Source organism: Curtobacterium sp. AG1037 (genome assembly GCF_003349855.1).
GTDB classification, from domain to species: Bacteria; Actinomycetota; Actinomycetes; order Actinomycetales; family Microbacteriaceae; genus Curtobacterium; species Curtobacterium citreum.
Map to the genome: position 1 here is coordinate 223,522 of NZ_QQAO01000002.1, position 113,813 is coordinate 337,334.

General features: G+C 71.9%; 108 protein-coding genes, 1 tRNA gene and 1 riboswitch (1 of these 110 running past the window's edge). Of the genes, 63 read left to right on the forward strand and 46 right to left on the reverse strand.

Annotated features, from left to right (window positions below; genetic code table 11):
• The first annotated feature begins 7 nt into the window (after window positions 1–7).
• From DEU32_RS03550 to glmM, 6 genes are all read left to right on the forward strand, one after another.
• Window positions 8–634 (forward strand): hypothetical protein, encoded by a 627-nt coding sequence (locus DEU32_RS03550; protein ID WP_141863138.1) that lies wholly within the window; start codon window positions 8–10, stop codon window positions 632–634.
• Complete coding sequence (locus tag DEU32_RS03555) at window positions 631–888, forward strand: hypothetical protein (protein ID WP_114849362.1); 258 nt, start codon at window positions 631–633, stop codon at window positions 886–888. Before DEU32_RS03550 ends, DEU32_RS03555 begins: the two co-directional genes overlap by 4 nt.
• Window positions 889–994: 106 nt before the next feature.
• A complete protein-coding gene (locus tag DEU32_RS03560; protein WP_114849363.1) occupies window positions 995–4,048 on the forward strand; it encodes an ExeM/NucH family extracellular endonuclease in 3,054 nt (1,017 codons plus the stop codon).
• Between the two features lie 356 nt (window positions 4,049–4,404).
• Window positions 4,405–4,851: a 50S ribosomal protein L13 gene (gene rplM / locus DEU32_RS03565; protein ID WP_114849364.1), complete on the forward strand. Its 447-nt coding sequence runs from the start codon at window positions 4,405–4,407 to the stop codon at window positions 4,849–4,851.
• Window positions 4,852–4,887: 36 nt separating this feature from the next.
• Entirely contained in the window at window positions 4,888–5,373 is a 486-nt protein-coding gene (rpsI, locus tag DEU32_RS03570; protein WP_058743227.1) for a 30S ribosomal protein S9, read from the forward strand.
• Window positions 5,374–5,395: 22 nt separating this feature from the next.
• Window positions 5,396–6,766 (forward strand): phosphoglucosamine mutase, encoded by a 1,371-nt coding sequence (gene glmM, locus DEU32_RS03575; protein WP_114849365.1) that lies wholly within the window; start codon window positions 5,396–5,398, stop codon window positions 6,764–6,766.
• Window positions 6,767–6,902: 136 nt separating this feature from the next.
• Here glmM and coaA read toward each other — a convergent pair whose 3' ends face one another.
• Window positions 6,903–7,847: a type I pantothenate kinase gene (gene coaA / locus DEU32_RS03580; protein WP_114849366.1), complete on the reverse strand. Its 945-nt coding sequence runs from the start codon at window positions 7,845–7,847 to the stop codon at window positions 6,903–6,905.
• Between the two features lie 125 nt (window positions 7,848–7,972).
• Complete coding sequence (locus DEU32_RS03585) at window positions 7,973–8,458, reverse strand: glutathione peroxidase (RefSeq protein ID WP_058743048.1); 486 nt, start codon at window positions 8,456–8,458, stop codon at window positions 7,973–7,975.
• 70 nt (window positions 8,459–8,528) lie between these two features.
• Between DEU32_RS03585 and glmS the strand changes: the two genes are divergently transcribed.
• The 5 genes from glmS (at window position 8,529) to tsaE (ending at window position 13,658) form a co-directional block, all read left to right on the forward strand.
• Window positions 8,529–10,376: a glutamine--fructose-6-phosphate transaminase (isomerizing) gene (gene glmS / locus DEU32_RS03590; RefSeq protein ID WP_114849367.1), complete on the forward strand. Its 1,848-nt coding sequence runs from the start codon at window positions 8,529–8,531 to the stop codon at window positions 10,374–10,376.
• Between the two features lie 7 nt (window positions 10,377–10,383).
• Window positions 10,384–10,764, forward strand: coding sequence for a holo-ACP synthase (locus DEU32_RS03595; protein ID WP_114849368.1), 381 nt, complete (start codon window positions 10,384–10,386; stop codon window positions 10,762–10,764).
• A 70-nt stretch (window positions 10,765–10,834) separates the two neighbouring features.
• Window positions 10,835–11,938: an alanine racemase gene (gene alr, locus DEU32_RS03600; protein ID WP_114849369.1), complete on the forward strand. Its 1,104-nt coding sequence runs from the start codon at window positions 10,835–10,837 to the stop codon at window positions 11,936–11,938.
• On the forward strand, window positions 11,935–13,134 hold the full coding sequence (gene alr, locus DEU32_RS03605; protein ID WP_181819184.1) for an alanine racemase: 1,200 nt from the start codon (window positions 11,935–11,937) through the stop codon (window positions 13,132–13,134). The genes alr (DEU32_RS03600) and alr (DEU32_RS03605) overlap by 4 nt, the downstream gene beginning before the upstream one ends.
• A complete protein-coding gene (gene tsaE / locus DEU32_RS03610) occupies window positions 13,131–13,658 on the forward strand; it encodes a tRNA (adenosine(37)-N6)-threonylcarbamoyltransferase complex ATPase subunit type 1 TsaE (protein WP_258554772.1) in 528 nt (175 codons plus the stop codon). The genes alr (DEU32_RS03605) and tsaE overlap by 4 nt, the downstream gene beginning before the upstream one ends.
• A 285-nt stretch (window positions 13,659–13,943) precedes the next feature.
• Here tsaE and DEU32_RS03615 read toward each other — a convergent pair whose 3' ends face one another.
• Window positions 13,944–14,693: a glycoside hydrolase family 16 protein gene (locus DEU32_RS03615; protein ID WP_114849370.1), complete on the reverse strand. Its 750-nt coding sequence runs from the start codon at window positions 14,691–14,693 to the stop codon at window positions 13,944–13,946.
• Window positions 14,694–14,879: 186 nt separating this feature from the next.
• Here DEU32_RS03615 and tsaB point away from each other — a divergent pair, with 186 nt between their 5' ends.
• From tsaB to DEU32_RS17635, 4 genes are all read left to right on the forward strand, one after another.
• Window positions 14,880–15,506: a tRNA (adenosine(37)-N6)-threonylcarbamoyltransferase complex dimerization subunit type 1 TsaB gene (gene tsaB / locus DEU32_RS03620; RefSeq protein WP_114849371.1), complete on the forward strand. Its 627-nt coding sequence runs from the start codon at window positions 14,880–14,882 to the stop codon at window positions 15,504–15,506.
• Window positions 15,503–16,051 (forward strand): ribosomal protein S18-alanine N-acetyltransferase, encoded by a 549-nt coding sequence (rimI, locus tag DEU32_RS03625; protein WP_258554773.1) that lies wholly within the window; start codon window positions 15,503–15,505, stop codon window positions 16,049–16,051. Before tsaB ends, rimI begins: the two co-directional genes overlap by 4 nt.
• Window positions 16,052–16,067: 16 nt before the next feature.
• Window positions 16,068–17,156: a tRNA (adenosine(37)-N6)-threonylcarbamoyltransferase complex transferase subunit TsaD gene (tsaD, locus tag DEU32_RS03630; protein WP_114849548.1), complete on the forward strand. Its 1,089-nt coding sequence runs from the start codon at window positions 16,068–16,070 to the stop codon at window positions 17,154–17,156.
• 116 nt (window positions 17,157–17,272) lie between these two features.
• Window positions 17,273–17,977, forward strand: a complete 705-nt coding sequence (locus tag DEU32_RS17635; RefSeq protein ID WP_114849372.1) for a DUF4190 domain-containing protein — start codon at window positions 17,273–17,275, stop codon at window positions 17,975–17,977.
• Between the two features lie 69 nt (window positions 17,978–18,046).
• Here the strand turns inward: DEU32_RS17635 and DEU32_RS03640 are convergent, their stop codons facing one another.
• Complete coding sequence (locus DEU32_RS03640) at window positions 18,047–19,249, reverse strand: class I SAM-dependent methyltransferase (RefSeq protein WP_114849373.1); 1,203 nt, start codon at window positions 19,247–19,249, stop codon at window positions 18,047–18,049.
• 158 nt (window positions 19,250–19,407) lie between these two features.
• On the opposite strand from DEU32_RS03640, the gene groES reads away from it, so the two are divergent.
• A complete protein-coding gene (gene groES / locus DEU32_RS03645; protein ID WP_058743061.1) occupies window positions 19,408–19,704 on the forward strand; it encodes a co-chaperone GroES in 297 nt (98 codons plus the stop codon).
• 147 nt (window positions 19,705–19,851) lie between these two features.
• The gene (gene rarD / locus DEU32_RS03650) at window positions 19,852–20,814 is read left to right on the forward strand and encodes an EamA family transporter RarD (protein WP_114849374.1); all 963 of its coding nucleotides are present in this window, start codon (window positions 19,852–19,854) and stop codon (window positions 20,812–20,814) included.
• 236 nt (window positions 20,815–21,050) lie between these two features.
• On the opposite strand, the gene DEU32_RS03655 is transcribed toward rarD, so the two are convergent.
• From DEU32_RS03655 to guaB, 3 genes are all read right to left on the reverse strand, one after another.
• Entirely contained in the window at window positions 21,051–22,385 is a 1,335-nt protein-coding gene (locus tag DEU32_RS03655; RefSeq protein ID WP_114849375.1) for an ABC transporter substrate-binding protein, read from the reverse strand.
• Between the two features lie 382 nt (window positions 22,386–22,767).
• Entirely contained in the window at window positions 22,768–23,664 is an 897-nt protein-coding gene (locus DEU32_RS03660) for a hypothetical protein (protein ID WP_147281402.1), read from the reverse strand.
• Window positions 23,665–23,882: 218 nt separating this feature from the next.
• Window positions 23,883–25,385 (reverse strand): IMP dehydrogenase, encoded by a 1,503-nt coding sequence (guaB, locus tag DEU32_RS03665; RefSeq protein WP_114849377.1) that lies wholly within the window; start codon window positions 25,383–25,385, stop codon window positions 23,883–23,885.
• 353 nt (window positions 25,386–25,738) lie between these two features.
• Here guaB and DEU32_RS03670 point away from each other — a divergent pair, with 353 nt between their 5' ends.
• The 7 genes from DEU32_RS03670 (at window position 25,739) to DEU32_RS03700 (ending at window position 33,478) form a co-directional block, all read left to right on the forward strand.
• On the forward strand, window positions 25,739–27,229 hold the full coding sequence (locus DEU32_RS03670; RefSeq protein ID WP_241490133.1) for a branched-chain amino acid ABC transporter permease: 1,491 nt from the start codon (window positions 25,739–25,741) through the stop codon (window positions 27,227–27,229).
• A gap of 12 nt (window positions 27,230–27,241) precedes the next feature.
• Window positions 27,242–28,228, forward strand: coding sequence for a branched-chain amino acid ABC transporter permease (locus tag DEU32_RS03675; protein WP_114849378.1), 987 nt, complete (start codon window positions 27,242–27,244; stop codon window positions 28,226–28,228).
• On the forward strand, window positions 28,221–29,108 hold the full coding sequence (locus DEU32_RS03680) for an ABC transporter ATP-binding protein (protein WP_114849379.1): 888 nt from the start codon (window positions 28,221–28,223) through the stop codon (window positions 29,106–29,108). Before DEU32_RS03675 ends, DEU32_RS03680 begins: the two co-directional genes overlap by 8 nt.
• Window positions 29,105–29,911: an ABC transporter ATP-binding protein gene (locus DEU32_RS03685; protein WP_229666858.1), complete on the forward strand. Its 807-nt coding sequence runs from the start codon at window positions 29,105–29,107 to the stop codon at window positions 29,909–29,911. Before DEU32_RS03680 ends, DEU32_RS03685 begins: the two co-directional genes overlap by 4 nt.
• A gap of 190 nt (window positions 29,912–30,101) precedes the next feature.
• Window positions 30,102–30,308: a hypothetical protein gene (locus tag DEU32_RS03690; protein ID WP_114849380.1), complete on the forward strand. Its 207-nt coding sequence runs from the start codon at window positions 30,102–30,104 to the stop codon at window positions 30,306–30,308.
• Window positions 30,309–30,317: 9 nt separating this feature from the next.
• On the forward strand, window positions 30,318–31,439 hold the full coding sequence (locus DEU32_RS03695; RefSeq protein WP_114849381.1) for a GuaB3 family IMP dehydrogenase-related protein: 1,122 nt from the start codon (window positions 30,318–30,320) through the stop codon (window positions 31,437–31,439).
• Between the two features lie 116 nt (window positions 31,440–31,555).
• On the forward strand, window positions 31,556–33,478 hold the full coding sequence (locus DEU32_RS03700; protein ID WP_114849382.1) for a glycerol-3-phosphate dehydrogenase/oxidase: 1,923 nt from the start codon (window positions 31,556–31,558) through the stop codon (window positions 33,476–33,478).
• Window positions 33,479–33,533: 55 nt separating this feature from the next.
• On the opposite strand, the gene DEU32_RS03705 is transcribed toward DEU32_RS03700, so the two are convergent.
• The gene (locus DEU32_RS03705) at window positions 33,534–34,040 is read right to left on the reverse strand and encodes a hypothetical protein (RefSeq protein WP_141863113.1); all 507 of its coding nucleotides are present in this window, start codon (window positions 34,038–34,040) and stop codon (window positions 33,534–33,536) included.
• Window positions 34,041–34,113: 73 nt separating this feature from the next.
• On the opposite strand from DEU32_RS03705, the gene DEU32_RS03710 reads away from it, so the two are divergent.
• The 5 genes from DEU32_RS03710 to guaA are packed head-to-tail and all read left to right on the forward strand — an operon-like array spanning window position 34,114 to window position 38,963.
• Window positions 34,114–34,644, forward strand: a complete 531-nt coding sequence (locus DEU32_RS03710; protein ID WP_058741281.1) for a cation:proton antiporter regulatory subunit — start codon at window positions 34,114–34,116, stop codon at window positions 34,642–34,644.
• Window positions 34,645–34,647: 3 nt separating this feature from the next.
• Window positions 34,648–36,147, forward strand: coding sequence for a cation:proton antiporter (locus DEU32_RS03715; RefSeq protein WP_058741280.1), 1,500 nt, complete (start codon window positions 34,648–34,650; stop codon window positions 36,145–36,147).
• Window positions 36,148–36,152: 5 nt separating this feature from the next.
• Complete coding sequence (locus DEU32_RS03720; RefSeq protein WP_058741279.1) at window positions 36,153–36,929, forward strand: SURF1 family protein; 777 nt, start codon at window positions 36,153–36,155, stop codon at window positions 36,927–36,929.
• A gap of 10 nt (window positions 36,930–36,939) precedes the next feature.
• On the forward strand, window positions 36,940–37,386 hold the full coding sequence (locus DEU32_RS03725) for a DUF3817 domain-containing protein (protein WP_022906980.1): 447 nt from the start codon (window positions 36,940–36,942) through the stop codon (window positions 37,384–37,386).
• Entirely contained in the window at window positions 37,383–38,963 is a 1,581-nt protein-coding gene (gene guaA, locus DEU32_RS03730) for a glutamine-hydrolyzing GMP synthase (RefSeq protein WP_058741277.1), read from the forward strand. Before DEU32_RS03725 ends, guaA begins: the two co-directional genes overlap by 4 nt.
• 264 nt (window positions 38,964–39,227) lie before the next feature.
• On the opposite strand, the gene DEU32_RS03735 is transcribed toward guaA, so the two are convergent.
• The gene (locus DEU32_RS03735) at window positions 39,228–40,103 is read right to left on the reverse strand and encodes a Bax inhibitor-1/YccA family protein (protein ID WP_114849383.1); all 876 of its coding nucleotides are present in this window, start codon (window positions 40,101–40,103) and stop codon (window positions 39,228–39,230) included.
• 238 nt (window positions 40,104–40,341) lie between these two features.
• Here DEU32_RS03735 and DEU32_RS03740 point away from each other — a divergent pair, with 238 nt between their 5' ends.
• Window positions 40,342–41,355, forward strand: coding sequence for a glycerophosphodiester phosphodiesterase family protein (locus DEU32_RS03740; RefSeq protein ID WP_114849384.1), 1,014 nt, complete (start codon window positions 40,342–40,344; stop codon window positions 41,353–41,355).
• Here the strand turns inward: DEU32_RS03740 and DEU32_RS03745 are convergent.
• Window positions 41,329–41,625, reverse strand: a complete 297-nt coding sequence (locus DEU32_RS03745; protein WP_114849385.1) for a hypothetical protein — start codon at window positions 41,623–41,625, stop codon at window positions 41,329–41,331. The genes DEU32_RS03740 and DEU32_RS03745 overlap by 27 nt on opposite strands.
• 163 nt (window positions 41,626–41,788) lie before the next feature.
• Here DEU32_RS03745 and DEU32_RS03750 point away from each other — a divergent pair, with 163 nt between their 5' ends.
• Complete coding sequence (locus tag DEU32_RS03750) at window positions 41,789–44,245, forward strand: ATP-dependent helicase (protein WP_114849386.1); 2,457 nt, start codon at window positions 41,789–41,791, stop codon at window positions 44,243–44,245.
• Window positions 44,246–44,335: 90 nt separating this feature from the next.
• On the opposite strand, the gene DEU32_RS03755 is transcribed toward DEU32_RS03750, so the two are convergent.
• From DEU32_RS03755 to DEU32_RS03790, 9 genes are all read right to left on the reverse strand, one after another.
• Window positions 44,336–44,830 carry a GNAT family N-acetyltransferase gene (locus DEU32_RS03755; RefSeq protein WP_114849387.1) on the reverse strand — a complete coding sequence of 165 codons (495 nt, stop codon included), beginning with the start codon at window positions 44,828–44,830 and terminating at the stop codon, window positions 44,336–44,338.
• A gap of 55 nt (window positions 44,831–44,885) precedes the next feature.
• Window positions 44,886–45,521: a pyridoxal 5'-phosphate synthase gene (locus DEU32_RS03760; RefSeq protein ID WP_114849388.1), complete on the reverse strand. Its 636-nt coding sequence runs from the start codon at window positions 45,519–45,521 to the stop codon at window positions 44,886–44,888.
• An 18-nt stretch (window positions 45,522–45,539) separates the two neighbouring features.
• Window positions 45,540–46,193, reverse strand: a complete 654-nt coding sequence (locus DEU32_RS03765; RefSeq protein WP_114849389.1) for an NUDIX domain-containing protein — start codon at window positions 46,191–46,193, stop codon at window positions 45,540–45,542.
• A complete protein-coding gene (locus tag DEU32_RS03770; protein ID WP_114849390.1) occupies window positions 46,190–47,746 on the reverse strand; it encodes a nicotinate phosphoribosyltransferase in 1,557 nt (518 codons plus the stop codon). The genes DEU32_RS03765 and DEU32_RS03770 overlap by 4 nt, the downstream gene beginning before the upstream one ends.
• A complete protein-coding gene (locus tag DEU32_RS03775) occupies window positions 47,743–48,579 on the reverse strand; it encodes a phosphoribosyltransferase family protein (RefSeq protein WP_114849391.1) in 837 nt (278 codons plus the stop codon). The genes DEU32_RS03770 and DEU32_RS03775 overlap by 4 nt, the downstream gene beginning before the upstream one ends.
• A gap of 27 nt (window positions 48,580–48,606) precedes the next feature.
• The gene (locus DEU32_RS03780) at window positions 48,607–49,464 is read right to left on the reverse strand and encodes an oxygenase MpaB family protein (protein WP_181819185.1); all 858 of its coding nucleotides are present in this window, start codon (window positions 49,462–49,464) and stop codon (window positions 48,607–48,609) included.
• Window positions 49,461–49,829: a hypothetical protein gene (locus tag DEU32_RS17055; RefSeq protein ID WP_181819186.1), complete on the reverse strand. Its 369-nt coding sequence runs from the start codon at window positions 49,827–49,829 to the stop codon at window positions 49,461–49,463. Before DEU32_RS17055 ends, DEU32_RS03780 begins: the two co-directional genes overlap by 4 nt.
• Before the next feature lie 44 nt (window positions 49,830–49,873).
• Window positions 49,874–50,167 (reverse strand): hypothetical protein, encoded by a 294-nt coding sequence (locus tag DEU32_RS17060; protein WP_058741266.1) that lies wholly within the window; start codon window positions 50,165–50,167, stop codon window positions 49,874–49,876.
• Window positions 50,168–50,403: 236 nt separating this feature from the next.
• Window positions 50,404–52,035: a RecQ family ATP-dependent DNA helicase gene (locus DEU32_RS03790; protein ID WP_114849393.1), complete on the reverse strand. Its 1,632-nt coding sequence runs from the start codon at window positions 52,033–52,035 to the stop codon at window positions 50,404–50,406.
• A 199-nt stretch (window positions 52,036–52,234) separates the two neighbouring features.
• Here DEU32_RS03790 and sucC point away from each other — a divergent pair, with 199 nt between their 5' ends.
• From sucC to DEU32_RS03830, 8 genes are all read left to right on the forward strand, one after another.
• On the forward strand, window positions 52,235–53,404 hold the full coding sequence (gene sucC / locus DEU32_RS03795; protein WP_114849394.1) for an ADP-forming succinate--CoA ligase subunit beta: 1,170 nt from the start codon (window positions 52,235–52,237) through the stop codon (window positions 53,402–53,404).
• A gap of 14 nt (window positions 53,405–53,418) precedes the next feature.
• Window positions 53,419–54,306, forward strand: a complete 888-nt coding sequence (gene sucD / locus DEU32_RS03800; protein WP_058741263.1) for a succinate--CoA ligase subunit alpha — start codon at window positions 53,419–53,421, stop codon at window positions 54,304–54,306.
• Between the two features lie 204 nt (window positions 54,307–54,510).
• Window positions 54,511–56,553 (forward strand): DUF6350 family protein, encoded by a 2,043-nt coding sequence (locus tag DEU32_RS03805; RefSeq protein ID WP_114849395.1) that lies wholly within the window; start codon window positions 54,511–54,513, stop codon window positions 56,551–56,553.
• 31 nt (window positions 56,554–56,584) lie between these two features.
• The gene (gene purN / locus DEU32_RS03810; protein ID WP_114849396.1) at window positions 56,585–57,178 is read left to right on the forward strand and encodes a phosphoribosylglycinamide formyltransferase; all 594 of its coding nucleotides are present in this window, start codon (window positions 56,585–56,587) and stop codon (window positions 57,176–57,178) included.
• Complete coding sequence (gene purH, locus DEU32_RS03815; RefSeq protein WP_114849397.1) at window positions 57,175–58,809, forward strand: bifunctional phosphoribosylaminoimidazolecarboxamide formyltransferase/IMP cyclohydrolase; 1,635 nt, start codon at window positions 57,175–57,177, stop codon at window positions 58,807–58,809. Before purN ends, purH begins: the two co-directional genes overlap by 4 nt.
• A 624-nt stretch (window positions 58,810–59,433) precedes the next feature.
• Window positions 59,434–61,257 carry an ABC transporter ATP-binding protein gene (locus DEU32_RS03820; protein ID WP_114849398.1) on the forward strand — a complete coding sequence of 608 codons (1,824 nt, stop codon included), beginning with the start codon at window positions 59,434–59,436 and terminating at the stop codon, window positions 61,255–61,257.
• Between the two features lie 131 nt (window positions 61,258–61,388).
• Window positions 61,389–63,197 carry an ABC transporter ATP-binding protein gene (locus tag DEU32_RS03825; protein WP_114849551.1) on the forward strand — a complete coding sequence of 603 codons (1,809 nt, stop codon included), beginning with the start codon at window positions 61,389–61,391 and terminating at the stop codon, window positions 63,195–63,197.
• A gap of 37 nt (window positions 63,198–63,234) precedes the next feature.
• Entirely contained in the window at window positions 63,235–63,660 is a 426-nt protein-coding gene (locus tag DEU32_RS03830; RefSeq protein WP_114849399.1) for a DUF805 domain-containing protein, read from the forward strand.
• A 131-nt stretch (window positions 63,661–63,791) separates the two neighbouring features.
• On the opposite strand, the gene DEU32_RS03835 is transcribed toward DEU32_RS03830, so the two are convergent.
• Genes DEU32_RS03835 through DEU32_RS03845 form a run of 3 tightly spaced genes read right to left on the reverse strand, consistent with a single transcriptional unit; the run spans window position 63,792 to window position 66,151 of the window.
• Complete coding sequence (locus DEU32_RS03835; protein ID WP_114849400.1) at window positions 63,792–65,306, reverse strand: hypothetical protein; 1,515 nt, start codon at window positions 65,304–65,306, stop codon at window positions 63,792–63,794.
• Between the two features lie 54 nt (window positions 65,307–65,360).
• A complete protein-coding gene (locus tag DEU32_RS03840) occupies window positions 65,361–65,696 on the reverse strand; it encodes an MGMT family protein (protein ID WP_114849401.1) in 336 nt (111 codons plus the stop codon).
• On the reverse strand, window positions 65,696–66,151 hold the full coding sequence (locus DEU32_RS03845) for a GNAT family N-acetyltransferase (protein WP_114849402.1): 456 nt from the start codon (window positions 66,149–66,151) through the stop codon (window positions 65,696–65,698). The genes DEU32_RS03840 and DEU32_RS03845 overlap by 1 nt, the downstream gene beginning before the upstream one ends.
• A gap of 101 nt (window positions 66,152–66,252) precedes the next feature.
• Between DEU32_RS03845 and DEU32_RS03850 the strand changes: the two genes are divergently transcribed.
• Window positions 66,253–67,503 (forward strand): ROK family transcriptional regulator, encoded by a 1,251-nt coding sequence (locus DEU32_RS03850; protein ID WP_114849403.1) that lies wholly within the window; start codon window positions 66,253–66,255, stop codon window positions 67,501–67,503.
• Between the two features lie 161 nt (window positions 67,504–67,664).
• Here the strand turns inward: DEU32_RS03850 and DEU32_RS03855 are convergent, their stop codons facing one another.
• Entirely contained in the window at window positions 67,665–68,093 is a 429-nt protein-coding gene (locus DEU32_RS03855) for a hypothetical protein (RefSeq protein ID WP_058741254.1), read from the reverse strand.
• Window positions 68,094–68,273: 180 nt separating this feature from the next.
• On the opposite strand from DEU32_RS03855, the gene DEU32_RS03860 reads away from it, so the two are divergent.
• The 9 genes from DEU32_RS03860 (at window position 68,274) to DEU32_RS03900 (ending at window position 81,376) form a co-directional block, all read left to right on the forward strand.
• A complete protein-coding gene (locus DEU32_RS03860) occupies window positions 68,274–70,694 on the forward strand; it encodes a lamin tail domain-containing protein (RefSeq protein ID WP_114849404.1) in 2,421 nt (806 codons plus the stop codon).
• An 84-nt stretch (window positions 70,695–70,778) separates the two neighbouring features.
• Window positions 70,779–71,621, forward strand: coding sequence for a PhzF family phenazine biosynthesis protein (locus DEU32_RS03865; protein WP_058741252.1), 843 nt, complete (start codon window positions 70,779–70,781; stop codon window positions 71,619–71,621).
• A gap of 268 nt (window positions 71,622–71,889) precedes the next feature.
• Window positions 71,890–73,251, forward strand: a complete 1,362-nt coding sequence (locus DEU32_RS03870) for an extracellular solute-binding protein (protein WP_114849405.1) — start codon at window positions 71,890–71,892, stop codon at window positions 73,249–73,251.
• Between the two features lie 109 nt (window positions 73,252–73,360).
• Window positions 73,361–74,311, forward strand: coding sequence for a carbohydrate ABC transporter permease (locus DEU32_RS03875; protein ID WP_114849406.1), 951 nt, complete (start codon window positions 73,361–73,363; stop codon window positions 74,309–74,311).
• Window positions 74,312–74,382: 71 nt separating this feature from the next.
• The gene (locus tag DEU32_RS03880; protein WP_373286859.1) at window positions 74,383–75,213 is read left to right on the forward strand and encodes a carbohydrate ABC transporter permease; all 831 of its coding nucleotides are present in this window, start codon (window positions 74,383–74,385) and stop codon (window positions 75,211–75,213) included.
• A gap of 60 nt (window positions 75,214–75,273) precedes the next feature.
• A complete protein-coding gene (locus DEU32_RS03885) occupies window positions 75,274–78,375 on the forward strand; it encodes a glycoside hydrolase family 38 C-terminal domain-containing protein (protein WP_114849407.1) in 3,102 nt (1,033 codons plus the stop codon).
• Window positions 78,376–78,749: 374 nt separating this feature from the next.
• Complete coding sequence (locus DEU32_RS03890) at window positions 78,750–79,712, forward strand: hypothetical protein (protein WP_114849408.1); 963 nt, start codon at window positions 78,750–78,752, stop codon at window positions 79,710–79,712.
• Window positions 79,713–79,782: 70 nt separating this feature from the next.
• Window positions 79,783–80,523, forward strand: coding sequence for a histidine phosphatase family protein (locus tag DEU32_RS03895; protein WP_114849409.1), 741 nt, complete (start codon window positions 79,783–79,785; stop codon window positions 80,521–80,523).
• A complete protein-coding gene (locus tag DEU32_RS03900) occupies window positions 80,513–81,376 on the forward strand; it encodes an NAD(P)H-hydrate dehydratase (protein ID WP_114849410.1) in 864 nt (287 codons plus the stop codon). The genes DEU32_RS03895 and DEU32_RS03900 overlap by 11 nt, the downstream gene beginning before the upstream one ends.
• A 172-nt stretch (window positions 81,377–81,548) precedes the next feature.
• Here DEU32_RS03900 and DEU32_RS03905 read toward each other — a convergent pair whose 3' ends face one another.
• Window positions 81,549–81,986 (reverse strand): YdeI/OmpD-associated family protein, encoded by a 438-nt coding sequence (locus tag DEU32_RS03905; RefSeq protein ID WP_114849411.1) that lies wholly within the window; start codon window positions 81,984–81,986, stop codon window positions 81,549–81,551.
• A 238-nt stretch (window positions 81,987–82,224) separates the two neighbouring features.
• On the opposite strand from DEU32_RS03905, the gene DEU32_RS03910 reads away from it, so the two are divergent.
• From DEU32_RS03910 to DEU32_RS03925, 4 genes are all read left to right on the forward strand, one after another.
• Complete coding sequence (locus DEU32_RS03910; RefSeq protein WP_114849412.1) at window positions 82,225–83,367, forward strand: ABC transporter substrate-binding protein; 1,143 nt, start codon at window positions 82,225–82,227, stop codon at window positions 83,365–83,367.
• A gap of 67 nt (window positions 83,368–83,434) precedes the next feature.
• Window positions 83,435–84,394, forward strand: a complete 960-nt coding sequence (locus DEU32_RS03915; RefSeq protein WP_114849413.1) for an ABC transporter permease subunit — start codon at window positions 83,435–83,437, stop codon at window positions 84,392–84,394.
• Window positions 84,395–84,426: 32 nt separating this feature from the next.
• On the forward strand, window positions 84,427–85,266 hold the full coding sequence (locus DEU32_RS03920) for an ABC transporter permease (RefSeq protein ID WP_229666860.1): 840 nt from the start codon (window positions 84,427–84,429) through the stop codon (window positions 85,264–85,266).
• The gene (locus DEU32_RS03925) at window positions 85,263–86,333 is read left to right on the forward strand and encodes an ABC transporter ATP-binding protein (RefSeq protein WP_114849415.1); all 1,071 of its coding nucleotides are present in this window, start codon (window positions 85,263–85,265) and stop codon (window positions 86,331–86,333) included. Before DEU32_RS03920 ends, DEU32_RS03925 begins: the two co-directional genes overlap by 4 nt.
• 78 nt (window positions 86,334–86,411) lie before the next feature.
• Here DEU32_RS03925 and DEU32_RS03930 read toward each other — a convergent pair whose 3' ends face one another.
• A complete protein-coding gene (locus tag DEU32_RS03930) occupies window positions 86,412–86,891 on the reverse strand; it encodes an NUDIX domain-containing protein (RefSeq protein ID WP_114849416.1) in 480 nt (159 codons plus the stop codon).
• A gap of 58 nt (window positions 86,892–86,949) precedes the next feature.
• Between DEU32_RS03930 and nagB the strand changes: the two genes are divergently transcribed.
• Window positions 86,950–87,735, forward strand: a complete 786-nt coding sequence (nagB, locus tag DEU32_RS03935) for a glucosamine-6-phosphate deaminase (RefSeq protein WP_114849417.1) — start codon at window positions 86,950–86,952, stop codon at window positions 87,733–87,735.
• A 39-nt stretch (window positions 87,736–87,774) separates the two neighbouring features.
• Here the strand turns inward: nagB and DEU32_RS03940 are convergent, their stop codons facing one another.
• On the reverse strand, window positions 87,775–88,944 hold the full coding sequence (locus DEU32_RS03940; RefSeq protein ID WP_114849418.1) for a MalY/PatB family protein: 1,170 nt from the start codon (window positions 88,942–88,944) through the stop codon (window positions 87,775–87,777).
• A gap of 28 nt (window positions 88,945–88,972) precedes the next feature.
• Window positions 88,973–89,911 (reverse strand): SDR family oxidoreductase, encoded by a 939-nt coding sequence (locus DEU32_RS03945; RefSeq protein WP_114849419.1) that lies wholly within the window; start codon window positions 89,909–89,911, stop codon window positions 88,973–88,975.
• Between the two features lie 124 nt (window positions 89,912–90,035).
• On the opposite strand from DEU32_RS03945, the gene DEU32_RS03950 reads away from it, so the two are divergent.
• On the forward strand, window positions 90,036–90,866 hold the full coding sequence (locus DEU32_RS03950; RefSeq protein ID WP_114849420.1) for a helix-turn-helix transcriptional regulator: 831 nt from the start codon (window positions 90,036–90,038) through the stop codon (window positions 90,864–90,866).
• 46 nt (window positions 90,867–90,912) lie between these two features.
• Here DEU32_RS03950 and nagA read toward each other — a convergent pair whose 3' ends face one another.
• The 6 genes from nagA to DEU32_RS03980 all read right to left on the reverse strand — a co-directional run bounded on the left by nagA (window position 90,913) and on the right by DEU32_RS03980 (window position 96,017).
• A complete protein-coding gene (gene nagA, locus DEU32_RS03955; protein ID WP_114849552.1) occupies window positions 90,913–92,052 on the reverse strand; it encodes an N-acetylglucosamine-6-phosphate deacetylase in 1,140 nt (379 codons plus the stop codon).
• 50 nt (window positions 92,053–92,102) lie between these two features.
• Window positions 92,103–92,519, reverse strand: coding sequence for a YrdB family protein (locus tag DEU32_RS03960; protein ID WP_114849421.1), 417 nt, complete (start codon window positions 92,517–92,519; stop codon window positions 92,103–92,105).
• A 6-nt stretch (window positions 92,520–92,525) separates the two neighbouring features.
• Window positions 92,526–93,416, reverse strand: coding sequence for a formyltetrahydrofolate deformylase (gene purU, locus DEU32_RS03965; RefSeq protein WP_114849422.1), 891 nt, complete (start codon window positions 93,414–93,416; stop codon window positions 92,526–92,528).
• Window positions 93,417–93,649: 233 nt separating this feature from the next.
• Window positions 93,650–94,990: an MFS transporter gene (locus tag DEU32_RS03970; RefSeq protein ID WP_309473779.1), complete on the reverse strand. Its 1,341-nt coding sequence runs from the start codon at window positions 94,988–94,990 to the stop codon at window positions 93,650–93,652.
• A gap of 87 nt (window positions 94,991–95,077) precedes the next feature.
• Window positions 95,078–95,497: a MarR family winged helix-turn-helix transcriptional regulator gene (locus tag DEU32_RS03975; RefSeq protein WP_181819188.1), complete on the reverse strand. Its 420-nt coding sequence runs from the start codon at window positions 95,495–95,497 to the stop codon at window positions 95,078–95,080.
• 61 nt (window positions 95,498–95,558) lie between these two features.
• Window positions 95,559–96,017, reverse strand: coding sequence for a MarR family winged helix-turn-helix transcriptional regulator (locus tag DEU32_RS03980; protein WP_114849425.1), 459 nt, complete (start codon window positions 96,015–96,017; stop codon window positions 95,559–95,561).
• Between the two features lie 60 nt (window positions 96,018–96,077).
• On the opposite strand from DEU32_RS03980, the gene DEU32_RS03985 reads away from it, so the two are divergent.
• A complete protein-coding gene (locus DEU32_RS03985) occupies window positions 96,078–96,950 on the forward strand; it encodes an NAD(P)H-binding protein (RefSeq protein ID WP_114849426.1) in 873 nt (290 codons plus the stop codon).
• A 39-nt stretch (window positions 96,951–96,989) separates the two neighbouring features.
• On the opposite strand, the gene DEU32_RS03990 is transcribed toward DEU32_RS03985, so the two are convergent.
• Both DEU32_RS03990 and clpS read right to left on the reverse strand, forming a co-directional pair.
• The gene (locus DEU32_RS03990) at window positions 96,990–97,466 is read right to left on the reverse strand and encodes a DUF2017 family protein (RefSeq protein ID WP_114849427.1); all 477 of its coding nucleotides are present in this window, start codon (window positions 97,464–97,466) and stop codon (window positions 96,990–96,992) included.
• Window positions 97,463–97,762 (reverse strand): ATP-dependent Clp protease adapter ClpS, encoded by a 300-nt coding sequence (clpS, locus tag DEU32_RS03995; protein ID WP_114849428.1) that lies wholly within the window; start codon window positions 97,760–97,762, stop codon window positions 97,463–97,465. The genes DEU32_RS03990 and clpS overlap by 4 nt, the downstream gene beginning before the upstream one ends.
• 37 nt (window positions 97,763–97,799) lie before the next feature.
• Window positions 97,800–97,885: riboswitch (ZMP/ZTP riboswitch) on the forward strand.
• Window positions 97,886–97,944: 59 nt separating this feature from the next.
• Here clpS and glyA point away from each other — a divergent pair.
• On the forward strand, window positions 97,945–99,228 hold the full coding sequence (glyA, locus tag DEU32_RS04000) for a serine hydroxymethyltransferase (RefSeq protein WP_309473780.1): 1,284 nt from the start codon (window positions 97,945–97,947) through the stop codon (window positions 99,226–99,228).
• A 26-nt stretch (window positions 99,229–99,254) separates the two neighbouring features.
• A complete protein-coding gene (locus DEU32_RS04005; protein ID WP_114849554.1) occupies window positions 99,255–100,157 on the forward strand; it encodes a tetrahydrofolate dehydrogenase/cyclohydrolase catalytic domain-containing protein in 903 nt (300 codons plus the stop codon).
• 276 nt (window positions 100,158–100,433) lie between these two features.
• Here DEU32_RS04005 and galK read toward each other — a convergent pair whose 3' ends face one another.
• Both galK and galT read right to left on the reverse strand, forming a co-directional pair.
• A complete protein-coding gene (gene galK / locus DEU32_RS04010) occupies window positions 100,434–101,570 on the reverse strand; it encodes a galactokinase (RefSeq protein ID WP_114849429.1) in 1,137 nt (378 codons plus the stop codon).
• Window positions 101,567–102,664 carry a galactose-1-phosphate uridylyltransferase gene (gene galT, locus DEU32_RS04015; protein WP_114849430.1) on the reverse strand — a complete coding sequence of 366 codons (1,098 nt, stop codon included), beginning with the start codon at window positions 102,662–102,664 and terminating at the stop codon, window positions 101,567–101,569. The genes galK and galT overlap by 4 nt, the downstream gene beginning before the upstream one ends.
• A gap of 64 nt (window positions 102,665–102,728) precedes the next feature.
• Between galT and DEU32_RS04020 the strand changes: the two genes are divergently transcribed.
• Both DEU32_RS04020 and DEU32_RS04025 read left to right on the forward strand, forming a co-directional pair.
• Window positions 102,729–103,583, forward strand: coding sequence for a DeoR/GlpR family DNA-binding transcription regulator (locus DEU32_RS04020; protein WP_114849431.1), 855 nt, complete (start codon window positions 102,729–102,731; stop codon window positions 103,581–103,583).
• The gene (locus tag DEU32_RS04025; RefSeq protein ID WP_114849432.1) at window positions 103,580–104,515 is read left to right on the forward strand and encodes an aldose 1-epimerase family protein; all 936 of its coding nucleotides are present in this window, start codon (window positions 103,580–103,582) and stop codon (window positions 104,513–104,515) included. The genes DEU32_RS04020 and DEU32_RS04025 overlap by 4 nt, the downstream gene beginning before the upstream one ends.
• Before the next feature lie 84 nt (window positions 104,516–104,599).
• Here the strand turns inward: DEU32_RS04025 and DEU32_RS04030 are convergent, their stop codons facing one another.
• From DEU32_RS04030 to DEU32_RS17065, 4 genes are all read right to left on the reverse strand, one after another.
• A complete protein-coding gene (locus DEU32_RS04030; protein ID WP_114849433.1) occupies window positions 104,600–104,920 on the reverse strand; it encodes a hypothetical protein in 321 nt (106 codons plus the stop codon).
• A gap of 176 nt (window positions 104,921–105,096) precedes the next feature.
• A complete protein-coding gene (locus DEU32_RS04035; RefSeq protein ID WP_114849434.1) occupies window positions 105,097–105,489 on the reverse strand; it encodes a hypothetical protein in 393 nt (130 codons plus the stop codon).
• Between the two features lie 233 nt (window positions 105,490–105,722).
• A tRNA-Lys gene (locus tag DEU32_RS04040) sits at window positions 105,723–105,798 on the reverse strand.
• Between the two features lie 56 nt (window positions 105,799–105,854).
• Window positions 105,855–106,016, reverse strand: a complete 162-nt coding sequence (locus tag DEU32_RS17065; protein WP_167510153.1) for a hypothetical protein — start codon at window positions 106,014–106,016, stop codon at window positions 105,855–105,857.
• Window positions 106,017–106,143: 127 nt separating this feature from the next.
• On the opposite strand from DEU32_RS17065, the gene DEU32_RS04045 reads away from it, so the two are divergent.
• The 3 genes from DEU32_RS04045 (at window position 106,144) to DEU32_RS04055 (ending at window position 108,808) form a co-directional block, all read left to right on the forward strand.
• A complete protein-coding gene (locus DEU32_RS04045) occupies window positions 106,144–106,773 on the forward strand; it encodes a DNA-directed RNA polymerase subunit beta (protein WP_114849555.1) in 630 nt (209 codons plus the stop codon).
• Window positions 106,774–107,315: 542 nt separating this feature from the next.
• On the forward strand, window positions 107,316–107,915 hold the full coding sequence (sigK, locus tag DEU32_RS04050; RefSeq protein ID WP_114849435.1) for an ECF RNA polymerase sigma factor SigK: 600 nt from the start codon (window positions 107,316–107,318) through the stop codon (window positions 107,913–107,915).
• On the forward strand, window positions 107,912–108,808 hold the full coding sequence (locus DEU32_RS04055) for an anti-sigma factor domain-containing protein (protein WP_114849436.1): 897 nt from the start codon (window positions 107,912–107,914) through the stop codon (window positions 108,806–108,808). The genes sigK and DEU32_RS04055 overlap by 4 nt, the downstream gene beginning before the upstream one ends.
• A gap of 159 nt (window positions 108,809–108,967) precedes the next feature.
• On the opposite strand, the gene pstB is transcribed toward DEU32_RS04055, so the two are convergent.
• From pstB to DEU32_RS04080, 5 genes are all read right to left on the reverse strand, one after another.
• Entirely contained in the window at window positions 108,968–109,747 is a 780-nt protein-coding gene (gene pstB / locus DEU32_RS04060) for a phosphate ABC transporter ATP-binding protein PstB (protein ID WP_114849437.1), read from the reverse strand.
• Between the two features lie 50 nt (window positions 109,748–109,797).
• The gene (pstA, locus tag DEU32_RS04065) at window positions 109,798–110,883 is read right to left on the reverse strand and encodes a phosphate ABC transporter permease PstA (protein ID WP_114849438.1); all 1,086 of its coding nucleotides are present in this window, start codon (window positions 110,881–110,883) and stop codon (window positions 109,798–109,800) included.
• 13 nt (window positions 110,884–110,896) lie between these two features.
• Window positions 110,897–111,844: a phosphate ABC transporter permease subunit PstC gene (gene pstC / locus DEU32_RS04070; protein WP_058740965.1), complete on the reverse strand. Its 948-nt coding sequence runs from the start codon at window positions 111,842–111,844 to the stop codon at window positions 110,897–110,899.
• A gap of 126 nt (window positions 111,845–111,970) precedes the next feature.
• Window positions 111,971–113,083, reverse strand: coding sequence for a phosphate ABC transporter substrate-binding protein PstS (locus DEU32_RS04075; protein WP_058740964.1), 1,113 nt, complete (start codon window positions 113,081–113,083; stop codon window positions 111,971–111,973).
• 301 nt (window positions 113,084–113,384) lie between these two features.
• Window positions 113,385–113,813 carry the end of an NUDIX domain-containing protein gene (locus tag DEU32_RS04080; protein WP_114849439.1) on the reverse strand. It continues 519 nt past the right edge of the window, so 429 of the gene's 948 nt are visible here — the last part of the coding sequence; the start codon falls outside the window, past its right edge; its stop codon occupies window positions 113,385–113,387.

A 113,813-nucleotide genomic window follows, 5' to 3' on the forward strand; every position in this document is an offset into this window, starting at 1 on the left:
CGTACTGGTGGCGCTCGTCGTCGCCTGCTGCGCGTTCAGCGTCTCACTTGTCTCGAGGTCCGCGAACTTCGACGTCGGTGAGGTCATCGTCACCGCAGGTCTTCCTGCGGCGTTGGCGGCCTCGATCGTGGGGGTCGTCGTCGGCGTGGGCGATGCGGCTCGCGGCGGGGAACGGGACGGTATCCTCGCTGGCCTGACGCGTGACTCGATCTTCGCTGCCCGTTCGGCTGCCTGCGCGGTGATCATCTCCGCGGTCGTCCTGTTCACCGTCATGTGCGGCTTCGTCGGCACCGGTGTCGCGATCCTCATCGGGGGCCACGTGGCTTCGTGGGACGTCGGCCAGCCGGTCGTGCAGGTCGCTGCGCTGTCCTATTCGTCGGCGGCGTTCGGTTTCGGACTGGGAGCGTCGCTGCGGTCGCTGGCCCTTGGCCTGGTCAGTGTCCTCGTCGTGATGCTCGTGGTCGACATCGTTCTCGGCTTCCTCGGCACGTGGACGGCGTACGTACGGTTCGGGACGCTGCAGAGCGGGCTGACGGGAGAGGCATCTGTGCTCCCAACGGTCAGTTCGGGCCTGATCTGGGTCGTACTGCCGATCACGGCAGGATGGATCAGGGCGCGGCGGGTAGCGACGTGACGGGCGCACCGTCAGCGGAGAAAGTCGATCGAGCTCGTCGATCGATCACGGTCCTCCTCGTCGTCGTCGCCACGGTGGCCCTCTTCACAGTCGGGGTGGCCGGGCAGGATCCGGTGATCCGCTGGATCGCACTCGCCGTGGCCGGCGCGGCAGCCACACCGTCGCTGGTACTCGCGAAGAAGCGCGGTAACCTCGCGGGCTGGTACGTGCTGACCACGGGCGTGATGGTGCTGCGCCTCCTCACCGGGAAGTGAGGCCGACGACGATGTTGTCGAGCGCAATCATTTACCTGGGCGCAACCTGAGGGACTCTGCAGGTCTGTACGGTCTGACCATCCACGTCTCCGACCCGAAGGTCAGCATGCCCAAGATCGTCGGCCGCACTCTGCTGTGCGCCACGGTGGCCGCGACACTCCTCGCAGCGCCACTCGCCTCCGTCTCCGTCGCCAGTGCGAACACCGCCGGCACGGGTCTCGTCATCGCCGAGGCCTACCTGAAGGGCGGCAGCGCGAACGCCCTCTTCAACAAGAAGTTCGTCGAGATCGCGAACCCGACCGACGCTCCGGTCTCGGTCGACGGCTGGTCGCTGCAGTACCGCTCGGCGACCGGCTCGGCGGCGTTCAGCACGAGCGGCCTCGAGGGCACCGTCCCCGCGAACGGGACGTTCCTCGTCACGATGGCGGGCAACGGCGCGACGGGTGCTGACCTGCCTGCCGCGGACGACACCGCGACCCTGAACGCCTCGGGCACCACGGGCACGCTGGTCCTGTCCGACCAGTCCAAGGCGCTCACCCTGCCGACCGGCGCGATCGCGGCGGGCACCGCGGGGGTCGTGGACCTCCTCGGCTACGGTGCGTCGAACACCTTCGAGGGGCACGTGCGCACGGTCGACGGCGGAAACACCGTCCCGAACGGATTGGTTCGCCAGGGCACGGTCGACAGCGACGACAACGCGGCGGACTTCTCCGTCACGACGACACTCACGCCGACGAACGCCGCCGATGAGACGGCGCCGACGGACCCGACCGACCCGACCGACCCGACGGACCCCGGTGCTCCTGCCGAGGCCGTCACCATCGCGCAGCTGCAGGGCACGACGGACACCTCGCCGTACGTCGGCAAGTCCGTCGTCACGAAGGGGGTCGTCACCGCCGTGTACGCCACCGGTGGGTTCAACGGCTACACCGTGCAGACCCCCGACACCGGCGGTGCGATCGACTTCGGCACGCACACCGCGTCCGACGGCGTCTTCGTGTTCTCCTCGGCCACCGCGTCCCAGGTCGCAGCGGGCGACTACGTCCAACTCACCGGTTCGGTGAGCGAGTACTACGGCCTCACCGAGCTGAACGTCGCCGCCGGCGGCATGACGAAGCTCACCGAGACCGTGCCGGCACCGCAGGCCGCCACCGTCGCGTTCCCGTCCTCGGACGCGCAGCGCGAGTCGCTCGAGAGCATGCTTGTCGCGCCGCAGGGCGACTACACCGTCGCCGACAACTACACGACGAACCAGTACGGCGAGGTCGTCCTGGCGTCTGGTACGAAGCGGCTGATCCAGCCCACCGAGGTCGCCCGACCGGGCAGCGCAGCGGCCAAGGCGGTGGAGGCCGACAACGCCGCCCGCAAGGTCACCCTCGACGACGGTGGCAGCACGAACTTCCTGACCCAGGCGAACAAGTCGATCCCGGTGTCCTGGCTGACGCAGGGGCCCGTCACCGTCGGAGCAGCGGCGACCTTCACGAAGCCCGTCGTCCTCGACTACCGCAACGACTCGTGGAAGTTCCAGCCGACGTCGCCGATCACCGGGGCTACGGCGAAGACCGACCTGCCCGCGACGTTCTCGAACGTCCGCACGACGAAGCCCCAGGACGTCGGCGGCGACCTCAAGCTCGCCGGTTTCAACGTCCTCAACTACTTCCCGACGACGGGCGACCAGCTCACCGGCTGCTCGTACTACACGGACCGCGACGGCGACCCCGTCACGGTGAACTCCGGCTGCAACGCCCGTGGCGCCGCCGAGCAAGAGGACTTCGAGCGCCAGCAGGTCAAGATCGTCAAAGCGATCAACGGTCTCGGGGCCGACGTCGTCTCGCTCGAGGAGATCGAGAACTCCGCCGAGTTCGGCCAGGACCGTGACGCCGCCGTGGCCACCCTCGTCGGGGCGCTCAACGCCGCGACCGGTGCCGACACCTGGGCGTACGTGAAGTCGCCGAAGACGCTCCCCGCGAGCGAGGACGTCATCCGCCTGGCACTCATCTACAAGAAGGACCGCGTCGCACCCACGGGTGAGTCGACGATCCTCATCGACCCGGCGTTCACGAACGCCCGTCAGCCCGTCGCGGACGCGTTCCGTCCGGTCGGGGGCACGGCGGACGACGAATTCCTCGTGATCGCGAACCACTTCAAGTCGAAGGGGTCCGGCACCGGCGAGAACGCTGACCAGGGCGACGGCCAGGGGGCGTCGAACGCGGACCGCGTGAAGCAGGCGACGGCGCTGGCCGCGTTCTCCGCAAAGATGCAGACGCAGTACGGCACCGACAAGGTGTTCATGCTGGGCGACTTCAACGCCTACAGCCAGGAGGACCCGATGGTCGTCCTCGACGAGGCTGGCTACACCGACCTCGGGCCGGCGCTCGACTCGTCGGAGTGGTCGTACGTGTTCAGCGGCCTGAGCGGGTCGCTCGACCACGTGCTCGCCTCGCCGGCGGCACTCGCGACGGTGACGGGTGTGGACATCTGGAACATCAACTCGGTCGAGTCAGTGGCCCTGGAGTACAGCCGCTACAACTACAACGCGACGAACCTGTACACCGACGACGTCTACCGGGCGAGCGACCACGACCCGATCCTGGTCGGCTTCGACCTGACCGGCGACAGCACCCCGACGGACCCGGGCACGGACCCCACGGACCCGGGCACCGATCCGACCGACCCGACCGACCCTGGTACGGCTCCGGGTGCCGGTCAGACGCCCGCGCCGACCCCGGGTGCTGATTCGACGCCGGTCGCTCCGTCGGAGTCGTCCCTGACGGATGCGAACCGCGGAACGGTCACGGCGCCGTCGTCGGCTCGTGCGGGTGAGACGATCACGATCGGTGTCGGCACGCAGTACGCGGGGCAGCGGGTGAACGTGTGGATGTTCTCGACGCCGACGTTGCTGGGCACGGTGACGGTCGCGGCTGACGGGACGGTGCGGGTGACGATTCCCTCGGATGCGCCGGCTGGGCCCCACCGCACCGTGGTCACGGCTGCTGACGGGTCGCTGATCGGCTGGACGACGATCACCATCGACCCGGTGACGGGTGCGCTCGCGTTCACGGGTGCCGACCTGACGGGTGGCATCGCCGCGGCGCTGCTGCTCCTCGCTGCGGGTGCGGGTGTGCTGGTGGCACGCCGCCGCCGCGCCCGCGTCGCGTAACCAGAGGCCGGACGGGAGGCACGGTGCCAGCTGACACCGTGCCTCCCGTCCGCCGTGAACGCGCGTTCCGACCCATGGCGCGTGCGGTGGGAAGCCGAATCGCGCGTAGGTGGTCAGAAGTTCGGGCCTCCTACGCGCGTTTCGACCTCCTACGCGCGAAACGGCCACCCGGACCGAGCCGGTCGCGTTTGACCAGCGGGAGGCCGGTCCGGTAGGCTCTTTCCTTGGTCTGTGCGCCCCGTGCGCCGGACAGTCAGATGGGCCCTCCACCGGGCAGTTCCGCGTGCATCACACGAGGAACACCCACCGGAGCGGGATTCACGGACTCCTCACCTCGACACGAAAGCAGCACTCCTGTGACTCGTACGTTCTCCCCGAAGCCGGCAGACGTCCAGCACGACTGGATCGTCATCGACGCGACCGACGTCGTCCTCGGCCGCCTCGCCACCCACGCCGCGGCGCTCCTGCGCGGCAAGCACAAGGCCACCTTCGCCCAGCACATGGACATGGGTGACTACGTCATCATCATCAACGCGGACAAGGTCGCCCTCACCGGCTCCAAGCTCGCGAAGAAGGTCTACTACCGTCACTCGGGCTACCCGGGCGGCCTCACCGCGACCTCCTACCCGGAGATGCTCGAGAAGCACCCGACCCGCGCCGTCGAGAAGGCGATCCGCGGCATGCTGTCGAAGAACACCCTCGGCCGTGAGCAGCTCAAGAAGCTGAAGGTCTACGCCGGCGCGGAGCACCCGCACGCCGCGCAGCAGCCCAAGGCGTACACCTTCGACCAGGTCGCACAGTAGTTCCGGCCACGACGACTTCAAGGACTGATACAACTCATGGCACAGATCGCTGACTCCCTCGACCAGACCCCGGAGAGCTTCACGACCGAGAGCGCGCCCGTCGCGTCCGAGGCCGCTCCCCGCCAGATCCTCAACGTCTCGGGCGGTGCCGTCGGGCGCCGCAAGGAGGCCATCGCGCGCGTCCGCCTCGTCCCCGGTGGCGGCACCTTCACGGTGAACGGCCGCACGCTCGAGGACTACTTCCCGAACAAGCTGCACCAGCAGCTCATCAACGACCCGTTCAAGGTGCTCGAGCTCCTCGGCGCCTACGACGTCACCGCCCGCATCACCGGTGGTGGCCCCTCGGGTCAGGCCGGTGCGCTCCGCCTCGCCATCGCGCGTGCGCTGAACGAGATCGACCGCGAGAACAACCGCGCCACCCTCAAGAAGGCCGGCTTCCTCACCCGTGACGCCCGCGTCATCGAGCGCAAGAAGGCCGGTCTCAAGAAGGCCCGCAAGGCGTCGCAGTTCTCGAAGCGCTAGTCGCCTGGCGAACCCGATCGCAATGCCGCGTCTGTTCGGTACCGACGGTGTTCGTGGACTCGCCAACGGCGAGCTGACGGCCGCGCTGGCTCTGGGTCTCGCCCAGGCCAGCGCGGCCGTGCTCACGCACGGACACCATGCGGACGCCCGCCGGGCGTCCGGTCGACCGCGCCCGCGCGCGGTCCTGGCGCGCGACCCGCGCGTCTCCGGCGAGTTCCTCGGTGCCGCGGTCGCGGCCGGGCTCGCCTCCGCCGGCGTCGACGTGCTCGACGCCGGGGTCATCCCCACCCCCGCGGCGGCCTTCCTGGTCGCCGACATCGACGCCGACTTCGGCGTGATGATCTCCGCGTCGCACAACCCGGCGCCGGACAACGGGATCAAGTTCTTCGCCACGGGCGGCCGGAAGCTCCCGGACGAGGTCGAGGACCGCATCGAGGCGGCCATGCACGACCAGTCCGCACCGACCCCGACCGGCGGCGACGTCGGCCGGATCACGCGCTTCGCCGACGCCGAGGACCGTTACGTCGTGCACCTGCTCGGCACGCTCCCGCACCGGCTCGACGGCATCCACGTCGTGCTCGACTGCGCGAACGGTGCCGCCGCCGGCGTCTCGCCCGAGGTGTTCGTCAACGCCGGTGCCCGGGTGACGCTCATCGGTGCCGACCCGGACGGCATGAACATCAACGACGGCGTGGGCTCGACGCACATCGACAACCTCGCCGCCGCGGTCCTCGAAGCCGGGGCGGACGTCGGCATCGCGCACGACGGCGACGCCGACCGGTGCCTCGCGGTCGACGCCGCCGGCAACGCGATCGACGGCGACCAGATCATGGCGATCCTCGCGCTGTCCCTGCAGGAGCGGGGGCTGCTGGCGTCCGACACGCTCGTGGCCACCGTCATGTCGAACCTCGGGCTCAAGCGGGCCATGGCGGACGCGGGCATCACGGTGCTCGAGACCGGCGTGGGCGACCGCTACGTGCTCGAGAAGATGACCGAGGGCGGGTTCTCGCTCGGCGGCGAGCAGTCCGGGCACATCATCTTCAGCGACCACGCGACCACCGGGGACGGTGTCCTGACGGGGCTGCACCTCGTCGCGGAGATGGCCCGCACGGGCAAGACGCTGCAGGAGCTCGCGTCGTGCATGACGGTCTTCCCGCAGGTGCTGCTCAACGTCCGCGGGGTCGACCGCCACGGGCTCGACGACCAGGGCGTGCAGGACGCGGTGACCGCCGCCTCTGCCGCACTCGGGGACGCCGGGCGCGTGCTGCTCCGCCCGTCGGGCACCGAGCCCGTGGTGCGCGTGATGGTCGAGGCTGCCTCGCAGGACGAGGCCCAGCGCGTCGCCGAGGAACTGGCGGCCGTCGTGTCCGACCGGCTGACGATCGCGGCGTAGGCGCCGCGCTCCGGCATCGACGGCTGGCGGCGCGGGCTGCTTCCGCACAACCGAACGCACCCCGAACCACGTGATTGCGTGGCGCGGGGTGCTCTCGGTTGTGCGGAGGACCACGGCGGCGCGCCGACGCACTGCGTCAGATCTTGCGGAGCAACACCGACGACACCTCGTGGTTCGCGCCCTTGCGGAGCACCAGGGTCGCCCGGGAGCGGGTCGGCAGCACGTTCTCGAGCAGGTTCGGCTCGTTGATCGCCCGCCAGACGTCGGTCGCGGTGCGCACGGCGTCCTCGCGGGACAGCGAGGCGAACCGGTGGAAGAACGAGTCCGGGCTCGAGAACGCCTGCTCCTGCAGGGCCAGGAAGCGGTCGACGTACCAGGACTCGATGTCCCGGGTCTTCGCGTCGACGTAGATCGTGAAGTCGAACAGGTCGGACAGGGCGAGCCGCCCGTGCACCGGCGGTGCGAGCACGTTCAGCCCCTCGACGATGAGGACGTCCGGCTGCCGCACCACGATCTCGGCGTCGGGCACGATGTCGTAGACCAGGTGCGAGTAGTAGGGCGCCCGCACCTCGGCCGCGCCGCTCTTCACCTGGCTCACGAAGCGCAGCAGCGCCCGCCGGTCGTACGACTCCGGGAAGCCCTTGCGGTCCATGATCCCGCGGCGCTCGAGCTCGGCGTTCGGGTACAGGAACCCGTCCGTCGTCACGAGCTCGACGCGCGGGGTGTCCGGCCAGCGCTTCGTCAGCTCGCGCAGCAGGCGGGCGACGGTGGACTTGCCGACCGCGACGGACCCCGCGACCCCGATCACGAAGGGCGTGCGTCCGGCGCGTTCCCCCAGGAACCGGCTGGTCTCGGCGTGCAGGTTCCGTGCGCCGGCCGCGTAGAGCGTGAGCAGCCGGGACAGCGGCAGGTACACGTCCTGCACCTCGCGGATGTCGAGCCGGTCCCCGAGGCCGCGCAGCTGCACGATCTCGGTCTCGGTGAGCGACAGGTGCTCCTTCGGCGCGAGCTGCGACCACTCATCGCGCGGGATCTCCACGAACGGGGTCGGGTGCGCGACGGTGGCTTCCGGGATCGGCATGGGCACGAGCGTACCGACGGGAGGCGCGGATCACGTCAGCCGACCGGCCCACGTGATCCGTGCCTCCCGTCCGGTGTGGCGGTGCGCGTCCGGCGGACGCGCGCCGGTCGGGCAGACCGAGCCGGTCAGGCGGGCAGGGCCGCCTCGATGGCGGCGACGACCTCGGGGGCGTCCGGCTTCGTCGTGGGACGGAACCGGGTGACCGTGCCGTCCGGCGCGACCAGGAACTTCTCGAAGTTCCAGCTGACCCGGCCGGCCTTGCCGGACGCGTCGGGCGTCTCCTTGAGCGCCTGGTAGAGCGGGTGTGCGCCCTTGCCGTTCACCTTGACCTTCTCGGACATCGGGAACGTGACGCCCCAGGTCGTGGAGCAGTACTCGTCGATCGCCTCGGACGAGCCGAGCTCCTGCAGGAACTGGTTGCTCGGGAAGCCGAGCACCGTGAAGCCGCGCGGCCCGTACTGCCGCTGCAGTGCCTCGAGCTGTTCGTACTGCGGTGCGAGCCCGCAGCGGGACGCGACGTTCACCACGAGCACGGCCTTGTCCGCGAACTGCCCGAACGTGGTCTGCTCACCGTGCAGCGTCGTGATCGCGATGTCGTCGAAACGTCCCATGGTCCAAACGGTATCCCCAGTCCTGCGAGCGTGCAGGGTTGCTCCCCAGGCAGACCGTAGGATCGGTCGCATGTGTGGAATCGTGGGCTACGTCGGCACCAAGAGCAGCCAGGAGGTCCTCCTCGGCGGTCTCCGTCGTCTCGAGTACCGCGGCTACGACTCGGCCGGGATCGCGGTCGTCGACGGGTCGCACGACCTGGCCTCCGCGAAGAAGGCCGGCAAGCTGCAGGCCCTCGTCGATGAGCTCGCCGAGCACCCGATCGCGGACGGCGGCACGGGCATCGGGCACACCCGCTGGGCGACGCACGGCGGCCCGACCGACGGCAACGCGCACCCGCACCTGGCGGACGGCGGCAAGCTCGCGCTCATCCACAACGGCATCATCGAGAACTTCGCCCCGCTGAAGGACGAGCTCCTGGCCGAGGGCGTCACGTTCACGAGCGAGACCGACACCGAGGTCGCTGCGCACCTGGTCGGCCGGGCGTACCGCGAGACCGGTGACCTGACCACCGCCATGCAGCAGGTCGTGCAGCGGCTCGAGGGCGCGTTCACGCTCCTCGTCGTGCACGCCGACCAGCCCGGCGTCGTCGTCGGCGCCCGTCGGAACTCGCCGCTCGTGGTGGGGCTCGGCGACGGCGAGAACTTCATGGGCTCCGACGTCGCGGCGTTCGTCGCGTACACGCAGCGTGCCCTCGCGATCGGTCAGGACGAGATCGCCACGATCCGTCCGGAGGGCGTCGAGGTCGTGCACTTCGACGGCACCCCGGCCACCCCGGAGGAGTTCGAGGTCAGCTGGGACGCCTCGGCCGCCGACAAGGGCGGCTGGTCGTCCTTCATGGCGAAGGAGATCAGCGAGGAGCCCGAGGCCGTCGCGAAGACGATCCTCGGCCGCGTGCACGACGGCGCGGTGACGCTCACCGACCTCGACCCGATCGCGGACCGCCTGGCCACCGTCGACCGCGTCATCGTCATCGCCTGCGGCACCGCCGCCTACGCCGGCATCCTCGGCAAGTACGCCATCGAGCAGTGGGCCCGCGTCCCGGTCGAGGTCGAGCTCGCCCACGAGTTCCGGTACCGCGACCCGGTCCTCGACGAGCGCACCCTCGTCGTCTCGATCAGCCAGTCCGGCGAGACCATGGACACGCTCATGGCCGTGAAGTACGCGCGGGAGCAGGGCGCGCAGGTCCTGTCGATCTGCAACACCCAGGGCGCCACCATCCCGCGCGAGTCCGACGCGGTGATCTACACGCACGCCGGGCCCGAGGTCGCGGTGGCCTCGACGAAGGCGTTCATCGCCCAGGGCGTCGCGCTCTACCTGCTCGGGCTGCACCTGGCGACCCTGCGCGGGACGCTGACCGCCGAGCAGATCGCGGAGCAGGTCGCCGAGCTCGAAGGGCTCGCGCCGAAGCTGCAGCAGACCATCGACGACGCTGCCGGGGTCAGCGAGCTGGCGAAGTGGATGGCGGACACCCGCAGCGTGCTGTTCCTCGGTCGGCACGTCGGCTACCCGATCGCGCTCGAGGGGGCGCTGAAGCTCAAGGAGCTCGCGTACATCCACGCCGAGGGCTTCGCCGCCGGCGAGCTCAAGCACGGTCCGATCGCCCTGATCGAGCCCGGTCAGATCGTCTTCGTCATCGTGCCGTCCCCCCGTGACCAGCGGTCCCTGCACCCGAAGGTCGTCTCGAACATCCAGGAGATCCGCGCCCGCGGCGCCCGGGTGATCGCGATCGCCGAGGAAGGCGACGCCGCCGTGCTCCCCTTCGCGGACGAGGTCCTGCGGATCCCGCTCGCGACGCCGCTGTTCGAGCCGCTCCTCGCGGTCGCGCCGCTGCACATGTTCGGCATGGAGCTCGCCGCGGCCAAGGGCCTCGACGTCGACCAGCCGCGCAACCTCGCGAAGTCGGTCACCGTCGAGTAGTCGCACGATGATCATCGGCATCGGGGTGGACGTCGTCGACCTGGACCGGTTCGAGCGGGTGCTCGACCGGACCCCGGCGTTGCGCACGCGCCTGTTCACCCCGTCGGAGCTCCTGCGCGACGGCGAACCGCGGCCGAGTGCGTCGCTCGCGGCCCGGTTCGCCGCGAAGGAGGCGCTCATCAAGGCCTTCGGGTCGAGCGCCGGGCTCAGCTGGCAGGACCTCGAGGTCGTCTCCGACGACCAGCGGAACCCGTCGCTGACGCTCCGGAGCGGGGCGCAGGACGTCGCCGACCGGCGCGGGGTGTCGAGCGTGCACCTGTCGCTGTCGCACGATGGTGGGATCGCCACGGCGTTCGTGGTCATCGAAGGGGCAGGGGACAGGGTGTGAGTGCGTTCACCGGCATCACGGTCGACCGCCGGGTGGCGGCGCTGTCGCTGATCGCTGTGGGAGCCGCCGCATGAATGCGTTCACCGGCATCACGGTCGACCGGGAGGCACTGATCGCCAACTACGCGACGGTCGCCGAACGGGTGGCCCCGTCCGGCGTCATCGCGGTCGTCAAGGCGAACGGTTACGGCCACGGCGCCGTCGACGCCGCCCGGGCCTTCGTGGACGCCGGCGCGGAGTGGCTCGGCGTCGCCGACCTCGACGAGGGCATCGCGCTCCGGCAGGCCGGCATCGACGAGGGAGTCCGGATCCTCGCGTGGCTGCACGCCCCGGACGAGGACTTCCGCCGCGCCGCCCGGTACGACGTCACGCCCGCGGTGTCGAGCGTCGACCAGCTCGCCGCGGCCGCCGACGCCGAGGTCCCGGTCGTGCACCTCTGTGTCGACACCGGCCTGAGCCGCAACGGCGCGGTGGAGTCCGAGTGGGCCGAGCTGTTCGCGACGGCCGGTCGGATCGCCCGCGGCGGTGGCCGGACCCGGGTCGAGGGCCTCATGTCGCACCTGTCGAACGCGTCCCGCGCGGACGACCTCGACCAGGACGCCGCGTTCCAGCGGGCGCTCGACGGTCTCGCCGCGAACGGCGTCGTGCCGGAGGTCGTGCACCTCGCCGCGAGCGCGGCGAGCATCGCGGTGCCGGAGACCCGACGGGACGCCGCACGGGTCGGGCTCGCGCTGTACGGGCTGAGCCCGTTCGCCGACCGCTCGTCCGCCGACCTCGGGCTCCGGCCCGCGATGCGCGTGACGGCCTCGGTGCTCCGCACGGTGCCGGTGCGTGCGGGCGAGGGCGTCAGCTACGGCTACACCTGGCGTGCCGAGCACGACACCCGCCTGGCGGTGATCGGACTCGGGTACGCCGACGGCTTCGACCGGGCGTCCGGCGGACACGTCACGGTGCGGATCGGCGACCGGCGGTTCCCGGTCGTCGGACGGGTCGCGATGAACGCGATGCACATCGACGTCGGCGACGCGGACGTCCAGGTGGGCGACGAGGTCGTGCTCTGGGGCGACCCGGCCGACGGCGACCCGGCGATCGAGGAGTGGGCGGACGCGATCGGCACCATCAACTACGAGGTGGCCGCACGGGTCGGCCGCAGCGTGGAACGGAGGACGACGTGAACGCGCCGCTGCGCCGGGCCCGGATCGACCTCGACGCCTACCGGTCGAACCTCGACCTGGTCCGGGAGTGGATGGACCCGGTCGAGGTCATGGCGATCATGAAGGCCGACGCGTACGGCCACGGTCTCGAGCCGATCGCGCTCGCCGCGGTGGACGCCGGGGTCCGGTGGATCGGTGTGCTCACGGTCCCCGCTGCCCTGCGCCTGCGGGCGATCGGCGTCGGCGAGGACGTCCGGCTGTTCACGTGGCAGCACGACCCGGCACTCGACTTCCGCGATGCGATCGACTCCGCGGTGGACCTCGGCGTCTCGAACGCCGCCGAGCTGCAGCGCGTCGTCGACGCCGTCGACCAGCGACCCGCGCGCGTGCACCTCGGGGTCGACACCGGGCTGCACCGCGACGGTGCGACCGCGGAGACCTGGCCCGACCTCGTCGCGCTGGCGGTCGACGCGCAGCGCGCCGGACGCATCGAGGTCGTCGCCGCCTACACGCACCTCGCCGAGTCCTCGGACGACGACGACAGCGCCGCGGTCGCGCTGTTCGACGCCGCCGTCGAGCAGGCCGAGGACCTCGGGCTCGACGTCCCGATGGAGCACGTCGCCGCGTCGCTCGCCGGCCTCGAGCGCAAGGAGTTCCGGAAGGACATGGTCCGGATGGGGGCGAACCTGTTCGGGATGCCCGGGGCGGACGGCGTCTCCGCGGCGGACCTCGGGCTCGAGCCCGTGATGACCCTGACGGCCTCGGTCGCGAAGACCAAGCGGGTCCCGGTCGACACCGGGGTCTCCTACGACTACACGTACCGCACGACCAGTGAGACGACCCTCGCGCTGGTGCCCGTCGGATACGCGGACGGTGTGCCGCGCCGGGCGCAGGGGCGCGTCGAGGTGTCGATCGGCGGCCGCCGGTACCCGATCGCCGGCCGGGTCGCGATGGACCAGTTCCTGGTCGACGTCGGCGACGACGAGGTCCGGGTCGGAGACCCCGTCGTGCTGTTCGGGACGGGTGAGCACGGTGAGATGACGGTCCTGGAGTTCGGGGCGGCGGTCGACAGCATCGGCGAGGAGGTCACGTGCCGCATCGGCGCCCGCGTGCCCCGCGAGTACGTCGGCCACGAGGTCGAGGGCCGCGTCGGCTCGTGGCTCCGCGGCGACCACCACCACCGCGGCGCCCACCAGGCGCACGGGACGCACGCGTGAGCGCCGCGCCCCGGGTGCTGCTCGACACCACGGTGTCGACGACCGACGAGATGTCCGCGCTCGGTGCCCGGCTCGCCGGGGTCCTGCGCGCGGGGGACCTCGTCGTCCTGACCGGGCCGCTCGGCGCCGGGAAGACCACGATGACGCGGGGCCTCGGCGCCGCGCTCGGAGCCCGGGGGCAGGTGTCGAGCCCGACGTTCGTGCTCGCCAGGACCCACCCGACGACGGCCGGCCCGGACCTGGTGCACGTCGACGCCTACCGGCTGTCCGACCCGGTCGAGCTCGACGACCTCGACCTCGACTGGGACGGCGCGATCGTCCTCGTCGAGTGGGGTCGCGGGTTCGTCGACGGGATCTCGGACGACGTGCTCGACGTCGAGATCGTCCGGGCGACCGGCGGCGACGCCGGCGATCCGGAGCGCGCCGCGTCGGCGGCGCCGCTCGACCCGGACGACGTCCCCGACGAGCCGCGTCGGGTCATCGTCACCGCAACCGGCCCGCGCTGGGCCGACGTCGCGCTCTGACCTCGCCGACCGAGCCGTCGAGCGGATCGAAGAAGAAGTCTGCGTCGGTCGGGTCGTCGACCGACAGCCACCCGAGCCGGGCCTCGACCATCGCAGCCAGTTCCGCCGGCGGCGTGTGCCCCCTCAGACGCCACTGCCCCGGGCCCCCTCGAGCATCCACGACCACGGCCGCACCCCCCTCCGTGGTGCTCCGGGACCGGCGTCCGCTGGAACATCACCGGACAGCATCCTCGTCGCTGCGCCGACGCGGTGCAACCACGGGGGGCTGCTCGGGCGCCGTCGGGCTCAGGGCTTCCAGGAGGCGATCGTCACCCAGTCGATGTACAGGTGCCCCTTCTTCCCCCAGTTCCCGGTCTGGAACATGAAGCGATGCGGGGTGGTCGGCACGTCGCGGGTCACGGTCTGCAGGACCCGGCCGTCCATCGAGTACGTCACCGAGCGTCCCGGGATCCACTGCACCGAGTACGTGTGCCAGTCGCGCCACGATGCCTTGGTCGAGACGGCCACCGCCGACGCCTCCTTGCCGGGCGTCATCGAGTGGTGGAACGCGTACGGCACCTGGTCGAAGTTCCCCTCGGGGAAGTCCATCTCACCGTCCGCCCACACGTTCGACTTCGGCCAGACGATGAAGGCCGCCCCGTTGCCGTCGCCACCCGTCGCCCGGGCCCGCACGGTGAAGGTGCCGCCGACGTAGTCCCAGGCGCCGCGCTGCGTCCCGAACGTGCCGGCGGCACCGCGCTTGCCGTCCAGCGTGACGTCGAGCACCCCGTCGTGCGCGCTGACCTGCGAGCCGGACCAGTACTTGCCGTCGCCCATCCCGTCCGGGTAGGGCTGCCAGGCGTTCGTGTACCGCTTCGCGAACGGACCGTCGGCGGTCGCCGGAGTGCTGAAGTCCTCGCGGAACGTCTGCGTGAACGTCCCGGTCGGCTTGGCCGGTGTCCCTGCCTGGGCGGCGGACCCGGTGGTGAGCGGCGCGGCGACGAGGACCGCGGTGAGGAGGACCGTCGCCACGGACGCCCTGGTGGTGCGCTGCATGTGCTGCTCCCTCGGGCGCGGACCGTCCCTGGGCCCGCACTGTGCAGACCGACCCGAACGGCCTGCACCGTGGATTGTCGGCTTCCGAACGTCGGCTGCAAGCGGTCGGGGATGCCCCAGTGCAGGGGCAGAACGCCCGCTGTCCGCACTTCGGGTGACCGGCCGCCGGACGCATACGATGGACGGGTGCTCCTCGCCATCGACACGTCCGCCGGTACCTCCGTCGCCGTCGTCGACCCCGCCACCGGGCGCGCGGTCGCCGAGCGCAGCACCGACGACTCCCGTCGGCACGCCGAGGTGGTCGGCCCGTTCCTGGCCGAGGTCCTCGCTGAGGCGGGCATCACCGGCGCCGACGTGACCGGCGTCGTCGCCGGCACGGGGCCCGGCCCCTTCACCGGCCTCCGGGTCGGCATCGCCGCCGCCCGTACCTTCGCCGCGGCACGCGGCGTCCCCGTCCTCCCCCTCGTCAGCCACGACGCCGTGGCCACCGACCAGGCGGCCGACGGCCCGTTCGTCGTCCTCACGGACGCGCGCCGCCGCGAGGTCTACTGGAGCGCCTACGACCAGACCGGCACGCGGGTCGCGGGTCCGGGACTCGCGAAGCCCGCGGACCTGGACGAGGCGATCCGTGCCTCCCGTCCGGACGCGGTGGGCTGGGACCGCGTGACGGTCGCGACCATCCCGGCCTGGAGGCTCGGGGCGCTCGCCGCGGACCGGCTCGCGTCCGGCGCGCCCTTCGCGGACGACACCGCGCTCTACCTGCGCGACCCCGACGTGACGATGCCGGGTGCGCCCAAGCGGGTGGTCCGGTGAGCGAGCTGCCCGACGGGCTGCGGTTGCGCCGGGCGGTCCCGCAGGACCTCGACGACGTGATGTGGCTCGAGCACGCCTCGTTCCCGACCGATGCCTGGTCAGCCGCGCAGATGGCCGGCGAGCTGTGGTCCCCGCACGGGTACTACGTCGTGCTCGAGACCATCGACAGCGGGGCGCCCACCGTCATCGGCTATGCCGGATTGTCGTCGTTGGCGGGGAACCCCGTCGCGGACGTGCAGACCATCGCGGTCGCGGCCGAGTACCGGGGGAGGGGCCTCGGGAAGGTGCTCTTCACCGAACTGCTCGACGAGGCCCGCCGTCGCGGCGTGCACGAGGTCTTCCTCGAGGTCCGCGCCGACAACCCGGTGGCGCAGGCGATGTACACGGCCGCCGGCTTCGAGCAGATCGCCGTCCGTCCTCGCTACTACCAGCCGGACGGCGTCGACGCGTGGGTGATGCGGGCGACGATCGCGCAGCGCCCGGCGACGACCGCCTCGACCGGCATCGGCCCCATCGGACAGGAGACCCTCGGTGAGCGCGACTGAACCCCTGGTGCTCGGCATCGAGACGAGCTGCGCCACGGATGACGACACAGCACCGGGGTCGGGTCCCCTGGTGCTCGGCATCGAGACGAGCTGCGACGAGACCGGCGTGGGCATCGTCCGCGGGACCACCCTGCTCGCGAACGTCATCGCGTCGAGCATGGAGGAGCACGCCCGGTACGGCGGGGTTGTCCCGGAGGTCGCGGCCCGTGCGCACCTCGAGGCGATGACCCCGACCCTGCACGAAGCGCTCCGGCGCGCGGACGTCACGCTCGACGAGCTCGACGCCGTCGCGGTCACCGCCGGCCCGGGCCTCGCGGGTGCCCTCATGGTGGGCGTCGGGGCGGCGAAGGCCCTCGCGGTCGCCACCGGCAAGCCGCTGTACGGCGTGAACCACCTCGTCGGGCACGTCGGCGCGGACGTGCTCCGGGCCGACGACTCCGCGATCGAGCTGCCGACCGTCGCGCTCCTGGTCTCCGGCGGGCACACGTCGCTGCTGCTCGTCCGTGACCTGGTCGGCGACGTCGAGCTGCTCGGCGAGACGATCGACGACGCCGCGGGCGAGGCGTTCGACAAGGTCGCACGGCTGCTCGGGCTGCCGTACCCCGGCGGCCCGCAGATCGACCGCGCCGCGGCCGACGGCGACCCGACGGCCATCCGGTTCCCCCGGGGCCTGACGCTGCCGAAGGACATGGCGGCGCACCGCTACGACTTCTCGTTCTCCGGGCTGAAGACCGCCGTCGCACGCTGGGTGGAGAAGTGCCGCGACGAGGGCCGCGAGGTGCCGGTCGCCGACGTCGCCGCGAGCTTCCGGGAGGCCGTCGTCGACGTGCTGCTGACGAAGGCGCTCGCCGCGTGCCGGGACACCGGCGTCGACCGGCTGCTGCTCGGCGGTGGCGTCGTCGCGAACGCGCGGCTGCGAGCCGTCGCCCAGGAGCGGTGCGCGGCCGCCGGGGTCGCCCTGCGCATCCCGCCGTTCGACCTGTGCACGGACAACGGCGCGATGATCGCGGCGGTCGGGGCGCGGCTCGTCGCCGAGGGGCACGCGCCGAGCGACCTCGGGTTCGCGGCGGACTCGACGCTGCCGGTGACGACCGTCCAGGTCTGACGCCCGTCCTGGTCTGACGGAGGGCCGGGCGGCCCGGCGCGCTGAACCCGCCGCGGGTCCTTGTGGGAGGATTCAGGTCGGGCGTCGACCGACCAGGCGCCGAGAGGGGTGGACCGGTGTCCGATCAGAACCAGTGGCCGAAGCCGGACGAGTCGTCGAACGCGTCGAACTCGACCGGGTCCTCGAACCCGAAGTCGAACGCGTCCGGGTCCCAGGCGCCGCAGTCCGCGCCCCGGTCGGCTCCGCAGTACCCGTACTCGGCACCCGGCCAGCAGCAGGACCCGTACGGCCAGCCGCAGCAGCAGTCGAACCCGTACGCGGCACCGCACCAGCAGCAGTCGAACCCGTACGCGCAGCCGCAGCAGCAGTCGAACCCCTACCAGCAGCCGTCCGGCGGCCAGTACGGCCAGCAGCAGGGCGGCCAGTACGGTCAGCAGCCGAGCAACCCGTACGCCCAGCCGCAGCAGCAGTCGAACCCGTACGCGGCGTCCTACGCCTCCACCGGGTACCAGCCGTACGCGCAGCGCCCGAAGACGAACACCCTCGCGGTGCTCTCGATCGTGTTCGGCCTCGGGGCGATCCCGCTCTTCTTCATGGCGATCCTGCTCGGCCCCGCCGGTGCGATCCTCGGCCACATCGCCCTCGGCAAGATCAAGCAGAACGGTGAGGGCGGCCGTGCCCTCGCCCTGACCGGCATCATCGCCGGGTGGGTGATGACCGGCTTCTGGATCCTGTGGATCATCGCGCTCGTGGTCATCGCCGGTCTCGGCAACTCGTACTCCGACCCCTACGGGTACGACTCGGGCGCCTTCGTCGGCTGACGAACCCCGGACGACCACGAGGACGGGCCCCGCGCAACCGCGCGGGGCCCGTCCTGGTGCGCGGTGTGCTCAGCCGGCCACGTCGACGAGCCGCTCGCACAGGATCGCCGTGTGTCGTCCCTCCAGGCGGGTGAGCACGAGCGTGACCGCGCGCCGGCCCCGCAGCCGCAGCCGCTTCCGGAACTGCGCCGGGTCGACGTCCACACCGCGCTTCTTGATCTCGACGGTGCCCACGTCCTCCGCCGCCAGGCGTGCCGCGAGCTGCTTCACGTCGAGCGGCATCGTGTCGAGCACCCGGAAGCCCTGGGCGAACGGCGTGGCCACCGCCCGGTCCGAGGTCACGTACGCGATGCCCTCGGACAGCATCCACCCGTCGAGCGACCGGGCGAGGTCCCCGATCAGCCGCGCGCGGATCACCGCGCCGTCCGGCTCGTACAGGTAGTCGCCGACGGGGCCGACCTCGACGTCCTCGGTGTCCCCGGGCGCGGTCAGCTCCGCGGTGCCGTGTGCGCCGATGACCGTCGCGGCACGTCGGATGCCCGGGCGGGCGAGGGGTCCGGACCAGAGCACGAGCTCGACGACCTCGCGGTCGACGGAGACCCACTGCGCCTCGAGCGTGTCCGGGATGAGATCGCGGTCGATCCCCGGCCCGAGCTTGACGCCCGTCGGGGTGGTCGTCGCGGCCGCGAAGACCGTGTCGAGCGACGGCGACCAGTCGTCCGGGTCCGCCAGCCGTCGGGTGTTCGCGTGTCCGGCGGTCCGACGAGCCGGGTCCATCCACACGCCGTCCACCCGACCGAGGTCGAACCCGGCCGCGTCGCCGAGCTCCACCCGGGCGTTCGGCCACGGCGCGAGGTTGTGCGTCGCGACGGCAGCCGTGACCTCGTCACGGTCGACGGCGGTGACGTCGAGGTCGAGCGCGGCCATCGCCAGCGCGTCGCCGCCGATCCCGCAGCCGAGGTCGGCGACCCGCGTGAGTCCGGCGCCGACGAAGCGTCCGGCGTGCAACGCGGCGACCTGCAGCCGGGTCGCCTGCTCGAGTCCGGCCTCGGTGAAGAGCATGCGCCCGGCGAAGTCGCCGAACTTGCCGCGGGCCCGCTGTCGCAGTCGCGCCTGGGTGAGCACGGCGGCGACGAGCCCCGGGTCGTGGCCCTCGGCGCGGAGCCGGGAGACGACGCGGACGATCTCGCCGCCGTCGGAGATGCCGGGGGTACGGTCGAGCAGGGCCATCCCCTCGGGGGTCAGCAGCTGTGCGAGATCGGCGGCGTCCACGCCTCGATCCTCCCAGGTCGCCGAGAGGGCCGGAGCCGCCTGGCACTCGGATTGACCGAGTGCCAGACTGTCCCTAGACTCGCGTTGGCACTCTCCTGTGCGTAGTGCCAACCGGTTCCCATCTGTACCGAGTCAGTACCGAGAAAGAAGAGGTCACCGTGGCCGTCACCATCAAGCCGCTCGAGGATCGCATCGTCATCCGCCAGGTCGAGGCGGAGCAGACCACTGCTTCCGGCCTGGTCATCCCGGACACCGCGAAGGAGAAGCCCCAGGAGGGCGAGGTCGTCGCCGTGGGCCCCGGTCGCATCGACGACAACGGCAACCGCGTGCCGCTCGACGTCGCCGTCGGCGACAAGGTCATCTACTCGAAGTACGGCGGCACCGAGGTCAAGTACTCGGGCGAGGACCTGCTGGTCCTCTCGGCTCGCGACGTCCTCGCGGTCATCGAGCGCTGACACCCAGCTCCTGACGAACGCCCCGCTCGGCTCCGGCCGGCGGGGCGTTCGTGCGTGCGGCACGCGTCCGGCTCGCGTCCGTGCGCCTTCCGGCCGGGAGGCACGGTGCCGGTCCGCCGCGTCGCTCCGGCTTCCTAGGATGGTTCCGTGAGTGAACCGACCCCGACGCGCCCCGCCCGTTCCGAGGCATCCGTCGGTGTCGTCCAGGCGATCGTCGCGTACGGGCTGTGGGGACTCATGCCGTTGCTCTTCGCGGCGATGGCCCCCGCCGGCGCGTTCGAGATCGTCGCGTGGCGGATCGTCTTCGGGCTGGTCTTCTGTGCCGTCGCGATCGCCGTCACCCGCTCGTGGCTCCGCACCCGCTCCCTGCTGGCCCAGCGCCGGGTGATGCTCGTGATGGGCATCGCGGCCGTCCTCATCCTGGTGAACTGGACCGTGTACGTCGCCGCGACGACGACGGGCCACACGGTCGAGGCCGCCCTCGGGTACTTCATCAACCCGCTCGTGACGATCGCCCTCGGGATCGTGGTGCTCCGCGAACGGCTCCGTGCGGCGCAGTGGGCCGCGGTCGGCATCAGCATCGTGGCGGTCGTCGTCATCGCCGTCGGCTACGGCCAGGTCCCGTGGATCTCGCTGACGCTGGCGTTCTCGTTCGGGTTGTACGGGCTGGTGAAGAAGCGCGTCGGCGGGACGATCGACGCGTTGAGCGGGCTGACGATCGAGACGCTCTGGCTCCTGCCGATCGCCGTGGGCGCGCTCGTCGTGCTCGGGGTCACCGGCCTCGACGGTGGGGTGACCTTCACGAGCGAGGGCTGGCCGCACGTCCTCGTCACGGTGCTGACCGGGCCCGCGACGGCCGTGCCACTGCTGCTCTTCGCGTCCTCGGCGCGGCGGGTGAGCCTGTCCACGCTCGGGTTGACGCAGTACCTCGCACCGGTGATGCAGCTGCTCGTCGGGGTCGTCGTGCAGCACGAGGCGATGCCGCCGGCGCGCTGGATCGGCTTCGGGATCGTGTGGGTGGCGCTCGTCGTGCTCACGGTCGACAGCTTCGCGGCGGCCCGGGCAGCGCGGCGCCGGACGCTCGCACCCACGGCGGCCGAGCCGGTCTGACGGGCCCGACCCGTGCCTCCAGGCCGGCCGCCTGCGCGCCTGCCGGAGCTGGTGCCGCCCGCCCGCGGCGCCGAGTCTCGCCCATGCGGACACATCCGCGGCGTCGATGCCGCGAAACCGTCCGAGGAAACGAGTCTCGCGCCGACAGGGCGAGCGCGCGACCGTCGGCGGCACGCACGTCGGCCCCGGATCTCGATGAGATCCGGGGCCGACGTGTGGTGCGGGGTGGTTCGTGCCTACTTCGAGACCGAGCCCTGGATGGCGCTCTGGTACACGGGCTTGTTGTCACCGTCGAACTTGTAGATGCCGATGTAGGCACTCGACGGGTCGTTGTTCTTGTCGAACGGACCGATGCCGGACGGGCCGGTGTAGTGGATGTCCTTGCCCTCGTCGAGCAGCTTCTTGCAGTCGGCGAAGGTGGTGCACTCGGTCCCGCCGTCGGCGCCGGACACCGCGGCCATGTTCTTCTGGATGGTGCCGGAGTCGGTGCCCTTGCCCTTCACCGCGGCGAGTGCGGCGAGCGTCGTGGCGTCGTAGGACTCGGCCGCGTACGAGTAGTCCGAGAGCGGCTTGCCGGCGGTCTTCTGGTAGTAGTCCGACAGGCGCTGCTTCAGCTCGTCCTTCGGGCTCGCGCCGGGGATGGTGCCCTGAGCGCCCTCGAGGGTGCCCTTGTCGAAGTCCTTCGAGTAGTCCGCGGTGTTGCCGTCGGACATGTAGATCTTCGCCATGTCCGCGTTCTGCGACTTGAGCTCGGGGATGATCGACTTCGTCTCGTCGAAGGCGAGCACGACGATGGCGTCCGGCTTCGTGGCGAGCGCCGCGGTGACCTCGGACGAGAACGTCGTCTGTCCGGGCGGGAACTCCTGACCCTTGCCCTTGCCGCCGTACACGACCTGACCACCAGAGGCCTCGATCGCCTTCTGAACGGTGTCGCGGAGACCCGTGCCGTACGTGTCGTTGAAGACCAGGAACGCGACCTTGGCGTTGCCGTCACCCGTGACGAGCTGGCCGAGCGCCGAGCCCTGCACCGAGTCCGGCGGAGCGGTCCGGTAGTAGTACGACGAGTAGCCGGAGAGCGAGGTCGCCGTGTTCGCGGGCGAGATCTCGACGATGCAGTTGCTCGTCAGCTGGTCGATGACGTTGAGCGTGACGCTCGAGGACTCGGCGCCGATCGCGACCGGGACCTTGGCGTTCACGAGCTTCGTCGCCGCCGAGCTCGACACGGTCATGTCGTTGCTGTCGCCGGAGTCCGTCGCCGGGTCGATGCTGACGTCCTTGTCGAGCACGCCGCCCGCGGCGTTGATGTCCTCGACGGCCAGGCCCACACCGGACTCGGCCGGGGGGTTCAGGTACGACAGGGTGCCGGTGAGGGGCAGGATCGTGCCGATCTTGAGCGCGTCGGTGCCCGGGGTGTCGGGCGCCTTGCAGCTCGCGGCCGGGTCCTTCTTCGCGCCGCTCGCCGAGGCGGAGGAGTCGGTCCCGGCGCTGCCGGTGGTGGAACACGCGGCGAGGAGGAGCGCTGCCGCTCCCGCCACTGCCAGTGCCGTGGTGGCACGGGTGGTTCTGGTCATCCGTGGAGCCCTTTCTCTGCGCGTGAGGCGTCCGACATCGGGTCGAGTGCCGCACCTCCGCGTGGGTTGCCGAGAAAACTAGGGCCGATGTGTTTCGCGTGTGTGTCCGTCGACCTCCCCTGGACGTTTCGTTACAGACCCGTGACTCATCTGTACGGCTGCACCGGAACCCCTGATGAGGAGTCCGTCCGGACGGTTGCGAGCCTGTGGAGCGGTCCTTCCGAGACGCCGCCTTCCCGTCGAGACGCCGCCTTCCCGTCGAGACGCCGCCTTCCCGTCGAGACGCCTCCTTCCCGTCGAGACGCCGCCTTGGGCGCGGGCGTCTCGAGCATGTGGGGGCGTCTCGAGCACCGCGGGGCGTCTCCCGGGCGTCTCCCGGGCGTCACCTGGGCCGCGCCGCCCACCCGCGTCCGAGCGGCACGCCCGCTGCCAGGAGCACGTGGGCGAGGAGGACGGGGTCGCCTGCCTCGCGCATGCCCCACCGCGCGAAGCCGGACACCTGGGGGAGTCGTCGCAGCGCGTCCTCCCGTCGCTTCTCGGCCCACAGCACGTCCCCGTCGTCGTACTTGACGCGACCGTCGAACTCGCCGACGACCCCGACGTCCGGCCACCAGAAGTCGACCCGGAAACGTCCGGCGTCCGTCGCGAACTCCTGCTGCAGGATCGGTGGTGGGACACGGAGGTCCCGCATGGTGACACGGCTGCTCGACTCACCGGGCGACTCCGACGCGGCGTCGGCCAGGTCCAGTGCAGACCTCGCCACGCGGTTGCCGCGCCGACCCGCGCGCTGGTCGAACGCTCGCTGCAGTGCCGGACGGTCCATGTGCCCGGTGTGCAGGACGTGGTCGAGGACGACGACACCGTGCCGGAGCGGAACGGTGTGCGCGATGTCGGTCACGGTCCGCGGCAGGGACGTCACGGGCGTCCCCGAGAGCTCGGCGATCTCGTCCGAGGCGATCTGACCCGCGTGTCGGACGACGCCGCGCCCGACGTGGGTCTTGGCGATGCCCGGGTCGACGACGTGCAGCCGCGAGTCCCACCGACCGAGTTCTGGAAGCCCCCAGAGTGCCCCGGCGGACCGATGGGATGCGACCACGCGGCGTTGCAGGGCAGCGATGCGGGACCGCACGACCAACTGCCGTCGCCCGAGCGCGTCCAGGGCCTCCCACTCCCGGCGCTCGACAGCTGCGCCGTGGAACAGCCGGACCGGGTCTGCCAGGTCAGCGGGACGGCGCACGACCACCGGTCGGCCGGGCCGGAAGGTGGGGATCGATGTCATGGCGACCACACTGACGCGACCACACGTCGGTCGGTGGCGAACGGGACGGACCTGTGGAGCGCCTCCCGTCCAGGTGGGGTGGTGGAGGACGACGCAACACGGCCTGGTGACGATGAGACGCCCCCGAACAGACGAGACGCCCCCGGATTCGGGGGCGTCTCGCGCGTTCGGGGGCGTCTCGTGCAGAAGCGGTCGAGCCGGGCCGGGCCGGGCCGGGGTCAGCCGCGGTAGTTCGGGGCCTCGACGACCATCTTGATGTCGTGGGGGTGCGACTCCTTGAGCCCCGCGGCCGTGATGCGGACGAACTTGCCGCGGGCCTTGAGCTCGGGCACGGTGCGGCCGCCGACGTAGAACATCGATTGACGCAGGCCGCCGACGAGCTGGTAGACGGCGTTCGCCACGGAGCCGCGGTAGGGGACCTGGCCCTCGATGCCCTCGGGGATGAGCTTCTCGTCCGAGGGGACGTCGGCCTGGAAGTAGCGGTCCTTCGAGTACGAGGTCTTCTCGCCGCGCGTCTGCAGGGCGCCGAGGGAGCCCATCCCGCGGTAGGCCTTGTACTGCTTGCCGCCGACGAACACCAGGTCGCCGGGGGACTCGTCGGTGCCGGCGAGGAGCGAGCCGAGCATCACGGTGTCCGCACCCGCGACCAGGGCCTTGGCGATGTCGCCCGAGTACTGCAGGCCGCCGTCGGCGATGACCGGCACGCCGGCCTCCCGCGCGGCGAGCGACGCCTCGTACACGGCGGTGACCTGCGGCACGCCGACACCCGCGACGACGCGCGTGGTGCAGATCGAACCGGGGCCGACGCCGACCTTGACCGCGTCGACACCCGCGTCGATGAGCGCCTGCGCACCCTGCCGCGTCGCGACGTTGCCGCCGATCACGTCGATGCCGGCGAACGAGGCGTCCGCCTTCAGGCGACGGACCATGTCGAGGACGCCCTCGCTCTCGCCGTTCGCGGTGTCGACCACGAGCACGTCGACGCCCGCGTCGCGCAGGGCCTCGGCGCGCTGCCAGGCGTCACCGAAGAAGCCGATGGCCGCGCCCACCCGCAGGCGGCCCTCGTCGTCCTTCGTGGCGTCCGGGTACTTCTCGCTCTTGTCGAAGTCCTTGACGGTGATGAGGCCGCGGAGCTTGCCGTCGGCGTCCACCAGCGGGAGCTTCTCGATCTTGTGCTGCGCGAAGATCGCCACGGCGTCCTCGGGGTCGATGCCCTCGAGCGCGGTGACGAGCGGCGCCTTGGTCATGACGTCGCGGACGAGCGTGGAGGCCATCTCGAACGGGGCGACGAAGCGCATGTCCCGGTTCGTGATGATGCCGACGAGCGTGCCGTCCGACTCGACGACCGGGAGGCCGGAGACACGGAACTGGCCGCAGATCGCGTCGACGTCGGCGACGGTCGCGTCCGGGGTCGTGGTGACCGGGTTCGTGATCATGCCGGACTCGGAGCGCTTGACCTTGTCGACGTACGCCGCCTGGTCCTCGATCGACATGTTGCGGTGCAGGATGCCGATGCCGCCCTGACGAGCCATCGCGATCGCCATCCGGGCCTCGGTCACGGTGTCCATCGCTGCGGACAGCAGCGGGACGTTGACCGAGATGCGCTTGGTGAGCCGGGACGTCGTGGACGCCTCGCTCGGGATGACGTCGGTGTGCCCCGGCAGGAGCATGACGTCGTCGTACGTGAGTCCGATGAATCCGAACGGATCCGGCTGGTCCATGGGTCCCCTTCGTGGGCGAGGTGAAGTGGTGGGCACCGGGGCGCGTCGTCGGGTTCCCGATGGGCCATGGTAACGCGCGCGGTACACGTGCCATTCCGACGGCCCACGGCGGGCAGGCCGCACGGCGCCGGCGAGCAGGCCGCACGGTGCCGGTGAGCGGGGCCGCGCTCGGCCGTGTCCGTGACGCGCGAAACGGTTCCTGAGAATCCTGTACCGGCCGGACGGGCGGATTGGTGCGGATCGACAGGGCATCGGTCACGAAAGCAGCACGATATGTGCAGGAGACGTGACGGAAACACGGGGGACACAAAAAATCCCTAGGGTCCTCGACTATCCGAACGAGAGGCTCATCCGTGGGTTCCATCACTCCCCCGGGGTCAGCGCTCATGCGCCGGCTCCGTCGCGGGGCTCCAGGTCGCAGTCGCCTGGTCCTCGCCGCCGTGCTCTTCCTCGCCTTCCTCGCCACCTTCGCCGTCGACTGGGCAGTGTCGCCCGCGGCGGAGGCGGCGACGAGCACCACCAGCAGCACCAGCAGCGTCACCGCCAGCAGCGTCACCGCCGGCAGCGTCACCGCCAGCAGCAGCAGCCCGGCCAGCGCCCCAGCGAGCGCCCCGGCCAGCACCGGGCCCTGCACCGTGAGCCCCACCAACGGCTGCATCCGGGGCACCATCCTCGACTCCGAGCGGAAGCCCGCCAAGGGCATCGACGTCGACGTGTCCGGCCCCGGCGGCTTCGCGCAGACCGCGTCCACCGACGACACCGGCCGCTGGTCCGTGAGCGTCACGACGGCCGGTCAGTACACGGTGAGCGTCGACCAGGGATCGTTGCCGAAGGGCCAGTACCTGACGAACGCCGCGGACGCCGACCGCAAGGTCAACGCCACGCTGAACGCCAACGTCGGGCAGATCTTCCAGCTCTCCGACCAGCAGGGCGCGACGACCGACACCGACTCGTCGAGCCTGACGTTCGCCCGGGCCTGGCAGCAGCTCGCCTCCGGCATCCGGCTCGGCCTGCTCATCGCCCTCGCGTCCGTCGGCCTCTCGCTGATCTACGGCACCACCGGCCTGTCGAGCTTCTCGCACGGCGAGCAGGTGACCCTCGGCGGTCTGCTCGCATACGTCTTCGCGAACCAGCTCGGCTGGAACATCTGGGTGACCGGGATCGTGGTCACGCTGCTCTGCGCGGCCACCGGCTACCTGCAGGACGCCGCGATCTGGAAGCCACTGCGCCGCAAGCGGATCAGCCTGACGCAGCTCATGATCGTGACGATCGGTCTGTCGATCGCCGCCCAGTACGCGTTCCAGTACTTCTTCGGTGCCTCGACGGTCCGCATCCAGCAGGGCAACCCGGAGACGGTCACGTTCGCCGGACTCACCCTGACGGTGCAGTCCTACGTCGCGATGGCGATCGCGCTCGTCGTGCTCGTCGGCACCGGACTCTTCCTCGCGAAGACCCGCTTCGGCCGGGCCACCCGCGCGGTCTCGGACAACCCGGCGCTCGCCGCGGCGTCCGGCATCGACGTCGACCGGGTGATCCGGTTCGTGTGGACGCTCGCCGCCGGTCTGGCGGGCCTGTCCGGCGTGATGCTCGGCCTCGTGCTGAACGGCGTGAACTGGCAGACCGGTCTCCAGCTGCTCCTGCTCATGTTCGCGTCGGTCACGCTCGGCGGCCTCGGCACCGCGTACGGCGCCCTCGTCGGCTCGATGATCATCGGCGTCGTCGTCGAGCTCACCAACCTCGTGCTCCCCGGCGACTTCAAGTACGCCACGGCGCTCGTCATCCTCATCCTCATCCTGCTGTTCCGGCCGCAGGGCATCTTCGGTCGCGCCGAGCGCATCGGCTAAGGGAGCTGCGACATGGACTACATCCTGAACCTGCTCAGCTCGCTGACGCAGGAGGCCCTCGCCCCCACCACGGCGGCGTTCGCCCTGGCCGCGATCGGCCTGAACGTGCACTTCGGCCTCACCGGCCTGATCAACATGGGCCAGGCGGCGTTCCTGCTGCTCGGCGCCTACGGCTTCGCGATCTCGATCACGAACGGCCTGCCCTTCGTCGTCGCCGTGCTGGTGGCGCTCGCCGTCGCGATCGTCTTCGCGGTGATCCTCGGCATCCCGACCCTGCGGTTGCGCGGCGACTACCTGGCGATCGTGACGATCTCCGGCGCCGAGATCATCCGCATGGTCGGCCGCTCGAGCCTGCTGACCACCACGACCGGCGGCTCGAACGGCATCGCCGGCTCGGCGTACCGCGACCCGTTCAACGCGCTCAGCCCGCTGCCCGACGGCACCACGAGCATCCTGTGGTTCACGTACTCGAACAACGGCGTCAACGGCTGGTGGATCCGCATCGCGGCCTGGGGCCTCGTCGCCCTGTTCACCCTGGTGCTGTTCCTGCTCATGCGCAGCCCGTGGGGCCGTGTCGTGAAGGCCATCCGCGAGGACGAGGACGCCGTCCGCTCCCTCGGCAAGAACGTCTACTCGTACAAGATGCAGGCGCTCGTGTTCGGTGGCGCGCTCGGTGCACTCGCCGGGGTCATCTACGTCCTGCCGAGTTCGGTGCAGCCGGACGCGATGGGTCGGTCGATGACCTTCTTCATCTGGACGGCGCTCATCCTCGGCGGTGCGGCGACGGTCTTCGGTCCGGTCCTCGGGGCCGTGCTCTTCTTCGTGGTCCGCCTGTTCATCCGGACCCTCGCGGGGGACTTCATCCCCGACTCGATCATGAACGCCCAGCAGGCCGAACAGTTCTCCTACGTGCTCGTCGGCGTCGCGCTCATGCTCCTCATCGTGTTCCGTCCACAGGGACTCCTCGGCAACAAGAAGGAGCTGACGTTCAGTGTCTGAGCCGTACGCCCACAGCAAGACCGACCCGATCCTCACGGTCGACACGGTCACCCGCCACTTCGGCGGCATGACCGCGGTCGACGTCGACCACCTCGAGGTGCAGCGCGGCACCATCACGGCGCTGATCGGCCCGAACGGTGCCGGGAAGACGACCTTCTTCAACCTGCTCACCGGGTTCGACAAGCCGAGCCCCGGCGCCCGCACGACGTTCGACGGCGCGACCCTGCAGAAGACCAGCGCGACCCACATCGCGAACAAGGGCATGGTCCGCACGTTCCAGCTGACGAAGGCGCTGAGCCGCCTCACCGTCATGCAGAACATGCTGCTCGGCGCCCGCGACCAGCCCGGCGAGAACTTCTTCGCCGCCCTCGTCAAGCCGCTCTGGTCGAAGCGCGAGCAGGAGATCACCGCCAAGGCCGAGGACCTGCTCGCCCGGTTCAAGCTGCTCGAGAAGAAGGACGACTACGCGGGGTCCCTCTCCGGCGGCCAGCGGAAGCTGCTCGAGATGGCCCGGGCGCTGATGTCCGACCCGACGATGATCATGCTCGACGAGCCGATGGCCGGCGTGAACCCGGCGCTGACCCAGTCGCTGCTCGGGCACATCAAGTCCCTGCGCGACGACGGCATGACCGTGCTGTTCGTGGAGCACGACATGCACATGGTCCGGCACATCTCGGACTGGGTCGTCGTGATGGCCGAGGGCAAGGTCGTCGCCGAGGGGCCGGCCGACACCGTGATGGACGACCGCGCGGTGATCGACGCGTACCTCGGTGCGCACCACGACACGGACCTGGGCGACGACGCGCTCCTCAACGAGGAGACCTACGAGGAACTCGCCGAAGAGGTCAAGGAAGAAGACGAGCAGGAGGCGACCCGATGACCGACGCAACGAACGCAGCCGACGCGAGCCGCGCCTCCGGTCCGTCTCCGGTGGCCACCCTGGACCGCGAGCCGGTCCTCAGCGCGAAGAACCTCGTCGCGGGCTACCTGCCCGGGGTGAACATCCTGAACGGCTGCGACCTGGACTGCTACCCGGGCGAGCTCATCGGCATCATCGGCCCGAACGGCGCCGGGAAGTCGACGCTCCTCAAGGCGCTGTTCGGTCTCGTGTCCATCCGCGAGGGATCGGTCACGCTGCAGGGCGAGGACATCACGAACCTCCGGGCGAACAAGCTCGTGCAGGCCGGCGTCGGCTTCGTCCCCCAGACGAACAACGTCTTCCCCTCGCTCTCCATCGAGGAGAACCTGCAGATGGGCCTGTACCTGCGCCCGAAGAAGTTCGCGGAGCGGCTCGAGGTCATCTACGACCTGTTCCCCGTCCTCGGCCAGCGTCGTACGCAGCGGGCGGGGTCCCTGTCCGGTGGTGAGCGGCAGTCCGTCGCGATGGCGCGGGCCCTGATGATGGACCCGAAGGTGCTGCTGCTCGACGAGCCCTCCGCGGGACTGTCGCCGGTGCGCCAGGACGAGACCTTCATCCGCACCCGCAGGATCAACAAGGCCGGGGTGTCGATCATCATGGTCGAGCAGAACGCGCGACGCTGTCTGCAGATCTGCGATCGTGGGTACGTGCTCGACCAGGGGCGGAACGCGTACTCGGGCACCGGGCGGGAGCTCGCCGACGACCCGAAGGTCATCGAGCTCTACCTGGGGACGCTCGCCAAGGACGTCGACGAGGCGCGCTAGCGTCACGTCGACACACGGGTACCGCTGTGGGGGTGGTACCCGTCCCGGACGGGGTCGCGCTGGCTGCTGTCGCGCCGCGCGGCCCCGTTCCACGAACCGGTCCGGTCACACGCGCCGTCCCGCCGGGCGCGTGGTGCGGAACCGGCCTGGAGGCACGACCCGCCCCCGCCACTCGGCTAGCGTGACGCGGGTGCGCACCTCCGGCCCCCTCGTGCTCGACGCCCTCGTCTGGGTGGTCTTCGCCGCGCTCTTCGTCGGCGCCGCCCTGCTCGTGAAGGTCGCCGCGGTGCTCCTCGTCGTGCTCGTCGTGCTCGCGCTCCTGCTCGGGCTCGTCCTGCGGGTGCTGCGGAACCGGCGGGCCCGACGCACCCGCCCGCGGGACGGGACCGCCCGCTAGGCTTGCCCGGTGACTGAAGTCGAGATCGGTGCAGGCAAGCGCGGCCATCGGGCGTACGCGTTCGACGACATCGCGGTGGTCCCCTCGCGGCGCACCCGCGACCCGCACGACGTGAGCGTGCAGTGGTCGATCGACGCGTTCACGTTCGCGTCGCCGATCCTGTCCGCGCCGATGGACTCCGTGTCCTCGCCGGCGACGGTCATCCAGATGGGCAAGCTCGGGATCCTCGGCGTGCTCGACCTCGAGGGTCTCTGGACCCGCTACGAGGACCCGACGCCGTTCTACGAGGAGATCAAGACCCTCACCGACGGCAACGTCACCCGTCGCATGCAGGAGATCTACTCGGAGCCGGTCAAGGCCGAGCTGATCACCGCGCGCCTGGCCGAGATCCGCGCCGCCGGGGTCCCGGTCGCCGGGTCGCTCAGCCCGCAGCGCACGCAGGAGTTCTCGCAGACCGTCGTCGACGCCGGGGTCGACCTGTTCGTCATCCGCGGCACCACGGTCTCCGCCGAGCACGTCTCCCAGAACCAGGAGCCGCTCAACCTCAAGAAGTTCATCTACGAGCTCGACGTCCCGGTGATCGTCGGCGGTGCCTCGACGTACACGTCGGCGCTGCACCTGATGCGCACCGGCGCCGCGGGCGTCCTCGTCGGCTTCGGCGGCGGTGCGGCGTCGACCACCCGTGCGGCGCTCGGCATCCACGCGCCGATGGCCACCGCGGTCGCGGACGTCGCCGGCGCCCGTCGCGACTACATGGACGAGTCCGGCGGCCGGTACGTGCACGTCATCGCGGACGGCGGCCTCGACACGGCCGGCGACATCGTCAAGGCCATCGCGGTCGGCGCCGACGCGGTCATGCTCGGCACCGCCCTGGCCCGCGCGACCGAGGCCCCCGGCGGCGGCTTCCACTGGGGTGCCGAGGCGCACCACCCGGAGCTGCCCCGCGGCCGCCGGGTCGAGGTCGGCCAGATAGCCCCGCTCGAGAACGTCCTGAACGGCCCGACCCCGTCGTGGGACGGCCGCGCCAACCTGGTCGGCGCCCTGCGTCGGTCGATGGCCACCACCGGATACTCCGACGTCAAGGAGTTCCAGCGAGTAGAAGTGGTCGTGGCGCCGTACCACCGACAGTGACGGCGGTTCCCGTGCCCCTGCACGGGTGACGTCCCGGCGCCGACCGTGCCGGGCCTGGTCCGGCGCAGCACGCGCGCGGAGGCCGGCTCCGGGCGTGGACCCGCACGGAGGCGACGATGGCGAAGGCACCCACCAGCACGAGCACCGGCACCAGCACGGGCCCCGGACCGGACGGGACGAACGCCGCTCCCGGGCGGGGCGTGCCGTCGAGCGGCGGCGTCGGGTTCGACCCGACCGCGAAGCTCGGGCCGGACGAACGCGCGGCGACGATCGAGGCGCTGAAGACGAAGGAGCTCGACGTCCTGGTCGTCGGCGGCGGCATCGTCGGTGGCGGTAGCGCGCTCGACGCGGTGACCCGCGGGCTGAGCGTCGGGATCGTCGAGGCCCGCGACTGGGGATCCGGCACGTCGAGCCGCTCGTCGAAGCTCGTGCACGGTGGCATCCGCTACCTCGAGCAACTCAACTTCGCGCTCGTCCGCGAGGCCCTGATCGAGCGCGGCCTGCTCCTGCAGCGCATCGCCCCGCACCTGGTGAAGCCGGTCCGCTTCCTGTACCCGCTCAACCACCGCGTGTGGGAACGCTTCTACATCGGCATCGGCATGGCGATGTACGACGTCTTCAGCTGGTCCGGCGGCCGTCCCCCGGGGGTCCCGCACCACCGGCACCTCAGCCGCAAGCAGGTCCTCCGGAACATGCCCGGCCTGAAGAAGGACGCCTTCATCGGCGGCATGACCTACTACGACGCGCAGGTCGACGACGCCCGCTACGTCGCCTCGCTCGTCCGGACCGCCGCCTCGTACGGAGCGCTCGCGGCCAGCCGGGTCCGGATCGAGGGGTTCATCAAGGTCGGGGAGCGGGTCGTCGGGGCGCACGCGCACGACATCCAGACCGGCGAGAAGTTCGACATCCGGGCGAAGCAGGTCGTCAACGCCACGGGTGTCTGGACCGACGACACCCAGGCGATGATCGGCACGCGCGGGCAGTTCAAGGTGCGGGCGTCGAAGGGCGTGCACCTGGTGATCCCGCGGGACCGCTTCCAGTCGAACACCGGCATGATCCTGCGCACCGAGAAGAGCGTGCTGTTCGTCATCCCGTGGGGTCGGCACTGGCTCGTCGGCACGACGGACACCGACTGGAACCTCGACAAGGCGCACCCCGCTGCCACCGCGGCGGACATCGACTACATCCTCGAGCACGTCAACAAGGTGCTCGCGGTCCCGCTCACCCGCGAGGACGTCGAGGGGGTCTACGCCGGGCTCCGGCCGCTCCTGGCGGGGGAGTCCGACCAGACCTCGCAGCTCAGCCGCGAGCACGTCGTCGCGCACACCGTCCCCGGGCTCGTCGTCGTGGCCGGCGGCAAGTGGACGACCTACCGCGTGATGGGCAAGGACGCCATCGACGAGGCCGTCGCCGCGATGGACGGCAAGATCCCGGCGTCGACGACCGAGGACATCCCGCTCGTCGGTGCCGAGGGCTACCCGGCGGCCTGGAACCGCCGCGGTCGCACCGCCCGGTCGTACGGGCTGCACAAGGTCCGCATCGAGCACCTGCTCAACCGGTACGGCACGCTCGCGACCGAGGTCCTGGCGCTCGTGAAGCAGGACCCGTCCCTCGGCGAGCCGCTGCCCCAGGCCGATGACTACATCGGCGCCGAGGTGGTCTACGCGGCCTCGCACGAGGGCGCCCTGCACCTGGAGGACGTCCTCGCCCGCCGCACCCGCATCTCGATCGAGGCGTGGGACCGCGGCGAGTCGGCCGCGCCGGTCGCGGCGAAGCTCATGGCCGACGTGCTCGGCTGGGACCAGGAGACGACCGAGAACGAGGTCGCGAACTACCTGAAGCGCGTCGCCGCGGAGCGCGAGTCGCAGCTGCAGCCCGACGACGAGTCCGCGGACCGCGTGCGGCTCGAGGCGCCGGACATCGCGTTCGGCTTCGACGAGGACGACGTGGTCGTCGGCGGCGGCCGGTCGAGCGGTGCCGAGGGCGCGAAGGCGTCGGACGAGCAGGTCGTCGGCGAGAAGACGAGCGAACCGAAGTAAGCACGAGACGGACGGGAGGCACGTGGCGGGCCCGCCACGCGCCTCCCGTCCGTCGTCAGCCTGCGGTCCGCGACCGGCGCGCGGTCCGCACCGCCGTCGCGACGAGCACCACCGGGATGCCCGCCAGCGCGACCAGGCTGACGGTGAAGAGCACCTGCCCGGACCACGCGTGCACCGCGCCGGAGACCCCGAAGGCGTCGGCGACGTCCATCCCCAGGAAGAACCCGCTCTGGAACACGGCCGCTGCACCGAACGCGAGCAGCGCGAGGTGGCAGACCGCGACGACCGGGAGCGGCATGCGCTGCCGGAGCCCCACGACCGCGACGCCGACCGCCATCGCGACCCCGGTGCCCGCGCTCACGAGCACGCCCACGACGTCCTGGGTCGTGCTGAGCCCGATCGCGTCGACGCCCGCGTAGATCGAGCGGAGCGACCGACCCGGGACGGCGGCGAGCGGATCGAGCACCAGGGCGTGCACCGCGAGCAGTGCCGCGTACCCGATCACGAGCACCATCCCACCAACGGCCGTCACCCGCGTCCACGCCGTCCGAGTCCACCCCATCCCCGCACCCTACGGCCGGAATGCCGGGAACCAGCCGGTGGTTATCATCGGGGTACTCACCAAGGGAGCCATCATGGTCGACGTCCATCGCGTCAAACTCCCCGGAGTCGGCGTGCTGCACAGCTTCTACACCGACGACGGTGGCAAGTGCGGGGTCATCACGCACCGGTCGGGGCACTCCGACCTCATCTCGTTCGCCGACGTCTCGGACGGCGCGGACAAGTCCGAGAAGGTCTCGCTGCGCCTGAGCGAGGACGAGGCGCACACCCTCGCCGAACTGCTCGGCGGCACCCGCATCACCGAGGGCCTCGACAAGCTCGACGAGATCCCGGGCCTGTCCATCGACTGGTTCAGCGTGGACTACGACGACGCGATCGCCGGCAAGCCCCTCGGCGACCTGCACGACTCCGGCTTCATCGGCCTCACCGTCGTCGCGGTCGTCCGCGGTGACAGCGCGAACCCCGCGCCCTCCTCCGACTTCGTCGTGTTCCCCGGTGACACCATCGTCGTCGCGGGTGCTCCCGAGAAGGTCGCGAAGGCGTTCTCCTTCTACCGCAGCGGACAGCTGGCGGCCGCGGCCGCCGAGGCGCCGCCCGGGAGCTAGCCGGTGCACCTGGGTGGTGAGCTGCTGACCATCGGCGGCCTGTTCATCATCGCCTACGTCCTCGGACGCCTGGGCAAGACCATCGGTCTGCCCGCCATCCCGATCTACATGGTCGTCGGGCTCATCGCGAGCCCGCACACCCCGTGGATCGGGCTGAGCGTCGAGTCCCACACGATCGAGCTGATCGCGACGTTCGGACTCGTGCTCCTGCTCTTCAACCTGGGGTTGGAGTTCGACCAGGAGGAGTTCTACGGCAACGCCGGGAAGCTCCTGGTCTCCGGCGGCACGTACGTCGCCATCAACATGGGCATCGGGTTCGCCTTCGGGTTCTCGCTCGGCTGGGGCACCCGAGAAGCCCTGATCATCGCGGGCATGACGGCGACGTCGTCGAGTGCGATCGTGACGAAGCTCCTCATCGAGCTGCGGCGCCTGGCGAACGACGAGACGCCGATGATCCTCGGCGTCACCGTGATCGAGGACGTCTTCATCGCCATCTACCTGGCGATCGTCTCCGTGGTGCTCTCCGGCGACACGAACGTCTGGGGCGTGGTCGGCAAGCTCGGACTCGCGTTCGGGTTCCTCGTCGTGATGTTCACGCTCGCCCGGTTCGCCGGCAAGTGGGTGTCGAAGATCTTCGCGACCCGCGACGACGAGCTGTTCACCGTGCTGTTCTTCGGCCTCGCCGTGATGTTCGGCGGCATCGGCGACCTGCTCGGCGTGACGGACGCGATCGGTGCGTTCGTGATCGGCCTGCTCTGCGGCGCGACCCGCTACCGGGACCGCATCGAGCAGCTCGCCCTGCCGATGCGCGACGTGTTCGCGGCCTTCTTCTTCGTGAACTTCGGGCTCGGCCTCGACGTGTCCACCTTCGGTGAGGTGCTCTGGCCCGTCCTCGGCGCGATCGGCATGACGGTCGTGCTCAACGCGGTCGCGGGGCAGATCGTCGCCCGGATGAACGGGTTCAACGTCCAGCAGGGGATCAACACCGCGGTCATCCTGGTGAACCGTGGCGAGTTCGCGCTGATCCTCGCGACGCTCTCGGCTGCCGCCGGCCTGGAGGAGCGGATCACCGCGTTCGCGGGCCTCTACGTCCTCGTCATGGCCGTCCTGGGACCGCTGCTCGCCGTGAACTCGGACCGGATCGGCCGCCTCGTGGTGCGCCCCGCCCGCGTGGCGCGGCTGCGCCAGCGCCTGCGCGCGCGGCTCGGCGGCTCCGGGGCCCGCGGCTCGGGTGCCGGGATCCCGGCGGGGCCGTCGCTCGACGCGGCGATCGACACCGCGGCCGAGGCCGGCGTCGCCGACCAGGACGCGGCCGCCGCCGCTCGTCGTGCCGAACGCGACCGGCAGTTCGCGGAGGAGTTCGCCCTCGTGGAGGCGGCTGGTAGGGAAGAGCGCGACAATGGAGCGTCCGACCCGGCCACGAGCGACCCCGTCACGTCGCCGGTCGACGTCCCCACCGAGCGCCCGAAGCGCCCGGCCCGCCAGCGTGACCCGGAGTACTGATACAGATGTGGGCCGTTGCCCGACGACCGAAGTGGATCGCGCTGCTCGTGCTGGCGCTCGTGCTCGCGGGGGTGTTCGCCGGGCTGGGCAAGTGGCAGCTCGAGCGGAGCATCGCGAACGGCACCCCGCTGCCGGAGACCACCGAGACGCAGAAGCCGCTGCAGGACGTGACCCAGCCGGGGCAGGCCGCATCGGAGACGATCGCCGGGCAGAAGGTCAGCGTCACCGGTCGCTTCGTCGCCGGTGACACCACGCTGCTGACCGGCCGCTCCGGCGGCGGGACGTACCAGACCGTCGGTCACCTGGTCGACGCGGCGAGCGGCGCGAGCGTGCCCGTCGTGATCGGGTGGGCGGACGAGCGTCGCGCGGCCGAGGCCGGCGGGGAGCGCGTAGCCGACGGCGCCGAGCTCACGGTCGAGGGCCGCTACTACCCGGCCGAGTCGCCCGACCAGGACGCGTACACCAAGGGTGAGTTCTCGGCGGTGGCGCCGGCACGGTTCGTGAACACGTGGAAGGCGTTCGACGACCGGATGTACATCGGCTACGTCGTCGCCGACGGCAGCACCGCGAAGGCGGCCGACCTCGGCACCATCGCCGACCGGGCCCCGACGCGCGAGGTCCAGTTCGACTGGCTCAACCTGTTCTACGCGATCGAGTGGGTCGTCTTCGCCGGCTTCGCCGTGTTCCTCTGGTACCGCTTCGTGAAGGACGCCTGGGAACGTGAGCAGGAGGACGCTCAGGACGCCGCAGCGGCCACCGAGCCCGCTCCGGCGCACCGGTAGGATCGAGGCCATGGCTCTGACCGTCCGAACCCGCGACATCCCGAAGATCCCGGGAGCCGTCAAGTGGTACCGCGTCTCGGCGTACATCACCGGTGTGCTGCTGCTGGCCCTCGTCATCGAGGTGATCATCAAGTACACGCCGCTGCAGCTCGAGATGCAGCTCGGCAACGGGCCGTTCTTCGTGCCGAACGGCACGGCCGGCGAAGCACCGGGCACGTTCAACCTGTCGATCGCGATCCTCATCGCGCACGGCTGGCTGTACGTCCTCTACCTGTTCACGGACTTCCGCCTCTGGAGCATCATGCGCTGGAAGCCGTCGCGCTTCCTGCTCATCGCCCTCGGCGGCATCATCCCGTTCATGTCCTTCGTGGTGGAGCACCGCATGCAGCAGAAGGCCATGGACACCTACCACGAGCTGACCGCTGCCCAGCAGCGTGAGAAGGAGGCCGCTCGGTGAGCGAGACCGACCAGCGACCCGTCCTCGTCGTCGACTTCGGTGCGCAGTACGCGCAGCTGATCGCCCGACGCGTGCGCGAGGCGAACGTCTACAGCGAGATCGTCCCGCACTCCATCACCGCGGACGAGGTCAAGGCGAAGGACCCGGCGGCCATCGTGCTCTCCGGCGGCCCCTCGTCCGTCTACGAGGAAGGCGCCCCGGCGCTCGACGGCGAGATCCTGGACCTCGGTGTCCCCGTGCTCGGCATCTGCTACGGCTTCCAGGCGATGGCGAAGTCGCTCGGTGGCGAGGTCGCCCAGACCGGCCAGCGCGAGTACGGCGCGACCGACGTCACCGTGACCGGGACCGACAGCGTCCTGCTCGGCGACCAGCCGGCGTCCCAGGTCACGTGGATGTCGCACGGCGACTCCGTGGCGAAGGCGCCGGAGGGCTTCGAGGTCCTCGCGTCGAGCGCCTCGACCCCGGTCGCCGCCTTCGCGTCAGACGAGCGCAAGCTCTACGGCGTGCAGTGGCACCCCGAGGTCAAGCACTCCGCGTTCGGCCAGGCCGTCCTCGAGAACTTCCTGCACCGTGCCGCCGGGCTCCCCGGCGACTGGAACTCGAACAACGTCATCGAGGAGCAGGTCGCCCGCATCCGGGAGCAGGTCGGCTCCGCACGGGTCATCGCCGGGCTCTCCGGCGGCGTCGACTCCGCCGTGGCCGCTGCCCTGGTGCACAAAGCCGTCGGCGACCAGCTCACGTGCGTCTTCGTCGACCACGGGCTCCTGCGCGCCGACGAGCGCAAGCAGGTGGAAGAGGACTACGTCGCCTCGACCGGTGTCCGGCTCGTCACGGTCGACGCGGAGCAGCAGTTCCTCGACGCCCTGGCCGGTGTGAGCGACCCGGAGCAGAAGCGCAAGATCATCGGCCGCGAGTTCATCCGCACGTTCGAGGCGGCCGCCGAGGCCCTCGTGCTCGAGGCGCGCGGAGACGACGAGGCCGGCGAGGTCAAGTTCCTCGTGCAGGGCACGCTCTACCCCGACGTCGTCGAGTCCGGCGGCGGTTCGGGCACGGCGAACATCAAGTCGCACCACAACGTCGGTGGGCTGCCGGAGGACATGACCTTCGAGCTCGTCGAGCCGCTGCGCACCCTGTTCAAGGACGAGGTCCGTGCGGTCGGTCGCGAGCTCGGGCTCCCCGAGGTCATCGTCGGCCGCCAGCCGTTCCCCGGCCCGGGGCTCGGCATCCGCATCGTGGGCGAGGTCACCGCGGAGCGGCTGGACCTGCTCCGTGCCGCGGACAAGATCGCGCGCGAGGAACTCACCGCGGCCGGCCTCGACGAGGAGATCTGGCAGTGCCCAGTCGTCCTGCTCGCCGACGTCCGCTCCGTGGGCGTCCAGGGCGACGGCCGTACCTACGGCCACCCGATCGTGCTCCGTCCGGTCTCGTCCGAGGACGCCATGACCGCGGACTGGACGCGCCTGCCGTACGACACCCTCGCGAAGATCTCGAACCGCATCACGAACGAGGTGCCCGACGTCAACCGGGTCGTGCTCGACGTCACGTCGAAGCCGCCGGGGACGATCGAGTGGGAGTGACCCCTCCCTGACCTGCCGAGGGCCCGGTGCGCGCTGCGTGCCGGGCCCTCGTGCGTGCGGGTGGGCCGCCGACCGTGCCACTTCTGTCACGCTCGAGGCGCGCCGGCGACCGGAAGCGCACACACGACGACACGCGCGCGGCATGTCTTGCACGCTCGCGGGGCGCGCTGGGCCACCCGGCGCCCGCGCTGGCAGAATCCGCCCCCGGGAACGCCGAAGGGCCCCGGCGGTGCCGGGGCCCTTCGGTCGTGGTCGAGCGGAGCGCTAGTTGCGCTGGCTGCTCGCGATGATGGCGAGGATGCGCAGGATCTCGAGGTACAGCCACACCAGGGTGACGATGAGCCCGAACGCCGCCGTCCACGCGTAGATCTTCGGGGCGCCGCGCTGGACACCGGTCTTGATCTGGTCGAAGTCGAGGATCAGCGAGTACGCCGCCATGAGCACCACGAACACGCCGATCAGGACGCCGAGCGGAATGCCGAAGATCTTCACACCGAGGAGTCCGAACGCGGTGTTCGTCACACCGGTCCACATCAGGACGAGGTTCACGAGCGAGAACGCCATGTAGCCGACGATCGCGACGAGGAAGAAGCGCGTGGCCTTGGGCGTCGCACGGACCTTGCCGGACGTGAACAGCAGCAGCGTGACGGCGAAGACACCGAGGGTGCCGAAGACCGCCTGCGTCACGATGCCGTCGAACGCCGAGTTGTAGTAGCCGGAGATACCACCGACGAACAGCCCCTCGAAGAAGGCGTACAGCAGCACGAGGGCCGGCGACGGCTTCTTCTTGAAGGTGTTCACGAGCGCGAGCACGAAGCCCACGACCGCGCCGACGATCCAGACGATCGGGGGCAGGTTCCACCCGGCGACCGCGCCGACGAGGAGCACGCCGAAGGCCAGGAGCGTCTTGACGATGGTGTCCTCGTACGACATCCGGTCCGTGTCGACGGTGTTCGCCGACGGGCGGTCGTACAGGTACTGCAGCTGCTCGGGCGTCATGCCGCCCTGCTGCGGGTACTGCCCCTGCTTCGGGGTCTGTCCCCAGCCCGCCTGCTGCTGACCAGCGCCGCTGACGCCCCAGGCGCCACGCCCCTGGTCGTTGAAGGCGGGGGACTGGTCGAAACCGGGCTTGAAGGCCATGGTGTCCTCTTCCTTGGAGATTCGAGTCCTCTCAGCCTAGAGGCGCTGCGCCGCGGAAGGCTGAGGATTCGCGGCGAGCGGAAGCGGGTCCTGACGGGCCCGACACCCGAAGACTATGGGGGTGGTCTGCGAGCGCACCCCGAGCCGGCCGAACGATCGCCGATCACCTGCGACGGCTCGCAGCAGTGCCCCGTCGCGCGACACCGCCCGGTCAAGGCGGGGCGGTACGGTTCGGCGCATGACCCGTGTGATCGCCCACCGCGGCGCCTCCGGCCACCGGCCCGAGCACTCCCGGAGCGCCTACGAGCTCGCCGTCGAGCTCGGTGCCGACGCCATCGAGCCGGACCTCGTGCCGACGCGGGACGGCGTGCTCGTGCTGCGCCACGAGAACGAGGTGTCCGGCACGACCGACGTCGCGGACCGTCCCGAGTTCGCGCACCTGCGGACGACGAAGACCGTCGACGGCCAGGTCGTCACCGGGTGGTTCACCGAGGACTTCACGTGGGACGAGCTCCGCACGCTGCGGGTCCGCGAGCGCCTCCCGGCCCTGCGGCCCGCGTCCGCGGCGTACGACGGGCAGGAGGGCGTGCTCCGGCTCGAGGACCTGCTCGGCATCCTCGAGGCGGCACCGCGGCCGGTCGGGCTCGTCGCCGAGGTGAAGCACGCCACCTTCTTCGAGCAGGCCGGCTTCCCGATGGCGCAGCTGCTCGACGACGCACTCGGGGCCGCCGGCTGGCGCGGCGACGACCGCCTGACGGTCGAGTCGTTCGAGAAGACGGTGCTCCGGCAGCTCGGCGCGCGGGGGACGGGTGGCCGGCTCGTGTACCTCCAGGAGGCTCGTGGCAGCGCCGCGGACGAGGTCGCCGCCCACGGGTCGGCGGCTCCGTCGTGGGCGTCCGAGCGGACCGACGAGGCCCTGGCCGGCTTCGCCGCGGAGTTCCACGGGATCAGCGTCGACCTGAAGACCCTGATGGCGGGGACCGACACCGCGGCCGTGGACGACCCCCGACCGGTGCGGAGCGCGATCGTCGACCGGGCGCACGTGGCGGGGCTCGCGGTCTACACCTGGACCCTGCGGCCGGAGAACCGGTTCCTGCCGGCGCCGCTCCGCCGGGGCGGGGACGTCGCCGCACACGGGGACTGGGAGCGCTGGTTCACCTCGGTGCTGCGGACCGGCGTCGACGGTGTGTTCGCGGACCACCCTGACCTCGCGGCGCGGGCCCGGTCACTGGTCGGCGGCAGCGCGGACTGAGACGTCGGGGTGTCCCGCGGGCTCGAGGTCGACCGGGTGCCCGGTACGACGCGCGGCGACCGCGGCTGCAGTGCTCGCCGCGACCCCGACGACCGCGGGGAAGCCGGGTATCGGTCCCCACAGCGGGCCCCAGGACGCGGGCGGCACGATGATGCAGAGCGCCGCGAGGGCACCGGCGAGCACCGCGTGCGCGACGACGTGCACGCCACGAGGGAGCGCGTGCCGCGCGAGCGCCCAGCCGAGCAGCCACGTGCACAGACCATCCAGCACCAGCTCCGCTCGACGAGCGCCACGGCGTCCCGGGCGGTCCACGTCCTCATGCCCCACAGCCTGGACGCTCGAGGGACGCACCCGGGTCCCCGAGGACCGCGCTGTGTCCCGCTGTCCATCGACCGCTGCGGCTGTCGGAGGGCGCGCCTAGACTGACCCGGTCATGACGATCGTGCTCGAGCCCTTCGACCAGTCCCCCGAGCCGGGCGCGGGCAACCGCGCCGGCGGGTACGACGACCCCTTCACCGCGGGTCTCAACCCCCAGCAGAAGGAAGCCGTCGAGTACCGCGGCGAGTCCCTGCTCATCGTGGCGGGCGCTGGCTCCGGCAAGACGAGCGTGCTCACCCGCCGGATCGCCCTGCTGCTCGCCAACCGCGAGGCGTGGCCGTCGCAGATCCTCGCGATCACGTTCACGAACAAGGCCGCGGCCGAGATGCGCGAGCGCGTGCAGGCCCTCGTCGGGCAGGCTGCCGAGGGCATGTGGATCTCGACGTTCCACTCGGCGTGCGTGCGGATCCTCCGTCGCGAAGCGGAGCGGTTCGGGTTCCCGCAGTCGTTCACCATCTACGACTCCGCTGACTCCCGCGCGCTCCTCAAGCGGATCATCAAGGAGCTCGAGGCGGACTCGCTCGGGCTGACCGTCGGGGCTGCGGCGTCGAAGATCTCGAAGCTCAAGAACGAGCTGCAGGACATCGACACGTACGCGCGCAACATCAACGCGAACGACCCGCAAGAGGTCATGTTCACCGAGGTGTTCCGCCGGTACACGAACGAGCTGCGTCGGGCGAACGCGTTCGACTTCGACGACCTCATCGGGCAGACGGTGTTCCTGTTCCGGGCGTTCCCCGAGGTCGCCGCGCTGTACCAGCGACGCTTCCGGTTCGTACTGGTCGACGAGTACCAGGACACGAACCACGCGCAGTACGCCCTCATCCGCGAGCTCACGCGACCGGTGCCCGTCGAGCAGGTGGACAAGCTCGAGGACGCCGGCCAGCACGTCGAGCGCATGCGCGAGGCCGACGGGTCGATCGCCCCGGCGTCCCTGACGGTCGTCGGTGACTCGGACCAGTCGATCTACGCGTTCCGCGGGGCCGACATCCGCAACATCGTCGAGTTCGAGCGGGACTTCCCGAACTCGAAGGTCATCCTGCTCGAGCAGAACTACCGGTCGACACAGACCATCCTCGACGCCGCGAACGCCGTCATCGCGAACAACTTCGACCGGCAGGCCAAGAACCTGTTCACCGACGTCGGCGCCGGCGACAAGATCATCGGGTTCACGGGCTACACCGGTCACGACGAGGCCCAGTTCGTCGCGGACGAGATCCAGCGGCTGCACGACGACGGCACGTCCTACCGCGACATGGCCGTGTTCTACCGCACGAACTCGCAGACCCGTGCGCTCGAGGAGATCTTCATCCGCGCGGCGATCCCGTACCGGGTGCTCGGCGGCACCAAGTTCTACGAGCGCGCCGAGATCAAGGACGCGATGGCGTACCTGATCACCGTCGCCAACCCGGCCGACCCGCTGTCGCTCCGCCGCATCCTCAACGTGCCGAAGCGTGGCATCGGCGCGGTGACCGAGACGGCGCTGCAGCGGTACGCCGACGAGCACGAGACCTCGATGCGCGACGCCCTGCGGCACGCGGACGAGCTCGGGTTCGGCCCGAAGGTGCGGACCGCGATCACGTCCTTCGCGGCGCTGCTGGACGACGTGGCCTCGCGCGCGGCGACGCAGCCGGTCGTGGACACCCTGACGCAGCTGCTCGACGGCTCCGGGCTGCTCGAGAACCTGCGGAAGTCGCCCGACGCCCAGGACGCCGCGCGCGCCGACAACATCGACGAGCTCGTGGCCGTGACGCGGGAGTTCCAGAAGAACAACCCCGAGGGCACGCTGTCCGACTTCCTGACCGAGGTGTCCCTCGTCGCGGCGGCGGACGAGCTCGACGACTCGTCGGGCACCGTGTCGCTCATGACGCTGCACACGGCGAAGGGCTTGGAGTACGACGCGGTGTTCCTCACCGGCGTCGAGGAAGACCTGCTCCCGCACCGGATGTCGGCGAACGAACCGGGTGGTCCGAGCGAGGAACGCCGACTGTTCTACGTCGGGATCACCCGGGCCAAGAAGTCCCTCTTCCTGTCCCTGGCGATGACCCGCGCGCAGTTCGGCGACGTCAACGTGGCGATGCCGTCTCGCTTCCTGCAGGAGATCCCCGAGGGGCTCATCGAGTGGAAGCAGTCGCCCGGCATGGCGAACAGCCGCGGTGGCACCGAGCCCCGGGCCCTCAACGCCCGGCGCGGCGGTGGGCTCGGCGGCGGTCCGTCCGGCGGGGGTGGCTACCGCGGTGGTGGCGGCTTCGGCGGCGGGTCGTACGACCGTGCGGCGGCTGCGGCGAAGACCCGTCCCAAGACGGAGTGGGCGAACCGGGTGTCCGGGCAGGTCCGGGACAACGGTGACATGGAGCTCGCCCCTGGCGACCGGATCTCGCACGTCGACTTCGGTCAGGGCACGGTGTCCGCGGTCACGGGCCAGGGCGCGAAGCGCATCGCGGAGATCGCGTTCGACTCCGCGGGGCGCAAGAAGCTCCTCATCAAGATCGCGCCCATCGAGAAGCTCTGACGCCGAGGCGCACCGCCCCGGGGAGCTCGACCCGAGGCGCTCGGCCCGGACGAAGCCAGCGCTGACCGCGCGGACCGCACGGACCGCGCGTCAGCGCACCATCCGGACCGCGTCCATGCCGCTCGGTCCGATCGGCACGTGCTTCGCGGCACCGTCCCGCTCGAAGCCGTTCCGGCCGGAGAAGGCCTCGGCGCGCGGGTTGCCCTCCGCGACCCAGAGGAACGCCGGCTCGGCACCGATCGCGGCGTCGAGCAACGCCTGCCCGGCGCCGGTCGCGTGGTGGGCGGCGAGGACGTAGATGCCCTCGAGCTCTCGGTCCCGCACCGCGGGCTCCTCGCGCCCGGGGCCGGCGGACGCCCATCCGACGACGGCGCCGTCGCACTCGGCGACCACGACGGTCAGGTCCGGCTCGACCACCAGTCCCTCCCAGCGGGCCGCCCGGGCGTCGACGTCGAGCGCGGCGAGGTACGCCGCGGGCAGCAGGTGCGCGTACGCCTCCTGCCAGGCCCGCACGTGCACCTCGGCGATCGCCCGGGCGTCCCCTGCCCCGGCCGGTCGGACGGTCACTGCGCCTGCGTTCCCCATCCACCGACGCTACCGCGCTCTGCGGACGGTAGCGAGCAGAGCGTGAGTGCCCCCGCTACGGCTGCAGCCGCGCCGCGTCCCAGCCCTCGCCCGCGCGGACGTACTGCAGCCGCCGGTGCATCCGGTCGCGGCTGCCGTGCCAGAACTCCACGACCTCGGGCTCGAGCCGCCACGCAACCCACCCCTCCGGGCGCGGGACGGCGTCGTCGGTCTCGGACAGGAGCACGTTCGCGTCGTCGATCAGGTCCTGCAGGGTCCGGGGCTCGAGCACGGCGGACTGGTCGGCGATCGCGGTCGCGGCGCGGGACTTCGGCGAGCGGTCGGCGAACAGCGCGTCGGACTCGTCGTCGGAGAGCTGCACCGCCCGGCCCTCGAACCGGAGCTGCTGCATCGTCTCGCGCCAGTACACCTGGAGCGCGGCGTGCGGGTTCTCGTCGAGCTGCCGCCCCTTGGGACTGAGCGTCGAGGTGCCAAACACGAGCCCGCGGTCCTCGAGCCGTTTCACGTCGACCGTGCGGGCGCTCACCCGGCCGTCCGCCCCCGCCGTCGCGAGGGTCATCGACATCGGCTCGGACACGTCGCGCGAGGCGGCGTCGTCCAGCCACTGCCGGGCCAGGTCGATCGGGGACGACGGCGGCGCGTCGAACTCGGGCAGGTGCAGGGAGTCGTCACCGGACAGCGAAGCGGACATGGCACCAGCCAACCGCGCTCAGTCCGTCCACGTCCAGGTCGCCGGGGGACGTCCGCCCCGCGTGCCCGTCGTCGCGGGTGCGGTGGCCCGCACGAGCGCCGGGTTCGTCCGCAGGGAGCGGTTGAGGTTGCCGGCGTCTGGTGCGCTGCCGTGCAGCGCCGCGTGCAGCTGCGCCGCCGCGGACGTCGGGAACACCTCGCCGAGCAGGGCGCGCGTCAGCGGGACGTCGCGCCACAGCCGGGTCCGCACCTGGTCGACGGCCGTCCGGACGATCGCGTCGTGGTCGAACGGGAGGCGCGGGTCACCCTGGTCGGGTCGCCGCCAGACCGCGGGCGGTGCGTCCACCACCGGGTCGACGACCGCCAGGAACGCGATGCTGATGGCGGTGTCCCGCGGGTCGCGGGACGGTCCGTCGAACGCACCGACCTGCGCGAGGTGCCGGACCGCAGCCGCGTCGATCCCGGTCTTGGTCCGCAGTGCGCGTTGCGCGCCGTCCACGAGGCGTTCCGCAGCGTCCAGGAGCACGCCGGGGAGTGCCTCCAGGCCGGCGAACGGGTCGTACGCCCGCCGCGCGGTGGCGACCCGCAGACCGTCCGCCGTCGTGAACGACACCGGGACGACGTCGATCGCGATGAGCGGTTGGTCGCGGGCCACCGTGGCGGCGTCGGTCACACCGTCGCCCGGCGGGCGGCCCGGGCCGCCCGCTCGGTGCGGAGCACCTGTCGGACGTCCGCGAAGGACTGGTGGACCTGGAAGCGGCCGTCGATCCAGACCGGCTGGAGGAGGCTCGTGGCCTCGTCCTCGGGCGTGGCCTGGTCGGTCTGGCGGATCTCGCCGTCCGCGTCGCGGTGCAGCGCGATGCGGCCCTTCGCGCTCTTCTTGCCGCTGCCGGTCTTCGGGTCCTTCTGGATGTCGACCGGCTGGCCGTCGACGAGCGCCCACGTCGCCTTCACCGCGCTGCCGAGGTTGTCGCGGGTCATGTACTGGTACGTGTACGAGCCGATGCCGAGCACGATGTTGTCGCTCGCGTAGCCCTTGGCGGCCAGGCGCTCGTAGATGCGGCGCGCACGGTCGAGCGTGATGCTGTCGCCGTAGATCACGCCGATGTGCTGGTCGAGGACCTTGTAGCCCTCCGCGTTGACGGTGTGACCGAACAGCTCGTCGAGGAGCTCGACGACGCCCTTCTCCTCGTGGGTGCGGCCGTCGCGGAGGAGTTCGTCCCGCGGGACGCCGTGCACCGTGCCGGTGACGATGTCGACCGGGTCGCCCGAGTCCGGGCGGATGACGAGCTTGCCGTCGCGGGCCGTGATGCGGTCCTTGAGCTGCGGGAGCGTCTCGGTGATGACTTTGAACAGGTCGAAGCCGTCGCTCACCGCCGAGACGATGCCCGTCGGGTAGACGTCGAGGATCTGCTCGAAGGTCTCGAGCTCGCCGTCGGCGCCCCGGACGCACATCACGCTGTGCTCGGTGGCGGGCACGCTCGCCGCGACCCAGCCGTTGTCGCCGGGGTAGTAGCGGTCGATGAAGTCGAGCGAGGGCATCGAGTCGGTGCCGAGGAACGAGAGCAGGTGCCCGGCACCGCCAGCGGCTGCGGACTCGATGCTCGACTGCCCGCGGAACGAGAAGTCGTGCGCGGCGAAGTCGATGCTCGCCGGGTCGGCGCCGGTGCGCTCGGCCCACTCCTCCATGAGGTCGCGGTAGGCCAGGGCCTTCGTCGCGACGGTGGACGGGTGCCAGATCGAGGCGGACAGGGCGGTCTCGATGTAGTTCGGGAGCCAGAAGAACTCGTCGACGGTGTTCTCGACCGTCAGGGTGGCGACGCCGATCGGGGCGAGGGTGCCCTCCGGGAGTGCGCGGATCTCGAGCGGCAGGTACCCGAGGCGGTGCAGGGCGCGGACGTGGTCGACCCCGATGTGGTTCGGGCCGAAGTAGCCCTGCAGCGCCTGCTCGAACAGGTCGGCGACGGTGTCCTCGTCGGCGGCGAAGAACGGCTCCCACGCCTCGACGAGGTGCCGCTGCACGAAGGCCTGCAGCCCGAAGACCACGGCGTGCGTCGACTCGGGCATGTGCGCGTTCGAGCGGTTCGTCCAGTTGATCAGGATCCGGGTCGTGCCCTGCGGGTAGACCTGCCGGTGCGAGTGCTTGTAGCCGTCGACGGCGAGCAGCGGGGCGATCGGGCTCGCGGTGGTGGTGCGGGGCTCGAGGCCCGTCGTCGTGGTGGTCATCGGATCTCCTTCGTGAGGTAGGGGCTGAGCGGGACGGTCCGGAGACCGGGGACGGCGTTCTGGGCCGGGTAGCTGTCGGTCGTGACGATCTCGCCGAAGTGCTCGGCGAGCTGCGGAGCCCGGCCGGAGAACACCCCGTGTGAGACCCAGAGGCCCAGGCGCTCCTTCGGCAGGCCGGTCGAGCCGGCGAGGCCCGTGAACGTGCCGCCGCCGTCGCAGATGTCGTCGACGACCAGGAACCGGCCGTCCGCCGGGAGTGGCTCGCACGTGAAGCCGTCGAGCTTGCCGGTGTCCGGGTTGCGGTGCTTCTCGGCGCGGTACAGCGGCAGCCCGCAGGACTCGGCGACCGCGGTGGCACGGGCGACCGCACCCTTGTCCGGCGCGATGATCCCCGTGTACGCGTCCCCTTCGACGTCGAGCACGGCATCGCGGACGACCTGCTCGCTCGTGACCACCGTGAGGTTGTCGACGAGGTCGACGATCACGGGGGAGTGCGGGTCGAAGGCGATCACCTGGTCGATGTGGAAGCCGTTGAGGACGTCCGCGTAGACCTTCGCGCCGAAGGGGAGCCCGCGGTCCTGGCGGGCTCCGGGCAGGTACGGGACGAGGGCGACGGACCTGCTGCCGCGCTGCCGGACCGCGTCAGCCCACATGCCGAGCATGACGAGGTCGTCCCCGTTGGTGCCGCGCAGGGTCGCGATCTCGGTGGTCGCCCCCGCGTCGGCGTCGTCCACGATCTTGACGTGGGCTTCACCGGCGGGGAACCGCATGGTGGAGAACGTCGGTGTCGTCGGTGTGCCCTGGGCGTCCCAGGTGCTGAGTTCGACTGCCATGACCCGACCGTACCACGGTAATTGTCGCTAGGACAAGAACTGGTCCGGCCGTACCGCGAGGTACCGGGCGGCCGTCCGGTGCATCGCGCGCAGCAGCAGGGGCCCCGGGAGCCGCAGGAGTGCCGCCGGCACCATGCGGCGCACACCCCGGACGAGCCGGACGGCCCGTCGGAAGCGCCGCTGTTCGCGCGGCCCCCAGGGGAACCCGTACGCGGCGCGGAGAGCATCGGGCAGCATCCCGACCGTGACGGTCCGCACGAGCGGCATCGCGGCCCGCACCCACGCCGGGGCGAAGCGCGGGTGGAGGAGGTCCCGGACGATGCCCCTGGCGTCGTCGGTGACGGTGAGCGTCGGCAGCGTCGCGGCCCAGTACCGGTCGAAGTCGGCGACGTCGCGGAACCAATCCGTTGCTGGCACCCGCAACGCGGTCGCGATCGGCGCGTAGGCCGCGAGCACGTCCTCGGCCCGGTCCGGACCGGGCGGGTCGCCGAACAGCTCGTGGGCGCGACGTGCGGAGTCGAAGAGCGTCGCCGCGACCCACAGCTGGCGCTCGACGTCGTCCGCGCCGGCGACGGGCCGGTGCGCGTGCTCGACGAAGGCGGTCGCCACGGCGGCGTCGGCGTCCGTGCCGATCACGACGGCGGAGACGAACATCAGGGTGTGGGCGAGCCGCTGCTGCGGTCGCCGCGCGAAGTCCGAGTGCCGTCGGACCCCCGCTGCGACGACCGGGTCCGCGATCTGCAGCAGGATGGCGCGGCCGCCGGCCGCGACGGGCGTGCTGTCGGCCAGCCAGTCCCGCAGGGCACGGTCCGCGACCCGGCCGGTTGTCGGCCGGGAGGCACGCCACCGGCCGTGCGCCGTGCCTCCAGGCCGTCGACCGGTCACGTCGCGGACCCGCGCCCGCGCGCCCGCAGCACCGGGACCACGTCCAGGAGGACGGCGGCGACGAGACCGACGCCACCGGCGACCGCCGCCGCGGCGACGCGGGCGGCGACGGCGTCGCCGGTGGCGGAAGCAGACGCGAGCAGGGCAGCGACGAGCCAGATGGCGGGGAGCGGCCAGGTGCGGGTCGGGCAGCCGGTCAGGAGGGCGATCGCAATCCCGGCGACGGTGAGCGGTACCCACGTGGCCGGGCCGTCCCCGCGGACGAGCGTGTGCGCGCCCGCGGCCACCAGCAGGAGCGCGGCGAGGGTGAGCAGCCTCGCGACCGCAGGGACGCGGCGGACGGCGGCACGGACACGGCGGAGCACGGGCGGCAACCTACCGTCCCGTGCTCCGTCGGTGCCGTGCTGCGTCAGAGCGGCTTCGTGCCGAGGTCGCCGCCGAGGTCAGGACGGTCCTCGTCCTCGTCGTGCTCCCAGAGGTCCGGGGAGCCCTCGCGCGGGGCGCCGCCCGTGGGGCCGTCGTCCGAGCCGTCGCCGACCTGCGGCTCGACGGTCTCGCCCGCGACGGCGTCGTTCGTGACGGTCTCCAGGGACTCCTCGGACTCGTCGACCTCGTACGGCCCGACGTGCTCGCGGTCCACGTCGTCGGCGCGGCGCTCCTGGGCGTCGAAGTCGTCGACGGGGCTGATGCCGGGGTCGCTCATGGTGGCTCCTTGTCGTTCGCCCGATCGGGCGCGTTCGGTGGTCCTCCTGTGTACGCCGGACGCCTGACGGGGCGTCCGGGATGCGCACTCGGGGCCCGGCTTCGCGTCGCGTTCACCCGGCGGACACCTCCGGGACACGGACGCGGGGCACACTCGCCGTGCTCGGGGGAGTGGAGCGCGGTCGCCGACGGGTGGTCGAGCGACCGCGCCTTCCCCCTGTGCTCGGCGTCCCGGGTTCAGACCCGCTCGAGCAGGTGCCGCTCCTCGACGTCGGCCAGGGCCAGCGTCTTGTACCCGGCCGACTCGAAGAAGACGGTAACCCGGTCGTCCTCGGTGCTCATGACGGTGCCGTGGCCCCACTGCGCGTGCTCGACCGCCGACTCCGGCGGCCAGACGTCGTCGTGCGCACCGTCGGCGCCGTGCGCCCCCTGCTCGTAGGCGCTGCCCGACGTGCAGGTGTCGCAGTTCCCGCAGGGCTCGGCGAGCTCGCCGCCGAAGTAGCCGAGCAGGAACTGGCGGCGGCAGCCGGTGGTCTCGGCGAACCGTCGCATCATCGCGATCCGGGACTGCTCGACCTGCTCGCGCTCCTCGGCGCGGGTGGACGCGCGCTTCGCGGCCTCGGCGGCCGAGTGCGGTGCGTCGGCAGCGCGGACGATCCCGTCCGCGCCGTCGTCGAGCACGCCCGCCTCGACGAGGGTGTTCACCGCACGGCCCGCGGTCCGGGTCGACAGGCCGGACGCATCGGCGAGGGCCGACCGGGCGATCGAGCCGTCCGCGGGGACCGCGTCGAACACGGCGCGGAGCGACGCGGGCTTCGGGGTGCCGGTCGCGAAGAACCGGCGGAGGCCGAGGTCCTCGGCGCGGTAGTGCAGGGTCGCGGTCGCCGGGGCGCCGTCCCGTCCCGCACGGCCGATCTCCTGGTAGTGCGCGTCCACGGACTCGGCGACGTCGGCGTGCAGCACGAAGCGGACGTCCGGCTTGTCGATGCCCATGCCGAAGGCGCTCGTCGCGACGACCACGTCCACCTCGCCGTCGTGGAAGGCGTGCAGGACAGCGTCGCGGTCCCGGACCCGCATGCCCGCGTGGTACGGCCGGGCGTCCTTGCCGCGGGCGCGGAGGGCGTCGGCGTACTCGTCGGTCTCCTTCCGGGTCGCGACGTAGACGATGCCGGTGCCGGTCGCGGCTGCGGCCTGCTCGACCACGGCCGCGCGCTTCTCGTCGGCGTCGGCGTAGCGTTCGACCTCGATGCGGATGCCCGGGCGGTCGAACCCCGCGGACAGCACGAGCGGGTCGCGCATGCCGAGGCGCGCGACGACGTCCTCGCGGACCGGGGCCGAGCCCGTCGCGGTGAGGGCGAGGACCGGCGGACGGCCGAGGCGCTCCGCAGCCTCGCCGAGGGCCAGGTAGGCGGGGCGGAAGTCGTGCCCCCACGAGGACACGCAGTGCGCCTCGTCGACGGCGAGCAGGGACACGCCCGCCGCGGCCAGTCGCTCGACCACGTCGTCCTTCGCGAGCTGCTCCGGCGCGAGGAACACGTAGCGGACGTCCCCGGCGGCGATCGCGTCCCACGCGTCCTCGACCTCGGCGGCCCGCTTCGTCGCGTTCACGGCCACGGCACGCGGGGCGTCCGGGTGCCGCTGCAGTCCGACGACCTGGTCCTCCTGCAGGGCCACGAGCGGGGAGACCACGACGACGAGCCCGTCGAGTGCGAGCCCGGCGACCTGGTAGATCGCGGACTTCCCCGACCCGGTCGGCATCAGGGCGAGGGCGTCGCGGCCGGCCAGGACGGCGTCGATGACCGTGGCCTGGGCGTCACGGAGGTCCCAGCCGAAGACGTCGGCGGCGCGGGTACGGAGTGCGGTGTCCATCGGAGCCACCGTGCCCGGGGGCGGCTGGAGGTCCTCCCCGCGTGGCGCGTCGCGGCCATCCGGATCAGCGCACCGGGTGTCCACGCTGCGGCAGTAGGGTGGTCGCGGCCGTTGTCTCGACATCGAGCGACCCTCGACGTTGAGTGCGCGACCCGATGACCGATGCCGATCGCACGAACCGTGCGGGAAGAAGAACAGCGTGGATCTTTTCGAGTACCAGGCCAGGGACCTCTTCGAGTCCTACGGCGTCCCTGTGCTGCAGGGCATCATCGCCGACACCCCTGAGGAGGCGAAGGCAGCGGCCGAGAAGATCGGCGGCGTGGTCGTCGTCAAGGCCCAGGTGAAGGTCGGCGGCCGCGGCAAGGCCGGCGGCGTCAAGGTCGCGAAGACCCCGGACCAGGCCTACGAGCACGCGCAGGCGATCCTCGGCCTCGACATCAAGGGCCACACCGTCCAGCGGGTGATGGTCGCCCAGGGCGCCGACATCGCCGAGGAGTTCTACTTCTCCGTGCTGCTCGACCGGGCGAACCGCTCGTACCTGTCCCTCGTCAGCGTCGAGGGCGGCATGGAGATCGAGCAGCTCGCGGTCGAGAAGCCCGAGGCGCTCGCCCGGGTCGAGGTCAACCCGTTGACCGGGATCAACAAGGAAGCCGCGCTCGACATCGCCCGTCAGGCGAACTTCCCGGCGGAGCTGCAGGACCAGGTCGCCGACGTCTTCGTGAAGCTCTACGACGTCTTCGCCGGCGAGGACGCCACCCTGGTCGAGGTCAACCCCCTCGTCCGCACGGGCGACGGCCAGATCCTGGCGCTCGACGGCAAGGTCTCGCTCGACGAGAACGCCGACTTCCGGCACCAGGAGCACGCGCAGCTCGAGGACACCGCGAGCGAGGACCCGCTCGAGGCCAAGGCGAAGGCCCACGGCCTGAACTACGTCAAGCTCGACGGCCAGGTCGGCGTGATCGGCAACGGCGCGGGGCTCGTCATGTCGACCCTCGACGTCGTCGCCTACGCCGGTGAGCGCCACGGCGGCGTGAAGCCCGCCAACTTCCTCGACATCGGCGGCGGCGCTTCGGCCGAGGTCATGGCGAACGGCCTCGACGTCATCCTCGGCGACCCGCAGGTCAAGAGCGTGTTCGTGAACGTCTTCGGCGGCATCACCGCCTGCGACGCCGTCGCGAACGGCATCGTCGCCGCACTCGGCATCCTCGGCGACGCGGCCACGAAGCCGCTCGTCGTGCGCCTGGACGGCAACAACGTGGACGAGGGCCGTCGGATCCTGGCGGAGGCCGCGCACCCGCTGGTCACCGTCGCCGCGACCATGGACGATGCGGCCGAGCAGGCCGCCGAGCTCGCCGCGGCCGCGGCGTAAGGAGCACCAGAGCAATGTCGATCTTCCTCAACAAGGACTCGAAGGTCATCGTCCAGGGCATCACCGGCGGCGAGGGCACGAAGCACACCGCGCTGATGCTCAAGGCCGGCACGAACGTCGTCGGCGGCGTGAACGCCCGCAAGGCCGGCACGACCGTCACGCACGGCGACGTCGAGCTGCCCGTGTTCGGCTCGGTGCGCGAGGCCATCGACACCACCGGTGCCGACGTCTCGATCGTGTTCGTCCCGCCGGCGTTCGCGAAGGACGCCGTGATGGAGGCCATCGACGCCGAGATCCCGCTCGTCGTCGTCATCACCGAGGGCATCCCGGTGCAGGACTCCGCCGCGTTCTGGGCGCACGCCAAGGCCCTCGGCGGCAAGACCCGCATCATCGGCCCGAACTGCCCCGGCATCATCACCCCCGGGGAGTCGCTCGTCGGCATCACGCCGGCCACGATCACCGGCAAGGGTCCGATCGGGCTCGTGTCGAAGTCCGGCACCCTGACCTACCAGATGATGTACGAGCTGCGTGACCTGGGCTTCTCGACCGCCATCGGCATCGGCGGCGACCCGGTCATCGGGACGACGCACATCGACGCGCTCGCCGCGTTCGAGGCCGACCCGGAGACCACCGCGATCGTCATGATCGGCGAGATCGGCGGCGACGCCGAGGAGCGTGCGGCCGACTACATCAAGGCGCACGTCACGAAGCCGGTCGTCGGCTACGTCGCGGGCTTCACCGCGCCCGAGGGCAAGACGATGGGCCACGCGGGCGCCATCGTGTCCGGTTCCGCGGGCACGGCCGAGGCGAAGAAGCAGGCCCTCGAGGCCGCGGGCGTGAAGGTCGGCAAGACCCCGTCCGAGACGGCCGCGCTGCTGCGCGAGGTGGTCGCCGCCTCGTAGGCGGTCCGGTCACCCGACCCCAGGACGGACGGGAGGCACGGTGCGGGCTGGCACCCCTCCCTCGCAGGCTCGGTCGGCGCGCCCCGCGCAACGCTTCGCGTTGCCGCTGAGCGGGGCGCGCCCGTCCGTCCGTGGTCGCGTGGATGTCCACCGGCACCGCGCGGCTCGCCCGCGCCGGCCCGGGCGGCACGTACCCTGGCCCGGATGAACCGCCTGGGAACCGCACTGCTGGCCGCCGTCGAGGCGATCGTGACGGTCGGCGTGGGCATCGGCATCGCGCTCGTCCCGCTGACGCTCCTCTGGGGTTTCGAGTACGGCCTGCAGGTCGACTGGGACGTCTTCTGGAAGGCGACCGGCAGCGTCTGGCTCGTCGGCCACGGTGTCGACGTGACCTTCCGGCTCGGTTCCGCGGTGGCCGGCGCGTCCGGGGTGGACGGCGCCGCCGCCCCCATCCACGTGACCCTCGCGGCGCTCGGGTTCGCGGTCGTGACCGCCTGGCTCGGCGGTCGGGCCGGACGACGGTTCGCCGAGACCGAGCACCGGACGACGGGCCTGCTCGTCGGCACCGGGGTCGTCGCGGCCCTCGGGCTCGCTGTCGCACTGTCCTCCCGCTCCGCGGCCACCGACCCCACCGTCTGGCAGGCCGTCGTGCTGCCCGCGCTGTGGTTCGCCGTCCCCGCCCTCGTGACGTCCGAGGTCTGCCGCGTGCGCCGCGGGCTGCCGGCGGACCCCCTGGCCCGTCGGGTGCTCGCGCTCGTCGACCGCATCCCCGGGCGGTGGCGCATGCTCGCCGGGTTCGGGCTCCGCGCGGGCACGGCCGCCACCGCCGTGGTCGTCGCCGTCGCGGCGCTCGTGGTCGGGCTGGTCCTGCTCGCCTCGTTCGCCGACGTCATCGCCCTGTACGAGCGCTCGCACGCGGGGGTCGTCGGCGGCATCGCGCTCACCGTCGGGCAGCTCGCGTTCGTGCCCGACCTGGTCGGCTGGGCCACCGCGTGGCTCGTCGGACCCGGCTTCGCGATCGGCACCGGCTCGAGCGTCTCCCCGATCGGCACCGTGCTCGGCCCGATCCCGGGCCTGCCCGTGTTCGGCGCGCTCCCCGCGGCCGGCCACACCTTCGGTCTGCTCTGGGTGCTCGTGCCCGTCGTGGCCGGGTTCGTCGTCGGCGGTCTGCTCCGGCCGCGGCTCGTGCGGGCGCTCGGCGCCGACGACTCCGCGCTGCACCGGGCGCTCGCCGGGGTGGCGACCGGCGTGGTCGCCGGGCTGCTGACCGGAGTGGCCACCGGGCTGACCGCCGGGTCGTTCGGGCCGGGTCGTCTCGCACAGGCGGGTCCGGACGGACTCGTCGTCGGGCTGTTCGCGGCCCTCGAGGTCGGCGTGCCCGCGGTCGTCGCGCTCGCGATCGGCAGCGACCTCGTCCGGCTGCCCGAGCGCGGCTGGGGCCGGGAGCGCTGGCACGAGGCGGACGACGACGTCCCGACCGACGGGACCGGTGCCGACGCCGCTGACGATGCGCGTGCCGGCTCGCTCCTCGCGGCCCTCGACGACGCCGGCGGCGGACGGTCCACGCAGTCGCACCGGTTCGTGGTGCACGAGGCGCACGACGCCGCCACCCGTGCCGCGGCGGACGACCACCCGACCGAGCCGATCCACGACGACCCGGCACCGGCGGACGAGCCGACGCCGGTACCGGCTCCGACTCCGGCACCGGCACCGGCACCGTCTCCGTCTCCGTCACGGGAGCCGTCGCCGGGGCCCGAGCCGGAGTCCGACGCGGTGCCGCTCCCGGCCTGGGCGCGCACGGACGCCGTCGCGGCGGAGCGCATCGAGCCCGCTCCGTCGTCGCAGGGGGCGACCGTGCCGTCCCGCGGCGGTGTGAGCAGCCTGCGCGACCGACTCCGGGGCGCCGCCGACGGCGTCCGGAGCCGTGCCGGGGACCTGCGTGACCGCGTCACGGGTTCGGACGCCGACCGCCCCGGGGGCCCCGGGGACGAACCGCTCCCGCACGCGCCGGGCACCGAGCAGCAGCCCGCGTTCCCGTGGAGCACCGAGGAGTTCGTCGCCAGCCGGCACGACGACACCGGCACCGACCTGACCGGCACCGACGTCACGGGCACCGACGTGGGCGCCACGGGATCGGCCGACACCGCGGAGCCTGCGCGGTCGGCCCGCCCTCCGCGCTGGGACACGACCGACCAGATCGCCGAGGACGAGCTGCCCTGGTGGCGCCGTCCGAAGCACGACGCGTAGTCCGCCGCGCACCGCCGCTAGGCTGGTCCCCGTGCTCGAACTGGTCGTCCTGATCTCCGGTACCGGGTCGAACCTGCGGGCACTGCTCCAGGCGACCACCGATGCCGAGTACCCCGCACGCGTCGTCGCGATCGGGGCCGACCGCGACGCCGAGGGCCTGGGGCTCGGCGAGGAGTTCGGCATCCCGACCTTCACGGTCCCGTTCTCCCGCTTCGCCACGCGCCAGGACTGGGGCGCCGAACTGGCCGCCCAGATCCGCCCGTGGTCGCCCGACCTGCTCGTGCTGTCCGGCCTCATGCGCCTGCTCCCGCACCAGGTCGTGTCGGAGTTCGCCCCCGCCATCATCAACACCCACCCGGCGTACCTGCCCGAGTTCCCCGGGGCGCACGGCGTCCGGGACGCGCTCGCGGCCGGGGTCGACCAGACCGGCGCGAGCGTGATCCAGGTCGACGACGGCGTCGACACCGGGCCGATCCTCGCCCAGGAGCGCATCCCGGTGCTGCCGGGCGACACCGAGTCGACGCTGCACGACCGCATCAAGCCGGTCGAACGCCGACTCCTCATCCAGACGATCCTCGACATCGCCAACGGCACCACCGACCTGAAGGGCACCCCGAGCGCATGAGCGTGCACGCCGCCGACCCCAGCCTCTACCGCCACCGCGACGTCGTCCCCGTGCGGCGCGCGCTCGTCTCGGTGAGCGACAAGAGCGGCCTGCTCGAGCTCGCCGAGGCCCTCGCCGACGCCGGTGTGGAGCTCGTCTCGACGGGCAGCACCGCGCAGACGATCCGCGACGCCGGGTACGCCGTGACCGACGTGTCGAGCGTGACCGGGTTCCCGGAGTCGCTCGACGGCCGCGTCAAGACCCTGCACCCGGCCGTGCACGCGGGACTCCTCGCCGACCTGCGCCTCGCGTCGCACGAGCAGCAGCTCGGGGACCTCGGCATCGCGCCGTTCGAGCTCGTCGTCGTGAACCTGTACCCCTTCGTCGAGACGGTGGCCTCCGGCGCCGACGCGGCCACGGTCGTCGAGAACGTCGACATCGGCGGCCCCGCGATGGTCCGGGCGTCCGCGAAGAACCACCCGAACGTGGCGATCGTCGTCTCGCCGTCCTCGTACGCCGAGGTCGTCGAGGCCGTCCGCGCCGGCGGGACGACGCTCGAGCTCCGGAAGCGCCTCGCCGCGCAGGCCTTCGCCCACACCGCCGCCTACGACACCGCCGTGGCGTCGTACTTCGCGACCGACGTGGTCGAGCAGGCCGCGGCACCGACGGTCGACGGCGACGTCGTGACCCCCGGCACGTTCGACGACGAGCTCCGGCTGCAGGCCGAGCTCCGTGCGACCCTCCGCTACGGCGAGAACGCCCACCAGGCGGCCGCGCTGTACACGACCCCCGACGGCACGGGCATCGCCCAGGCGACCCAGCTGCACGGCAAGGAGATGTCGTACAACAACTACGTCGACGCCGACGCCGCCGTCCGGGCCGCGTACGACTTCGACACCCCCGCCGTCGCGATCATCAAGCACGCGAACCCGTGCGGCATCGCGATCGCCCCGGCCGACGCCCTCGACCCGATCGCCTCGGCGCACGCGGCGGCCCACGCGTGCGACCCGCTGTCGGCGTTCGGCGGTGTGATCGCGGCGAACCGCCCGGTGACGAAGCAGATGGCCGAGACGGTCAAGGACATCTTCACCGAGGTCGTCGTGGCCCCCGGCTTCGACCCCGAGGCCCTCGAGATCCTGTCGCAGAAGAAGAACATCCGCCTGCTCACGCTGCCGGCGGACTTCGCGCTCGCCGAGCACGAGGTGAAGCAGATCTCCGGCGGCTTCCTCGTGCAGGACGCCGACCGCTTCGCCGGCTTCGACCAGTCCACGTGGGACCTCGTCGCGGGGGAGCCGGCGGACGACGCGACCCTCGCCGACCTGGCCTTCGCGTGGAAGGCCAGCCGTGCGGTGAAGTCGAACGGCATCCTGCTGGCCGACCGCGGCGCGAGCGTCGGCGTCGGGATGGGCCAGGTCAACCGGGTCGACTCCTGCCACCTCGCCGTCACGCGTGCGGGCGAGCGGGCCGCGGGGAGCGTCGCCGCTTCCGACGCCTTCTTCCCGTTCGCCGACGGCCTGCAGGTGCTGCTCGACGCCGGGGTCCGCGCGGTCGCCCAGCCGGGCGGCAGCGTCCGCGACGCCGAGGTGATCGCGGCGGCGCAGGCGGCCGGCGTGACCATGTACTTCACGGGCGAGCGCCACTTCTTCCACTGACCGACGCCGACGCGGACCGACGCCGAGCATCGCCGACCGACGCGACCGGACGGAATCGACACCGCGTCCAACAACAGGGATCTTCCTCGGATCCGTTGCGCAACACGTCCGCCCAGGAATAGTCTGCAAGGCTCCGCAACAGGTGCTGACGATCCCCGACGGATCGGCGGCAGCGCGGACACAACGGTGACGAAGACGACGACTGGAGTGACGATGGACACGACGACCGGCACAGTGGCGACGGCTGCCCGGACGGGTCTCGTGTCCCTCGTGGGGACCACTCCCGCTCCGCGACCCCGGTACCGCGCGCGCATGCCGCGACGGACCCCGGCCGCGGCCGCCGTCTAGCCAGGCCCCTCCCACGGCCCCGTGCCAGACGACCGCCGTCGGCGAGCACGGACCACCCGCTGAGAACCCGGGGGACCACTGCGTCCCCCGGTGCCCTCCGGCCCGGTCGACGTCACGCGACGTGACGGCGACGGCGCGCGACCACGCGCCCGGCCGACGACCACCACGCAACGCCCACCGTGCCTCCCGGCCGGACCGCCACCCACCGACGTGACCCGTCGGCGGCAGCGGCGACCAGACCGGGCGGACGCGGCACGACGCACGAGGACGCAACCCATGTCCAAGACGCCAGACCAGGCGCGCCCGTCCACCGACCGTCCCTCCACGCTGCGCGCGCTCGCGCGCATCTGGCCCTACGTCCGACCGCACAGCGGTCGCCTGCTCGGCGGCATGGCCGTCGCGATGGGCGCCTCGCTCGTGGCCCTCGCCATCCCCTACGTCCTGCAGGGGCTCGTCGACGGTCCGCTCTCGAGCGGCGACCGGAACCTCATCCTGCCCGCCGGGCTCGCCGTCCTGGCGCTCGGTGTGCTCGAGGCGTTCTTCATCGCCGCCCGTCGGCGGATGGTGATGCGCCCCTCGACGCGGATCGAGTCGAGCATGCGCAACGCGCTCTACAACAAGTTGCAGGACCTACCGGTCGCGTTCCACGACCGCTGGGAGTCCGGGCAGCTGCTGTCCCGCTCGGTGTCCGACCTGTCGCTCATCCGACGCTGGCTGGCGTTCGGCGTGGTGCTGCTCGTCGTGAACACCGTCACGATCGTGGTCGGCTTCGTCGTGCTGTTCAGCTTCGGCTGGCTGCTCGGCCTGGTCTTCCTCGTCGCGTGCGTGCCGATCTGGGTCACCGCGATCCTGTTCGAGCGCCGCTACTCGATCATCACGCGCCGCTCCCAGGACCAGGTCGGCGACCTCGCGACGAGCGTCGAGCAGTCGGTGCACGGCATCCGCGTGCTCAAGGCGTTCGGCCGGGGCCGGTCGAAGCTCGACGAGTTCACCGAGCAGGCCGAGGCGCTGCGCGGTACCGAGATCGAGAAGTCCCGGGCGATCGCGGGCCTGTGGCTCTGGCTGCTCCTCGTGCCGGACGTCGCCTTCGCGCTCTGCCTGCTCGCCGGCATCTGGCTGGCGTCGCAGGGCGAGCTCACCGTCGGGCAGCTCTTCGCGTTCTTCGCGACCGCGACCGTGCTGCGGTTCCCGATCGAGTCGATCGGCTTCCTGCTCTCGATGACGTTCGACACCCGCACGGCGGTCGACCGGTTCTTCGAGGTGATGGACTCCGAGAACACGATCCAGGACCCGGAACACCCGCGGACGATCGCCGAGCCGCACGGTGCGCTGTCGTTCAACGACGTGCACTTCCGCTACCAGGACTCGCCGGCGCAGTTCCCGGACCTGGTGAACGGCGTCCAGCTGGAGCTCCAGCCGGGCGAGACCATGGCGCTCGTCGGCCTGACCGGGTGCGGCAAGACAACGCTGCTCTCGCTCGTGCCGCGGCTCTACGACGTGACCGGCGGCTCGATCACGATCGACGGCGTCGACATCCGCGACCTCACCCGGGAGGAACTCCGTCGGCACGTCGGTGTCGCGTTCGAGGACGCCACGCTCTTCTCGACGAGCGTGCGTGACAACGTGCTGCTCGGTCGCCCGGACCTGTCCGGCGACGAGGCGGAGCGGATCATGCGTGAGGCCCTCGAGATCGCGCAGGCGTCCTTCGTCGACGAGCTCCCGGAGGGCGTCGACACCCGCGTCGGGGAGGAGGGCCTGTCGCTCTCCGGCGGCCAGCGGCAGCGTCTGGCGCTGGCCCGGGCGATCGCGGCGCGGCCGTCGGTGCTCGTGCTCGACGACCCGCTGTCGGCGCTCGACGTCGACACCGAGGCGCGGGTCGAGGCCGGGCTCCGCCGGGTCCTCGCGGACACCACGTCGCTCATCGTCGCCCACCGCCCGTCCACCGTGACCCTCGCCGACCGCGTGGCCCTCATGGAGAACGGCCGGATCACCGCCGTCGGCACCCACTCGGAGCTGATGGCCACCAACGAGCACTACCGCTACGTCATCTCCTCGCTCGACGAGGACGATGCGCCCGCCCGAGAGGAGGCGATGGCATGAGCCAGCAGACGGATCCCACGCAGGGTGCGACCCCGCAGGTGGTCGACCCCCAGCCGGGAGGCACGGTGCCGGTCGCGCACGCCGGCACCGGCACGCAGGCGGCCGAGGCAACAGCCCCCGTCACCGCGTCGATCACCGTGCACGGGGTGCGCGGCGAGGAGCGCAACGACTTCACGAAGGCGGAGAGCGCGCGGTTGCGCCGACGCTCGCTCGCGCTCCTCGGGTCGCTCGCCGCGCCCCTGAAGGCGCGGCTCTGGGGCATCGCGGTCGTCGTGGTCGTCTCGACCGCGGGGCAGGTGGCCGGCCCGGCGCTCGTCGCGTGGGGCATCGACAACGCCCTGCCCGCCGTGCTCGACCGGTCCGACTGGACCCCGGCGTTCGTGGTCGTCGCGCTGTACGTCACGATCGCGGTCGTCGGCGCGGTGCTCACCGCCTGGTACACGGTGCTCGCGGCGCGGATCAGCCAGGCGATCCTGCTCGACCTGCGGAAGCGGGTGTTCCTGCACACGCAGCGGCTCTCGCTCGAGTTCCACGAGACGTACACGTCCGGCCGGATCATCTCCCGCCAGACGAGTGACCTCGACTCGATCCGCGAGCTGCTCGACTCCGGGCTGAACCAGCTCATCCAGGGCGTGCTGTACATGGTGTTCACGGCGATCGCGCTCGTCGTGCTCGACCCGACGTCCGGGATCGTGCTCGCCGTGTCGCTCGTGCCGCTGTGGTTCCTGACCCGGTGGTTCCAGAAGCGGTCGCAGACGCTGTTCCGGGCTACCCGCACGACCTCGGCGCGGGTCATCGTGCACTTCGTCGAGACGATGACCGGCATCCGGGCCGTCCAGGCGTTCCGGAAGGAGTCGCGGAACAAGGACGAGTACGGCGGCTACGTCGAGACGTACCGGCAGGCGAACTCGAAGGTGTTCAACCTGTTCGGGACGTTCGACCCCGGACTGGTGCTCATCGGCAACGCGTGCCTCGCGGCGGTCGTCATCGTCGGCGGCTACCGGGTCGTCGGCGGGTCGCTCGAGATCGGTGCGCTGCTCGCCGTCGCGCTCTACGCCAAGCGGTTCTTCGACCCGGCCGAGGAACTGGCGATGTTCTACAACGGGTACCAGTCGGCCTCGGCGGCGATGGAGAAGATCTCCGGCGTCCTCGAGGAGCAGCCGTCCGTGCCGGACCCGGTGAAGCCGACGAAGCTGCCGGACGCCTCCGGGCGGATGGACTTCGACGGCGTCGAGTTCGCGTACAACGCCGACAAGGTCGTGCTGCCCGAGTTCACGCTGCACATCCCGGCGGGGCAGACCATCGCCCTCGTCGGCTCCACCGGTGCCGGGAAGTCGACGCTCGCGAAGCTCATGGCGCGCTTCTACGACCCGTCCACCGGCGCGGTGCGGCTCGACGGCGTCGACCTGCGCGACCTCGACCCGAAGGACATGCGCCGCGCCATCGTCATGGTCACGCAGGAGGCGTACCTGTTCTCCGGCTCGGTGGCGGACAACATCGCGCTCGGCAAGCCCGGTGCGACCCGTGCCGAGGTGGAGCGGGCGGCGAAGGCCGTCGGCGCGCACGAGTTCGTGATGGCGCTGCCGGACGGGTACGACACCGACGTGAACAAGCGCGGCGGCCGGGTGTCGGCCGGGCAGCGCCAGCTGCTCTCCTTCGCCCGGGCGTTCATCGCCGACCCGAAGGTGCTCATCCTCGACGAGGCCACCGCGTCGCTCGACATCCCGTCCGAGCGGCTCGTGCAGGAGGGGCTCGAGACGCTGCTCGCCGACCGGACCGCGGTGATCATCGCGCACCGGCTGTCGACCGTGGCGATCGCGCACCGGGTGCTCGTGATGGAGCACGGCCGGATCGTCGAGGACGGCACCCCGGCGGACCTCATCGCGGGGACCGGCCGGTTCGCCCAGCTGCACGCGGCCTGGCGCGACTCGCTCGTGTGACGCCCGCCGGGCTGCACGCACGTGGTTGTCTTGGGGGATGAGCAACGACAGCGTGCAGACCGGCGGCGTCGCCCTGCGCGACCCCTTCTACGGGGCACCCTTCACCGAGGCGGTCCGGCGGTTCTGGCGGAAGTACACCGTGTTCACCGGCCGGGCGTCCCGCTCGGAGTTCTGGTGGTGGTGGGTCACGTCGTTCGTGGTCGGCCTGGTGCTGCAGCTCGTGCCGCAGGCGTTCACCCCGGGATCCCCGGTGCTCGAGAACCCGGTCGGCTCGTACCTGTTCGTGCTGTGGGGACTCGTCACGCTGATCGGCTCGCTCGCCCTCGGCGCCCGGCGCCTGCACGACGCGAACCGGTCCGGCTTCTGGCAGTTCCTGCTCCTGCTGCCCGTCGTGGGCGCGCTCGTCCTGCTCGTCCTGTTCCTGCTGCCGTCGAGGGCGGAGGGCACCCGCTTCGACGCCTGATCGACCCCGCGTCCCGTCCGTCGTGCGTGCGGGGGCGACGGACCACCCGGACGACGGCGACGGCCGGCGCCGCGGTCCGCGGGACCGCGGTGCCGGCCGTCGGTTCAGCCGTCCGGGCGGGTCCGGTCGTCTCAGACGGTGATGGTCGTCGAGGCTCCGGAGGCGTCCGTGACCGTCACGACGGTGCCGGCCTTCGGTCCGTAGACGTACCGGCCCCAGCCGCTCTCGTTGCCGGACGCGGTGGTCGTCTGGCCGTCGTAGGAGATCGTGACGGAGCCGGTCGCGCCCGCGAACCAGATCTGCGATTCGTAGCCCTTCGAGACGGCGGTCGCGACCAGGGTGCCCTGGTCGGCGCGCGGGCCGGTGCCCACCTCGACGGTGCGCTCGGCCGTGGCACCGTCGTGCTCGGCCGTCACCTGCACGCTCCAGCGGAACTGCGACGGCAGGTGCAGCTGCAGGCGTGCGGAGCCCGAGCCGTCCAGGCGGCCGCGGACGGTGTCGCCCGTCGGGGTGGTCGCCGTGACCGAGGTGCCCGGTTCCCCGCGGACCTGCAGCGAGGTGTAGCCAGCACCGTCATCCGTCGGGATGATCCACTGGATCGGGTCGACCGGTGCGGGGGTCTCGCCCTCGCCGCCGTCGCCGGGGTCGGGGGTCTCGCCGCCGTCGCCGGGCTGCGGGGTGAAGCCGGGGTCGACGTCGGTCGGGGGCGCGACGACGTCGCTGGGGCCGCCGGTGCCGGGGTCGGGGGTCTCGCCCTCGCCGCCGTCACCGGGGGTCTCGCCCTCGCCGCCGTCGCCGGGGTCGGGGGTCTCGCCGCCGTCGCCGGGCTGCGGGGTGAAGCCGGGGTCGACGTCGGTCGGGGGCGTGACGACGTCGCTGGGGCCGCCGGTGCCGGGGTCGGGGGTCCCGCCCTGGTCGTCGACGTCGACCTGGGTCCACGCACTGGTGCCGAGCGAGTCCTCGGGGTCGCCCTGCTGGTCGGCGGGCAGGTCGACCGTGGCGCGGACGCGGAAGGCGTCGTCCTCGTCGGCGTTGCCCGGTCGCACCGGTGCTTCCACGCGGAACGTGCCGTCGTTCGCGTCGGCCTCGGCCACCGTGGCGTCGTCGGAGGGGGTCGCGACGGTGATGTGCGCGCCGGGGGTCGCGGTGCCCTCGATCACGGCGACGTCACCGTGGCGGGTGGCGGAGGTGACGTTGGGCTTCTCGACGCGGGCGCGCAGGAGCACGACGTCCTCGGCGGTGCGGCTGCCGTCGGGAGTCGTGACGAAGGCGTGCAGCTCGCGTTCCCCCGGCGCGAGGTCCGGGATCTCGCAGACGAAGGCCAGCCCCTGCGTGGCGACGCTGCAGAGCTCACGGTCACCGTCCGACAGGTGGAAGGTGCCGGCGGCGGAGGCGACTCCCGAGACGACGACCGAGCGCGACGACGCAAGGGCGAGTCGCGAGTCGCCGAGGTCGAGCACGGGCACGCCGCCGAAGTAGCGCAGTTCGGTCGAGCTGCCGGGGATCGTCGACGAGGCACGGGCGGACGCGCTGGCGGTCGCAGCGGTTCCGAAGGCGTTCGTCGCTGCCGATGCCGGAGCTGCCGCGGCGCAGAGGAGACCGACCGTGACGGCGGTCGTGGCGATGACGTGGTTCTTCCTGAGCATGGTGTCCTTTCGAGACGAGGTCGCTCAGTTGTACATCTGAAATGTCGTATGCAGTTAATCTCGCAGCTGCTCGGAGAAGCCGGACCAGCGCGCACGGCGCATGTCGATCCTCCAGGCCGAGGAGCCCTGCACGAGCGGCGTCCCCTCCGCCCGGTAGTGCTCGAACGCGCGGGTCTCGTGCCGGACCGGCGGCAGCCCGCCGGAGCGGACCACCCGCCACCACGGCAGGTCCGAGCCCTCGTGCGCCATCACCTTGCCGACCGCCCGGGGTGCACGTGACCCGAGTTCAGCGGCGACGTCTCCGTAGGTCATCACCCGACCGGGTGGGATCGACCGCACCACCAGCGCGACCGCGGCACCGAAGTCCGTCGGGTCGGGCTCGGAGGGCACTACAGGGACAGCGCGGCGAAGTGGTCGCCGTACTGCGTCTCGCGCACGACCGAGAAGCCGAGCGCGCGGAAGAACGCCTCGGGACCGACCTCGCCGCCGGGCTCGTACACGACGGTCAGGCGTTCGAACCCTCGGCTCCGCGCCTCGTCTGCCAGGCCGTGCACCGCGAAGCGTCCGACGCCCCGGCCCTGGGCGTCACCGGCGACGTGCACGCGCCAGATCGCGCTCCGGAGCTCCTCGTCCGCGTTGTCCTCGTCGAAGGTGCCGACGATCACGCCGACGACCCGGTCCCCGTCGAGGACGACGCGGGTCCAGGCGGAGCTGGGCTTCACGTCGGACTCCGCGACCGCGTAGGTCTGCGGCTGCACGAACTCCTCCTGCCCCGGCTTGAGCGTCAGGGAGTTCGCTGCGGCGGCGGTGGACGCGGAGAGTTCTTCGAGGCGCAGGTCGGACATGGGGTCAGGCTAGCGGTGCTCCCCGACCGGGGGCCAGGACGGTGACACGACCGTTGCACGTCCGTTGCAGCGCCGTCCGGACCGCGCGGTATGGTCGCGGGATGGTGGAGCACCGGCGTGGGGCGAACCTGCCGTCGATCGGCGGGTTCAACCGCACCGTCGTGCTCGACGCGGTCCGCCGGTCGCCGGACGGCCTGAGCCGCGTGGAGCTCGCCGCCCGCACGGGCCTGAGCGCGCAGACGGTCTCGAACGTCACCCGGTTCCTCATCGAGGCGGGGATGATCGTCGAGTCCGGCACGGTCGTCGCCGGGCGGGGGAAGCCGCGGACGATCCTGCGGCTCGAGGCCTCGAGCCGGTACGCCGTCGGGGTGCACGTCGACCCGGCGGTGGTCACGTACGTGCTGCTCGACCTGGCCGGCACGGTGCTCGCCGAGACGACGACCTCGACGCCGTCCGCCGAGGACCCGGACGAGGTCGTCCGCACCATCGCGACCGCCATCGACGGCCTGGTCGAGGGTGCGGGCATCGCGGTCGAGGCGGTGCTCGGCGTCGGCATCGCGAGTCCCGGCCCCATCGACGTGGACGCGGGCGTCGTGCTCGACCCGCCCTTCCTGCCCCGCTGGCGTGACGTCCCGCTGCGTGACGCGCTCGCCGAGGCCACCGGGTTCCCGGTGCTCCTCGAGAAGGACGTCACCGCCGCGGTCGTCGGCGAGATGTTCCTGGCGGGGGAGTCGTCCGCCCGGAACTTCGCGTTCGTGTACTTCGGCACCGGCTTCGGCGTCGGACTCGTCGTGGACCACGAGCCGGTGCGCGGGGTCGGCTCGAACGCCGGCGACGCCGGGCACATCATGGTCGACCAGGGCGGCCTCGCGGGCACCCCGGACGGATCGGGTGCCCGGGGCGAGGTCGGCGCGGCCGTCGCCCCCGACCGGCTCGTGCAGGTCGCGCGCTCGCGTGGGCTGGCACTCGGCGATCCCGCGCGCGAGGACGACGCCGCCGCGGTGCAACGGGCGTGGGCCGCGCTCGGCGAGGCGATCCACGCGGACGACCCGGTCGCGGTGACGCTCGCGGCCGAGGCCGGCACCGTGATGGGGAACGCCGTCGTGCTCATCGTGAACCTGCTCGACATCGACCGTGTCGTGTTCGGTGGTCCGTTCTGGTCGCGGATCGCGCCCGTCGCCCTGCCGGCCGCCCGGCAGGCGGTCGTCACGTCGCCGCTGCTGGTGCCGAAGCACCCGGTGGTGGTGCAGGACAGCGGTCGGGGTGCGGACGTCGCGGCCGTCGGCGCGGCCTGCCTGGTCCTCGACGCGGCGCTGTCACCGCGCGCGAGTGCGCTCCTGATCCGGCGCTGACGCCTGAACCGGCGCTGTCGTCCGGTCGGCGCTGTCGTCCGGTCGGCGCTGTCGTCCGGTCGGCGCTGTCGCCCGGTCGGCGCTGACGCCTGGTCGGCGCTGACGCGGACGGGAGGCACGGTGCCGGTCCGGCGCGCGCCTTCCGCTGGTCAGGGTGTGGGTCAGGCCGCGCCGAGCACCTTGCGCCAGGTCGCCGTCAGGGTGTCGTACTCGTCGTCGGACAGGAGGTCCCGCACGCCGGTGGCGAGGACCGCGGACCGGACGGCCTCCTCGGCCCCGGCGCGGTCGCGGAGGTGCGCGTCGGAGTGCTTCACCGCGCGTCCGGCCGCCTGCGCGGCCTCGATCTCGTCGACCCGGCCGGCGGCACCGGCGGCGTCGAGCGCGTGCTGCCACGCGGCGAGCAGGTCGGCGTTCGTCACCATGCGGCCGTCCGCGCCGCCCTGGATCGCGAGCGACGCGCTCGCCTCCGGCACCACGATCTGCTCGTCGGCCTTCCAGGCGACGTCGAGGGCCTCGGCCTCCTCGGCGGTGATGCGTCCTGCGCGGTCGATCATCGACTGCAGTGCGGTGTTGGTGGTGTCGTCCGTCACGGTTCCCTCTCCGACCGAGCGCGCTCGCGGGGTCCGCTCCATCCTGTCGGCGTCCCCTGAGAAGCCGCACCGGTCACCGCCCGTGGCGCGACACCTGTCGTTCACCTGGTCGCCACCGGACGGACGCCGAGATGCTGAACAGTCGTGCAGGTCCCCCGACCTCCCTGAGAAGGACCCTGCATGCGCACCCCTGCCCTGCGGCTCGGCGCCGGCCTCGCGACGGGCATCGCCCTCGCCGCCGGAGTGCTGACCGCGACCCCCGCCGTCGCCGCGGTCGGTGACGACGACCCCACCGTCGGCGCCCGCGTCGCCACCGGCCCCGTCGCCGGACTCGCGATCAACGAGGTGGAGTCCAACGCCGACGACACCGACTGGGTCGAGCTGGTGAACACCTCGTCGGCTTCGATCGACCTGAGCGGCTGGCGCTTCCTCGACTCCGACTCGTCGCACGCCGCGTACGTGCTGCCGCAGGGGTCGACGATCGCCGCCGGCGGGTACCTCGTCGTCGACCAGGAGACCACCACGCGCCCCGGATTCGACTTCGGACTCGGCGGCGCCGACGCGGTCCGGCTCTACGACACCGCCGGCGCGCTGACGCTGCGGTACGCGTGGACCACGCACGCGGCCGTCACGTACGGCAGCTGCCCGGACGGCTCCGGCACGCTCGTCGACACCACCGCGTCGACCAAGGGGAAGCCGAACGACTGCTCCTCGCCGGTCCGCATCAACGAGGTCGAGTCGCAGGACGGCACCCCGGGCGACTGGGTCGAGCTGACGAACGTCGGGACGACCACGGTCGACCTCGGCGGGTACGTGCTCCGGGACAGCGAGGACGACCACGCGTGGACGATCCCGGCGGGCACCACCGTCGCGCCGGATGGCTTCACGGTGCTCGACGAGGCCCGGTTCGGCTTCGGGCTCGGCAAGGCGGACGCCGTCCGGCTGTCCGACCCCCGGGGCGTCCCGGTGGACTCGTACTCCTGGACGGCGCACGCCGCGACGACGTACGGACGGAACCCGGACGGGACCGGTGCCTTCGCCGAGACCGCCGAGCCGACGAAGGGCGCGGCGAACCGTTTCGCGGGCTCCGTGACCGCCGAGGCGTGGCCCGGCGGCCCGGACGAGACCGTCCTGGACGCCGAGGACACCTTCACCGGAGACCTGAGCGGCCTCGACTGGGCACCCTCCGCCACGTCGGCGGACGGGCAACTCTGGGCCGTGCAGAACGGTGACGGACTGCTCTACCACCTGGCCCCGGAAGGCCGGGGCGGCTGGGCGCCGACGAACGCCGCCGGTGTCGACCTGCGGTACGCCGACGGCACCGGGACGCCCGACGCCGAGGGCGTCACCGTCACGGCCGACGACCCCGGCGCGGTCTACGTGTCGACCGAGCGCGACAACGACGTGTCGAAGGTGAGCCGCCCCGCGGTGCTGCGCTTCGCGACCGCCGACGGCTCCGAGTCGGTGCTGCGCGCGACGGACGAGTGGAACCTCGCCGCGGACTTCCCGGGCCTCGGAGCGAACGCCGGGCTCGAGGGCGTGACCTGGGTGCCGGACGCGTGGCTGACGTCCCACGGGTTCGTCGACCAGCACACCGGTGCGGCCTACGCGCCCACCTCGTACGCCGGGCACGGCGACGGACTCTTCCTGGTCGGGGTCGAGGGCACCGCGAGCGTCTACGCCTACGCGCTGATGGACGACGGGGCGTTCCAGCGCGTCGCCACGATCGCGACGCCGTTCTCCCTCGTCGCCGAGGTGCAGTTCGACCCCACGCTCGACGCGCTCTGGGTCGTCTGCGACGAGGCCTGCTCCGGGCGCACCGCGCTGTTCGACGTGCAGGACGGGGCGTTCACGCTCGCGACGCTGTACGAGGCGCCGGCGAACGCCGACCGAGGGCTCGCCAACGAGGGCTTCGCGATCTCGGGGCGGTGCGTGGACCGCGCCCGAGCCACGTTCTACGCCGACGACAACGACACGGACGGATTCTCGTTGCGGACCGGGACGTACCCGTGCGACGCGTCGACGGAGCCGGGTGACGGCGGGATGCCCGCGCCTGGTGACGGCGGCACACCCGCTCCGGGTGACGGCGGCACGCCTTCGCCGGGAGCGGGTGGCGGAACCCCGACGCCGACCCCGACCGCCCCTGGCCCGACCACCCCGACCACCCCGACGGCCCCGGTCGCGCCGGACGCCTCGTCGCTCACGGAGGGGAACCGCGGCTCGGTGTCGGCGCCGTCGGTGGTCCGAGCCGGGTCCTCGGTGACGATCTCCGTCGGGGCGCAGTACGCCGGTGAGCGTGTCGCGGTCTGGCTGTTCTCCGAGCCTCGACTCCTCGGGACGCCGGTCGTCGCCGCGGACGGCACCGTGACGGTGGTCGTCCCCGCCGACGTCCCGGCCGGGCAGCACCGCATCGTGGTCACGGCGTCCGACGGCACGGTGCTCGGCTGGACGGCCGTGACGATCGACCCGGCGACGGGTGCGCTCGCCTTCACCGGCGCCGAGCTGGGCGGAGGGATCGCTGCGGCGCTCCTGCTCCTGGCGGCCGGGACCGGTGTCCTCGTGGCCCGTCGTCGTCGCCGGCCGGCCGTCGCGCAGGCCTGACCCGCTGCACCGCTCGCCGACGCCCCCGTCGTCCCTCCGGACGGCGGGGGCGGCCGCGTCCGGGTCGCGCGGTAGCGTCGGGGGATGCGCACCGAGGTCCTCCGCTACACCGCGTTCGCCGCCGAGCCCGGGGGCGGCAACCCCGCGGGGATCGTGCTCGACGCGGCGGGGATGACCGACGACGAGATGCTCGCCGTCGCACAGCGGGTGGGGTACCCCGAGACCGCCTTCGTCGTCGCGCGGACCCCGGACGGCGCCCGCGTGCGCTACTTCTCGCCGGCCGCCGAGGTCCCGTTCTGCGGGCACGCCACCGTCGCCACCGCCGTCGTGCTCGCCGAGCGCGACGGGACCGGAGCCCGGGTGTTCTCCACCGCTGCCGGGGACGTCGCGGTCGACGCCACGACCGCACCCGACGGCAGCGTGCAGGTCGCGATGACGAGCGTCGAACCCGACACCCGGCCGATCGACCCCGTGCGGTGGGAGCGGCTCGCCGCCGTGCTCGGACTCGTCGACGGTGACGTCGCCGAGGGCTTCCCCGTGCTCGAGGCCTTCGCCGGCAACTGGCACCCGGTCGTCGTCCTGGCCGACGAGGACCTGTTCCACCAGTTCCGGTTCGACCCCGCGGCGCTCGCCGCCCTGAAGCACGAGTACGGGTGGGCGGGCACCGTGACCGTCCTGCACCGCACCGGCCCGCTCGCGTTCGAGGCACGCAACCTGTTCCCCGCCGGCCGCATCACCGAGGACCCGGCGACCGGTTCCGCGGCGGCGTCCACGGGCGCCTACCTGCGTGCGATCGGCGCGGTGTCGCCCGGGAGCCGCGTCGTGATCCGGCAGGGTCGACACGTCGGGCGTCCGAGCGTGCTGCTCGTCGACGTGCCCGAGTCCGGCGGCATCACGGTGATCGGCGGCGCCACGCCCGTCGCCTGACCCGGCTCCGAGTGCACGTTCCTTCCCATCGCAGGCGCAATGGGAGGCACTTCCGCGCGCAGGAGGTCGTTCCACCCGCCCTCCGACGCGCGGATCGGCCTCCCACGCGCGGATCGGCCTCCCACGCGCGGATCGGCCTCCACCTCGCGCGCGCCCATGCCGTGACCGAGCCGTGACGAAAAGTGCTTGACACGATTAAGTCCACACGCTGTACTAATCCTGCGCGCGGGTGACGGAGCCCGCGGACATCCCGTGCAAAGGAGCACCGATGAAACGCCGCACCCGAATCATCGCCGGCCTCGCAGCCGTGGCAGTCGCCGCGGTCGGGCTGGCGGGCTGTTCCAGCTCGGGCTCTGCCTCGAGCGACACCATCAAGATCGCGTACCAGAAGTTCGGTGCCTTCCAGCAGCTCGATGCGCAGATGAAGGAGGTCAAGACCGAGTACGAGAAGGCGAACCCGGGCAAGAAGGTCACCCTCGTCCCGATCCAGGCCCAGGGCAACGACTACTACACGAAGCTCGCGCTCATGAACAAGGCGCCCGCGACGGCCCCGGACGTCATGTACGAGGACACCTTCCTCATCAAGTCCGACGCCGAGGCCGGCTACCTGCTGCCCCTCGACGACTACGTGGCGAAGTGGAAGGACTGGGACCAGTTCTACGACAACGCCAAGCAGGCCGGCCAGGGTGACGACGGCAAGATCTACGGCGTCTCGATGGGCACCGACACCCGGGCGCTCTGGTACAACAAGGACATCTTCAAGAAGGTCGGCCTGCCCGTCCCGTGGGAGCCCAAGACCTGGGACGACGTGCTCGCCGCCGCGAAGACGATCAAGGAGAAGGACTCGGGCGTCATCCCGTTCAACATCTACTCCGGCAAGGCGCAGGGCGAAGCGTCCACCATGCAGGGCTTCGAGATGCTCCTGTACGGCGCCGAGGGCGACGGCAACACCCTCTACAAGGACAAGAAGTGGGTCGTCGGCTCGAAGCAGTTCGAGGACTCCCTGAAGTTCGTGAAGGACGTCTACCAGGGCGGCCTCGGCCCGACCCCGCAGCAGGCGCTCGACACCAACGTCGGCACGACGATCGCGCAGACGTGGCTGCCGCAGGGCAAGCTCGCGATCGACCTCGACGGCTCGTGGCAGTCCGGCACGTGGCTCGAGTCCGGCACCGCTCCGTGGAAGGAGTGGAACGACGTGATGGGTCAGGCGGCCTTCCCGACGCAGAACGGTCAGGAGCCCGGCTACAACTCGATGTCCGGTGGCTGGACGCTCGCGGTCGGCAAGAACTCCAAGAACCCGCAGGCGGCGTTCGACTTCATCTCGACCTTCCTGAGCAAGGACGGCTCGCTGAAGTACGACACCGAGAACAGCCAGATCGCGGTCCGCAAGGACGTCGCCGAGGACCCGGAGTACACCGGCGCCAACCCGACGTTCAAGTTCTTCTCGGGACTGGTGCAGCACACCAACTTCCGCCCCGCGACGAGCGACTACTCGCAGGTCTCGAACGCCATCCAGGTCGCGATGGAGTCCGTCATGACCGGGCAGCAGACACCCGCCGAAGCCGCCAAGGCCTACGACCAGTCGGTCGAACAGGTGGTCGGCCAGAAGAACACCGTCGACGTCGGGTAGTCACCCGGCCGCACGGCGGACTGGAGGCGCGGCGCCACACCGCCCCGTGCCTCCAGTGCGCCCCTCCCCACCTTCGGAACCCTCTGGCGCACCCGAAAGGCAACCACCCGTGTCCAGCACCCCCCTCGCGCCGACGCTGTCGGCACCCGGTGCGCCGAAGCGCACCGATCCGCCGACGCCGCGTCGGCGGCGCTCCCTGCGGAGAGCGAGCCGAGCGGTCCCGCTCCTGCCGGCCGTCGTCCTGCTCGTCATCTTCCTGCTCGGCCCCGTCATCTCGTCGTTCTACGGGTCCTTCACCAACTCCGCGCTGACCGGCGCGAGCGCCGCGAACCAGCAGTTCGTCGGGCTGCAGAACTACGTCGAGCTCTTCCAGGACCCGGACTTCCCGAAGTCCGTCGTCCTGACGATCGTGTTCCTGCTCGCCTCGGCGGTCGTGGGCCAGAACGTCCTCGGGCTCGGCCTGGCGCTCCTCATGCGCAGCGCGAACAAGGTGGTCCGCGCGATCGTCGGCACGTTCGTCGTCGCGGCGTGGGTCCTGCCGGAGATCGTCGCCTCGTTCGCGGCGTACGCGTTCTTCAACGACACCGGCACGCTCAACACGTTCCTGGCCTCGATCGGGATCAGCGGGCCGAACTGGCTCTACACGTACCCGATGCTCGCCGTGATCCTCGCGAACATCTGGCGCGGCACCGCGTTCTCGATGCTCGTCTACTCCGCCGCCGTGCAGGAGGTCCCCGAGGAGATCACCGAGTCCGCCGAGATGGACGGCGCGGCCGGCTGGCAGCGACTCGTCTACATCACCCTGCCGGTCATCCGCCGGTCGATCTCGACGAACCTCATGCTCACGACGCTGCAGACGCTGTCGGTCTTCACGCTCATCTTCGTGATGACGGGCGGCGGCCCCGGTACGAACTCGTCGACGCTGCCGATCCTGGCGTACCAGGAGGCGTTCAAGTTCTCGCAGCTCGGCTTCGGGACCGCGATCGCGACGATCCTGCTCGTGGTCGGCGCGGTCTTCTCGATCATCTACATCAAGGCACTGAAGCCGGAGGTGGACTGACCATGGCACTCACCGCCGACCGTCCCGTGTCCGATGTCACCCGCTCGGTGACGGCCCCCGGTGCGCTGCACATGACCTCGCCGCGCGGCCGCACCATGCGCTGGGTGTCGAACGTCGTGCTGCTCGTCATCGCGGTCTGCTTCGCGGTGCCGCTGCTGTGGCTCGTGCTCGCCTCGTTCGACACGCAGGCGTCGCTGTCCGTGAAGCTCCCGACGCAGTTCACGCTCGACAACTTCACGAAGGTGCTCACGCCCGAGCTGTCGTTCATCCCGCTCGGCAACAGCCTGCTGCTCTCCGGTGGGACCGCGGTCGTCACGGTCGTCGTCGCGATCCTCGCCGCGTACCCGCTGTCCCGCTACAAGATGCGGGTCAACAAGCCGTTCCTGTACAGCATCCTGTTCGGCACCGGCCTGCCCATCACCGCGATGATGGTGCCGGTCTACGCGCTGTTCGTGTCGCTCAACCTGATCGACAACGTGTGGGGCTGCATCTTCTTCCTCGCCGCCACGAGCCTGCCGATGGCGATCTGGATGGCGAAGAACTTCATGGACTCGGTGCCGATCTCCCTCGAGGAGGCCGCCTGGACCGACGGCGCCTCGATGTTCACCACGCTGTGGCGGATCGTCATCCCGCTCATGCGCCCGGGCATCGCCGTCGTGTTCATCTTCGTGTTCATCCAGGCGTGGGGGAACTTCTTCGTCCCGTTCGTCCTGCTGCTCTCGCCCGACAAGGTGCCCGCCGCGGTGAGCATCTTCAACTTCTTCGGGCAGAACGGAGCCGTCGCGTACGGGCAGCTCGCCGCGTTCTCGATCGTCTACTCCGTGCCCGTCATCGCCCTCTACGTCCTCGTCTCGCGCGGCCTCGGCGGGGCGAACGCCCTCGCCGGCGGCATCAAGGGCTGACCGCGCCCACGCACTCCGGGCCCCGCGCCCGACCGTCCCTGCTGGAAAGGAACCACCTCCATGCACCACGACGAACCGCTCGTCGAAGCCCGCATCGCCCGTCTCGTCCGGGACCGCGTCGACCCCGCGGTGCTCCGCCGCTCGGCCCCGGTCACGATCGAGGCCTGGCAGGTGCCGGACGAGCCCGTGCCCTTCGCCGAGGCCGTCGCCGCCGAGTACACGCCGTTCCACGTCGGTGACGCCTGGGGCGGCCGGCCGTGGGGGACGACCTGGTTCCGGGTCCGCGGCACCGTGCCGTCGGACTTCGGGGCCGACCCCGGCACGACGGTCGAGCTCCGCGTCGACCTCGGCTTCTCGAAGCGCCAGCCGGGCTTCCAGGCCGAGGGACTCGCGTGGCGACCGGACGGCACGACGATCAAGGGCATCGAGCCGCTGAACGACACCCTGCCGGTCGAGCCCGGCCCGGACGGCTCGTTCGAGCTGTACGTCGAAGCCGCCGCGAACCCGGACATCGGCGGCGACGACTTCCAGGGCGCGACCCCGCTCGGATCGCGGTCGACGGCCGGAACGGAACCGATCTACCGCCTGCGGGCACTCGAGCTCGTCGAACGCGACGACACCGTGTGGGAGCTGCAGCAGGACTTCTGGGTCCTCCGGGGCCTGATGACCGAACTGCCCACGGACGGCACCCGCGGCGCGGACGTCCTGCGCGGACTCGAACGCGCGGCGGACACCCTCGACCCCGACGACGTCGCCGGCACCGCAGCCGCCACCCGCGAGGTCCTCGCGCCCCTCCTGGCCGTCGGCGCCGCGGGCTCGGCCGGGCGCGCGATCGCCGTCGGGCACGCGCACATCGACTCCGCCTGGCTCTGGCCGGTGCGCGAGACGATCCGGAAGTGCGCGCGCACCTTCTCGAACGTGCTCGACCTGATGGACCGCGACCCGGACTTCACGTTCGCGTGCTCCTCGGCGCAGCAGTACGCCTGGATCCGCGACGGCTACCCGTCGATCTGGGAGCGCATCAAGCAGCGCGTCGCCGAGGGCCGGTGGATCCCGGTCGGCGGCATGTGGGTCGAGTCGGACACGAACCTGCCAGGCGGCGAAGCCCTCGCCCGGCAGTTCGTCGCCGGCAAGCGCCTGTTCCTCGAGGAGTTCGGCGTCGACACCCCCGAGGCCTGGCTGCCCGACTCGTTCGGCTACTCGGGCGCGCTGCCGCAGATCGTCCGCGCCGCCGGCTCGAAGTGGTTCGTCACGCAGAAGCCCTCGTGGAACGAGACGAACGTCATCCCGCACACCTCGTTCCACTGGGAGGGCATCGACGGCTCGCGCGTCCTGACGCACCTGCCCCCGGCAGACACCTACAACTCGGACGTCTCGCCCGAGGACCTGCACCGCGGGGAGCGTCAGAACAAGGAGCGGGGCGTCGCGAACACCTCCATGCTCCTCTACGGCTTCGGCGACGGCGGCGGTGGTCCCACGCGCGAGATGGTCGCCGCGGCCCGCCGGCAGCACGACCTGGACGGCTCGCCCCGGGTCGACCTCGGCACCCCGGCGCAGGTGTTCGAGGAGCTCGAGCGCGTGCTGCCGGAGCCCGCGGTGTGGTCGGGTGAGATGTACCTCGAGTTCCACCGCGGCACGTACACGTCGCAGATCCGCACGAAGCAGGGCAACCGCCGCTCCGAGCACCTGCTGCGAGAGGCCGAGCTCTGGGCCGCGACCGCCGCGGTCCGGCACGGCGCCGAGTACCCGTACGACGAGCTCGAGTCGGTCTGGCACACCGTGCTCCTGCAGCAGTTCCACGACATCCTGCCTGGTTCCTCGATCGCCTGGGTCTACGAGAACGCCGAGGCCGAGTACGCCCGGGTCGCCGAGGTGCTCGAGGAGCTCATCGGCACGGCGACGACCGCGCTCGCGAGCGGCGGGGTGACGGCGCTCGCCGGGGTCGGCGCAGCGCGGGCCGGTGCGGGCGTGGGCGCGCTGCTCGACGCTCCCACCGAGGCCGGAGCGGCCGGCGGCGCTGACGGTGTCGTGCGCTTCAATGCCTCGCCCGTCACCGCGGGTGGGGTGACCGCCCTGGGTGGTTCCCCGTCGTCCGCGGCGGAGGCCGTGCCTCCCGTCCGGAGCGGTGACCGTTTCGTCTTCGACACCGGCGTCGTCACGGCGACCATCGACGCAGACGGCCACGTCGTCTCGCTCGTCGAGCGTGCGACCGGACGCGACGCCGTCGCGCCGGGCGCCGTCGCCGCGCAGTACACGGTGTTCCGGGACACCCCGAACCAGTGGGAGGCGTGGGACATCGACCGCGCCTACCAGCGGAACGGGACGGTCCTGTCCGCGACGGGCGTCGAGGTCGACGGGACCACACTCGTGGTGACGCGGCCGTTCGGCTCGTCGTCGGTCACCACCCGCTACTCGGCGGTGGCGGGCCAGCCCGAGCTGCACATCGAGACCGAGGTCGAGTGGCACGAGCGGCAGAAGCTCCTCAAGCTCGCGTTCCCGCTCGACGTGCGCGCGGCCTCGGCGTCGAGCGAGATCCAGTTCGGGCACATCGACCGGCCGACCCACCAGAACACGTCGTGGGACATGGCGCGCTTCGAGACGTCGGCGCACCGGTGGGTGCACGTCGCCGAGCCGGGCTTCGGCGTCGCGGTCGCCAACGACTCGACGTACGGACACGACATCACCCGCTCCACCCGTGCCGACGGCGGCACCACGACGCTCGTGCGCGAGTCCCTGCTCCGCGCGCCGACCTTCCCGGACCCGCACGCCGACCAGGGACACCACGTGTTCCGCACGGTGCTGCGCGTCGGAGCCTCGGTGCTCGACGCGGCGGACTCCGGCTACCGGCTCAACCTGCCGGTGCGGTCGGTGCCCGGGTCGGCGACCGTCGACCCGCTCGTGACGGTGTCGTCGCCGCAGGTGTTCGTCGAGGCGGTCAAGCTCGCCGAGGACCGCTCCGGTGACGTCGTCGTGCGGCTGTACGAGGCGATGGGCGGCCGAGCGGCGGACGTCGGGGTGTCGTTCGGGTTCGACGTCGACACCGTCGAGGCGGTGGACCTGCTCGAGCGGCCGCTCGGGTCGGGGACGTGGGAGGCGGGGGAGCCCGTCGTGCTCACGCTGCGCCCGTTCGAGATCGTCACGCTGCGGGTGCGGCGGGGCTGATCGGCGAGCCGGCCGCGCAGGACCGCGGCGCCGGGCGGGGTCGGGTGCCCCCGCCCGGCGCCGTGTTGCGTGGGGGTGTTCCCGATGCGCCTGTCCGCTGATCCGCGCTGCTCCCGGTGGGCTCTGCTCCCGATCCGCTCTGCTCCCGATCCGCTCTGGTCCCGATCCGCGCGTAGGAGGCCGATCCGCTCGTCGGGAGACGATCCGCGCAAAGGAGGTCAGAAGTTCCTGCCTGTCATGCGCGGATCGGCATCCCAGGTCGGTTGCGATGGGCTCGATCGTCACTCCTCCACACAGGCAACGGCCTGGAGGCGCGTCCACAGCCCGCCCCGTCGCTCACCGACGAGCGTCGTCAGACCGTGATCGTGGTCGGTATGGAGACACCACTCGCGATCTTCCGGGCGAGCCCGCTGCAGGACGCTGGCCGGTCCGGCGCCACGTTGCGGCGCCGGGCCGCGTCCGACGGCCCCGACCGTCTCGTCCGCGTCGGACCGAACGCGTTCGTCCGTGGGGCGGACTGGGACGCCGCCGGTCCGCGCCGGCGGTACGTCACCCGCATCTTCGCCCGCCTGGGACGACGGAGCGTCGCCGCTGTCGGCTCCCATGCTTCGGCCGTCGCCGTGCACGGACTGCCCCTGCCGGGTCCGTGGCCGGACGACGTGCACCTCACCGTCCCGAAGTCGCACTACCGGAGCGGCACCCGGGGGCTGGTCCTGCACACCAGACCGGTCCCGTCCGCGCACCTCGTCGAGCACGGCGGCGTGCGCTTCACCTCCGTCGCGAGGACCGTGGCGGACATCGCCCTGCTCGGCGACGTCCGGACGGCGGTGGTGGTCGCCGACGCTGCACTGCGCGCCGGAGTCGAGCGGGCGAGCATCGTGCAGGCGCTCGGGGGCACTGCGAAGGACCGGGGTCGTGCCGTCGCCACTCGTGCCGTCGAGCTCGCCGACCCGCGGTCGGGTTCGGCCGCCGAGTCACTGGCACGGGTCGTGTTCCGTGAGATGGGCCTGCCGAAGCCGGTGCTCCAGCAACCCTTCGTCGTCGGAGGGCGCCGGTACGAGGTCGACTTCTGGTTCCCCGAGCAGGGCGTCATCGTCGAGGTGGACGGCCGAGCGAAGTACACGCAGGAGCGGTTCCTCGCGGGCCGGACCGCCGACCAGGTGTTCATCGACGAGAAGCGCCGACACGAGGCACTGCTGACGGTGCCGGGTGTCCGACGCATCGTCCGGATCGAGTGGCGCGACCTGTGGGACCTCGACGCGCTGACGAGACGGTTCCGTGCAGCGGGCCTCCCCTGCGCGGTCCGGCCGGTGCGCAGCGCACGAGGTGTCGCCTGACGCAGCATCGGTGGGCGGAGTGAGCCCGGAGCGGTGAGGGAGCACAGCGGCGCCTGGCTAGCGTGACGCCATGGCTGTCAGGGAGATCTGGCTCGTGCGCCACGGGGAGTCGGAGGCGAACGTCGCCGCCGCCCGCGCCGAGGCCGACGGAGCAGACGTGATCGACGCGGGCCACCGGGACGCCGACGTCCCGCTGAGCCCCCTGGGGCGGGAGCAGTCACGTGCTCTCGGGCGCGAGCTCGCGGACCGCGGCGTGGACGACGTCCCGGTACGCCTCTGGGTCTCGCCGTACCTGCGCGCTCAGCAGACGATCGACCTCGCACTCCAGGCCGGCGGGTTGGACGAGCCCGGTCGGCGGGTCGACGAGCGGCTCCGCGACCGAGAGCTCGGCGTGCTCGACCTGCTCACCGCGCAGGGCGTCCGCAATCGCTACCCGGACGAGGAACACCGTCGCCAGTGGCTCGGCAAGTACTACCACCGCCCATCCGGGGGCGAATCGTGGATCGACGTCATGCTGCGCTTGCGTTCGCTGCTGCACGACGTCGACCGGCTCGACGAACCCGAACGACTGCTCGTCGCCGCGCACGACGCCGTCGTCATGCTCACCGTGGCCGTCTGTCTCGACCTGGACGAACCCGCGCTGATGTCGTTCGCGGCCGATCACACCGTGGCGAACGCCTCGCTCACACGACTCCGGCGGGACTCCCCCGGGGCCCCGTGGACGCTCGAGGAGTTCTCGGCCGTCGGGCACCTCGACGACGACGAGGTCACCGAGCACAGCGGGCGGAAGGACGACACCCGTGTCTCCTGAGTCGATCACCCCGAACGCCCTGCGTGACTGGCCGCTGCCTGAGCCCGGTGCGGGCAAGTACGGCCGTGGCCAGGTCCTGGTCATCGGCGGCGCGGCTCGGACCCCCGGGGCAGCGATGCTCTCGGCGCTCGCCGCGCTGCGTGTCGGAGCGGGACGGCTCACCCTGGCGGTGGCGGCGAGCGTGGCCGCCGAGGTGTCCGTCGCAGTCCCGGAGTCCGGGGTGCAACCACTCGACGAGGACGACGCCGGCCACATCGCCGTCGGAGCGCTGACCGCCGCCGAGGACGACGCCGGCAGCGCGGACGCGGTCCTGGTCGGCCCAGGGCTCGACGAACCGGACGGAGCCCGCGACCTCGTGGGGCGGATCGCCGCCGCGGTGGGGCCCGAGACGAACGTCGTGCTCGACGCCTTCGCGCTCGGTGTCGCAGCGGACGTCGCCGACCAGCTCGCGCCACTGCGTGGCCGCCTCGTGATGACGCCGAACAGCGGCGAGGCCGAGCGCCTCCTCGGCCGGGAGTGCGGGGACGACGACGCCGCGGACGCCCGTGCGATCGCCGAGCGGTTCGGGGCCGTCGTCGCGCTGTCCGACGTGATCGCGGCACCGGACGGCCGGGTCTGGGCGAAGGGCACCGGTGCCGGTGGCCTCGGGACGAGCGGCAGCGGCGACGTGTTGTCGGGCGTGGTGGTCGGTCTGCTGGCTCGTGGGGCGGAACCCGAGCAGGCAGCGGCATGGGCGTCGTACGTGCACGCAGCTGCCGGTGACCGTCTCGCCGTGCAGGTCGGGCCGCTCGGCTACCTGGCGAGCGAGCTGCTCACCGAGATCCCGCGCGTGCTGGTCGAACTCGGCGGCTGACCCGTCAGAACCGCCGGGCGTTCGAGCCCATCGCACCCGACATCGGAGGACGTTCCGCGCACAGGGGGCAGGAACGAACGACACCCTACGAGCGATTCGGTCTCCTACGCGCGGATCGGCCGACCTCGCGCGGATCGGTGCGGCAGCCCGGCGACCACGCACCCGGCCCCGCTCAGCCGCTCAGGGACTCGACGGCCCTGTCGATGCGGCGCTGGCGGGTCTCGGGGGCCTTCGCCTGCACGACCGGGTCGACGAGCGCCCGCTGCCGTGAGTTCGACAGGGTCTCGAAGGCGGCACGGACGCCGGCCTCCTCGAACGCCGAGGCCAGGTCGTCCGGCACCTCGACCGAGCGCGGGAGCGTGTCGACCTCGAGCGTGACCTCGACGGTGTCCCCGGCAGCCACCCCCGCGGCGGTGCGGTGCTCGGCCGACAGCGGGACGAGCGACTGGCCGCCCATGACCCCGATCGTCGACCGGTAGGTGTAGCCCCCGTCGATCGTGACCACCACGGCCGGTCGACCCCCGGCGCCGAGCGCTGCGACGACCTCCGGCGGGACGGGCAATCCGGTGGCGGTCTTCCGCGCCTGCAGGACCGTCGTCGTGAACTGCATCCGTGCCTCCAGACCGAGGACGCGCCATCAGCGCGGACGCGCCACCGGAGCGAACAAGGGAACGAGCGAACAAGCGAAACCGTACAGCCGCACCCGCTGTTCCGCCACCGTTCACCACCGCAGCACTGCTCGGAAACCGGCCCCGTCCACGATCGTCCAGAACGCGGTGCCGCCCCCACCGGCCCGCCCGAACCGCACCCGCAGCACCCCACCCCACAGCACCCGAAAGGCGCACCCCGTGCAGCACACCCGCACCCTGGCCGGCCTCGCCCTGGCCGCCGCCGCAGTCGTCACCCTCGCCGGCTGCTCGGCGACGAGCAGCGCGTCGACGTCGAGCGACACCGACTGGAAGACCGCGACGAGCGCCCAGTCCGCCGGCGGCATGGGCGCCCTCGTCAAGGCCGCGAAGGCCGAGGGCAAGCTCAACGTCATCGCCCTCCCGCCGACCTGGGCGAACTACGGCAAGATCATCGACGGCTTCGAGAAGAAGTACCCCGGGATCACGATCAACTCGGCGAACCCCAACGGGTCGAGCGCCGACGAGATCGCTGCCGTGAAGTCGCAGAAGGGCCAGTCCACCGCCCCCGACGTGCTCGACCTCGGCAACGCGGTGATGCAGCAGAACCTCGGGCTGCTCACCGACTACAAGGTCGCGAACTGGTCGGACATCCCCGACACCCTCAAGGACAAGGACGGCAAGTGGACCCGTGACTACACGGGCCTGATGTCGATCGGCTACGACTCCTCGAAGATCAAGCAGGCGCCGAAGGACCTGAACGACCTGCTCGGCAGCGAGTACAAGGGGAAGGTCTCGATCGCGGGGGACCCCACGCAGGCGAACCAGGCCGCCTCCGCGGTCTACCTCGCAGCGCTCGAGAACGGCGGCTCCGCGGACGACATCACCAAGGGTGTCGAGTTCTTCGGCAAGCTCAAGCAGGCCGGCAACTTCCAGAACGTGCTGCCCTCGCAGGCGACGGTGGCCTCGGGTGAGACCCCGGTCGTCGTCCAGTGGTCGTACAACAACCTCGCGTGGGGCCCGGCGGCCGGTGCATCGGGGAACAAGAACTGGAAGACGGTCGTCCCCGAGGGCCAGGCCCTCGGCTCGTACTACTCGCAGGCGATCAACAAGGACGCCCCGCACCCGGCGGCCGCGCGCCTCTGGCAGGAGTACATCGCCAGCCCCGAGGCACAGAACCTGTACCTGCAGGCCGGTGCCTTCCCGTCGACCCTCGCCGCCATGGAGCAGTCCGGCAAGGTCGACAAGGACGCCCTCGAGCAGGCCGGCGGCATGCCGAAGGACTACGTCGAGCTGACGGACGCGCAGGTCACCGAGGCCGCGAAGGTCCTGGCGGCCAAGTGGTCCGCCACGATGGGGTCCTAGTCCCGTGACCACGGCACCAGCGGCGGGAGCGCGCAGCACCGGGACGCCCGGCCCGGGACCGGGGACGGTGGGCACGGCCCCCGTCACCGCGGGCCCGGCCGCCACGAGCACCGCCCCCGCCGCCGGTGCCGACGTCGGAACCCGCAGGACCACGACGACCGCGGCGGGCCTCCGCGCCCGCCGCGGCCCCGGCCTCGCCTGGCTCGGACTCACCCCCTTCGCCGTCTACGTCCTGCTGTTCCTCGCCGTGCCGGCCGTCATCGCGGTCAGCAGCGGGTTCTTCACGGGTGACGGTGCGTTCACCCTCGCGAACCTCGCCGCGTTCGCGGACCCCTCCGTCCTCCGCGCGTTCGGCGGCTCGTTCGGCCTGTCCGCCGTCTCCGCGGTGCTCGGCGCCGTGATCGGGGCCCTGGTCTGCTGGGCGCTCGCCGCGCTCCGCCCGGACGGCCTGGTCCGTTCGATGATCGACGCCGCCGCGAGCGTCCTCGCCCAGTTCGGCGGCGTGATGCTCGCGTTCGCCTTCATCGCCACGATCGGCGTCCAGGGCCTGGTCACCACGTGGTTGGTGTCCGCGACGGGCGTCGACCTCAACGCGAACGGCGCGTTCCTGTACACGGTCCCCGGACTCGTCCTGCCGTACGTCTACTTCCAGGTGCCCCTCATGGTCCTCACGTTCATGCCCGCCCTCGAGGGCGTCAAGGCCCAGTGGGGCGAGGCCGCGGCCACGCTCGGCGCCTCCCGCGCCACGTACTGGCGTCGCATCGCCCTGCCCGTGCTCGCGCCGGCCTTCTGGGGATCGCTGTTGCTCCTGTTCGCGAACGCGTTCTCGTCGTTCGCGACGGCCGCGGCGCTCATCTCGCAGGGCGGCATCGTCCCGCTGACGATCCGCGCGCAGCTCACGAGTGAGACGATCATCGGCCTGCAGAACGTCGCCGGGGTGCTCGCGCTCGGCATGGTGGTCGTGATGGCGGTCGTGATGGGCGCCTACTCGCTGCTCCAGCGACGGGCTGCGCGGTGGCAGCGGTGACCGCCGTCGGCACGCGTCCGTCCCGTGGTCGGGTGACCCGGCCGGGAGGCACGCCCCGCGTCCGCCGCTTCGGCGTCGCCCCGTCACGGGTCACCGCCGCGATCGTGCTCGGCGTGGTCGGCCTCGTGTTCGCCGTCCCGCTCCTCGCGCTCCTGCAGTTCACGTTCCGGCAGGGCACCGACGGGTCGCTGACGCTCGCGCACTACGCCGCGATCCTCGACCCGGCGAACGCGGGCACCTACCAGCCGGTGTTCGACGGCCTGTCCGCGTCCCTGCTCATCGCCGTCATCACGGTGGCGATCGTGCTGTTCGTCCTCCTGCCCGCGCAGGTCGTCACGGCGCTGCGGTACCCGCGGCTGCGGCGGGTGCTCGAGTTCGTCTGCCTCGTCCCGATCACGGTGCCCCTGGTCGTGCTCGTCGTCGGGTTCATCCCCGTGTACCAGGTGGTCGCGCAGCTCCTCGGCTCGGACGCGTGGACGCTGTCCTTCGCGATCGGGATCGTGGCCCTGCCGTTCGCGTTCCGCCCGATCGCGACCGCGCTGACCGCCGTCGACGTCACCACCCTGTCCGAGGCGGCCCGCTCGCTCGGTGCCTCGTGGTGGACCGTGACGTGGCGGATCCTGCTGCCGAACCTCCGCCGCGGCATCACGGCCGCGTGCTTCCTCACGATCACCGTCGTCCTCGGCGAGTACACGCTCGCCTCGTTCCTTTCCCGGACGACCTTCCAGACCGCGCTGCTGCTCGTCCAGGGGACCGACCCGTACGTCGCCGCGGTGTTCTCGCTCGCCGCACTGCTGTTCGGGTTCGTGCTGCTCGTCCTCATCGGCCGCGTCGGGACGTCCCGCCGGTCCCGCTCCAAGGAGTCCGCATGACCGTCACCGCGCCCGCCGCCCCGTCGTCCCTCGTCACCGAGGGCGCGACCGTGGAGCTCGAGGCCGTCGAGAAGCACTACGGCACGCACCGCGCCCTCGCCGGGCTGTCCCTCCGCATCGAGCCGGGGGAGTTCGTCTCGCTCCTCGGCCCGTCCGGCTGCGGCAAGACCACGGCGCTCCGGGCCCTCGCCGGGCTCGAGGCGATCGACGCCGGCGCGATCCGCATCGACGGCGTCGACGTCGCGCAGACCCCGGTGAACCAGCGCGACATCGGGATGGTGTTCCAGCAGTACTCGCTGTTCCCGCACATGACCGTGCGCCAGAACGTCGCGTTCGGCCTCGAGATGCGGAAGGTCCCCGCTGCCGAGCGTCGCGCCCAGGTCGTCGACGCGCTCGACATGGTGCACCTCGGCGAGTTCGCGGACCGGTACCCGCACCAGCTCTCCGGCGGTCAGCAGCAGCGCGTCGCCCTGGCCCGGGCGCTCGTCACCCGCCCCCGGGTCCTGCTGCTCGACGAGCCGCTCTCCGCCCTCGACGCCAAGGTCCGGGTGTCCCTGCGCGACGAGATCCGCCGCATCCAGAGCGACCTCGGCATCACGACCGTGTTCGTCACCCACGACCAGGAGGAGGCGCTCGCCGTCTCCGACCGGATCGCGGTGATGCACGCCGGGGACGTCGAGCAGGTCGGGACGCCGGAGGAGCTGTACCGCACCCCGACCTCGGCGTTCACGGCGGACTTCGTCGGGCAGTCGAACCGGCTCCGCGGGGACCTGCGCGGCGGCGACGTGTTCGTGTACGGCTTCCGGTTGCCGGCGCTCGACACCGGGGCGGCGGACGGCCCGGTGCTCGCCTACGTCCGGCCGGAGGACGTCGCCTTCGCGTCCGACGGGGTCACCGGCACCGTCGTCGCGTCGAGCTTCCTCGGGTCGATCCGGCGCACCACGGTCCGGCTCGACGACGAGACCGTCGTGACCGTCCAGCACGAGGTCGGCGACCGCCGCACCGCCGGGGACGCCGTCGCGCTCCGGCTGCTCGGCGCCCCGGTCGCGACCGCCCCGATCGCGTAGCCCTCGGGGGCGCGACCCGCGCCGTCGTCCACGGGAGGCGCGTGGCGGGCCCGCACCGTGCCTCCCGTCCGGTGCGCGTCAGCGCTCGAAGCGCGCCGCCTGCTCGCCGGACAGCGCCGCGGCGACCCGCGCCCGCATGTCCGCGCTCATCGCGGGCAGCGCGTCGAGCGGTGCCCAGAACGCCTCGGTGTTCTCGCCGTCGGCCGGGGCCGGCGTGCCGGACACGTACCGGCACGTGAAGACCAGGTCGAGGTACTGCGCACGGTCCCCGTTCGGGTACGTCATCTCGGGCAGGACCTGCACCCACGCCAGGCGTTCGGCGACCGCGACCACGTCGGCCTCCTCGAGGACCTCGCGCTCGGCCGCCACCGCGGGTTCCTCGCCCGGGTCGACGATCCCGGTGACCGGGGTGTACGCCCCGGTGTCGGCACGTCGGACGACCAGGAGTTCGCGGTCGGCGCCCTCGCCACGGGTGACCACGGCGGTCACGCCGGTCAGCCAGAGCAGGTCGGTGCCGATCTTCTCGCGCAGGGACAGGACGTACTCGGGGGTGGGCATGCCCCCACGCTACCGACGAACCCTGTTGCGAACTGGTCATGACCAGTAGGGTGGGCGCGTGGAGATCATCATCCTGTCCTCGCCGGCCGAGGTCGGTCGCGTCGCCGCCGCCAAGATCGCCTCGGTCGTCGCCGAGAAGCCGTCCGCCGTCGTCGGGCTCGCCACCGGGTCGAGCCCCCAGGGGATCTACGCCGACCTGCGCCGTCGCGTGCAGGACGGGCAGGTCTCGTTCGCCCAGGCCCGCGGGTTCGCCCTCGACGAGTACGTCGGCATCCCGCTCGACCACCCCGAGTCGTACGCGTCCGTGATCGCCCGCGACGTCGTCGAGCCCCTCGGCTTCGACCCCGCGCGCGTCCGCGTGCCCGACGGCCGGGCCACCGACCTGGCCTTCGCCGCGAAGGAGTACGACGCCGCCATCCGGGCTGCCGGCGGGGTCGACGTGCAGATCCTGGGCATCGGCGCGAACGGGCACATCGGGTTCAACGAGCCGACCTCGTCGTTCGCGTCCCGCACGCGGATCAAGACGCTCGCGCCGTCCACGCGCGAGGCCAACGCGCGCTTCTTCGACTCGCTCGACGACGTCCCGACGCACTGCATGACGCAGGGGCTCGGCACCATCCTCGAGGCGCGCGAGCTCGTGCTCGTCGCGCAGGGGGCGGCGAAGGCGGACGCGGTCGCCGCGGCGGTCGAGGGGCCGCTGTCGTCGTTCGTGCCGGGGTCGGCGCTGCAGCTGCACGAGCACGCCACCGTGGTGGTCGACGAGGAAGCGGCGGCCGGCCTGCAGCTCGCCGACTACTACCGGTACACGTACAACCACAAGCCGGAGTGGCAGCGGTTCGAGTGACGCCCCGGCGCGGGCACGGGCTCCAGGCCCGGGCTCGGGTCAGCGGGCGGCGGACAGGCGCGCGAGGCCCTCGCGCAGCGTCTCCTCGGAGCAGCCGAAGTTGAGCCGGGCGTGCCCGGTGCCCTGGCGTCCGAAGTCGCGCCCGTTCGACAGCGCCACCTTCGCCTGGTCGACCAGGAGTCGAGCGGGCTCGTCGCCCCACGGCAGCGCCCGCAGGTCGAGCCACGCCAGGTAGGACGCCTGCGGCTGCCGGTACCCGGCACCGGGCAGTGCCGTCCCGAGCTCCTCGGCCAGGACCCGTCGGTTCGCGGCGAGCTCGGCCAGCAGCGACGCCAGCCAGGGTTCACCGTCGTGGAACGCCGCCACGCTCGCGGTGTAGCCGAGGATCCCGGTCCGCTCGACGACCTCGACCGGCAGGCCGTCGAACCACCCGCGGGCACGGTCCGATGCGCCGACCATGAGCGCGCACTTCGTCCCGGCGAGGTTCCAGGCCTTGCTCGCGCTCGTCAGGGCGACCCCGTGCTCGACCGCCTCGGGCCCGCAGGTCAGGAAGGGCGTGAACACCGCGTCGGCGTGGGTGAGCGGCGCGTGGATCTCGTCGGACACCACCACGGCGTCCCACTCCGCCGCGAGCCGGGCCAGCGCGACGAGTGCCTCCCGGGCGTGCACGAGGCCGAGGGGGTTGTGCGGGTTGCAGAGCAGGACCGTCCGGGCACCCGCCGCGAGCGCCGCGGCGATGCCGTCCAGGTCCATCCGCCAGCCGGCCGTCGTGTCGTACGGGTCCGGGTCGCCGGCCGGCGGGAGCAGCGGCACCTCGGTGACGGTGCCGCCGGCCTCGCGCACGTAGTCCCAGAACGGCGGGTAGACGGGCGGCATCACGACGACCTGGTCACCGGGGGCGATGACCCGGCGGAGCACCTCGACCGCCGCGACCGAGACGTCCGTCGTCGTGCGGACCAGGTCCGGGTCGACCTCCCACCCCCACCGGCGCCCGGCGAAGTCGGCGAACACCTCGGGGAGCACCCGCGTGTGCCCGACGTACCCGGTGTCCCCGTTCGTGACGGCCCGCACGAGGGCGTCCCGGACCGGCTCGGCGGGCACGGAGTCCATCTCGGCGACGAACATCGGCAGCACGTCGGCGGGGTACGCGGTGTACTTCTCGCTCGTGCGGTCGCGGTGGGCATCGAACGGCGAGACCATGACGCTCATGTGCCCAGCCTGGCACCGCGGGCACTGGTCAGGCGAACGTCGCGCCGGTCAGTTCCTCGGACAGGTCCCACACCCGCGCCGCGTCCGCCTCGCTCCGCAGCGGTCGCCAGAGCGCGTGCCGGCCCGGGGCGCCGCCGACGTTCCCGGGGCCGAGCGGACCGTGGAGCGCGCCGTCGCGGCCGGCCGGGTCGGTCGCCGCGAGCAGTGCCGGCAGACCCGCCGTGTGCGCGGTCCCGACCAGGAGGCCCCGCGCCGACAGCCACCGGATCGCCCGGACCGACGCGGTGTCCCCGGAACGGCCGAGCTCCGGACGGGCGGCGAGCAGGCTCGTCGGCGCGACGCCGGGGTGCGCGAGGTTGCTCGTCACACCCCAGCCGTGCCGGCGGCTGCGTCGGGCGAGTTCGAGCCCGAAGAGCCCGAAGGCGACCTTCGACTGCTGGTAGGCACGCATGCCGTGGTAGCTGCGCTCCCAGTTCGGGTCGTCCCAGTGCACCGAGCCGCTCCGCGCCGCGACGCTGATCTGGGAGACGACGTGGCCGCGCGCCGCGCGCAGCAGGGGGAGGAGCCCGGCGACCAGGGCGACGTGCCCGAGGTGGTTCGTGCCGAACTGCAGCTCGAAGCCGTCCTGCGTGGTCTGCCGCTCGGGCGGGGTCATCACGCCCGCGTTGCCCACGAGCAGGTCGACGGGGGTCCCCGCGTCGACCATCGAGCGGGCGAAGGCGCGCACGGAGTCGAGCGACGACAGGTCGAGCGTCCCGAGGGTCACCGAGGCACCGGGGTGCTCGCGGAGCACCTGGGCCCGCGCGGCCTCGCCCTTGGCGGTGTTCCGGACCGGCAGGACGACCGCCGCACCGGCTCCGGCGAGGGCGGTGGCGATGCCCAGGCCGATCCCGTCGCTGGCACCGGTCACCACGGCGGTCTGCCCGTCCAGGCGGGGGAGGGAGATCTCGATCGGTCGTCTCGGCACGGTGTGCTCCTCGTCGTCGGCCCCCGGTCGTCCCGGGTCGTCCCCAGCGTGCCGCGGCGCCGCCGGTCGAACCAGGACCTGTCGGACCGTGGCTCCCGGGTCCGTGTCCCGCGATGATGGGCACGTGATCGATCGACCGGGACTGGGCGCCTTCCTCCGCCGTCGCCGAGCGGCCCTGCAGCCCGCCGACGTCGGCCTGCCACCGGGCCAGCGCCGTCGGACCGACGGCCTGCGACGCGAGGAGGTCGCGACGCTCTGCCACATGTCGGCCGACTACTACGCCCGGCTCGAGCGGGGCACCGGGCCGCACCCGTCCGAGCAGATGGTCGCCGCGATCGCGCAGGGACTGCACCTGAGCCGGGCCGAGCGGGACCACGTGTTCCGCCTGGCCGGGCACCGACCGCCGGACCACGGCGCCGGGACGGACCACGTCGGCCCGGGCATGATGCGGATCTTCGACCGGCTCGTCGACACCCCGGCCGAGGTCGTGTCGGAGCTCGGCGAGACCCTGCTGCAGACCCCCCTGGCGGCGGCGCTGTTCGGGGACGCGCGCGAGCGGCAGGGACGTGCGCGGTCGATCGGCTGGCGGTGGTTCACCGACCCGGACGCCCGCACCCTGTTCCCCCCGGAGGACCGGGACGCCACGGGGCGGCTCTACGTCTCGTCGCTCCGCGAGATCGCCGCGCGTCGGGGCCCCGGGTCGACCGCGGCCGGGTTGGCCACGGCGCTGCTCGAGCGTTCGGAGGAGTTCCGGGCGCTCTGGGACGAGCAGGAGGTCGGGCTCGTCCCGGGTTCGGTGAAGCGCTACGACCACCCCGACGTGGGGCGGCTCGAGCTGCAGTGCCAGATGCTGCTCGACCCGGAGCAGGCCCACGTGCTGCTCGTCTACACGGCGGAACCGGGGACGGTGAGCCACGAGCGGCTCCGCCTGCTGTCCGTCCTCGCACCCGCCTGAACGAGCGCCGCCCGCTCGTCAGCGCCGGGTCGCCAGCGCCGTGTGGTCAGGGCAGGTGCTCCCCGGCGCCCCACACCCGCTGCACGTGCAGCTCGGGTGACAGCGCCACGAGGTCGGCCGCGTACCCGGGCGCGATCCGACCCAGCCGGTCGCCGAGCCCGAGCGCGGCGGCGGGGACGGAGGTGAGCGCTCCCACGGCGTCGGGCAGCGACGCCCCTGCTTCCGCCACGGCGAGTCGCAGCGCCCGGTCCTGGGTCAGCGTCGACCCGGCGATCGTGTCCGTGCCGGCGACCCGCGCGACGCCTTCCACCACCTCGACGCTGAGCGACCCGAGCGCGTACGAGCCGTCCGGCGACCCGGCCGCGGCCATCGCGTCCGTGATGAGCGCGACCCGCCCCGGTGCCCCGCGGAGCAGGACCCGGGCGACCGCGGGGTGCACGTGCACACCGTCGAGGATGAGCTCGAGCGTCACCCGGTCGTCCTCGAGTGCCGCGGCGATCGGGCCCGGCGTCCGGTGGTGCAACCCCGGCATGGCGTTGCACGCGTGGGTGAGCAGTGTGGCGCCCGCGTCGAACGCGGCACGGGCCTGGTCGTACGAGCAGACGGTGTGCCCGACGGCGACGACCACCCCGGCGTCGACGAACCGGCGGACGGCGTCGATCGCCCCCGGCAGCTCCGGCGCGATGGTGACCTGGCGGAGGACCCCGGCGCCGGCGTCGAGGAGGGCGTCGACGACGTCGGGCGTGGGGTCGACCAGGAACGACTCGTTGTGCGCGCCCTTGTTGTGCGGCGACAGGAACGGTCCCTCGAGGTGGGCACCGAGGACGAGCGGGTCGGTCGCGGCGACGGTTCGGATACGCTCGAGGGACGCCACGAGCGAGGGCAGCGGGTTCGCGACGAGGGACAGCACCGAGCGGGTCGTGCCGTGTGCGCGGTGGACGGCGAGGGCGGCGTCGAACGCCTCGTCCTCGTAGGCGGCGCCGGCACCCCCGTGGCCGTGCAGGTCGACGAACCCGGGCGTCAGGACGGCGTCACCGAGGTCGAGCACCTCCGTCGCCTCGGGTGCTGCGGGGCCGGAGCCGACCGCCTCGATGACGGCACCGGCGAGCAGGACCCAGCCGTCCGCCGAGGACCCGGCCGCGTCGACGACGTGTGCGGCGCGGACCAGGGTGCGCCGTGCCTCCAGGCCGGAGCCCGGGACGGAACCCGACCCGGAACCCGAGCCCGACACGTCGCTCACGCCGTCTCCCGACGGAACGCGACCACCCCGGACAGCGCGGCCACCACGATGAAGACCAGCCCGACCACCGGGTGCCCGAGCGACACCCACGCCGCACCGGCTGCGATGACGAGCGCGACCTCGACGATCACCTTGCCGACCACGTCGGTGTCGATCGGCGACCGCGGCGACCGGAACAGGAACCACACGACCGCGGCGAACAGCGGCGCCCCGACCATGAACAGCACGCCCGGGAACGGCAACGGCCACGCCAGGTAGCCCCAGTACGCGAGCGACGCCAGGCCGAACGCGCACACGACCACCCGCAGCACGGTCCACGCGGACACGGGCCGGGCCGGGCGACGGGGCGCGGTCGGCTCGGTGGGCGGCGGGACCTCGCCCCAGTCGACCGGGCTCTGCGGTGCGTTCGTCATGTGGTCCTACTTGAAGATGATCGTGCGGGCGCCGTCGAGGAGCACGCGGTCCTCGGCGATCCAGCGCACCGCCTGGGTGAGCGTGCGGGACTCCTCGTCCTGACCGATGGACACGAGTTCGGACGGGTCCTTGGTGTGGTCGACCCGGACCACGTTCTGCTCGATGATCGGGCCTTCGTCGAGGTCACTCGTCACGAAGTGGGCCGTCGCACCGATGAGCTTGACGCCGCGGGCGTGCGCCTGCCGGTAGGGATTGGCGCCCTTGAAGCCGGGCAGGAACGAGTGGTGGATGTTGACCGCTCGGCCCTGCAGCGCCGCGCAGAGCTCCGGCGACAGGATCTGCATGTAGCGGGCCAGGACGACGAGCTCGATGTCGTGCTCGTCGACGGCGTCGAGGATGCGCTGCTCCATCGCCTGCTTCGAGGCCGCGTCGGTGACGGGCCGGTGCTCGAACGGGACGGAGTAGAACGACGCCAGGCCGGCGAGCTCCGGGTGGTTCGACAGGACGAGCGGGACCTCGATCGGGAGCTGCCCGCCGCGCTGCCGGTAGAGCAGGTCGTTCAGGCAGTGCCCGGCCTTCGACACGAGCACGAGCGTGCGCATCGGCCGGCCGACGACGTCGAGCTGGACGCGGGCGTCGTAGCGTTCGACCACGGGGGCGAGTGCCTGCTCGAAGGCCGCCCGGCCGACGGGGGCCATGACCTGCAGGCGCATGAAGAACGTGTTCGTGTCGGCGCTCGAGAACTGCTGCGACTCGGTGATGTTGCCGTTCGCCGCCACGACGGCTCCGGACACGGCGTGCACGATCCCGGGACGGTCGTCGCAGACGAGCGTGAGGGTCCAGTGCGTCGGGGTCTGGTGCGCGGGGGTCTGGTGCGCGGGCGTCGGGTCGGTCACCGGAACAGGCTACCGGCCGGGGCGGGCACGTTCCGGCGGGGATCGGACGCCGGTTCGGCGCGCCCGGGACACCGGGTCTGCCCGCCCCGGGATGGAGCAGGAAACGTCGGCTCGGTGCTGCGGACCCGACGTCTTCTGCTCCATCACGGCCGCCGCGCAGCCCAGCCGCCCCAGCCGCCGCCACCGCCGCGGACTGACGGGAGGCCCGTGGTCCGTCCGCCCCGCCGCCCCGGTCAGCGCGTGGTCGCCCGGGCGAGCGCCCGGTCGGCGAGCGTCAGCACGCTGAGGAGCACGCCGACGCCGAGCATCACCCACGCCAGCACGTGCAGGTCCGGCGTGGTGGGCGCCTGCCCGAACACGCCACCGATCAGCGAGGACGCCGCGATCGCGCCGATGTAGATGCTGGTCCGCGACAGCCCGGCGGCCGTCCCGATGTACTCCGACGGCACGACCTTGTACAGCGCCGCCTGGTTCGACACGGACGCCAGGGCCTGCGGCACCCCGAACAGTGCCGGCACCACGAGCAGCAGCACGAGGGGCGACCCGGCGTGCAGGAGCAGCAGGAGCCCGGCACCGAGCAGGGGGGTGAGCGCCGCGACGACGAGGGGCCCGCGGATCGCGGTCTTGCGGGCGACGAGGAACGACACGACCCCGGCGACGACCGCGGCGGGCAGCTGCAGGTACCCGGCGACGTCGCTCGGGTAGCCCGCCACGTCCTGCACCCACTGCGAGAACCCGTAGGTCATCGTGTAGGCGAGCAGGTAGGTCAGGAACAGCCGCGCGTAGGTCCGGGACAGCGCGCCGTTCCGGACGAGCAGCCGGACGTCGACGAACGGCTGCGCCGCCCGGAGCTCCCACCGGACCAGGGCGACGACGAGCACGACCGCCACCGCGAGCAGCCACCAGAGCCCGGCGGCCAGGTCGAGCAGGAACACGAGCAGGGCCGAGACCGCGCCGGTCATCAGCAGCATGCCGACCGGGTCGAGCGCCGTGCGGACCGGCACGCGGTCGGTGTCCTGCGGGCGGAGCCGGTCGGAGGGCAGCCACATCGCCGCGACGACGATCCCGAAGACCGCCAGGGGGACGTTCACCAGGAAGATCGCGTGCCACCCGAACAGCGCGATGAGCGCACCGCCGAGGGGTGGTCCGGCGGCGGCGGACACGAGCGAGGTGATCGACAGCGCGCCGAGCACGAGGGACGGTGCGGGCTTCCCGATCCGTGCGGAGTGCTGGCGCAGCGTGGTGAGCGCCGCCGGGTACGCCGACGAGGTGCCGATGCCGATGAGCACGCGCGCGGTGACCGCACCGCCGAACCCGGTCAGGACCTCGGGCACGACCCCGGCGACGCCGACGACGACGAGCCCCGTCAGGAAGACCTTCTTCGGCCCGAACCGGTCGGCCAGCTTCCCCATCGTGGGCTGAGCGACCGCGCTCGCCAGGTACAGCGCGGCGACGAGCCAGATCGCCTGCGACGCCCCGATGCCGAGGTCCCGCGAGATCGGCGCGAGGGCGACGGAGACCATCGTCGTGTTGATCGGGTTGAGGAGCGGCCCGACCAGGACCGGGATCAGCAGCTTCGGGCCGAAGCCGCTGCCGCCGTCCGGGGACGCGACGGTAGGCGTGGGGGAGGTCGAGGTGGACGTGGTGGGGCTTCTTCCGGGTCAGGCTTCGGTGAGCGGGGTGAGGATCTCGAGCGCGCGGGCGACGGTCCGGCGGTCGTCCTCCGGCAGTGCTGCGAGCCGGTCGGCGAGCACGCGGGTGCGCGTGGCCCAGGCGTCCTCGCGGGCGCGGGAGCCGGTGTCCGTCGTGCGGACGAGCGTCCGACGGCCGTCGTCCGGGTCCGGTCGGCGCTCGACCAGTCCGAGGTCGACGAGTGCCTGGACGGTCGCGCCCATGGACTGCGGTCGGACGCCCTCGGCACGGGCGAGGTCGGCGACGGTGGACTCACCGTGGCGCAGCAGCCGGCCGAGCGCGGCGGTCTGCGAGGCGGTCACCTCGTCGGCCTTGCCGGTGAGCAAGGTCCGCCGGATCCGTCCGTGCAGGGTGAGCAGGTCGCCGGCGAGCTCCTCGGATGATTCCACACCGGAACGGTACTCCTCCCGCAGGAGAACTTGCAAGGCTACCTTGCAGTCCTGTCGGGGCTCAGGCGAGTCCGTCCGCCCGTCCGCTGACCGTCCCGTCGGTCGTGAAGGGGCGCAGGGCGCGCGCCACCGACTCGCCGCCGTCGGGGAACCACGTGTTGCTGGCCAGGACGCGTGGCCAGGCCGCGGCGAGCAGCTCGCGTCCGGCGTCCGTCAGGTGCAGCCGGGAGGCTCGTCCCCGACCGGGTGCAGCACCGCGCGCCACGAGTCTCCGCGTCGCGAGCGACTCGACCAGGCTGCCCATGCTCTGCGCGCGGACCCCCACCGCCCGCGCGAGCTCGGCCTGGTTGAGCTCGTCGGCGGCGGCGAGCTGCACGAGTGCGCCGAAGCCGACGGGGGTCAGGCCGAGGGGCGCGAGTTCCTCGTCGAGGCGGCGGGCGAGCTCGCGCGCGGCACGGACGACCGTCCACGCGGCGATCGCGTCCACGTCGTCGTGGGTCACCGAGAAGTCGCTGGACACGCACCGATGGTACCGGCGTACCGTCGAGTAACAGGAAACTGATACAAAAGGAGGAGCACCGTGACCGAGACCATCGCCATCACCGGGGTCACCGGCGACGTCGGCGGGAAGACCCTCGAGCTGCTGCACGCCGAGGGTGTCCAGGTTCGCGCCGTCGTCCGCCGTCAGGACCAGGCCGAGCGGCTCCGTGCACGGGGCGTCGACGCGCGGCTCGCGGACCTCGACGACCTCGACGCCCTGACCCGGGCGCTCGACGGCGTCGACCGGTTCTTCCTCGTCACCCCGGTCAGCGAGCGGCAGGCCGAGCAGGGGGCGACCGGCGTCAGGGCGGCCCAGCGCGCGGGGGTCCCGCGGGTCGTGCACCTGTCCGGGGGCGACGCCGCCGAGCACTCGCCGATGCCCTGGGCCGCCGCGGCCTGGCGCACGGACCGGCTGCTCCGCGCGAGCGGGACGGCGTGGACGATCCTGCACCCGTCGGCCTTCATGACGAACCTGCTGCCCTCCGCGCCGGCGATCCGTCGCGGCTGGTTCCCGCACACCACGGGCCGCGGCCGCGCCGGGTGGATCGACACCGCCGACATCGCCCGCACGGCCGCGACCGTGCTCACCTCCGACGGGCACGACGGCACCGAACCGGTGCTCACCGGACCGGCGTCCCTCGACGCGCACGGCATCGCCGACGAGCTGACCGCCGGCCTCGGGCGACGCGTCCGGCCGCTGCACCTGCCGAGCCGCGTGTACCGCGCCGTGGTCCGCGCCGGCGGTGTGCCCGCCTGGCAGGCCGAGGGCCTCCGCCAGCAGTTCGGGCGGGTGCTCCGACGCAGCCTCGACGGCGTCGACGTGATGCGCGACGACGTCGCCCGGATCACCGGGACCGCGCCGCGCCCGCTCCGGGCGTGGGCGGCCGACCACCGCGACGACCTGCTCGGGTGAGGTGCGGGGCGGACGTGCCCCGTGCCTCCCGGCCGGTCGTCAGCGCGCGGACGTGAGCGTCGCGACCAGGTGTTCCTGCACGAACCCGAGCCAGTCGTAGACGTCCCGCAGACCGACACCGGCGTCGCCGGTGTACGACGACTCCTCGGTCGCGGCGTCGACGATGCCGAGCCGCTCCGCGATCGTGAGCCGCAGGTCGGTCAGGCAGCGGAGCCAGGCCTGCTCGTCCTCCTGGGTGAGCACGCCGTCCCGCGCCCCGGTCGCCCACGCCAGGACGACCCCGGCGTTCGTGGTCTTCTGCGCCAGCAGGTCCGACCGCGTGTACTGCGCGAACTCGGCGCTCGCCTCGGGGTCCTGCGGGTAGGCGTCCGGGAACATCCGCGACGCGACCGGGTCGTCCGTCAGGTCGCCGTCGAGCACCTGCTGCAGCTGCTCCGTCAGGCTCGCGAGCAGGGCGCGCTCGCCGGAGGACAGGCCGAGGTGCACGCCGTCCCGCCGCCGCACGAACGGGATCACGCGTCCGCTCCCGGCGCCCGCTCGACCGTGGCCTGCAGGCCGAAGCCGTGCAGCGCCTCGACGTGGCGCTCCATCGCCTCGCGCGCGCCGCTCGCGACGATCGCCCGCCCGTCGACGTGCACCTGGCGCATCAGGTGGTCCGCGCGGTCGTGGCTGAAGCCGAAGTAGCTCTGGAAGACGTACGTCACGTAGGACATGAGGTTGACCGGGTCGTCCCACACCACCGTCGTCCACGGCACGTCGTACCGGGCGCGGAGATCGGTGCGTTCGTCGAGCTCCGGGCTGCTCAGGGTCATGCGACAAGGGTGACACGAACCGACCGGCTCGGTACGATCGACGGGTCGCGACTGGCGTTGGATGGGTCACCATCGGGGAGCGACACCTGACACGGAGCGCGGCCGTACGCCTGGGCCGCGCCCACCAGTCCACCTCGTCGTGCACGCGCGCGACGGAACAGACAACGAGGAGTCCCGTGTCCATCACCGATCTGCCCGCTGCGTCCACGCAGTCGACGTTCAACGCCCCGCTCAGCGCGGTCGATCCCGAGATCGCCAAGGTGCTCGAGCAGGAGCTCGGCCGCCAGCGCGACACCCTCGAGATGATCGCGTCCGAGAACTTCGTCCCGCGCGCCGTGCTCGAGTCGCAGGGGTCCGTCCTGACGAACAAGTACGCCGAGGGCTACCCGGGCAAGCGCTACTACGGCGGCTGCGAGTTCGTCGACGTCGCCGAGCAGCTCGCCATCGACCGGGCGAAGGCCCTGTTCGGCGCCGCGTACGCGAACGTCCAGCCGCACTCCGGCGCCAGCGCGAACGCCGCGGTCCTGCACGCCATCGCCTCCGCCGGGGACACCATCCTGGGCCTCGAGCTCGCCCACGGCGGTCACCTGACCCACGGCATGAAGCTCAACTTCTCCGGCCGCATCTACAACGCCGTGTCGTACGGCGTCGACCCGGAGACGTTCGAGGTCGACTACGACGACATCCGCGCCAAGGCCGTCGAGCACCAGCCCAAGGTGCTCATCGCCGGCTGGTCGGCCTACCCCCGCCAGCTCGACTTCGCGAAGTTCCGCGAGATCGCGGACGAGGTCGGCGCGATCCTCTGGGTGGACATGGCGCACTTCGCGGGCCTCGTCGCCGCGGGCCTGCACCCGTCGCCCCTGCCGCACGCCCACGTCGTGTCGTCGACCGTGCACAAGACCCTCGCCGGTCCGCGCTCGGGCATCATCCTGTCCAACGACGAGTCGCTCTTCAAGAAGCTCAACTCGGCCGTGTTCCCGGGCCAGCAGGGCGGTCCGCTCATGCACGTGATCGCCGCCAAGGCCACCGCGTTCCTGCTCGCCGCGCAGCCCGAGTTCAAGGACCGCCAGGAGCGCACCCTCCGCGGTGCCCGTCTGCTGGCGGACCGCCTCACGCAGGCCGACGCGAAGGCCGCCGGCATCGACGTCCTCACCGGCGGCACCGACGTGCACCTGGTGCTCGTCGACCTGCGCGAGTCCGAGGTCGACGGCAAGCAGGCCGAGGACCTGCTGCACCAGGTCGGCATCACCGTGAACCGCAACTCCGTGCCGTTCGACCCGCGCCCGCCGATGGTCACCTCCGGTGTCCGGATCGGCACCCCGGCGCTGGCGACCCGCGGGTTCGGCGACGCCGAGTTCACCGAGGTCGCCGACATCATCGCGCTGACGCTCATGCCGAACCCGGACATCGCGGCGCTCTCGGCCCGGGTGAAGGCGCTGGCCGACGCGTTCCCGCTGTACGCGTGAGCGCCGCCGTGGCGGACCTGCCGCGGGTGCGCTGGGCGGGAGAGGGCAGCGCCGTCCGCATCGACGGCACCGCCCTCGCCGCCCGCACGCTCGACGACCTGAAGGTCCGCATCGACCGGCTGCACGACCACGGGTTCCGGCCCGGTCTCGGCACGATCATGGTCGGCCAGAACCCGGGCTCGGTGTCGTACGTCGCCGGCAAGCACAAGGACTCGGCGCAGATCGGGCTCGACTCGGTCCGCATCGACCTGCCCTCGTCCGCGAGTGCCGCCGACATCCGGGCGGCGATCCTGCAGATGAACGACGACCCCCGGGTCACGGCGTTCATCGTGCAGCTCCCGCTGCCGCAGGGCATCGACCCGATCCCGATGCTCGAGCTGATGAACCCGGCGAAGGACGCCGACGGTTTGCACCCGACGAACCTCGGGGAGCTCGTCCTCGCGGTCCCCGGCGGTGCGGGCACGATCGACGCCCCGCTACCGTGCACTCCGCGCGGCATCGTCGCGATGCTCGAGGCCTACGACGTCCCGATCCGGGGTCAGCACGTCACGATCATCGGGCAGGGGCTCACCGTCGGCCGCCCGCTCGGGCTGCTGCTCACCCGGCTCGAGGCCACGGCCACGCTGACGCACTCGCTGACCGAGGACGTCGCCGCCGAGTGCCGTCGCGCGGACATCATCGTCGCCGCGGCCGGGGTCGCCCGGCTCGTCCAGCCGGACTGGGTGCAGCCCGGGGCGGCCGTGATCGACGTGGGCATCAGCCGCATCGTGGACCAGGACACGGGCAAGGCGAAGCTGCACGGCGACGTCGACCCCGCGGTGGCGTCCGTCGCGGGGTTCCTCTCGCCGACACCGGGCGGCGTCGGGCCGATGACCCGGGCGATGCTCATGAAGAACGTCGTCGAGGCCGCCGAGCGCCACCTGCACTAGACGAGCGCCACCTGCACTGGCCGAGCGCGTGCCGCGGGCGGCCGGCCCGCCGCCGGCCCGCTGCTTCTTCGCCGAAGCGACAGATCGCCGTGGGATGTCCGCGGCGATCTGTCGCTCTCGCGGGCTGGTCGCGGCCGACCGACGGACGGGAGGCGCGGCTGGGGCCCGCCACGCGCCTCCCGTTCAGCGGGTGGCGGCCCCAGAGCCGTTCGCACAACAGGAAGCAGCTCGCGCCGTGGAGATCCGTGGCGCGAGCTGCTTCTGGTTCCGCGGCGCTCAGTCGCGCCGGGCGCCCTGCGCCGCGTGCACCGTGAACACGTTCGGCTCGCGGTACCCGGCCGCGGCGAAGGCGGACGTGACGGCGTCCGTGATCGTGCCACAGGCCTCACGGTCGACCAGCGCGATCGCCGCACCGCCGAAGCCGCCACCGGTCATCCGCGCGCCGACCGCGCCGTGCGCCATCGCGGTCTCGACCGCCAGGTCGAGCTCCGGCACCGAGATCTCGAAGTCGTCGCGCATCGACTCGTGCGAGGCGACGAGCAGCGACCCGATCGCCCGCGGTCCCTGCTCGCGCAGCGTGCGCACCGTGTCGAGGACGCGCTGGTCCTCGGTCACGATGTGGCGGACGCGACGGAAGGTCTCGTCGTCGAGCAGCTCCTGCGCCCGGGGAAGGTCGTCGACGGACACGTCGCGCAGCGCCTCGACGCCCATCGCCGCCGCGCCGCGCTCGCACGAGTCGCGCCGGGCCTTGTAGCCGCCGGTGGCGTGCGCGTGCTCCACGCGGGTGTCGATCACCAGGACCTCGAGGTCGTTCGACTCGAGCGCCAGGTCCACCACGGCGGTGTCGAGCGTCCGGCAGTCCAGGAACACGACCGCGTCCTGCTCGCCGAGGAGCGACGCCGACTGGTCCATGATCCCCGTCGGCGCACCGACGGCGTGGTTCTCGGAGTACTGCCCGACGCGGGCCAGCTGCTTGCGCGAGAGGCCGAGGTCCCACAGGTCGGTGAACGCCAGCGCCACGGCGCACTCGATCGCGGCGCTCGACGACAGGCCCGCGCCGACGGGGACGTCCGACTCGATGAAGACGTCGAAGCCGGACTTGCCGGACAGGTCCGCCCCGGCCTGCTCGCACAGCGCCCACGCGATGCCGAAGACGTACGCCGACCAGCCGCTCATGCGGGAGGGGTCGAGTTCGTCGAGGGAGAGCTCGTGCACGGCGTCGGGCTCGAACGCCGACGCGACCCGGAGCAGACGGTCGTCCCGCTGCCCGATCGACGCGACGGTCCGCCGGTCGATCGCGAAGGGCAGGACGTACCCGTCGTTGTAGTCGGTGTGCTCGCCGATCAGGTTGACCCGACCCGGCGCGGAGTACCGCACCGACGGCTCGTACCCGTAGACCTGCTGGAACGTCATGCGCGTTCGATCCCTCCTCGGATGAACTCGGCCGCCTTCTCGGGCACGAGGTCCCCGATCCAGGCGCCCATGGCGGCTTCGCTGCCGGCCAGGAACTTCAACTTGTCCGCCGCCCGACGCGGCGAGGTGATCTGGAGCATCAGGCGCACGGTGTCGCGCGCGACGTGCACCGGCGCCTGGTGCCAGGCGGCGATGTACGGCGTGGGGGTGTCGTACAGCGCGTCGAGTCCGCGGGTCAGCCGCAGGTGCATCGACGCGAGCTCGTCCTTCTCGGCGTCGGTCAGCCCGGCGAAGTCCGGCACGTGCCGGTGCGGGAGCATGTGGACCTCGATCGGCCAGCGCGCGGCGAACGGCACGAACGCCGTGAAGTGCTCGCCCTGCAGCACGACGCGATCCGAGCTCCGCTCGTTCGCCAGGTGCTGCTCGAACAGGTCCGGACCGAAGCGCTCGATCGACGCGAGCAGGCGCTGCGTGCGCGGGGTGACGTACGGGTACGAGTAGATCTGCCCGTGCGGGTGGTGCAGCGTGACGCCGATCGCCTCGCCGCGGTTCTCGAACGGGAACACCTGCTGGATGCCGGGCAGGGCCGAGAGTGCGGCGGTGCGGTCCGCCCACGCCTCGACCACGGTGCGGGCACGCGACTCGGAGATGGATGCGAACGAGCCGCTCGTCTCGGGGGAGAAGCACACGACCTCGCACCGCCCGACCGACCGCAGCTGGCGGTTCAGGCCGACGTCGGACAGCGACTCGAGCGACTCGGGGGCGTCCTCGGCCTCGAGCAGCGGCCCGAACGACGGCGACCGGTTCTCGAACACCGCGACGTCGTACCGGCTCGGGATCTCGGAGGGGTTGGCGGCCGTCTGCGGCGCGAGCGGGTCCTGGTCGGCGGGCGGCAGGAACACTCGGTTCTGCCGGCTCGCCGCGATCGACACCCACTCGCCCGTCAGGACGTCCTGCCGCATCCGCGCGGTCTCGGGTCGGGGGTCGAGGACACGCTCGTCGATGCTGCGCTCGGCGGGCAGCTGCGTGTCGGCGTCGTCGAAGTAGATGAGCTCGCGGCCGTCGGCGAGCGTCGTCACGCGCTTGGTGATCACCGGACGAGCCTAGCGCCTCCGCGAAGCGTTGCGAAAGTCTCCGTAAGTGCGCGAAACTGCAACCGTGAGCGCTGACGATCTGTCCTTCCTCGCCGGCGCCCTCCCGGCACCCCTGCGGCAGGACCGCATCGTCTCCATCGTCGAGGGCGCGCCCGGACTCGTCCGGACCGCCGCCCTGGCCGCGGCCCTGGGCACGAGTGAGGTGACGGTCCGCCAGGACCTCGCCACGCTCGAACTGGAGGCACGGATCCGGCGGGTGCGCGGCGGTGCCGTCCGCCTCGGGGTCACCTCCGGCGAGCGGCCCCTCGAGGAGACCGCGGTCGAGCACCAGGTCGAGAAGGCGGCCATCGGCCGCGCGGCGGCCGACCTCGTCCGCTCCGGCCAGTGCGTCGTGCTCGACGTCGGCACGACCCCGGCTGCGGTGGCGACGGCGCTCGTGGCGCGGGCGGACCTGGCCGACCTGACGATCGTGACGAACTCGCTCACCACGGCCCTCACGCTCGAACCCGCCGTGCCGCGGTTCACCGTCGTCGTCACCGGCGGGACCCTGCGGCCGCTCCAGCACTCGCTCGTCGCGCCGTTCATGGGTGCCGTGCTGCCCGCGATCGCCGCCGACGTCGCGTTCATCGGCGGCACCGGGCTCGACGTCGAGCACGGTCTGACGAACGTCAACCTGCCGGAGACCGAGGCGAAGCGGATGCTCGCCGCGACGGCCCGGCGTACCGTCGTGGTGGCGGACGGCTCGAAGTTCGGCCGGGTACACCTCGGTGTCGTCCGTCCGCTCCAGGACATCGACGTCGTCGTCACCGCCGGCACCACGGCGGACGCGGTCGCCCCGATCCGGGCGGCGGGCGTCCGGGTCGTCGTCGCCGACGGGGACGGCACCGCAGCACCAGACGGAAGGAAGGCGACCGCATGACCGCAGCAGCACCCACCGGGGGGCAGTACCACCTCCGTCACGCCGGACAGGACGGGGTCGTCGAGGCCGTCGTCACCGAGGTCGCCGCGGGCATCCGCGAGCTCCGGGTCGCTGGCTTCGACCTGACCGAGCCCTTCCCCGTCACCTCGGCCCCGCCCGGCGCGGACGGCATCGTGCTCGTGCCGTGGCCGAACCGGGTCGCCGGCGCCGTGTGGGAGCTCGACGGGAAGCGGCAGCAACTCGACGTCTCGGAGCCGAAGTACGGCAACGCCTCGCACGGCCTGCTCCGGTTCTCGCCGTACCGCGTCGTCTCGCAGACCGAGTCGGCGATCGAGCAGCAGGCCACGGTCCACCCGCAGCACGGCTGGCCCTTCACGCTCGAGACCCGCGTGCACCACGAGCTCGTCGACGACGGCATCCGGGTGACGCACACGATCGTCAACCGCTCGGGCGTCCGGGTGCCGTTCGCGGTGGGGGCCCACCCGTACCTGCGCGCGGGCGACACCCCCGCCGAGGACCTCGTCGTGACGCTGGACGCCGCGACCGCCTTCACGGTGGACGCGCAGAAGATCCCGGACGGCACCGTCGCCGTCGAGGGCACGCCGTACGACCTGCGCGCCGGGGTGCGGGCCGGGGACGCCGACCTCGACACCGCCTACCGGGACATCACCCCGGACCAGGACGGCGTCCGCCGCACCGCGTTGCACGGCCCCGAGGGCGACGGGGTCGAGCTGTGGCAGGACGCCTCGTTCCCCTACGTCCAGGTGTTCACCTCGCGCGAGTTCCCCCGCGGCGACGGCACCGGGCTCGCGGTCGCGGTCGAGCCGATGACCGCGCCGGCGAACGCCCTCAACTCGGGCGAGGGGCTGCGCTGGCTCGAGCCGGACGAGTCGTGGACCGGTACCTGGGGCATCCGCCGCGTCTGGTCCTGACGGCGCGGGCGGGCCAGCGCAGACGCGGACGACGAAGGCCGCCCCGGCGGGGGCGGCCTTCGTCGCGTCGTCGTGGGTGGCGCGTCAGGCGCGGCGCATCCGGAGCGCCTCGACCGCCAGAGCCTCGGTGCCGTACCGGCCGACCTCCTGCGCCCACGCGCGGTCGTCCCCGCGCAGTGCGACGTAGTCCTTGCGCTGTCGGCAGACGTAGCCGAGGACGGTCTGCGCGTTCGCGACCTCGATGAAGTCCTTGCGGATGTGGCGGGTGCTGACCTGCGCGTTGCGGCGCAGGGTGTCGAGCAGGAGCTGGTTGCTCATGCTGGTGTTCGTCGCTGCCGCGAGCTCGACGATGCGGCGCGCGTCACCGGTGGTGCTGGTCTGCGTGGCGTCGATGGGCTCGGTCACGGTGTACCCCGTTCGTTCTGTCGTGGTGCTGTGCTCCAGGATCCGCTGATCGGATCCGGGCACGACACTATCGGCGTCCCGCCAACAATCGGCTGAACGACGACTGAACTGTGCAGAGGACGCGCCATGAACACGCTGTGGACGCCTTGTACCCCGTCGCAGCCGCGCGCCAGCGCTCAGCGCAGCGTGATCTCCTCCACCGTCGCGGTCACGGTCTGCGGATCGGCGCTCGAGTACCGCGCCGCGCAGGACCACCGGACCGCCGTGCGCTGCCCGACCTCGTCGCGCTGGACCGAGGACGTGCCGGAGACGTCGAGCACGGTCGCTGCTGACGAGCTGTCCGACGCCTCCTGGACCCCGGAGCCGCGCGTGTCGACGACCTTCCAGGGCGTCTCGTCGTACTGGTCCCGCCACCAGGCGACGATCGCCGGCCCCATCCGCTGCTCGCACGCTGCCCGGGCGACCCCCTGCACGGCGTCGTCCGGCTGCGTGCACCCCGCCAGACCGACGGACGCCAGCACCCCGAGCGCGAGCGCGACGCCCGCAGCGGTGCGGATGCGCGTGACCACGGCACTCCTCGCGGGACGGGGTGGACGGTGACGGTGACGGTGTCGGGAGCACGTTGGGCCCCGTGGGGCTCGAACCCCGACCCTCGGATGTGAAGGCGGGGTCCAGGAGGGTGGTGGGCCCCGTGGGGCTCGAACCCACGACCCTCGGATGTGAAGGCGGGGTCCAGGAGGGTGGTGGGCCCCGTGGGGCTCGAACCCACGACCCTCGGATGTGAAGGCGGGGTCCAGGAGGGTGGTGGGCCCCGTGGGGCTCGAACCCACGACCCTCGGATTAAAAGTCCGGTGCTCTACCGACTGAGCTAGAGGCCCTCACCCGCAAGGCTAGCGCGTGAGGACCCCCTGCTCGGGAACGGACGGCGGACCGGTCAGCTGCGCCGACCGGTCAGGGTGCGCAGCAGCCACAGGACCAGCGCGACGACGAACAGGACGATGCCCACCCAGAGCAGGAACTTCAGGCTCGCGGTGAAGCCACCGACGAACAGCAGGATGACCGCGATCACGGCCAGGATGACGAGCAGGGCGTTCATGGATGGTCCTCTTTCCGACGTCCGACCAGGGGTACCTCCCCGCCGGAGCAAGGTACGCCGATCGACCCGGTTGCGTTCAGGGCGAACGGCACTCGTGGGCGTCACCGGCCGCGCCTACACTCTCCGGGTGCCTCGCGATCACCACCGTCCCGTCCACTTCACCGACCAGGAGTTCGCCGCGATCCAGGGCGGTGACGACCCGGCCGTGGTGAACCGCGTCGCGCACGAGACCGCGAACGCGCTGCTGCACCGTGTGCGGCAGGACCCGGACCCGGCGGTCGTCGAGCGCCTCGTGACCTACACGGATGTGCACGGCATCGACGCGATCGCGGAGCTGTGGGCACGGGTGGGCGCACACACCCTGCCGGGGGCGCTCTGGCGGATCTACCTGGTCCGCACGGTGATCCGGCAGAACCCCGAGGAGATCGCCTACTTCTTCCAGCGCGGCACGGAGCGGATCGGCACGATCGACCAAGCCGTCGCGGGTGCCGAACAGCCGACGGGCCCGGCCGAGATCCTGACCCTGGCGGACCGGATCCTGCACGGCCTGTACACGGGGGACCTCGCGGTCGCGCTCGACCGTGGTGCCGCGTTCTGCCGGCTGACGGCGGCCGGGGCGACCTCGGTGGCGGACGACGCCGACCTGACCGCCGACGACCGTTCGAGCGAGCTGACCCGGCGGGCGCTCCGCCTGACGGAGCTCGCGGCCGACCTGACCGAGGCGGCGGCGCTCTGGCGTCGCGACAGCCTGGACTGAGACCCGGCGGCACACCGACACGAGTCGCGGCGTCCGCGCCACACGGCGCCGGAACGGCCCCGGACAGCAGAAGACCGGGCCGCAGAAGCGCCTCTCGGCGCGAGGCCGCTCGAAGCGGCGAATTTTGGAGCCCGGGGCTTGCTGCGGCCCGGCGACACCGAGTCTACGAGAACCGTCCTGAGCACGAGGCCGTGTTCACTCTCGACGGACACGACCGCCACCCGGGCGTGCCCCGCACACCGGGACGGGCGACGCGTGCGCCGGAGCGGGAGCGCGACGACCGAGCGCTCCTCGAACTCCGGGCAATCCGCTCCGACGACCGCGCCGAACAGAGGGTGTGACGCTCCTCGCGGACGTCACGGCGGGGTCCGTGCGACCCGGTCCGGTACCCGCCGGTCAATTCCCTGCGGGCCGTGCGGCCCCGCTCACGAGCACGACCCGCCGCGAGGAACCCGACCAGACGACGATCCGCTCCCGCACCGGTCCCTGTGAAGCACCGGCACCGCGGGTCACGAACGCACCGAGAGGAGGCGAAACCTGCAATGCTTGCCCTCGTGGAACGCGACACGGAAGCCTGGAGCTCGGCCGAGCCCGCTCCCGCCTCGCCCGACGACATGCTCGCTCGTGTCGCCGACGGCGACCAGGCTGCCTTCTCCGAGCTGTACGACGCGCTTTCCGGACGGGTCCTCGGCCTCGTGACGCGGCTCCTCCGGGACCGTGCGCAGTCGGAAGAGGTCACGCAGGAGATCTTCCTCGAGGTGTGGCAGCAGGCTGCGCGCTTCGACCGGTCCCGGGGCACGGCGGCCAGCTGGGTCCTCACCATGGCGCACCGTCGCGCGGTCGACCGGGTCCGCGCCTCACAGTCCTCGCACGACCGCGACACCAAGATCGGCATCCGCGACCTCGAGTCCGGGTACGACCAGGTGTCCGAATCGGTCGAGATCCGCATCGAGCACGAGCGGGTCAGCCGGGCGCTCGGCAAGCTCACCGAGTTCCAGCGCCAGGCGGTGCAGCTCGCGTACTACGGCGGCTACTCGCACAGCGAGATGGCCGAACGGCTCGGTGTCCCGATCGGCACCGTCAAGACCCGTCTCCGTGACGGGATGATCCGACTCCGAGACGAGATGGGGGTGACGTCATGACCGAACACCACGACGACCCTGCCCTGCTCACCGGGTCGCACGCACTCGACGCCCTGTCGGACGAGGAGCGCGCGCTGCTCGACCACGCCCTGACCACCTCGCCGGCACTGCAGGCCGAGACCGACTCGCTGCGCGAGACCGCGCTGCAGCTCGCGTACGCCGTCGAGCCGATCGAGCCGCCCGCGTCGCTCAAGGCCTCACTGATGGCACAGATCGCGCGGACGCCGCAGGCAGACGCCGCTGCTCCGGCAGACGGTGCCGGCAGCGCGGCGGTCACCGCCGACGCACCCGTGGACGACCGGGAGGCACGGCCCACCCCCGTCACATCGGTGGACTCCGACTCGTCCGACGCCACGGACGCCCGGTTCGCAGGGGGCCGCGCCGCCGCCACGGCTCGCCGACGCTGGTTCCAGCGTCCGGCCGCCGCCCTCGGTGCCGCGGCTGCCGTCGCGGTCGTGTTCCTCGGTGTCGGCCTGGGCATCGGCGGTGTCGTCGGCACGGGTGAGCAGCCCGGCCCGGGCACCACGCAGGCGTCCGGCACGCTCGACTCGATCTACGCCGCGTCGGACTTCCAGCGGACCACCGCGAAGATGCCCGGCGGCGGATCGGCCACGGTCGTCTGGTCGCACGAGGTCGGCAAGTCCGCCGTCATCCTCGACGGCGTCCAGGAGGCACCGGCCGGCAAGACCTACGAGCTCTGGTACATCGGCTCCGAGGGCACGAAGGTCGTCCCGGCCGGACTGCTCGACGGCGCCCGTGACGGTGTCCACACCGCGGTCCTCGACGGCACGCTGAGCAAGGGCGACTCGATCGGCATGACCGTCGAGCCGGCCGGCGGTTCCGACCAGCCGACCTCGGCACCGGTCATGGCCGTGCCGACCACCCAGGCCTAGCGAGCTCGCAGGCCCGACTACCTCGCACGACGGAACCCCGGGACCGAGTCCCGGGGTTCCGTCGTGACCGGCGCGACCGTTCCCAGCGCAACCGAGGAGGCCCGGTGCGCGTCCGTGGCGGACGTGCACCGGGCCTCCAGGCCGTGTGTCAGGTGGGGATCACCCGAAGCGACCCGAGACGTAGTCCTCGGTCGCCTGCACCGACGGGTTCGAGAAGATCGTCGCGGTGTCGTCGTACTCGATGAGCTTGCCGGGCGCGCCCGTGCCCGCGATGTTGAAGAACGCGGTCTTGTCGCTGACACGCGACGCCTGCTGCATGTTGTGCGTCACGATCACGATCGTGAAGTCCTTCTTGAGCTCCTCGATGAGGTCCTCGATCGCGAGCGTCGAGATCGGGTCGAGCGCCGAGCACGGCTCGTCCATCAGGAGCACGTCGGGCTGCACCGCGATCGCACGGGCGATGCAGAGCCGCTGCTGCTGCCCACCGGACAGGCCCATGCCGGGCTTCTCGAGGCGGTCCTTGACCTCGTTCCACAGGTTCGCGCCCTGCAGGGAACGCTCGACGACCTCGTCGCCCTCCGACTTCGAGATCCGCTTGTTGTTGAGCTTCACCCCGGCCAGGACGTTGTCGCGGATCGACATCGTCGGGAACGGGTTCGGGCGCTGGAACACCATGCCGACCTGGCGGCGGACGAGCACGGGGTCGACCCCGGCGCCGTAGAGGTCGTCGCCGTCGACCTTGACCGAGCCCTCGACGTACGCACCGGGGATGACCTCGTGCATGCGGTTGAGCGTGCGGAGGAAGGTGGACTTGCCGCAGCCGGACGGACCGATGAACGCGGTCACGGTGCGGGGCTCGATCGTCATGTCGACGCCCTCGACCGCCTTGAACTTCGAGTAGTAGACGTTGAGGCCGTCGACCTCGATGCGCTTGGACACGTGGTTTCCTTCGGGGTGGGTGGTCGTTGCCGCGTCGCTGCCGGGTCGGGCTAGCGGGGGAGCTTGGGAGCGAAGAGGCGGGTGATGAAGCGGGCCAGCAGGTTGAGCACCATCACGATCAGGATGAGCAGCAGCGCCGCGGTCCAGGCCCGGTCGACGAACGGCACCGGGTTGGCACCCTGCTGCGAGTACTGCGTGTACGCGAACACCGGCAGCGTCATCATCGGGTCGCGGAACAGGTCGTAGTTCATGCTCGCGGTGAACCCGGCGGTGACGAGCAACGGGGCCGTCTCGCCGATGACGCGGGCGATCGAGAGCATGACGCCCGTCGTGATGCCGGCGAGGCTCGTGGGGAGCACGACCTTGAGGATCGTCAGGTACTTCGGGACGCCGAGTGCGTACGAGGCCTCGCGGAGCTCCATCGGGACGATCTTCAGGACCTCCTCCGTGGAGCGCACGACGATCGGGATCATCAGGACGCTCAGCGCGACCGAGCCGACGAGACCGAAGCGGGCGCCGGGGCCGAGGAACAGCGCGAACAGCGAGTAGGCGAACAGACCGGCGACGATCGACGGGATGCCCGTCATGACGTCCACGAAGAACGTGATGCCGCGCGCGAGGGCGCCCTTGCCGTACTCGACCAGGTAGATCGAGGTGAGCAGGCCGATCGGGACCGAGATGAGCGCCGCGAACAGCGTGATCTCGAGCGTGCCGACCAGGGCGTGGACGGCGCCGCCGCCCTCGGAGATCACGCCGCGCATCGAGTACGAGAAGAACTGCGCGTCGAAGCGGGCCAGGCCGTCCGCCAGGACCGTCCAGAGCAGCGACACGAGCGGCAGCACCGCGATCACGAAGGCCGTGACGACGAGCGAGGTGATGAGCCGGTCGACGGCCTGTCGACCACCCTCGACGATGCGGGAGACGACGACGATGAGCACGTCGAACAGGACCGTGCCGAGGAACAGCGCCGCGACGACGTTGAAGTCCTTGACGGCGCCGCCGGCGTTGAGGAGCGCGAAGACCAGGATCAGGGCGACCCAGGAGCCGACGAGCAGGAGCCACGGGACCGACTTGTGCAGCTTCCCGTTGGCGTAGACGTTGCCGGGCATGCCGGACTGACGGAGGGCGAGGGACATCGGGCGTGACCTCTCAGGAGACCCGCTTGCGCACGATGTAGCGCGCCAGCATGTTGATGACCAGGGTGATGACGAAGAGGATCAGGCCGGACGCGATGAGCGCGTTCAGGGCCGTACCCGAGGCCTCGGCGAACTGCAGCGCGATGTTCGCGGCGATCGTCGAGGGGTTCAGCGAGGTCAGCATCTGGAAGGTGACGTTCGTCGAGACGGAAAGCACGAGGGCGATCGCCATCGTCTCGCCGAGGGCGCGGCCGAGGCCGAGCATGATCGCCGAGACGATGCCGGACTTCGCGAACGGCAGTACCGACAGGCGGATCATCTCCCAGCGCGTGGCGCCGAGGGCCAGGGCGGCCTCCTCGTTGAGGCGCGGCGCCTGCAGGAAGATCTCGCGCATCACGGCGGTCATGATCGGGATCGCCATGACGGCGAGCACGATCGAAGCGGTCAGGATCGTGCGGCCGGTGCCGGACACCTGGCCGGAGAACAGCGGGAACCAGCCGAGGTACTCGTTGAGGAACGCGTAGAAGGGCTTCACGAACGGCGCCAGCACGACGATGCCCCACAGGCCGTAGACGACCGAGGGGACCGCGGCGAGCAGGTCGATGACGTAGCCGAGGACCGGGGCGACCCGACGCGGCGCGTAGTGCGAGATGAAGAGTGCGATGCCGAGCGCGAGCGGCACGGAGATCACGAGCGCGATGAGCGCGGACCAGACGGTGCCGAAGACGAGCGGACCGACGTAGTCCCAGAAGCTCGTCGCGTTGTTCGGCAGCTGGCCGACCTTGGCGCTGAAGGCGGGGATGCTCTGCCAGACCAGGAAGGCGGCGACGAGCACGAGCACGAAGAGGATCAGGCTGCCCGCGATGACGGAGGCGGCGGAGAAGACCCGGTCGCCGACGCGGACGACGGCCTTCGGCTTGGGGGAGACGGTGGCCCCTGGCTGGGCCGGTGCGGTCGTCATGGGACTCCTGTCGGAGGATCACCCGGGATCGGGGGAGCGGGGAGGTGGGGAGGTGCTGCCGTGACGGGCGAGTGCCCGGACGCCGATCGAGGTGGGTGGGATCGGCGTCCGGGCGCTCGGGGAGTGCTACTTGATGGTGGCGACGGCCTTCGCGGCCTTCTCCGCCAGGTCGGACGAGAGGGCGGCCGACTTGGCCTCCTTCGCGGCCGCGTCCTGCGCGTCCTTCGAGACGACGTAGTCCAGGTAGCCCTTCACGAGCTTGCCGGTGTCGGCGTCCTTGTACTCCTGGCAGGCGATCGCGTAGGAGACGAGGACCAGCGGCCACGCACCCTCGGCGGTGTCCTTGCGGTTGATGTTGATCGCGAGGTCGTTCTCCGAGCGGCCCGACACCGTGTCGGAGTCGGCGACGACCTTCGCAGCACCCTCGGCCGAGATCTCGGTGGCCGTGGAACCGACCATGAGCTTGGCCTTGTCGAGGTCACCCGCGCCCGAGTCGTCGATGTAGGTGATCGCGTTCGAGGCGCTCGCCATGGCCGAGGCCACACCCGAGGTGCCCTTCGCGCTGTCGCCGACCTGGTAGGGGAAGGTCTGGCTGGGGGCCTCGGTCCAGACGTCCGACGCGTTCGCGGAGACGTACTCCGAGAAGTTCTGCGTGGTGCCGGAGTCGTCCGAGCGGTGGATCACGGTGATGTTCGCGTCCGGCAGGTCGACGCCCTTGTTCAGGTCGGCGATCTCGGAGGCGTTCCACTTGGTGATCTTGCCGGAGAAGATGCCCGCGATGGTCTTCGCGTCGAGCGTCAGCTCCTTGACGCCCTCGACCTTGTAGGCGATGGCGATCGGGGAGATGTAGACCGGGATGTCGATGGCCTTCGAGTCCGCGGCGCACTTGGCGAACGAGCCCGAGAGCTCCTCGTCCTTCAGCGCGGCGTCGGAGCCGGCGAAGTCCGCGGCACCCGAGATGAAGTTCTTGCGGCCGGCGCCCGAACCGTCGGGCGAGTAGTTGACCGTGACGCCGGAGGCGACGTTCTGGAAGCCGGCGGCCCAGGTGGCCTCGGCGGTCTGCTGTGCCGACGAGCCCGAGCCGGTCAGCGTGCCCTTCAGCGACGAGTAGTCCGTGCCGGAGCTCGACGTAGCGGAGGCTCCAGCGCCCGCGCCGCCTTCGTTCGAGGCGCAGGAGGACAGCGCGACGGCGCCGACGACCGCGATCGCCGCGACCGTGCCGATTCGCTTGATGTTCACAGGGGTCCCTTCGGGAATGTCAGTGCAGGTTGGGACCGCTGCTGGTCCCGGGGGCCGGTGCTGACCCGGGAGCGACTGTAGGGACGCGAGGTGACGGGGATCACGACCGCTGGTGAACGGGAGGTGAACGAGGGGTTGTGTCCGACGGGGCGCCGTGCGGCGCTCGCGCGTCGGGTGCAGGATCGAATCGGCGTGCGTGGGGTGGACGCATGCGCATGCATCGGCCTGGAGGCGCGGGGTGCGGCCGCCACGGGCGTCGCGTGGTGGGTTGGTCGGCGCTGGTCGCTGCGCCGACTCGTCGTCAGGCCGGGACGGTGTTGCGGTGCGTCTCGACGGCCACGAGTCGGTCGCCCGCGATGTGCATCACGGCGAAGTCGCCGACCGACAGCATCGCGGCACGGCGGAGGTCGAACCGACGGTCCTCGCCGGCGGTCGACGCGGCGATGCGCGCGATGATGTCCGGCAGGACGGGGCCGTGCGAGCAGAGCACGGTCGACTTCGCCTTCTCGAGGCGGCGACGCACCACGCCCTTGACGTCTGCGGCGCCGCGGTCGTGGGCGTCCTGGCTGATGTCCGGGGTCGCCGAGACGCCCACCTTCGTGCGGGCGGACAGCGGCTCCACGGTCGCGAGGCACCGGGCAGCCGTGCTGCTGACGATCTTCTTCGGCCCGAACGCCGCGACGGGTGCCGCGGCGGCCCGTGCCTGGTTCCGGCCGACGGGGAGCAGCGG

Excerpts from the sequence above, each read along its gene's own strand:
- DEU32_RS03585 (WP_058743048.1), bottom strand. The coding sequence starts at position 8,458 with ATGGGACGTTTCGACGACATCGCGATCACGACGCTGCACGGTGAGCAG.
- DEU32_RS03880 (WP_373286859.1), top strand. The coding sequence starts at position 74,383 with ATGACCTCGCCGCGCGGCCGCACCATGCGCTGGGTGTCGAACGTCGTG.
- DEU32_RS03775 (WP_114849391.1), bottom strand. The coding sequence starts at position 48,579 with ATGGCAGTCGAACTCAGCACCTGGGACGCCCAGGGCACACCGACGACA.
- alr (WP_114849369.1), top strand. The coding sequence starts at position 10,835 with ATGAATGCGTTCACCGGCATCACGGTCGACCGGGAGGCACTGATCGCC.
- glmS (WP_114849367.1), top strand. The coding sequence starts at position 8,529 with ATGTGTGGAATCGTGGGCTACGTCGGCACCAAGAGCAGCCAGGAGGTC.
- DEU32_RS03710 (WP_058741281.1), top strand. The coding sequence starts at position 34,114 with ATGGTCGACGTCCATCGCGTCAAACTCCCCGGAGTCGGCGTGCTGCAC.
- DEU32_RS03905 (WP_114849411.1), bottom strand. The coding sequence starts at position 81,986 with ATGCAGTTCACGACGACGGTCCTGCAGGCGCGGAAGACCGCCACCGGA.
- DEU32_RS03660 (WP_147281402.1), bottom strand. The coding sequence starts at position 23,664 with ATGACATCGATCCCCACCTTCCGGCCCGGCCGACCGGTGGTCGTGCGC.
- DEU32_RS03755 (WP_114849387.1), bottom strand. The coding sequence starts at position 44,830 with ATGGGGAACGCAGGCGCAGTGACCGTCCGACCGGCCGGGGCAGGGGAC.
- DEU32_RS03750 (WP_114849386.1), top strand. The coding sequence starts at position 41,789 with ATGACGATCGTGCTCGAGCCCTTCGACCAGTCCCCCGAGCCGGGCGCG.
- DEU32_RS03735 (WP_114849383.1), bottom strand. The coding sequence starts at position 40,103 with ATGGCCTTCAAGCCCGGTTTCGACCAGTCCCCCGCCTTCAACGACCAG.
- rpsI (WP_058743227.1), top strand. The coding sequence starts at position 4,888 with ATGGCACAGATCGCTGACTCCCTCGACCAGACCCCGGAGAGCTTCACG.
- DEU32_RS03720 (WP_058741279.1), top strand. The coding sequence starts at position 36,153 with ATGTGGGCCGTTGCCCGACGACCGAAGTGGATCGCGCTGCTCGTGCTG.
- pstC (WP_058740965.1), bottom strand. The coding sequence starts at position 111,844 with ATGACGACCGCACCGGCCCAGCCAGGGGCCACCGTCTCCCCCAAGCCG.
- DEU32_RS04025 (WP_114849432.1), top strand. The coding sequence starts at position 103,580 with ATGACCGCAGCAGCACCCACCGGGGGGCAGTACCACCTCCGTCACGCC.
- guaB (WP_114849377.1), bottom strand. The coding sequence starts at position 25,385 with ATGGACCAGCCGGATCCGTTCGGATTCATCGGACTCACGTACGACGAC.
- DEU32_RS03685 (WP_229666858.1), top strand. The coding sequence starts at position 29,105 with ATGACCGACGCAACGAACGCAGCCGACGCGAGCCGCGCCTCCGGTCCG.
- DEU32_RS03850 (WP_114849403.1), top strand. The coding sequence starts at position 66,253 with ATGGTGGAGCACCGGCGTGGGGCGAACCTGCCGTCGATCGGCGGGTTC.
- DEU32_RS03760 (WP_114849388.1), bottom strand. The coding sequence starts at position 45,521 with ATGTCCGCTTCGCTGTCCGGTGACGACTCCCTGCACCTGCCCGAGTTC.
- DEU32_RS03830 (WP_114849399.1), top strand. The coding sequence starts at position 63,235 with ATGAGCAACGACAGCGTGCAGACCGGCGGCGTCGCCCTGCGCGACCCC.
- DEU32_RS03835 (WP_114849400.1), bottom strand. The coding sequence starts at position 65,306 with ATGCTCAGGAAGAACCACGTCATCGCCACGACCGCCGTCACGGTCGGT.
- DEU32_RS04055 (WP_114849436.1), top strand. The coding sequence starts at position 107,912 with ATGACCGAACACCACGACGACCCTGCCCTGCTCACCGGGTCGCACGCA.
- DEU32_RS03870 (WP_114849405.1), top strand. The coding sequence starts at position 71,890 with ATGAAACGCCGCACCCGAATCATCGCCGGCCTCGCAGCCGTGGCAGTC.
- purH (WP_114849397.1), top strand. The coding sequence starts at position 57,175 with ATGAGCGTGCACGCCGCCGACCCCAGCCTCTACCGCCACCGCGACGTC.
- DEU32_RS03655 (WP_114849375.1), bottom strand. The coding sequence starts at position 22,385 with ATGACCAGAACCACCCGTGCCACCACGGCACTGGCAGTGGCGGGAGCG.
- DEU32_RS03740 (WP_114849384.1), top strand. The coding sequence starts at position 40,342 with ATGACCCGTGTGATCGCCCACCGCGGCGCCTCCGGCCACCGGCCCGAG.
- DEU32_RS03615 (WP_114849370.1), bottom strand. The coding sequence starts at position 14,693 with ATGCAGCGCACCACCAGGGCGTCCGTGGCGACGGTCCTCCTCACCGCG.
- DEU32_RS03940 (WP_114849418.1), bottom strand. The coding sequence starts at position 88,944 with ATGAGCGTCATGGTCTCGCCGTTCGATGCCCACCGCGACCGCACGAGC.
- galK (WP_114849429.1), bottom strand. The coding sequence starts at position 101,570 with ATGACGTTCCAGCAGGTCTACGGGTACGAGCCGTCGGTGCGGTACTCC.
- DEU32_RS03560 (WP_114849363.1), top strand. The coding sequence starts at position 995 with ATGCCCAAGATCGTCGGCCGCACTCTGCTGTGCGCCACGGTGGCCGCG.
- DEU32_RS03595 (WP_114849368.1), top strand. The coding sequence starts at position 10,384 with ATGATCATCGGCATCGGGGTGGACGTCGTCGACCTGGACCGGTTCGAG.
- sucD (WP_058741263.1), top strand. The coding sequence starts at position 53,419 with ATGTCGATCTTCCTCAACAAGGACTCGAAGGTCATCGTCCAGGGCATC.
- coaA (WP_114849366.1), bottom strand. The coding sequence starts at position 7,847 with ATGCCGATCCCGGAAGCCACCGTCGCGCACCCGACCCCGTTCGTGGAG.
- DEU32_RS03845 (WP_114849402.1), bottom strand. The coding sequence starts at position 66,151 with ATGTCCGACCTGCGCCTCGAAGAACTCTCCGCGTCCACCGCCGCCGCA.
- DEU32_RS03860 (WP_114849404.1), top strand. The coding sequence starts at position 68,274 with ATGCGCACCCCTGCCCTGCGGCTCGGCGCCGGCCTCGCGACGGGCATC.
- DEU32_RS03925 (WP_114849415.1), top strand. The coding sequence starts at position 85,263 with ATGACCGTCACCGCGCCCGCCGCCCCGTCGTCCCTCGTCACCGAGGGC.
- DEU32_RS03725 (WP_022906980.1), top strand. The coding sequence starts at position 36,940 with ATGGCTCTGACCGTCCGAACCCGCGACATCCCGAAGATCCCGGGAGCC.
- DEU32_RS03865 (WP_058741252.1), top strand. The coding sequence starts at position 70,779 with ATGCGCACCGAGGTCCTCCGCTACACCGCGTTCGCCGCCGAGCCCGGG.
- DEU32_RS03700 (WP_114849382.1), top strand. The coding sequence starts at position 31,556 with ATGGCGAAGGCACCCACCAGCACGAGCACCGGCACCAGCACGGGCCCC.
- DEU32_RS03960 (WP_114849421.1), bottom strand. The coding sequence starts at position 92,519 with ATGACGAACGCACCGCAGAGCCCGGTCGACTGGGGCGAGGTCCCGCCG.
- DEU32_RS03895 (WP_114849409.1), top strand. The coding sequence starts at position 79,783 with ATGGCTGTCAGGGAGATCTGGCTCGTGCGCCACGGGGAGTCGGAGGCG.
- DEU32_RS03705 (WP_141863113.1), bottom strand. The coding sequence starts at position 34,040 with ATGGGGTGGACTCGGACGGCGTGGACGCGGGTGACGGCCGTTGGTGGG.
- clpS (WP_114849428.1), bottom strand. The coding sequence starts at position 97,762 with ATGACCCTGAGCAGCCCGGAGCTCGACGAACGCACCGATCTCCGCGCC.
- DEU32_RS03675 (WP_114849378.1), top strand. The coding sequence starts at position 27,242 with ATGGACTACATCCTGAACCTGCTCAGCTCGCTGACGCAGGAGGCCCTC.
- DEU32_RS03885 (WP_114849407.1), top strand. The coding sequence starts at position 75,274 with ATGCACCACGACGAACCGCTCGTCGAAGCCCGCATCGCCCGTCTCGTC.
- DEU32_RS03805 (WP_114849395.1), top strand. The coding sequence starts at position 54,511 with ATGAACCGCCTGGGAACCGCACTGCTGGCCGCCGTCGAGGCGATCGTG.
- DEU32_RS03790 (WP_114849393.1), bottom strand. The coding sequence starts at position 52,035 with ATGGACACCGCACTCCGTACCCGCGCCGCCGACGTCTTCGGCTGGGAC.
- DEU32_RS03890 (WP_114849408.1), top strand. The coding sequence starts at position 78,750 with ATGGAGACACCACTCGCGATCTTCCGGGCGAGCCCGCTGCAGGACGCT.
- sigK (WP_114849435.1), top strand. The coding sequence starts at position 107,316 with ATGCTTGCCCTCGTGGAACGCGACACGGAAGCCTGGAGCTCGGCCGAG.
- glmM (WP_114849365.1), top strand. The coding sequence starts at position 5,396 with ATGCCGCGTCTGTTCGGTACCGACGGTGTTCGTGGACTCGCCAACGGC.
- DEU32_RS03770 (WP_114849390.1), bottom strand. The coding sequence starts at position 47,746 with ATGACCACCACGACGACGGGCCTCGAGCCCCGCACCACCACCGCGAGC.
- DEU32_RS03820 (WP_114849398.1), top strand. The coding sequence starts at position 59,434 with ATGTCCAAGACGCCAGACCAGGCGCGCCCGTCCACCGACCGTCCCTCC.
- DEU32_RS17060 (WP_058741266.1), bottom strand. The coding sequence starts at position 50,167 with ATGAGCGACCCCGGCATCAGCCCCGTCGACGACTTCGACGCCCAGGAG.
- DEU32_RS03930 (WP_114849416.1), bottom strand. The coding sequence starts at position 86,891 with ATGCCCACCCCCGAGTACGTCCTGTCCCTGCGCGAGAAGATCGGCACC.
- DEU32_RS17065 (WP_167510153.1), bottom strand. The coding sequence starts at position 106,016 with ATGAACGCCCTGCTCGTCATCCTGGCCGTGATCGCGGTCATCCTGCTG.
- pstA (WP_114849438.1), bottom strand. The coding sequence starts at position 110,883 with ATGTCCCTCGCCCTCCGTCAGTCCGGCATGCCCGGCAACGTCTACGCC.